The 115,343-nt window shown below is 45.1% G+C and carries 101 protein-coding genes and 1 other RNA gene (2 of these 102 cut by a window edge); 38 read left to right on the top strand and 64 right to left on the bottom strand.

Annotation, left to right across the window (positions count from 1 at the left end):
* From ftsZ to rsmI, 15 genes are all read right to left on the bottom strand, one after another.
* Nucleotides 1-159, bottom strand: the 5' portion of a protein-coding gene (ftsZ, locus tag A3712_RS10645; protein WP_004740736.1) for a cell division protein FtsZ. It extends 1,071 nt beyond the left edge of the window; only the first 159 of its 1,230 coding nucleotides appear in the window; the start codon lies at nt 157-159; its stop codon lies beyond the left edge, outside the window.
* A gap of 31 nt (nt 160-190) precedes the next feature.
* Nucleotides 191-1,459, bottom strand: a complete 1,269-nt coding sequence (gene ftsA, locus A3712_RS10650; RefSeq protein ID WP_004740737.1) for a cell division protein FtsA — start codon at nt 1,457-1,459, stop codon at nt 191-193.
* Nucleotides 1,452-2,144 (bottom strand): cell division protein FtsQ/DivIB, encoded by a 693-nt coding sequence (locus tag A3712_RS10655; protein WP_443083591.1) that lies wholly within the window; start codon nt 2,142-2,144, stop codon nt 1,452-1,454. The genes ftsA and A3712_RS10655 overlap by 8 nt, the downstream gene beginning before the upstream one ends.
* 278 nt (nt 2,145-2,422) lie before the next feature.
* Nucleotides 2,423-3,883, bottom strand: coding sequence for a UDP-N-acetylmuramate--L-alanine ligase (gene murC, locus A3712_RS10660; protein ID WP_063523404.1), 1,461 nt, complete (start codon nt 3,881-3,883; stop codon nt 2,423-2,425).
* Nucleotides 3,884-3,896: 13 nt separating this feature from the next.
* Complete coding sequence (gene murG, locus A3712_RS10665) at nt 3,897-4,958, bottom strand: undecaprenyldiphospho-muramoylpentapeptide beta-N-acetylglucosaminyltransferase (protein WP_063523405.1); 1,062 nt, start codon at nt 4,956-4,958, stop codon at nt 3,897-3,899.
* A 12-nt stretch (nt 4,959-4,970) separates the two neighbouring features.
* Nucleotides 4,971-6,167 carry a cell division protein FtsW gene (gene ftsW / locus A3712_RS10670; protein ID WP_004740740.1) on the bottom strand — a complete coding sequence of 399 codons (1,197 nt, stop codon included), beginning with the start codon at nt 6,165-6,167 and terminating at the stop codon, nt 4,971-4,973.
* Between the two features lie 22 nt (nt 6,168-6,189).
* A complete protein-coding gene (gene murD / locus A3712_RS10675; RefSeq protein ID WP_063523406.1) occupies nt 6,190-7,506 on the bottom strand; it encodes a UDP-N-acetylmuramoyl-L-alanine--D-glutamate ligase in 1,317 nt (438 codons plus the stop codon).
* A 58-nt stretch (nt 7,507-7,564) separates the two neighbouring features.
* Nucleotides 7,565-8,647 carry a phospho-N-acetylmuramoyl-pentapeptide-transferase gene (mraY, locus tag A3712_RS10680; protein WP_063523407.1) on the bottom strand — a complete coding sequence of 361 codons (1,083 nt, stop codon included), beginning with the start codon at nt 8,645-8,647 and terminating at the stop codon, nt 7,565-7,567.
* A complete protein-coding gene (locus A3712_RS10685; RefSeq protein WP_063523408.1) occupies nt 8,644-10,017 on the bottom strand; it encodes a UDP-N-acetylmuramoyl-tripeptide--D-alanyl-D-alanine ligase in 1,374 nt (457 codons plus the stop codon). Before A3712_RS10685 ends, mraY begins: the two co-directional genes overlap by 4 nt.
* Nucleotides 10,017-11,501, bottom strand: coding sequence for a UDP-N-acetylmuramoyl-L-alanyl-D-glutamate--2,6-diaminopimelate ligase (gene murE, locus A3712_RS10690; RefSeq protein ID WP_063523409.1), 1,485 nt, complete (start codon nt 11,499-11,501; stop codon nt 10,017-10,019). Before murE ends, A3712_RS10685 begins: the two co-directional genes overlap by 1 nt.
* Before the next feature lie 18 nt (nt 11,502-11,519).
* Nucleotides 11,520-13,277 (bottom strand): penicillin-binding transpeptidase domain-containing protein, encoded by a 1,758-nt coding sequence (locus A3712_RS10695; RefSeq protein ID WP_063523410.1) that lies wholly within the window; start codon nt 13,275-13,277, stop codon nt 11,520-11,522.
* On the bottom strand, nt 13,274-13,591 hold the full coding sequence (gene ftsL / locus A3712_RS10700; RefSeq protein WP_063523411.1) for a cell division protein FtsL: 318 nt from the start codon (nt 13,589-13,591) through the stop codon (nt 13,274-13,276). Before ftsL ends, A3712_RS10695 begins: the two co-directional genes overlap by 4 nt.
* Nucleotides 13,592-13,594: 3 nt before the next feature.
* A complete protein-coding gene (gene rsmH / locus A3712_RS10705; RefSeq protein WP_063523412.1) occupies nt 13,595-14,545 on the bottom strand; it encodes a 16S rRNA (cytosine(1402)-N(4))-methyltransferase RsmH in 951 nt (316 codons plus the stop codon).
* Nucleotides 14,546-14,773: 228 nt separating this feature from the next.
* Nucleotides 14,774-15,213, bottom strand: an RNA gene (gene rnpB, locus A3712_RS10710) — RNase P RNA component class A.
* Nucleotides 15,214-15,450: 237 nt separating this feature from the next.
* Nucleotides 15,451-16,317 (bottom strand): 16S rRNA (cytidine(1402)-2'-O)-methyltransferase, encoded by an 867-nt coding sequence (gene rsmI, locus A3712_RS10715; RefSeq protein WP_063523413.1) that lies wholly within the window; start codon nt 16,315-16,317, stop codon nt 15,451-15,453.
* A 61-nt stretch (nt 16,318-16,378) separates the two neighbouring features.
* Between rsmI and A3712_RS10720 the strand changes: the two genes are divergently transcribed.
* Genes A3712_RS10720 through A3712_RS10735 form a run of 4 tightly spaced genes read left to right on the top strand, consistent with a single transcriptional unit; the run spans nt 16,379 to nt 19,796 of the window.
* Nucleotides 16,379-18,196 carry a penicillin-binding protein activator gene (locus A3712_RS10720; protein ID WP_063523414.1) on the top strand — a complete coding sequence of 606 codons (1,818 nt, stop codon included), beginning with the start codon at nt 16,379-16,381 and terminating at the stop codon, nt 18,194-18,196.
* On the top strand, nt 18,183-18,581 hold the full coding sequence (locus A3712_RS10725; protein ID WP_063523415.1) for a YraN family protein: 399 nt from the start codon (nt 18,183-18,185) through the stop codon (nt 18,579-18,581). The genes A3712_RS10720 and A3712_RS10725 overlap by 14 nt, the downstream gene beginning before the upstream one ends.
* Nucleotides 18,582-18,583: 2 nt before the next feature.
* A complete protein-coding gene (locus A3712_RS10730; protein WP_004729817.1) occupies nt 18,584-19,174 on the top strand; it encodes a phosphoheptose isomerase in 591 nt (196 codons plus the stop codon).
* A 16-nt stretch (nt 19,175-19,190) separates the two neighbouring features.
* Nucleotides 19,191-19,796 carry a BON domain-containing protein gene (locus tag A3712_RS10735; protein ID WP_063523416.1) on the top strand — a complete coding sequence of 202 codons (606 nt, stop codon included), beginning with the start codon at nt 19,191-19,193 and terminating at the stop codon, nt 19,794-19,796.
* A gap of 95 nt (nt 19,797-19,891) precedes the next feature.
* Here the strand turns inward: A3712_RS10735 and sspB are convergent, their stop codons facing one another.
* The 8 genes from sspB to zapE form a co-directional block, all read right to left on the bottom strand.
* Nucleotides 19,892-20,386: a ClpXP protease specificity-enhancing factor gene (gene sspB, locus A3712_RS10740; protein WP_063523417.1), complete on the bottom strand. Its 495-nt coding sequence runs from the start codon at nt 20,384-20,386 to the stop codon at nt 19,892-19,894.
* Between the two features lie 5 nt (nt 20,387-20,391).
* Nucleotides 20,392-21,027 (bottom strand): stringent starvation protein SspA, encoded by a 636-nt coding sequence (sspA, locus tag A3712_RS10745; RefSeq protein WP_004740754.1) that lies wholly within the window; start codon nt 21,025-21,027, stop codon nt 20,392-20,394.
* Between the two features lie 97 nt (nt 21,028-21,124).
* A complete protein-coding gene (locus A3712_RS10750) occupies nt 21,125-21,862 on the bottom strand; it encodes a cytochrome c1 (RefSeq protein ID WP_063523418.1) in 738 nt (245 codons plus the stop codon).
* Entirely contained in the window at nt 21,859-23,124 is a 1,266-nt protein-coding gene (locus tag A3712_RS10755) for a cytochrome b (RefSeq protein WP_063523419.1), read from the bottom strand. The genes A3712_RS10750 and A3712_RS10755 overlap by 4 nt, the downstream gene beginning before the upstream one ends.
* Complete coding sequence (gene petA / locus A3712_RS10760) at nt 23,124-23,714, bottom strand: ubiquinol-cytochrome c reductase iron-sulfur subunit (RefSeq protein ID WP_063523420.1); 591 nt, start codon at nt 23,712-23,714, stop codon at nt 23,124-23,126. The genes A3712_RS10755 and petA overlap by 1 nt, the downstream gene beginning before the upstream one ends.
* 331 nt (nt 23,715-24,045) lie before the next feature.
* Nucleotides 24,046-24,438, bottom strand: a complete 393-nt coding sequence (rpsI, locus tag A3712_RS10765) for a 30S ribosomal protein S9 (RefSeq protein WP_004740758.1) — start codon at nt 24,436-24,438, stop codon at nt 24,046-24,048.
* 15 nt (nt 24,439-24,453) lie between these two features.
* Nucleotides 24,454-24,882 carry a 50S ribosomal protein L13 gene (gene rplM, locus A3712_RS10770; RefSeq protein WP_004740759.1) on the bottom strand — a complete coding sequence of 143 codons (429 nt, stop codon included), beginning with the start codon at nt 24,880-24,882 and terminating at the stop codon, nt 24,454-24,456.
* Nucleotides 24,883-25,129: 247 nt separating this feature from the next.
* Complete coding sequence (gene zapE, locus A3712_RS10775; protein WP_063523421.1) at nt 25,130-26,233, bottom strand: cell division protein ZapE; 1,104 nt, start codon at nt 26,231-26,233, stop codon at nt 25,130-25,132.
* Between the two features lie 219 nt (nt 26,234-26,452).
* On the opposite strand from zapE, the gene zapG reads away from it, so the two are divergent.
* The 3 genes from zapG (at nt 26,453) to degS (ending at nt 29,616) form a co-directional block, all read left to right on the top strand.
* A complete protein-coding gene (zapG, locus tag A3712_RS10780) occupies nt 26,453-26,908 on the top strand; it encodes a Z-ring associated protein ZapG (RefSeq protein ID WP_063523422.1) in 456 nt (151 codons plus the stop codon).
* Between the two features lie 127 nt (nt 26,909-27,035).
* Entirely contained in the window at nt 27,036-28,391 is a 1,356-nt protein-coding gene (locus A3712_RS10785; RefSeq protein WP_063523423.1) for a DegQ family serine endoprotease, read from the top strand.
* A 160-nt stretch (nt 28,392-28,551) separates the two neighbouring features.
* Entirely contained in the window at nt 28,552-29,616 is a 1,065-nt protein-coding gene (gene degS, locus A3712_RS10790; protein WP_063523424.1) for an outer membrane-stress sensor serine endopeptidase DegS, read from the top strand.
* A gap of 116 nt (nt 29,617-29,732) precedes the next feature.
* Here degS and parC read toward each other — a convergent pair whose 3' ends face one another.
* The 6 genes from parC to nudF all read right to left on the bottom strand — a co-directional run bounded on the left by parC (nt 29,733) and on the right by nudF (nt 36,695).
* Entirely contained in the window at nt 29,733-31,991 is a 2,259-nt protein-coding gene (parC, locus tag A3712_RS10795) for a DNA topoisomerase IV subunit A (RefSeq protein ID WP_063523425.1), read from the bottom strand.
* Between the two features lie 3 nt (nt 31,992-31,994).
* A complete protein-coding gene (parE, locus tag A3712_RS10800) occupies nt 31,995-33,875 on the bottom strand; it encodes a DNA topoisomerase IV subunit B (RefSeq protein ID WP_063523426.1) in 1,881 nt (626 codons plus the stop codon).
* Nucleotides 33,876-34,115: 240 nt separating this feature from the next.
* Nucleotides 34,116-34,721: an esterase YqiA gene (yqiA, locus tag A3712_RS10805; protein WP_063523427.1), complete on the bottom strand. Its 606-nt coding sequence runs from the start codon at nt 34,719-34,721 to the stop codon at nt 34,116-34,118.
* A 15-nt stretch (nt 34,722-34,736) separates the two neighbouring features.
* Nucleotides 34,737-35,561 (bottom strand): 3',5'-cyclic-AMP phosphodiesterase, encoded by an 825-nt coding sequence (gene cpdA / locus A3712_RS10810; protein ID WP_063523428.1) that lies wholly within the window; start codon nt 35,559-35,561, stop codon nt 34,737-34,739.
* A gap of 59 nt (nt 35,562-35,620) precedes the next feature.
* Nucleotides 35,621-36,061, bottom strand: a complete 441-nt coding sequence (locus A3712_RS10815; protein WP_004740768.1) for a DUF1249 family protein — start codon at nt 36,059-36,061, stop codon at nt 35,621-35,623.
* Nucleotides 36,062-36,065: 4 nt separating this feature from the next.
* Entirely contained in the window at nt 36,066-36,695 is a 630-nt protein-coding gene (nudF, locus tag A3712_RS10820; protein WP_063523429.1) for an ADP-ribose diphosphatase, read from the bottom strand.
* A gap of 227 nt (nt 36,696-36,922) precedes the next feature.
* On the opposite strand from nudF, the gene tolC reads away from it, so the two are divergent.
* Nucleotides 36,923-38,242: an outer membrane channel protein TolC gene (tolC, locus tag A3712_RS10825; protein ID WP_063523430.1), complete on the top strand. Its 1,320-nt coding sequence runs from the start codon at nt 36,923-36,925 to the stop codon at nt 38,240-38,242.
* 82 nt (nt 38,243-38,324) lie between these two features.
* On the opposite strand, the gene hldE is transcribed toward tolC, so the two are convergent.
* The 3 genes from hldE to A3712_RS10840 form a co-directional block, all read right to left on the bottom strand.
* On the bottom strand, nt 38,325-39,755 hold the full coding sequence (hldE, locus tag A3712_RS10830; protein ID WP_063523431.1) for a bifunctional D-glycero-beta-D-manno-heptose-7-phosphate kinase/D-glycero-beta-D-manno-heptose 1-phosphate adenylyltransferase HldE: 1,431 nt from the start codon (nt 39,753-39,755) through the stop codon (nt 38,325-38,327).
* Between the two features lie 120 nt (nt 39,756-39,875).
* Complete coding sequence (glnE, locus tag A3712_RS10835; protein WP_063523432.1) at nt 39,876-42,725, bottom strand: bifunctional [glutamate--ammonia ligase]-adenylyl-L-tyrosine phosphorylase/[glutamate--ammonia-ligase] adenylyltransferase; 2,850 nt, start codon at nt 42,723-42,725, stop codon at nt 39,876-39,878.
* Between the two features lie 386 nt (nt 42,726-43,111).
* The gene (locus A3712_RS10840) at nt 43,112-44,368 is read right to left on the bottom strand and encodes a methyl-accepting chemotaxis protein (RefSeq protein WP_063523433.1); all 1,257 of its coding nucleotides are present in this window, start codon (nt 44,366-44,368) and stop codon (nt 43,112-43,114) included.
* Between the two features lie 96 nt (nt 44,369-44,464).
* On the opposite strand from A3712_RS10840, the gene A3712_RS10845 reads away from it, so the two are divergent.
* Nucleotides 44,465-45,214 carry a potassium channel family protein gene (locus tag A3712_RS10845; RefSeq protein WP_063523434.1) on the top strand — a complete coding sequence of 250 codons (750 nt, stop codon included), beginning with the start codon at nt 44,465-44,467 and terminating at the stop codon, nt 45,212-45,214.
* A gap of 39 nt (nt 45,215-45,253) precedes the next feature.
* On the opposite strand, the gene A3712_RS10850 is transcribed toward A3712_RS10845, so the two are convergent.
* Nucleotides 45,254-46,771: a CYTH and CHAD domain-containing protein gene (locus A3712_RS10850; RefSeq protein ID WP_063523435.1), complete on the bottom strand. Its 1,518-nt coding sequence runs from the start codon at nt 46,769-46,771 to the stop codon at nt 45,254-45,256.
* Between the two features lie 207 nt (nt 46,772-46,978).
* On the opposite strand from A3712_RS10850, the gene A3712_RS10855 reads away from it, so the two are divergent.
* The 3 genes from A3712_RS10855 (at nt 46,979) to A3712_RS10865 (ending at nt 49,867) form a co-directional block, all read left to right on the top strand.
* The gene (locus A3712_RS10855; RefSeq protein WP_008222549.1) at nt 46,979-47,659 is read left to right on the top strand and encodes a TIGR00153 family protein; all 681 of its coding nucleotides are present in this window, start codon (nt 46,979-46,981) and stop codon (nt 47,657-47,659) included.
* 128 nt (nt 47,660-47,787) lie between these two features.
* Nucleotides 47,788-49,050, top strand: coding sequence for an inorganic phosphate transporter (locus A3712_RS10860; RefSeq protein ID WP_008222547.1), 1,263 nt, complete (start codon nt 47,788-47,790; stop codon nt 49,048-49,050).
* Nucleotides 49,051-49,255: 205 nt separating this feature from the next.
* A complete protein-coding gene (locus A3712_RS10865) occupies nt 49,256-49,867 on the top strand; it encodes a TIGR04211 family SH3 domain-containing protein (RefSeq protein ID WP_004740777.1) in 612 nt (203 codons plus the stop codon).
* 124 nt (nt 49,868-49,991) lie between these two features.
* Here A3712_RS10865 and A3712_RS10870 read toward each other — a convergent pair whose 3' ends face one another.
* On the bottom strand, nt 49,992-50,912 hold the full coding sequence (locus A3712_RS10870) for a general secretion pathway protein GspB (protein WP_063523436.1): 921 nt from the start codon (nt 50,910-50,912) through the stop codon (nt 49,992-49,994).
* Nucleotides 50,912-52,582 (bottom strand): ExeA family protein, encoded by a 1,671-nt coding sequence (locus tag A3712_RS10875; protein WP_063523437.1) that lies wholly within the window; start codon nt 52,580-52,582, stop codon nt 50,912-50,914. Before A3712_RS10875 ends, A3712_RS10870 begins: the two co-directional genes overlap by 1 nt.
* Nucleotides 52,583-52,618: 36 nt before the next feature.
* Between A3712_RS10875 and A3712_RS10880 the strand changes: the two genes are divergently transcribed.
* The gene (locus A3712_RS10880; RefSeq protein WP_063523438.1) at nt 52,619-53,935 is read left to right on the top strand and encodes a multifunctional CCA addition/repair protein; all 1,317 of its coding nucleotides are present in this window, start codon (nt 52,619-52,621) and stop codon (nt 53,933-53,935) included.
* An 87-nt stretch (nt 53,936-54,022) separates the two neighbouring features.
* Here the strand turns inward: A3712_RS10880 and A3712_RS10885 are convergent, their stop codons facing one another.
* Genes A3712_RS10885 through folB form a run of 3 tightly spaced genes read right to left on the bottom strand, consistent with a single transcriptional unit; the run spans nt 54,023 to nt 55,680 of the window.
* On the bottom strand, nt 54,023-54,826 hold the full coding sequence (locus tag A3712_RS10885; protein ID WP_063523439.1) for an undecaprenyl-diphosphate phosphatase: 804 nt from the start codon (nt 54,824-54,826) through the stop codon (nt 54,023-54,025).
* 15 nt (nt 54,827-54,841) lie between these two features.
* A complete protein-coding gene (gene folK, locus A3712_RS10890) occupies nt 54,842-55,324 on the bottom strand; it encodes a 2-amino-4-hydroxy-6-hydroxymethyldihydropteridine diphosphokinase (protein WP_004740782.1) in 483 nt (160 codons plus the stop codon).
* Nucleotides 55,321-55,680, bottom strand: a complete 360-nt coding sequence (gene folB / locus A3712_RS10895) for a dihydroneopterin aldolase (protein WP_063523440.1) — start codon at nt 55,678-55,680, stop codon at nt 55,321-55,323. The genes folK and folB overlap by 4 nt, the downstream gene beginning before the upstream one ends.
* A 138-nt stretch (nt 55,681-55,818) precedes the next feature.
* Here folB and plsY point away from each other — a divergent pair, with 138 nt between their 5' ends.
* Nucleotides 55,819-56,415 (top strand): glycerol-3-phosphate 1-O-acyltransferase PlsY, encoded by a 597-nt coding sequence (plsY, locus tag A3712_RS10900; protein WP_061033566.1) that lies wholly within the window; start codon nt 55,819-55,821, stop codon nt 56,413-56,415.
* A 44-nt stretch (nt 56,416-56,459) separates the two neighbouring features.
* On the opposite strand, the gene A3712_RS10905 is transcribed toward plsY, so the two are convergent.
* Both A3712_RS10905 and tsaD read right to left on the bottom strand, forming a co-directional pair.
* Nucleotides 56,460-57,275 carry an alpha/beta fold hydrolase gene (locus A3712_RS10905; RefSeq protein WP_063523441.1) on the bottom strand — a complete coding sequence of 272 codons (816 nt, stop codon included), beginning with the start codon at nt 57,273-57,275 and terminating at the stop codon, nt 56,460-56,462.
* Between the two features lie 106 nt (nt 57,276-57,381).
* Complete coding sequence (tsaD, locus tag A3712_RS10910; protein ID WP_063523442.1) at nt 57,382-58,398, bottom strand: tRNA (adenosine(37)-N6)-threonylcarbamoyltransferase complex transferase subunit TsaD; 1,017 nt, start codon at nt 58,396-58,398, stop codon at nt 57,382-57,384.
* Between the two features lie 255 nt (nt 58,399-58,653).
* Here tsaD and rpsU point away from each other — a divergent pair, with 255 nt between their 5' ends.
* The 5 genes from rpsU (at nt 58,654) to A3712_RS10940 (ending at nt 64,875) form a co-directional block, all read left to right on the top strand.
* Nucleotides 58,654-58,869, top strand: coding sequence for a 30S ribosomal protein S21 (gene rpsU, locus A3712_RS10915; RefSeq protein ID WP_004396009.1), 216 nt, complete (start codon nt 58,654-58,656; stop codon nt 58,867-58,869).
* 25 nt (nt 58,870-58,894) lie between these two features.
* A complete protein-coding gene (locus A3712_RS10920; protein ID WP_063523443.1) occupies nt 58,895-59,338 on the top strand; it encodes a GatB/YqeY domain-containing protein in 444 nt (147 codons plus the stop codon).
* A gap of 119 nt (nt 59,339-59,457) precedes the next feature.
* Nucleotides 59,458-61,209, top strand: coding sequence for a DNA primase (dnaG, locus tag A3712_RS10925; RefSeq protein WP_063523444.1), 1,752 nt, complete (start codon nt 59,458-59,460; stop codon nt 61,207-61,209).
* A gap of 99 nt (nt 61,210-61,308) precedes the next feature.
* Entirely contained in the window at nt 61,309-63,153 is a 1,845-nt protein-coding gene (rpoD, locus tag A3712_RS10930) for an RNA polymerase sigma factor RpoD (RefSeq protein WP_004740789.1), read from the top strand.
* A gap of 453 nt (nt 63,154-63,606) precedes the next feature.
* A complete protein-coding gene (locus tag A3712_RS10940) occupies nt 63,607-64,875 on the top strand; it encodes an O-acetylhomoserine aminocarboxypropyltransferase/cysteine synthase family protein (protein ID WP_063523445.1) in 1,269 nt (422 codons plus the stop codon).
* A gap of 93 nt (nt 64,876-64,968) precedes the next feature.
* Here A3712_RS10940 and glmS read toward each other — a convergent pair whose 3' ends face one another.
* Together glmS and A3712_RS10950 are read right to left on the bottom strand one after the other, a co-directional pair.
* On the bottom strand, nt 64,969-66,801 hold the full coding sequence (glmS, locus tag A3712_RS10945; RefSeq protein WP_063523446.1) for a glutamine--fructose-6-phosphate transaminase (isomerizing): 1,833 nt from the start codon (nt 66,799-66,801) through the stop codon (nt 64,969-64,971).
* Between the two features lie 107 nt (nt 66,802-66,908).
* On the bottom strand, nt 66,909-67,679 hold the full coding sequence (locus A3712_RS10950; RefSeq protein WP_063523447.1) for a DeoR/GlpR family DNA-binding transcription regulator: 771 nt from the start codon (nt 67,677-67,679) through the stop codon (nt 66,909-66,911).
* Between the two features lie 429 nt (nt 67,680-68,108).
* Between A3712_RS10950 and pykF the strand changes: the two genes are divergently transcribed.
* Both pykF and A3712_RS10960 read left to right on the top strand, forming a co-directional pair.
* Nucleotides 68,109-69,521, top strand: coding sequence for a pyruvate kinase PykF (gene pykF, locus A3712_RS10955; protein WP_063523448.1), 1,413 nt, complete (start codon nt 68,109-68,111; stop codon nt 69,519-69,521).
* Between the two features lie 176 nt (nt 69,522-69,697).
* Complete coding sequence (locus A3712_RS10960) at nt 69,698-70,369, top strand: GntR family transcriptional regulator (RefSeq protein WP_082856223.1); 672 nt, start codon at nt 69,698-69,700, stop codon at nt 70,367-70,369.
* A 636-nt stretch (nt 70,370-71,005) separates the two neighbouring features.
* Here A3712_RS10960 and ilvN read toward each other — a convergent pair.
* The 9 genes from ilvN to A3712_RS11005 all read right to left on the bottom strand — a co-directional run bounded on the left by ilvN (nt 71,006) and on the right by A3712_RS11005 (nt 83,965).
* A complete protein-coding gene (gene ilvN / locus A3712_RS10965; protein WP_008219984.1) occupies nt 71,006-71,500 on the bottom strand; it encodes an acetolactate synthase small subunit in 495 nt (164 codons plus the stop codon).
* A 1-nt stretch (nt 71,501) separates the two neighbouring features.
* Entirely contained in the window at nt 71,502-73,241 is a 1,740-nt protein-coding gene (locus tag A3712_RS10970; protein WP_063523450.1) for an acetolactate synthase 3 large subunit, read from the bottom strand.
* A 460-nt stretch (nt 73,242-73,701) separates the two neighbouring features.
* Nucleotides 73,702-75,510, bottom strand: a complete 1,809-nt coding sequence (locus A3712_RS10975) for an AMP-dependent synthetase/ligase (RefSeq protein WP_063523451.1) — start codon at nt 75,508-75,510, stop codon at nt 73,702-73,704.
* Nucleotides 75,511-75,711: 201 nt separating this feature from the next.
* Nucleotides 75,712-76,671: a transcriptional regulator LeuO gene (leuO, locus tag A3712_RS10980; RefSeq protein WP_063523452.1), complete on the bottom strand. Its 960-nt coding sequence runs from the start codon at nt 76,669-76,671 to the stop codon at nt 75,712-75,714.
* Between the two features lie 346 nt (nt 76,672-77,017).
* Complete coding sequence (locus tag A3712_RS10985; protein WP_063523453.1) at nt 77,018-78,073, bottom strand: MJ1255/VC2487 family glycosyltransferase; 1,056 nt, start codon at nt 78,071-78,073, stop codon at nt 77,018-77,020.
* 55 nt (nt 78,074-78,128) lie between these two features.
* The gene (locus A3712_RS10990; RefSeq protein ID WP_063523454.1) at nt 78,129-78,653 is read right to left on the bottom strand and encodes a phosphatase PAP2 family protein; all 525 of its coding nucleotides are present in this window, start codon (nt 78,651-78,653) and stop codon (nt 78,129-78,131) included.
* Between the two features lie 208 nt (nt 78,654-78,861).
* The gene (locus A3712_RS10995; protein ID WP_063523455.1) at nt 78,862-81,969 is read right to left on the bottom strand and encodes an efflux RND transporter permease subunit; all 3,108 of its coding nucleotides are present in this window, start codon (nt 81,967-81,969) and stop codon (nt 78,862-78,864) included.
* Nucleotides 81,966-83,306, bottom strand: coding sequence for an efflux RND transporter periplasmic adaptor subunit (locus A3712_RS11000; RefSeq protein ID WP_063523456.1), 1,341 nt, complete (start codon nt 83,304-83,306; stop codon nt 81,966-81,968). The genes A3712_RS10995 and A3712_RS11000 overlap by 4 nt, the downstream gene beginning before the upstream one ends.
* Nucleotides 83,306-83,965 carry a TetR/AcrR family transcriptional regulator gene (locus A3712_RS11005; RefSeq protein WP_063523457.1) on the bottom strand — a complete coding sequence of 220 codons (660 nt, stop codon included), beginning with the start codon at nt 83,963-83,965 and terminating at the stop codon, nt 83,306-83,308. Before A3712_RS11005 ends, A3712_RS11000 begins: the two co-directional genes overlap by 1 nt.
* A gap of 568 nt (nt 83,966-84,533) precedes the next feature.
* Here A3712_RS11005 and leuA point away from each other — a divergent pair.
* The 5 genes from leuA (at nt 84,534) to A3712_RS11030 (ending at nt 90,378) form a co-directional block, all read left to right on the top strand.
* The gene (leuA, locus tag A3712_RS11010) at nt 84,534-86,081 is read left to right on the top strand and encodes a 2-isopropylmalate synthase (RefSeq protein WP_063523458.1); all 1,548 of its coding nucleotides are present in this window, start codon (nt 84,534-84,536) and stop codon (nt 86,079-86,081) included.
* A gap of 97 nt (nt 86,082-86,178) precedes the next feature.
* The gene (gene leuB, locus A3712_RS11015; RefSeq protein WP_063523459.1) at nt 86,179-87,270 is read left to right on the top strand and encodes a 3-isopropylmalate dehydrogenase; all 1,092 of its coding nucleotides are present in this window, start codon (nt 86,179-86,181) and stop codon (nt 87,268-87,270) included.
* A 110-nt stretch (nt 87,271-87,380) separates the two neighbouring features.
* Nucleotides 87,381-88,793, top strand: coding sequence for a 3-isopropylmalate dehydratase large subunit (leuC, locus tag A3712_RS11020; protein ID WP_063523460.1), 1,413 nt, complete (start codon nt 87,381-87,383; stop codon nt 88,791-88,793).
* A gap of 14 nt (nt 88,794-88,807) precedes the next feature.
* Entirely contained in the window at nt 88,808-89,410 is a 603-nt protein-coding gene (gene leuD, locus A3712_RS11025) for a 3-isopropylmalate dehydratase small subunit (protein ID WP_063523461.1), read from the top strand.
* Nucleotides 89,411-89,595: 185 nt separating this feature from the next.
* The gene (locus tag A3712_RS11030; RefSeq protein WP_063523462.1) at nt 89,596-90,378 is read left to right on the top strand and encodes a DUF547 domain-containing protein; all 783 of its coding nucleotides are present in this window, start codon (nt 89,596-89,598) and stop codon (nt 90,376-90,378) included.
* Between the two features lie 92 nt (nt 90,379-90,470).
* Here A3712_RS11030 and A3712_RS11035 read toward each other — a convergent pair whose 3' ends face one another.
* A complete protein-coding gene (locus A3712_RS11035; RefSeq protein WP_063523463.1) occupies nt 90,471-91,016 on the bottom strand; it encodes a DUF924 family protein in 546 nt (181 codons plus the stop codon).
* A 61-nt stretch (nt 91,017-91,077) separates the two neighbouring features.
* A complete protein-coding gene (gene djlA / locus A3712_RS11040) occupies nt 91,078-91,932 on the bottom strand; it encodes a co-chaperone DjlA (RefSeq protein ID WP_063523464.1) in 855 nt (284 codons plus the stop codon).
* A gap of 149 nt (nt 91,933-92,081) precedes the next feature.
* Between djlA and lptD the strand changes: the two genes are divergently transcribed.
* The 6 genes from lptD (at nt 92,082) to apaH (ending at nt 98,855) form a co-directional block, all read left to right on the top strand.
* On the top strand, nt 92,082-94,424 hold the full coding sequence (lptD, locus tag A3712_RS11045) for an LPS assembly protein LptD (RefSeq protein ID WP_063523465.1): 2,343 nt from the start codon (nt 92,082-92,084) through the stop codon (nt 94,422-94,424).
* Between the two features lie 43 nt (nt 94,425-94,467).
* Entirely contained in the window at nt 94,468-95,763 is a 1,296-nt protein-coding gene (gene surA / locus A3712_RS11050; protein WP_063523466.1) for a peptidylprolyl isomerase SurA, read from the top strand.
* Complete coding sequence (gene pdxA / locus A3712_RS11055; RefSeq protein ID WP_063523467.1) at nt 95,753-96,742, top strand: 4-hydroxythreonine-4-phosphate dehydrogenase PdxA; 990 nt, start codon at nt 95,753-95,755, stop codon at nt 96,740-96,742. Before surA ends, pdxA begins: the two co-directional genes overlap by 11 nt.
* A complete protein-coding gene (rsmA, locus tag A3712_RS11060; protein ID WP_063523468.1) occupies nt 96,739-97,554 on the top strand; it encodes a 16S rRNA (adenine(1518)-N(6)/adenine(1519)-N(6))-dimethyltransferase RsmA in 816 nt (271 codons plus the stop codon). Before pdxA ends, rsmA begins: the two co-directional genes overlap by 4 nt.
* Before the next feature lie 89 nt (nt 97,555-97,643).
* Nucleotides 97,644-98,024: a Co2+/Mg2+ efflux protein ApaG gene (gene apaG, locus A3712_RS11065; protein WP_063523469.1), complete on the top strand. Its 381-nt coding sequence runs from the start codon at nt 97,644-97,646 to the stop codon at nt 98,022-98,024.
* Between the two features lie 27 nt (nt 98,025-98,051).
* Entirely contained in the window at nt 98,052-98,855 is an 804-nt protein-coding gene (gene apaH / locus A3712_RS11070) for a bis(5'-nucleosyl)-tetraphosphatase (symmetrical) ApaH (RefSeq protein ID WP_063523470.1), read from the top strand.
* 106 nt (nt 98,856-98,961) lie between these two features.
* On the opposite strand, the gene folA is transcribed toward apaH, so the two are convergent.
* The 6 genes from folA to rplU form a co-directional block, all read right to left on the bottom strand.
* Nucleotides 98,962-99,441, bottom strand: a complete 480-nt coding sequence (gene folA / locus A3712_RS11075; RefSeq protein WP_063523471.1) for a type 3 dihydrofolate reductase — start codon at nt 99,439-99,441, stop codon at nt 98,962-98,964.
* 39 nt (nt 99,442-99,480) lie between these two features.
* Nucleotides 99,481-99,954 (bottom strand): threonine/serine exporter family protein, encoded by a 474-nt coding sequence (locus A3712_RS11080; protein WP_063523472.1) that lies wholly within the window; start codon nt 99,952-99,954, stop codon nt 99,481-99,483.
* The gene (locus tag A3712_RS11085; protein ID WP_063523473.1) at nt 99,954-100,721 is read right to left on the bottom strand and encodes a threonine/serine exporter family protein; all 768 of its coding nucleotides are present in this window, start codon (nt 100,719-100,721) and stop codon (nt 99,954-99,956) included. Before A3712_RS11085 ends, A3712_RS11080 begins: the two co-directional genes overlap by 1 nt.
* A gap of 123 nt (nt 100,722-100,844) precedes the next feature.
* The gene (gene cgtA, locus A3712_RS11090; protein ID WP_063523474.1) at nt 100,845-102,017 is read right to left on the bottom strand and encodes an Obg family GTPase CgtA; all 1,173 of its coding nucleotides are present in this window, start codon (nt 102,015-102,017) and stop codon (nt 100,845-100,847) included.
* 266 nt (nt 102,018-102,283) lie between these two features.
* On the bottom strand, nt 102,284-102,541 hold the full coding sequence (gene rpmA, locus A3712_RS11095; protein ID WP_004735905.1) for a 50S ribosomal protein L27: 258 nt from the start codon (nt 102,539-102,541) through the stop codon (nt 102,284-102,286).
* Between the two features lie 19 nt (nt 102,542-102,560).
* The gene (gene rplU / locus A3712_RS11100) at nt 102,561-102,872 is read right to left on the bottom strand and encodes a 50S ribosomal protein L21 (RefSeq protein ID WP_004740823.1); all 312 of its coding nucleotides are present in this window, start codon (nt 102,870-102,872) and stop codon (nt 102,561-102,563) included.
* Between the two features lie 267 nt (nt 102,873-103,139).
* Between rplU and ispB the strand changes: the two genes are divergently transcribed.
* Nucleotides 103,140-104,111, top strand: coding sequence for an octaprenyl diphosphate synthase (gene ispB, locus A3712_RS11105; protein ID WP_063523475.1), 972 nt, complete (start codon nt 103,140-103,142; stop codon nt 104,109-104,111).
* Between the two features lie 96 nt (nt 104,112-104,207).
* On the opposite strand, the gene A3712_RS11110 is transcribed toward ispB, so the two are convergent.
* The gene (locus A3712_RS11110; RefSeq protein WP_063523476.1) at nt 104,208-104,399 is read right to left on the bottom strand and encodes a hypothetical protein; all 192 of its coding nucleotides are present in this window, start codon (nt 104,397-104,399) and stop codon (nt 104,208-104,210) included.
* A 126-nt stretch (nt 104,400-104,525) separates the two neighbouring features.
* Entirely contained in the window at nt 104,526-105,461 is a 936-nt protein-coding gene (mdh, locus tag A3712_RS11115; RefSeq protein ID WP_004740826.1) for a malate dehydrogenase, read from the bottom strand.
* Between the two features lie 332 nt (nt 105,462-105,793).
* Between mdh and argR the strand changes: the two genes are divergently transcribed.
* The 4 genes from argR to A3712_RS11135 all read left to right on the top strand — a co-directional run bounded on the left by argR (nt 105,794) and on the right by A3712_RS11135 (nt 110,952).
* Nucleotides 105,794-106,264 (top strand): transcriptional regulator ArgR, encoded by a 471-nt coding sequence (gene argR, locus A3712_RS11120; protein WP_004740827.1) that lies wholly within the window; start codon nt 105,794-105,796, stop codon nt 106,262-106,264.
* A gap of 343 nt (nt 106,265-106,607) precedes the next feature.
* Complete coding sequence (locus A3712_RS11125; protein ID WP_004740828.1) at nt 106,608-107,576, top strand: TAXI family TRAP transporter solute-binding subunit; 969 nt, start codon at nt 106,608-106,610, stop codon at nt 107,574-107,576.
* 254 nt (nt 107,577-107,830) lie between these two features.
* Entirely contained in the window at nt 107,831-110,410 is a 2,580-nt protein-coding gene (locus A3712_RS11130; protein WP_063523477.1) for a TRAP transporter permease, read from the top strand.
* A gap of 104 nt (nt 110,411-110,514) precedes the next feature.
* Entirely contained in the window at nt 110,515-110,952 is a 438-nt protein-coding gene (locus tag A3712_RS11135) for a universal stress protein (protein WP_063523478.1), read from the top strand.
* Nucleotides 110,953-111,035: 83 nt separating this feature from the next.
* Here A3712_RS11135 and A3712_RS11140 read toward each other — a convergent pair whose 3' ends face one another.
* Nucleotides 111,036-111,998 carry a D-2-hydroxyacid dehydrogenase gene (locus A3712_RS11140; RefSeq protein ID WP_063523479.1) on the bottom strand — a complete coding sequence of 321 codons (963 nt, stop codon included), beginning with the start codon at nt 111,996-111,998 and terminating at the stop codon, nt 111,036-111,038.
* Nucleotides 111,999-112,034: 36 nt separating this feature from the next.
* Entirely contained in the window at nt 112,035-112,769 is a 735-nt protein-coding gene (locus A3712_RS11145; protein WP_063523480.1) for a pseudouridine synthase, read from the bottom strand.
* A 159-nt stretch (nt 112,770-112,928) separates the two neighbouring features.
* On the opposite strand from A3712_RS11145, the gene A3712_RS11150 reads away from it, so the two are divergent.
* Entirely contained in the window at nt 112,929-114,200 is a 1,272-nt protein-coding gene (locus A3712_RS11150) for an NRAMP family divalent metal transporter (protein WP_063523481.1), read from the top strand.
* 88 nt (nt 114,201-114,288) lie between these two features.
* Here A3712_RS11150 and rapA read toward each other — a convergent pair whose 3' ends face one another.
* Nucleotides 114,289-115,343, bottom strand: the 3' end of a protein-coding gene (gene rapA / locus A3712_RS11155; protein WP_063523482.1) for an RNA polymerase-associated protein RapA. Its footprint extends 1,855 nt past the window's final position; only the last 1,055 of its 2,910 coding nucleotides appear in the window; its start codon lies beyond the right edge, outside the window — the gene reads right to left on this strand; it ends in the stop codon at nt 114,289-114,291.

Raw genomic sequence — 115,343 nt, forward strand, 5'->3', positions numbered from 1 at the left:
TGTTTTACGAAGTGCTTGCGCATCAGTATTAACACTGATGAATTCTACGCCTTCGATTGATTCGCGTACCATGTGCTCAACAGCGTTACCGCCACCGCCACCAACTCCAACGACTTTAATTACTGCATCGTCAGACATTTCCATCATCGGTTCAAACATGTGTTATCTCCGTTTTTTCCTGCAACTCAGGTTAAAACTCTTTTTGTATCCAATTACGCAATTTACCAAATAAACCAGACATCGAAGGTGCTGAACGCTTAGGTTCGCTGTAATCACCTTCATCACTTATCTGACAATCTCTTGCGTAATGAAGTAAACCAACCGCCGTAGAATGATACGGCTCTTTAACATAATCAGTTAAGCCACTAACTTCTAATGGCTTACCAACTCGAACTTGATTGCGGAAAACACGTTCCGCACACTCTACCAATCCGTCAATTTGTGCCGCTCCACCAGTGAGGACTACGCCAGCTGCAAGGTGGTGTTTAATACCTTCGTCTCTTAGCTGTAATTGAACCGTATCGATAGTTTGGTTAACGAGCCCCATAAGTTCAGTGTAACGTGGTTCAATCACTTCCGACAAAGTTTGTCGTTGCAAACTTCTCGATGGGCGACCACCAACACTTGGGACGTTAACAGAGTCATCCTTGCTAACGAGCTCACTCAGAGCGCAACCATGGTTTACTTTTATCTCTTCGGCATCACTCACTGGCGTACCGAAAGCGAAGGCAATATCACTGGTTACTGCATTTCCTGCGTAGGAAAAGACTTCTGTGTGTCGTAGTGCGCCGCCAGTCCAAATGGAAATATCCATTGTACCCGCGCCGATATCAACCACACACACCCCGAGCTCTCGCTCATCTTCAGTAATTACCGCATTACTTGAGGCAAGTCCTGAAAACACGATTTGTTCTACAGTGAGACCACATCGTTCAACAGCTTTAATAATGTTTCTTGCCATGTCGCTATGGCAAGAAATTAGATGAACGCTCACTTCCATTCGAACACCAGACAGACCAAGTGGGTTCTTAATCCCTTCTTGATAATCAATGGTAAATTCTTGTGGGATCACGTGCAGAATCCTCTGCTCTTCACCTATTTTAATTGATTTCGCAGTATGGATCGCTCGATCCATATCGTCTTGAGACACCTCTTCATCTGAGATAGTCCCCATACCTTTTTCAATTCGGCTTGCGATATGTTTGCCTGATAGCGAGATAAACACATTGCTGATTTGGCATTCTGCCATCAACTCTGCTTGATCAATTGCTCGCTGAACTGACTTAACTACCGACTCTAGGTCGTTCACACCACCTTTATCCATACCTCTGGATGGGCTTTGCCCAGAGCCAATGATATTGATTTGACCATCAGGCAGTATTTCACCAACCAGAGCTGATATGGTCGCAGTGCCTATATCAAGACCAACGATTATGTTGTCATCTGCGGTCTTAGTCATCTGTGCTCTCTTCTAACTCTTGCTCTGGAAACCAGCCTACAGCGGCTCCCGTATCATACCTGAGGTCGATGTAGCTCACTTGATTCGCCTTACTACCAAGTTCGTTATAAAGCGAAATGAAGCGTTCAACACGCTCATCTAAAGAATCTTTACCTAGTTCTAAACGGATACCGTTATCTAGGATTATTTGCCAAGCGCGACGTTCGTTGAGAACAAGTGAGGTAACCGTTAACCCTAGACTGTTAACCAAAGGGGTTATCTTTCTCCACTTTTCGATCACTTCTTGGCTGGTGCCATCTGGGCCGTAAAGCTTAACTCTATCGCCTTTCAGAAGGCCGATATCGCCATTAAACACCTGACCATCATCATTCAACAGCATGTTGCCGTTCCAGATTGCTGCCGCATGATACTCAGTCAAAAATACTTTTATTGTGTCTGGCCACTGCTTACGAATAGAGACGACGGACACCCAAGGCAATGCTTCTAAACTGTCTTGCAACACACCAATGTCTTGTGACATGAATGTACCAATATGCTCGAGTCTTCCAAAAGCATGTTGAACATCACCAGCGGTTACATAAGTTAAGTCACCTTGAATGACTATTTTGGAGAGAGGCAATCGTTGATCGTCCCACATCCAAGTCAGTGTGGTATAGAAAAGAAACCCAATGAATAGCAATACCATGACAAAAAAGGACCCGCCTAGGGCGTGTTTCTTTAACGATGGTAAACTGAATAGGTGGCGGTTTTCGCTAAAAGTACTTTCTACCAAAGCCCGCTTTCCCTGTCGTTGGTTCGCAATTCTATTCCCTATCTTCGTAATAGAGGTAAAAGCACTTACTTTAACCTATGAATTATACTGAGCAAAATCAAACTATCAAACGTTGATAATAAGATTTTTGGTCAATTTTAGGTCAATCGCAAGAAGTGAGCGATTGACCACAGTATGTAGACAGTATCCTGCTACGCGTTCTGCATTTTATTAATGTCTAACTGTAATGATTCTAGCTGCTTAGCAACACGACCAACATCACCGGCACCCTGCGTCAGTACAAGGTCGCCGCCTTGAATTACATTCGCTAAAACCGATGGCAGGGTATTAATATCAGCGACAAAAATTGGGTCAACCTTACCACGCCCACGAATAGTTCGACTTAACGAGCGTCCGTCGGCCCCTGCAATAGGTTTCTCACCAGCAGAATAAACATCCAGCAAGATTAGGACATCAACCTGCTCAAGAACGTTCGCAAAATCATCATATAAATCACGTGTTCGGCTATAACGATGTGGTTGAAAAATCATCACAAGACGCTTATCAGCCCAACCACTTCGAGCAGCCTGAATCGTTACGTCAACTTCGGTTGGGTGATGACCATAATCATCAACCAGCATTGCGACACCATTACTCGTCTCGTACTCACCTAGGTGATCAAAACGACGCCCAGTACCTTCGGTACCTGCCATCGCTTTTAGGATCGCTTCATCGCTGATGTCATCTTCCGTTGCCACTGCAATCGCCGCCGATGCATTCAGTGCGTTGTGACGACCTGGGATGTTCAGCGTAATATCAAGATTCGCTTTACCTTCACGAACCACAGTGAACTTGCCTTGCTGGCCCTCTTGTACGTAGTTCTCGATACGGATATCCGCATCCTCTGAGAAACCGTAAGTAATCACTTGGCGGCTAACTTGAGGGATAAGCTCACGAACAACAGGGTCATCCACACACATCACAGCCTGACCGTAGAATGGTAGGTTGTGTAAGAAGTCGATAAACGTCTGCTTTAGCGTTTCGAAGTCACCGCCATAGGTATCCATGTGATCGGCTTCGATATTGGTTACGATACTCACCATAGGTTGCAGGTGTAAGAATGATGCATCACTCTCATCAGCTTCAGCGATCAAGATACGGCTCGAACCTAAGCGAGCGTTGGTACCAGCACTTTTCACTAAACCGCCGTTTACAAAAGTTGGATCTAAACCTGCTTCAGAGTAAATCTGTGTAACCAAAGCGGTGGTCGTTGTCTTACCGTGCGTACCTGCTACCGCAATACCGTGACGAAAACGCATCAGCTCAGCCAGCATTTCTGCACGACGAACGATAGGCGTGCGCGCTTCACGAGCGGCAATAATTTCTGGGTTCTCTTCGTTGATAGCGGTGGATACCACCACCACACTTGCATCAGCAACGTTACATGCTTGGTGACCAATGAAAACAGTCGCACCCTTGCTAACTAAACGCTCTGTCACTGGGTTTTGAGCAATATCAGAACCAGTGATCTGGTAGCCTTCATTTAGCAAGACTTCAGCAATCCCGCTCATTCCAGCACCACCAATACCAATGAAGTGGATAGATTTAACACGGCGCATCTCTGGCACCATTGCACGGATTTGCGCTAAGTCTTGGGTATGTTCAATCGTCATCAATTCAGTCTCATTATTTTGCTAAAGCTTTAATCGCTTCAGCGACGGTAACGTCAGCATCAAGCTTGGCTGCTTTACGTGCTTTCGTTGCCATCATTTTTAATTCATTTCTATCAAGCTCAGCGATGGTATTCGCTAACTTTTCAGCCGTCAGCTGTGGCTGCTCAATCATTAACGCCGCACCACATTCAACTAAATGGTCGGCATTTAGTGCTTGCTGTCTGTCTTTATGCATGAACGGAACAAAAATAGAACCGACACCGGCTGCAGACACTTCTGATACCGTTAACGCGCCGGAGCGACACACTAGTAGATCGGCCCACTCATAAGCTTGCGCCACATCATCTATAAATTCAGTCACTTGAACATTATCTACAGAATGTGATTTGTATTGTTCAATCACTTGCTGTTGATTGTTCTTACCCGCTTGGTGCATCACAGTGAAGCCTTCTCCAAGCTGTGCCATCGCAACAGGTAAAGTATCGTTGAGGATTTTAGCCCCTTGGCTGCCACCCATCACTAAAATGCGGATATCGCCATCACGCTCAGCCATGCGCTGCTCAGGCTCCGCTAAAGCAACCACATCCTCACGAACTGGGTTCCCCACTACCTCTGCAGTAGGAAATGCACCAGGGAAGGCTTGGAAAACCTTTTTCGCAATCTTAGATAGCCACTGGTTGGTTAGACCCGCCACTGCATTTTGTTCATGCAAAACCACTGGAATGCCTGATAACCATGCCGCAATACCACCCGGGCCACTCACATACCCCCCCATACCAAGTACCACGTCAGGCTGCCACGCTTTGATATGCTGCTTTGCTTGAAGTATGGCATTAATAATTTGGAATGGGGCTTTAATTAGCTTGCTAATGCCTTGACCACGCAAGCCTTTCACTTTAATGAAGTCGATCTCAATACCATGCTTTGGCACTAAATCCGCTTCCATTCTGTCTGCTGTGCCTAACCAGCGAATTTCCCAACCTTGCTGCTGAAGCTTTTTAGCCACCGCTAGCCCAGGGAAAACGTGACCGCCGGTGCCACCAGCCATCACTAAAAGTTTTTTGTTTTGTTTCATCGCGTTAGATTCTTATTCTACTAATTCGTTTGGATTATCAGCTTGTTCTTTTTGCTGCATTCGACATTCATGGTCAATGCGCAGCAGCATTGATACCGCTACCGACATAATAATTAAACTCGAGCCACCATAACTGATTAGCGGTAGGGTTAGACCTTTAGTTGGAACGATGCCAGATGCAGCACCTACGTTAACAAGCGTCTGAAACGCAAACCAAATACCAATACCAAAAGCCAGATAACCACTGAACACCTGATCGTGTTCAAAAGCTTTTTTGCCAATCAGAATGGCTTTTAACACCAAGCTGAAAATCAACATTAATACCAAGGTAACACCGACAAAGCCAAGCTCTTCAGCTAAGACCGCGAATACAAAGTCGGTATGCGCTTCTGGTAGGTATTCGAGTTTTTGAATCGAGTTACCAAGCCCTTGCCCCATCCAATCACCACGGCCGAACGCCATCAATGATTGAGTTAACTGGTAGCCGCTACCAAATGGATCATTCCATGGTTCCCAGAATGAAGTCACACGTCGAACACGGTAAGGTTCAATTACGATCAAACCAACGACGGCAGCAATACCAGCGACCATCAAAGCAATAAACTGTGACAACTTGGCACCAGCAATGAACAGCATACCAAACAGTGTCACCAACATTACAACTACGGTACCTAAGTCGGGTTGACCAAGTAGCAAGACGGCAAAAGCACCAAACACCATGATAGGTTTTGCAAAACCACCAAAGAAGGTTTTTCTCACTTCGTCTTGCTTACGAACCAAGTAGCCCGCCATGAAGATAAACAAGGAAAGCTTAGCGACCTCGGCAGGCTGTAAGTTAAATAGCCCAAGAGGAATCCAACGAGATGCACCGTTAACTGACTTACCGACGGCTAGTACCACTACCAACAGGAAGAAGGATAAACCCAGCAGGTACATGCTGTATTGAAACCAGCGCTTCATCGGAATTTGCAATATCACACTGGAGACGCCCAGAGCGAGCAACAGGAAGATCGCGTGGCGGAACATAAAGTGAAACGGCTGATCGGTTAAACGAGCACTGATGGGGAACGAAGCAGACGTCACCATCACCAAACCTGTCAGCATTAGCCCAAGAGCAATCCACACCAATTGACGATCGTAAAGCGCCTCTGGAGTAGCACGGTTTAACCACTGCCAGATGGATTGATTAATCTCTTTGACTCTTTGCACTGAATGTTAGTCCTTCAACACGTTAAGCATACTCATGAGCAAGTTCAGTGAACACATCACCCCTTGCCATGAAATTATTAAATTGATCGAAGCTTGCGCACGCCGGAGACAGCATCACCATATCTCCAGCCACCAGCTGTGGTGAGATGGATTCGATTATCTGCTGCATGGTATCGAACTTTTGTGCTGATGGGTGTAGCGGCATGAATTGATCCGCATCTTCACCGAAACAACACAACTGAACACGCTCTAGTTGCGCTAATACTGGTCCCAGCTCACTAAAATCAGCGCCTTTACCCACGCCGCCAACCAGAAGATATAACGTACCTTGATACTCCAAACCCGACAGAGCCGCCAATGTGCTGGCTACGTTGGTTGCTTTGGAGTCATTAACCCATTTGATTTCACGCTTGTCAGCCACCACTTGGCAACGATGCGTCAAACCGTTATAGGCCTTTAAAGCCTCAAGACTTTTGTTGTAGTCGATACCAACTTGCTTCAATAGTGCAAGTGAGACTAACGCATTCGCCACATTGTGACGTCCAACTAATGTTAAATCTTGATTAGTAAGGACAGGTTTACCGTTATCAACTAGCCATTCACTACCATCAATCGTTGATACACCAAATTCTTGGTTATCTAGACCAAAAGTGACCAATGGCATTGTTTGGTCAGGATAAGTCTCTTTGTCTTCACGATTTACAATCGCACACTGCGCGTTATTAAAGATTCTTAACTTGGCCTCACGATAATCAGCCATGCCTTGATAGCGATCCATATGATCTTCAGACAGGTTTAAGAATGCCGCAGCGGCCAGTTTTAAATTCGATGTCGTCTCTAGCTGAAAACTTGAAAGTTCAAGAACATATAAATCGGCATCAAGTTCTAGGAGGTCTAGGGCAGGAATGCCAATATTGCCGCCAACACCAACGTTAAGCCCAGCAGCTTTAGCAAGCACACCAGTCAAATCCGTCACGGTACTCTTACCGTTTGAACCAGTAATCGCTACAACAGGCTTATCGACTGCCCAGCCAAACAGCTCAATGTCACCAACGACAGGCGTTCCAGCTTGAAGCACATCTTGAATTTCCGGCGTCGCTAAAGCAATTCCTGGGTTAGCAACTACCAAATCAGCCTCAGCTAGCCATTGGCTATTCCAACTTCCAGAATGCAGCTCTACCGATTCAGGCAAAGATTCCCTTCCTGGTGGCAGCTCTCGCGTATCAATGACCTTCACATGCGTATGAGGTTTATATTTTACGAGATGTTTAACGACAGAGAGCCCGGTAATACCGAGCCCCACAACCACTACATTTTGAATATTTTGCCAACGTTCCATTTAAACAAGATGCTCTTAATAGTTTTAAAGAGCCCCTATAACGGAGGCTCACATAGGATTAACGAACTTTCAGTGTCGCTAAGCCAATCAGTACCAATACCATTGAGATGATCCAAAAGCGCACGATAACTCGTGGTTCTGGCCAGCCTTTAAGCTCATAGTGGTGGTGAATCGGTGCCATACGGAAAATACGTTGGCCACGTAATTTGTAAGAGCCTACTTGCAGGATTACTGATAAGGTCTCCATAACAAATACACCACCCATGATCACTAATACCAACTCTTGACGAACAAGTACCGCAATCACACCTAACGCACCACCCAGTGCTAGAGAGCCAACATCCCCCATGAATACTTGTGCTGGGTAAGTGTTGAACCATAGGAAACCAAGGCCAGCACCAACGATAGCAGTACATACCACAACCAGTTCAGAGGTAAATGGGATGTATGGAATGTGTAGGTAGGCTGCGAAGTTAACGTTACCTGTCGCCCAAGCGATAACAGCAAAACCCGCTGCAACCATAACCGTTGGCATAATCGCCAAGCCATCTAGGCCATCAGTTAGGTTTACCGCGTTACTTGTACCCACAATAACAAAGTAAGTTAGAGCAACGTACAGTAAACCAAGTTGTGGCATCACATCTTTAAAGAAAGGCACCACTAATTGTGTTGCTGCAGTGTCTTGTCCGTGAGCGTACAGAGCAAACGCCACGACCAAAGCAATCGCCGACTGCCAAAAATACTTCCAACGTGCAATCAGACCATCAGTGTTCTTACGAACGACTTTACGATAATCATCAACAAAACCAATAGCACCATAACCGCCTAGCACGACAAGCACAGCCCAAACGTAAGGGTTTGATAAGTCAGCCCAAAGCAAGACTGTAATAATGATCGCAGCAAGGATCATTACACCACCCATGGTTGGTGTACCACGCTTACTGAAGTGAGACTCAGGGCCGTCATTACGAACAACTTGGCCAATTTGCAGCATTTGCAGACGCTCAATTAAACGAGGTCCCAGCCACAGCGACAGGCATAAAGCCGTCAAAATACTCGCGATTGCACGAAACGATAAGTATTCGAACAAACGGAAAAAAGAAAAGTGTGGCTGTAGTAGCTCTGCAAGCCAAATTATCATGAAAAGTTCTCCTTTAAAGCAGCGGCTATTTTACTCATTCCTGCACTATTGGCGCCTTTTACCAACAAGGTATGTGGCGTATTTTCTGGCAAGCTCAAGTGCTGCTCTATGTGCGCGATCATCGCTTCATGCGTTACAAAGTGAGTGCCGTTACACACTTCACTAATCACCTTGGTATCATCACCGTAAGTGAGTACATGCTCAAAAGCGAATGGGGCAGCATATTCACCGACTTGACGGTGAAGTGCAAGGCTTTCATCACCTAATTCAGCCATATTGCCTAAAATCAACCAGCGCTGACCTTTGAAGCTCGACAGTAATTTCGCTGCAGCCTTCATTGCCGGTACGCTGGCATTGTAACTGTCATCTATCAGCTTGATATTCTGACTTAATTGTTGAACCTCAACTCGGCCTTTCACAGAGATAAGATTCGCTAAACCGCTTTTAATTTCTTCAAGCGTGGCACCGAATTGAATGCTCAGTGCTGCTGCCGCTAATGCGTTTGCCACATTGTGCTGACCAATAATGCCAAGTTCGACATCGATGGCACCTTGCGGAGTCTGCATATCAAAGCAAGCATCACCCTGCTCATTGATGCGAATATTCGTCGCAAAATAATCTGCCGTGTAATCACTCTCAGAAAAAGTCAGCACGCTTTTATCTACAAGCACATCTTTCCAGAAATCACCGCCATTGCTCTCTAGGTTAACAATAGCAGTATCACCAGCAGCAAGCCCCTGAAAGATTTCGCCTTTCGCTTGCTTCACACCATCGATAGAACCAAAACCTTCTAGATGCGCCGCCGCGACATTGTTCACCAACGCAACCTGTGGTTTAACAAGCTGAGTGGTGTATGCAATTTCACCGATGTGATTGGCACCCAATTCGATCACCGCGTAATCATCACTTGACTCACTGCGTAGCAGAGTTAACGGTACCCCAATATCATTATTGAAGTTGCCTGCTGTAAACAGCACCTTGCCACGTTGCTGCAAAATGCTCGCAACCATCTCTTTTACAGTTGTCTTGCCGCAGCTTCCTGTAATCGCCATAGTTGGAACGTTACATTGCTCATGAATCCAAGCACTTAGCTGACCTAAAGCAAGTTTAGTGTCTTCAACAACTACTTGAGTAATATTTAGGTCAAGTTTTCGTTCGACTAATAACGCACTCGCATTAGCCTCAACAGCCTGACCGCAAAAATCATGCGCATCAAAACGTTCACCAACAAGAGCAACAAACAACGCACCTTCTTCAACAGTGCGAGTATCGGTAGAAACCGCATTGATCAAACTATTGCTCGATTTGCCAGCCTCCATCAGCTGGCCGTTCACCGCTGAGCAGATCTGCTCGAGTGATACATCAATCATTATGAAATACCTAAAAGTTGTAGTGCAGACTCTCGATCCGAATAGTGGATAGTTTCGTCTTTCAATACTTGGTAATCCTCATGGCCTTTACCTGCCAGAAGAATAATGTCGTTATTACCCGCCTGCTCTAAAGCAAACTTAACCGCCTGATAGCGATCGTGCTCAACAAAGGTGGCTTCAGGCTCACTTAAACCTGCCAGCATGTCTTTAACAATCAATGCAGGATCTTCGCTGCGAGGGTTGTCATCTGAAATAATAACTTTGTCGGCAAACCGCTCTGCGGTCACAGCCATCATTGGGCGCTTGCCAGTATCTCGATCACCACCGCAGCCAAAGATTGCCCATAGCTTTCCAGAGCAGTGAACTCGCAGTGCTGCCAGTGCTTTCTCTAGTGCGTCTGGTGTATGCGCGTAATCGACCACTACTTTTGCTTTGTTTGGTACTTGGAACAATTCCATGCGACCAATAACTGGTTGCAATTGAGGTGCTGTGTCGATCAAAGTTTGCTTGTCGATGCCTAGTGAAAGTAATGTCGCGAAAGCAACCAATACATTTGATGCGTTGAACTGGCCAATTAAAGGAACAGACAGTTGTCCCTGTCCCCAACTGCCATCAAAAGCGAGTTTGATACCTGTCTCTGCATAAGCCACATCCGATGCCCATACTGACTGCTGGTAACCCGATAATGGGAGCAATGATACGGCTACTGCATTGGACAGATCTGCCATCCAAGCTTTACCGACTTCATCGTCCACATTAATCACAGCGTGCTTACACTTATGCTGAGTAAACAAGCTCTTCTTAGCCAGTGCGTACTCTTCCATCGTACCGTGGTAATCCAAGTGGTCACGGCTCAGGTTGGTAAATACACCAACCTCAAAGTCCAACGCCTTGACTCGGCCTTGAACCAAACCATGAGAAGAGATTTCCATCGCGGTATAAATGGCGTTTTCTTCAGCTAACTCACTCAGTGTGCGCTGTATTTCAATCGCACTACCGGTCGTATTAGCCGCCGTTTTAAGGTTGTCTAGAAAACCGTTACCTGTGGTACCCATTACCGCAGAACGTTGACCCACTAGGTCTAGCCACTGAGCAATCAATTGAGTAATGGTGGTTTTGCCATTGGTGCCAGTAACGCCAATAAGCTTGGTTGCTTGAGAAGAGTAAACACGCCCCGCCAATTCAGAGAGAATCACATTTAGCTCTGATACATAAACCACCGGCACTTCATTTAGCCATTTAACCAAGCCGTGTGGTTTATCATCGCTTGCTTGTGCAATAACCGCCTTTGCCCCTTGAGCGACGGCTTTGTCGATAAAACGACGACCATCGACGGCATGCCCTACAATGGCAACAAAAATATCACTGTCCTTGATGGCACGACTGTCTAGCTCCAATTGCTCAACCGCAATCGACGCTAACTCGGGAACACTAAAATCTCCCCAAGGAGAAAGTAAAGATGACAGCGTGAGGCTATTACTCATATTGAATCCTGATTAGCTCTATTCTTGAAACTTGTTTTCATCAGCAGGGACATTCAGTATTTGCAGTGCGCCCTTCATGATTTCAGAAAAAACCGGTGCTGCAACTGAGCCACCATAGTAGAGGTCACCTTGAGGTTCATTGATCATCACAACCAAAGAGACTCTTGGATCACTGACTGGAGCAACACCAGCGGTATAGGCGAAATACTCGTCTCCATAACCGCCAGAAATCGCTTTTCTAGATGTACCTGTTTTTGCTGCTACTCGGTAACCCGGCACCGCAGCCCTTGTCGCTGTACCGCCCTTTTGGGTTACGCCTTCTAACATATTCAAAACCAACTCAGCATTTTCGCGCTTGATGATCTGTTTTGAGAAATCTTGGTCGTTGCTTTCAACGATATGGATAGGTTCATAAACACCATGATTCGCTAACGTCGCATAAGCATGAGCCAATTGAAGCGGAGTAATCGCTAGGCCATAACCAAATGATAAGGTAGCAATTTCAAACTTAGACCAGCGTCGACGGTTAGGGAAAATACCGGCAGTCTCACCCACTAGGTTTAGCCCAGACATCTCACCAAGACCAACAGAACTGTACATACCCAGTAGCGCTTCAAGCGGCATATCCAGGGCTAATTTCGCCACACCGATGTTACTCGACTTCTTAAGGATTAACGCCAAGTCTGCCTTACCAACTTTGGAAGTATCACGTACACGGCTACCGCCGATTTGCATGATGCCGTTGCCGGTATCAATCACAGTATCAGCATCCGCGGTGCCATTTTCGAGAGCAGCTAGAACAACAAAAGGCTTAACCGTCGAACCAGGTTCAAAAGCGTCAGTGATCACGCGGTTACGCATCTTAAAACTTTGTAAGTCAGCACGATTGTTTGGGTTGTAAGAAGGCGCGTTGACCATGGCCAAAACCGCACCTGTTTTTACATCTAACAAGATTGCGGAACCAGATGTCGCCTTGTGATCGGCTACCGCCTGTTTAATCGCTCGATAAGCGATGGCTTGCAAACGCTGATCGATAGTTAATTTGAGAGGTTTACCCTCTTCACGCTCTTCTAAGGCGATGTTTTCAACTACTCGCCCGTAACGGTCTTTACGGATTGTACGTTTACCTGCTTCACCCGTTAGCCACTTATCGTAGCTGCGCTCGACACCTTCTAGACCGTGTCCGTCAATTCCGGTCACACCAATAAGATGCGCGCTGACTTCGCCGGCTGGGTAATAACGACGAGATTCTGCTTTAAGACCAATACCCACCAGCTTTAAGTCGCGGATGTATTTAGCCATCGCGGGGCTAACTTGTCTTTGTAGATAGATGAAACGACGAGACTTGTCGCTGGAGATTTTGTTGATCATCGATTGTCGATCTAAGCCGAGTACATCAGCTAGTGCATGCCAACGATCAATTTGGGCCATGCCATTTTTATCGAAGATGGTTTTCGGGTCAGCCCATACCGCTTCAACAGGCACACTAACAGCAAGTGGTTCGCCGTTACGGTCTGAAATGATACCGCGGGCAGAAGGAATAGCCTTAACACGTACAGAACGAAGGTCGCCCTGACGAATTAAGTTATCTGGTTCAATGACTTGGATGTAAGCCACACGACCGACTAGTACAGAAAAGGCAACCAACACAAAGGCAATAACGACGTTGAAACGCCATTTAATCAGAATTGGATCCGAGTCTTTTTCGCTCTTCACTCGCTCTTTCGTTGGTTTCTTAACGGCTTTCGCGGGTGCTTTTTCCTTTTTTCCGGTCATTTCAGTGTGATCACAACTTCTTTGTCGGAGTCTGGACGTTTCATGTCTAGCTCTCGTTTTGCCGATGCTTGAACGCGACTGTGTTCAGCCAGAGCCGTCTCTTCAAGCATTAAATTTCGCCATTCATTATCAAGCTGTTCACGCTCACTCAATGCCATATCTTTTTGCGTGATTGCCTGACGTGACATATGTGTCGTGAGAACGACCCCCATCGCGCTCGCGAAGATACAGAAAAGCAACACCAATGGGAGTTTACCCACCGAGATCAAATCAAAAAATATTATCTTGGCTAAGTTCGGCTTGGAGGTCTTCATTGACTATAGCTTTTCTGCGATTCGTAATACTGAGCTACGTGAACGAGTGTTCTCATCCACTTCGCCTTTCGATGGTTTGATCGCTTTGCCTACCGACTTAAGATCAGCGCTGCCTAGTGCTTTGATCTGCTCTTCCGTTAAAGGAAGGCCGTGAGGTACTTGTGGGCCTTGGCTCTCTTTACGAATAAAGCGCTTCACCATACGGTCTTCAAGTGAGTGGAAGCTGATAACAGACAGGCGACCTTCTGGAGCAAGGATGCTTGCAGCGCCTTTTAGTGCCGTATCGATCTCTTCCAGTTCACTGTTAATGTAGATACGGAATGCTTGGAAAGCACGTGTTGCTGGGTGTTTTTTCTCTTTGAAGCTTTTTGGTGCTACATCAGAGATAAGCTTAGCCAACTGACCTGTGCGTGTTAGCGGCTCATTCTCTTCGTTTTCTTGATAAGCGATGATTCCTTTCGCGATACGACGAGCGTGCTTGTCTTCACCAAACTCACGAATCACCCAAGTAATGTCATCAAGATCAGCTTCTAGTAACCACTGAGATACAGGAATGCCCGAAGTTGGGTCCATACGCATGTCTAGTGGACCATCTTTCATGAAACTGAAGCCACGTTCAGCATCATCAAGTTGCGGTGAAGAAACACCTAAATCCAGCAGAACACCGTCAACTTTACCCACTAAATCATAACGCTCAGCGTATTCAGCCATGCCTGAGAATGGACCGTGGATGATAGTAAAGCGAGGGTCATCAATTTTTTGTGCTTCTGCAATCGCTTGTGGATCGCGGTCGATACTAAATAGTCGTCCATTCTCGCCCAGTTTAGACAGGATTGTACGGCTGTGACCACCACGGCCAAAAGTACCATCGATGTAGGTACCGTCAGGTTTGATCGCAAGTCCGTCAATAGATTCGTTAAGCAATACTGAAATATGTTTGAATGCTTCTGTCATAGTCTTCTCAGTGAGTGGATTGAGCCATTAGTTCGGCAATAATTTGTTCTGTTAACGTTTTAGTGTACTGATTTCGCGCTGTATCTCCACCATATTGTGTACAGGCTTTGGGAATTTTTGACCCAAGCTCATACCAAGGTGACGGATTTTAAGGAAATCTAAATAATTTACGTCAATATAAAGCAAAAAACCCATCACTACCGTTAGGTAATGATGGGTTCTTAAAATGGGTGGAGTTGACACATACGCCGGGTTCTGTTCCGCTTGCGCGGCGGTAACCATTCGTCTAGGCCTGCAATCGCTCACAGGCTCAAGCAATCTACCCGCCCCCATACGCGAGCAACGCAATGTGAGGGCCTATTTGATCTTGCTCCGGGTGGAGTTTACCTTGCTACGAACTGTTACCAGTCGCACGGTGCGCTCTTACCGCACCCTTTCAGCCTTACCTGTGCCCCTTCCGAAGAAATGAGGCCATCGGCGGTCTTCTCTCTGCTGCACTTGTCGTGGGCTCGCGCCCCCCAGACGTTATCTGGCACCCTGCTCTATGGAGCCCGGACGTTCCTCCCCTCTGCCAGTCTCCCGAAGGACTTCAACGTCAGTTTCCCGAGGGACCTCAACGTCAGTCTCCCGAAGGACATCAGCAAAGCAGCGATTACCCGTTCAACTCCAAGGGCGGATTGTATAGAGATTAGTGTGCAGTGTCTAGCGAGATCACAAATATCGTGCAAACCAATGATTAACTGGTGGGGAATTGACCTAAAGAGCGGATGCGGGTGGCGGGATTCGAGATAGAAAAAGAGCTAAGAACTAGGAGCGGGATAGAGTGCAGTGATGAGAGGTACAGATAAAAGAGGCTCATTACGGTCTCTTTTATCTGTAATCAGCGTTAGATCACTATAGAAGCATTAGCTATCAAGATGCTCTAGGCCCCATTTGTACAGCGCGTTCTTTTTCAGGTTATAGATTTCTGCTGTCATTGCCGCCGCTTTTTTAAGAGGCAGTTCTTTGGTCAAAATTCCCAGCGTGCGAGTCGCTTCATCTGGTAATTCAGTGCTCGCTTCTTCACGATGACCATGAATCAATAACACCATCTCGCCACGCTTGCGGTTCGAATCTTCCTCAATCCACTCAATCAGCTCACCGAGAGGCAGGCCTTGAATGGTTTCGAAAGTCTTAGTTAACTCACGCGCCAACACAATCTCCCGGTCAGGGCCTAAGATCTCAAGCATATCTTGCAAAGAGTCAGAAATGCGGTGCGGTGATTCGTAGAAGATGCACGTGCGCTCTGCTTTCGCGATCTCTAGGAACTTATCTTTACGACCTTTACTCTTAGGCGGTAAAAAGCCTTCAAAGCTGAAACGATCCGATGGTAAACCTGACGCACTTAACGCGGTAATCACAGCACAAGCACCAGGAAGTGGCACAACTCTCACACCCGCTTGACGACATTGTGATACAAGATGGTAACCTGGATCACTGATTAAAGGTGTACCCGCATCAGAGACTAATGCGATAGACTGACCTTCTAATAGCTTTTCGACTAGAACTTGAGCTTTAGTTTGTTCATTATGATCATGTAAAGCGAACGTTCTGGTTGATATATTGAAGTGAGCAAGCAGCTTACCCGTGTGGCGTGTGTCTTCGGCTGCAATAACATCGACACTTGATAAGATTTCAATTGCTCTTTGAGTGATATCTCCCAAATTTCCGATTGGGGTTGGCACAATGTAGAGAGTTGGGCTCTCTGTGAGCAAGGTTTTGTTATCTGTCATTTGTTTACCATCACTTCAACGATTAATATAGATACAAATTTATACGGAATTTAAAGAACTCATGGCAACGATGAACCATAAGAGACTCAGTGTACCACGCTTACTAACTCCAATTGCATTAGCAATTACATTGGCGGCTTGTTCTTCAGGTCCACAAGCACCAACAAGCGTAGATATTACACTAGATCCAGTGCAATCCACTGAAAGTTACATGATGCAGGCAGACAGTAGCAAAGGAAGCCTACAAAACGACTGGTTAATCATGGCGCTTAAAGCTTCTGTGCAAGCTGGCAAAACCGACCAAGCGACACTGCTTATCAAACGCTTGGCAAAACAAGAGCTCACTGAAGTTCAGCAAGCAGAATGGCAACTCGCTCGAGCTCAACTGTTGGTGAATAACTCACAGCCGGATCAAGCGTACAGCCAACTAAACTTCCAGCCTTGGTGGAAACTGCCAAACGAGCAGTGGAAAGATTACCACGAGCTGCGTGCGAATATTTCAGAGATGCGAAGCAAGTATTTCGAGGCGAGTCGTGAACTTGTTCTTTACTCTGAGTACGCAGAAGATAGCGACGAGATCCAACAGCAAACTGCTGATCGAATTTGGCAAAATCTAAATAGCTACTCTCAATATGAAATTCTGGAACTGAAAACGTCACCGACGGAAGACGTTTTAGCCGGTTGGTTACAGCTCGCTATTTATATGAAGACACTCAACTCGAACCTGCCAAACCTACAGGAAGCCCTGTCTGATTGGTTAGCCGAGAATCCTCAGCATCCTGCTGCTACTTACACACCGCAAGCGATCACGGACATCTTAGCCTTAGAGATCAGCAAGCCAACCAGCACTGCATTGCTACTGCCGCTAACGGGTAAATATGGTAAGCAAGCACAACTGGTACGTGATGGTTTCATCTTTGCGATGATGAACGACAAAGAACAAGAAGAAGATGCAACGCTAACGGTTATGGACACCAATGTTCAAAGTGCCGCTGAGATTAAAGCAACACTAGAAGAGAACAACGTTGATTTCATCGTTGGCCCACTGATTAAGAGCAACATCACTAAGCTTCAGCAAGCGCAGAAAAATCACGAGAACGCGATTCCAGCTTTAGCTTTGAACATTCCAACTCAGCTAGAACCTGACACCAATATTTGTTACCTCGCTCTATCACCTGAGCAAGAAGTTGCTCAAGCAGCGAAGCACCTGTTTGCTCAAGGCTACAAATACCCACTGATTCTAGCTCCGAAAGGACGCTTTGGTGATCGTGTTGAGCAAGCGTTTAAAGAAGAGTGGAAGAAATACAGCAACAACGATGTAGCAATCAGCTTCTTTTCTGACAAGCGCCAACTTCAACGCAACGTGAATCAGGTATTCGGCCTACAAGAGAGCCAACAGCGCATCGCGCAAATGGATAACCTACTAGAACTAGACCTAGAGACCGAGCCACGCAGTCGTCGTGATATCGATTCTGTCTACATCGTGGCGAAGAACTCAGAGCTAACACTGATCAAGCCTTTCATTGAAGTGGCGATCAACCCTGACGCTAGCCAGCCTGCTCTGTTCTCTAACTCACGCAGCAACAGTGGTGATAAGCAGTATGAAGACCTAACAGGTGTATTCTACAGCGATATCCCGCTGCTAGTTGAAAACAAAGGCGAGCTGAACAAAGAGCTTAACGAACTATGGCCTGCACATTCAAACGGCCAGAAACGTCTGCAAGCGTTAGGTATGGATGCATACTACCTAATGGGTGCGCTACCACAGATGAAAGCCGTGCAAGGTTACAGCATTCCAGGTGAAACTGGCGTGTTAACCATCGACAACAACTGTGTAGTACAACGTGAAATCAGCTGGGCAGAGCATGGGGCTTTTTAGCCGAACGTTCTTATCCAAAGCAAAGATCACCCATAAACAAGTGGGTGATCAATACGAGGCCGTGGCAAAGGCCTATCTGACCCGCCACGGTTTATCGTTAATTCAACAAAACTTCATAGCAAAATGTGGCGAGATTGATCTTATAATGCGCCATAACAATACGATTGTGTTTGCTGAGGTAAAATACCGTAAGCAAACTCGCTACGGACATGCCGCTGAGATGGTGACAGCGAAGAAGTCACGAAGGCTACTCAAAACAGCCCAAGTGTGGCTGATGCAGCAAGGCTTGTCGGTACACTCAACAGATTTCAGGTTTGATATCATTGCCATTGAAGGGCCGGATGATCATATCAACTGGATTCAAAACGCCATTTCCCAAGGATAAACATGCTAGACAGCATTAAAGAAAGTTTTACAGAAAGTATTCAAATCCAAATTGCGGCTGCAGAAGCACTACCAGACGCAATCACGCACGCCGCGCAAGCTATGGTTGCTACCTTGCTTAACGGAAACAAAATCCTATGTTGTGGTAATGGTGGCTCTGCATCAAACGCTCAGCAATTTGTATCGTGCCTACTTAACCGTTTTGAAACCGAGCGCCCTAGCCTACCAGCCATGGCCCTTACCGCTGATAACACCACGCTTACTGCGGTTGCAAACGACTACCACTACGAAGAGATCTTCTCTAAGCAGGTGCGTGCATTTGGTCAAACGGGTGATATTTTACTGGCTATCTCAACTAGCGGTAACAGCAAGAACATCATCAAAGCGATGGAAGCAGCGGTAACTCGCGACATGACTATCATCGCCTTTACAGGTAAAGACGGTGGTGAAATGGCAGGCTTGCTTGGTGAGCACGATGTTGAGATTCGCATCCCATCACACCGTACTGCACGCATTCATGAAGTGCACATGGTGACACTACACTGCCTATGTGACCTAATCGATCAAGTACTCTTCCCTGCTCACGAAGAGTGATATACGGAGCATCACAATGAAATCAATTACCTCTAAGACGCTATTTAAGCTGATTAGTGTTTCGCTACTTACACTATCTTTGTCTGGTTGTGCTGGCATTTTCATTGCTGGTGCAGCAACCACAGCAAACATTGTCACTGATACGCGTACCACCAAAGAGATTTGGAACGACAACAATATCGAATTTGAAGTCGCAGCCATCACCAATAAACAGCCATACCGCGGTAGCGTTCGTGTTACTGCCAGCTCTTACCGCGGCTCTGTGGTACTAATGGGTCAAGCAACAACAGATGCTGAGCGCCGCTCTTTTGAAAGCCAAGCGAAAGATGTACCTGGTATCGAAACGATTCACAACCAGATTCGCGTGAAAGAGCCGCTCTCTGTTAGTGCTATTAGCAAAGACAGCTGGATTACCACTAAAGTGAAATCTGCTCTGCTGGCTAACTCAGAGCTTAACGGCATCAAAGTAAAAGTCATCACTGAAGATTCAGAAGTATTCTTGCTGGGCTTAGTATCTCGTGAACATGCAGATATCGCGACCGAAGTAGCACGCAACATTTCAGGTGTGAAGAAGGTAATCCGAGCATTTGAATACGGTGAAGAAGAGACTGCCGTAAACTAGTGATTTAGTTGAAGCACAGAAAGCAGCAGGTAACAGAAAAGAAAAAAGCAGCGATGAGTCGCTGCTTTTTATTGAGTCGTTATTTATAACTAACGTTATTTGATAACACGAAGGCTTGGGCGACCTTTTGCTGGGCGAGGTGGCTCAGGATCTGAGTCTGGCTCTTCAGCTTCTGGTTCAACCGTTGCAACACTCAAAGATGGGCCTTTTTCTGGCTCTTCGAAAAGACTTTCTTCAATCCCTTCTTCAAGCGAAGTCATGTAAGCCTCTTCAGGTTCAAACATGGTACCAGCACCATTCTCACGAGCGTAAATCGCTTGTACGGCATAAAGTGGAACGATCACAGAGTGAGGACGACCACTAAAACGAGCGCTAAACGTCACAGCTTCGTTACCCAGCTCAAGTTGTCCAACTGCACGAGGTGCGATGTTCAGAATGATCTGACCATCTTGAACAAACTCTTCTGGAACTCGCACGCCTGGTAGTGTTGCTTCAACTACAAGGTGTGGAGTTAATTCGTTATCAACCAGCCAATCATAGAATGCACGAAGCATGTATGGTCGGCGTGGTGTCATATTTGAGATATCCATAACGCTTAGCGAACTAGTCGCATCTCGCGCTCAGCTTCCGTTAAAGAAGCTAGGAATGAATCACGTTCAAATACGCGGTTCATATAAACTTTAAGCTCTTTAGAACCAGGACCAATTAGCTCAATACCAAGCTCGGGTAAACGCCATAGTAGCGGAGCAAGGTAGCAATCGATTAGGCTGAATTCTTCGCTCATGAAGTACTCGTACTCTGCAAAGATAGGAGCTAGCGTCAGTAGATCGTTACGTAGTTTAGTACGTGCTGCTTCAGATTCTTCAGCATTGCCTTTAACGATCTTCTCTGCAACTGAGTACCAGTTGCGCTCAATACGGTACATCATTAGACGGCTGTTACCACGAGCAACTGGGTATACAGGCATCAATGGTGGATGAGGAAAACGCTCATCTAGGTATTCCATGATGATCTTAGAGTCGTAAAGAGCAAGCTCGCGATCAACAAGAGTTGGTACTGATTTGTACGGGTTCAGTTCAACAAGCTCTGCTGGAAGATTTTTTTCATCAACCAACTCAACTTCAACACTTACGCCTTTTTCAGCAAGAACGATGCGCACCTGATGGCTATACATATCAGAAGCACTTGAGAAAAGAGTCATTACAGAACGTTTATTGGCAGCTACAGCCATGGAGCCCTCCAGTACACTTTAAATAAAAACAATGGAGGCCTAAAGCCTCCATTGAACATTGACATAATTTGGGAATTAGCAAGGTATTATAGCACAATTAGTGCACATCACGCCAATACTCTTTCTTCAGCAGAACCACGATGATCGTGAACAATACTAAGAAAGCCATTACCCACCAACCCATTGCGTGACGCTCAAGTTTCACCGGGTCGCCTGAGTAAACAAGGAAGTTTACTAGGTCACGAACCGCGTCGTCGTACTCACCTGTACTTAGCTCACCAGAACCGTCAGTTTCAGTACCAACAACCACTTCAACCTCTTCACCATCTACGATATGAGTTGCGTAGATTGGCGTTGGGATACCTTGTAGTTCTTCAAGTACGTGTGGCATACCTACGCTTGGGAAAACAATGTTGTTCACACCAAATGGACGAGATGGATCCTCGTAGAAAGTGCGAAGGTACGTGTATAGCCAATCTGCACCACGAACACGAGCAACCAAAGTTAGATCTGGTGGCGGAGCACCAAACCAACTTGCCGCTTGCTCAGCTGGCATAGCATTAACTATTAAGCTACCAATTTTCGCTTCAGGGTCGAAAATCAGATTTTCTTTCATTAGATCTACAGGGATATCTAAGTCATTCGCAACACGTTCATAACGTTGGTACTGCGTCGAGTGACAACCGAAACAGTAGTTCATGAACATCTTAGCGCCATTTTGCAATGAGGCTTTGTCCGTTAAGTCATTGTTCGCTTTGTCTAATGGTACGTTTGCACCCGCTGCCATCGCGAAAGACGGCAACATAGCGAATAAAATTACAATCCACTTTTTCATTTGAATGTCACCCTTTCTGGTAATGGTTTCGTCGCCTCATTTTTACTGTAGAACCACAGTAGAACGAAGAACATGAAGTAACCTAAGCTAAAGATTTGTGCTAGTAGCGTGTAAGTTGGCGTTGCTGGAAGCGCACCAAGTACACCAAGCGCAATAAAGCTTATTGTGAATTGGATGATATTGATCAAATGCAATTTGCTACGGTAACGGTAAGAACGTACTTTACAACGGTCAAACCACGGTAGTAGGAATAGCACAACAATTGATGCGCCCATCGCTACAACACCTAGCAGCTTGTCAGGAACCGCACGTAGGACTGCGTAGAAAGGCGTGAAGTACCATACAGGAGCGATGTGCTCAGGTGTCTTCAGTGGGTTCGCAGCTTCAAAGTTAGGCGGCTCAAGGAAGTATCCACCCATTTCAGGGTTGAAGAACAGCACGTAACAGAATAAGAATAGAAAACCAGCAACACCTACCATATCTTTCACAGTCCCGTATGGGTGGAAAGGAATAGAGTCGATGATGTCGTATTTCTTCGTGTAATCCTTGTGGAATGGGAACTGAGTTTTGTAGCCGTCGCCCATTGTACCCTTAGGAAGTTTAGTCTCGATACCGTCTGGGTTATTTGAACCAACCTCGTGCAGTGCTAGTACGTGAAGTACGATAAGCAGTAGAAGTACGATTGGCAGCGCGATAACGTGCAGTGCGAAGAAACGGTTCAGCGTTGCACCAGAGATAATGTAGTCACCACGGATCCAAAGCGTTAGGTCATCACCGATAACAGGAATCGCACCAAACAGAGAAATGATTACCTGAGCACCCCAGTAAGACATTTGCCCCCATGGTAGTAAGTAACCCATGAAAGCCTCGGCCATAAGCACCAAGAAGATCAACATACCGAAGATCCAAAGTAACTCACGAGGTTTTTGGTAAGAACCGTAGATTAGACCACGGAACATGTGCAGGTAGATAACTACGAAGAATGCCGAAGCACCCGTCGAGTGCATGTAACGTAGTAACCAACCGTATTCTACGTCACGCATGATGTATTCAACTGAAGCAAACGCACCATCACCAGACGGTACGTAGTTCATTGTTAACCAAATACCAGTCAGGATTTGGTTAACCAATACCAACATTGCCAAAGAACCGAAAAGGTACCAAAAGTTAAAGTTCTTAGGCATTGGGTATTCAGATAAGTGCTTTTTGTAAGCATTCATCGCGGGTATACGTTTTTCTACCCAGTCTAGTAGTCCTTGCATTATGCATCTCCCTCGTCAATACCGATCAGGATCTTGGTGTCGCTTAAATACATATGCTTTGGCACAACAAGGTTCAATGGTGCAGGCACGCCTTGGAATACTCGACCAGCCATATCAAATTTCGAACCATGACACGGACAGAAGAAACCAGACTTAACACCTTGTACTTGTTCTGCGAAAGAATCAGGTAGGTAAGTCGGAGAACAACCTAAGTGCGTACAGAAGCCAACAGCAACGAAGAATTCCGGCTTAATTGAACGGAATTCGTTCTGTGCGTATTCGGGTTGTTGTTCAGTTTCAGATTGAGGATCACGAAGTTGACCACCGATAGATTTTAGGTTTTCTAGTACCGACTCAGCACGGCGTACAACCCAGACAGGTTTACCTTGCCACTCGACACGAACCATTTGTCCCGGTTCTAACTTGCTGACTTCAACTTCCACCGGTGCACCCGCAGCTTTCGCCTTGGCACTCGGATTCCATGATTTAATAAAAGGCACGGCTACAGCAGCAGCTCCCAAACCACCAACAACGGCTGTTGTTGCGGTTAAGAAACGCCTGCGACCGTTATTTAAAGGCGCGTTGCTCATCCAAACATTCTCCCATTTGCTCCTTGTGGATTGAAATTATTCCGATTAAAGAGCATGGCTAACAAAATATGTATTTAGTTCTATTTATTGACGGCGAATGATAAATAAAACCCTACTTTTTGACAAGATAAAGCTACCTTTTTGTAACAATCATGAGGCAAAGCGCACATTGAGTTACAAAAGCTTTCAAAATACAAAAATTTGGAAATAAAACGAGAGGGGGAAAGCGTTTAGCGGGGGGAATAAAAACAAAAAGCCCGGCATGTAGCCGAGCTTTGAACCACAATTCCAGTAATAAAACTGGAAGCGTATATTTTTTCGTAAAGAAAAATTAACGCTTAGAGAATTGAGGTTTACGACGTGCTTTACGTAGACCAACTTTCTTACGTTCAACGCAACGAGCGTCACGAGTAACGTAGCCAGCTGCACGTAGAGCAGGACGTAGAGTTTCATCGTACTCCATAAGAGCGCGAGTGATACCGTGGCGGATTGCGCCAGCTTGACCAGAAATACCACCACCAGAAACAGTGATGTAAAGGTCAAGTTTCTCGGTTAGTTCAACTAGCTCAAGAGGTTGCTTAACAACCATACGAGAAGTTGGACGACCGAAGTAAACATCAAGGCTACGCTTGTTGATTACGATCTCACCAGAACCTGGTTTGATGAAAACACGAGCTGCTGAGCTTTTGCGACGACCAGTGCCGTAGTATTGATTCTCTGCCATTTTCATAATCCCCAATTAGATGTCTAGTACTTGTGGTTGTTGAGCAACATGGTTGTGCTCAGCACCAGCGTATACTTTTAGCTTACGGTACATAGCGCGGCCTAGAGGACCACGTGGAAGCATACCTTTAACAGCTAGTTCTAGAACCATTTCTGGCTTCTTGTCAATCAGCTTTTCGAAAGTGATAGACTTAAGACCACCTGGGAACTCAGAGTGACGGTAGTAAACCTTACCCTTAGCTTTGTTACCAGTTACAGCAACTTTCTCAGCGTTAACAACGATGATGTAATCACCAGTGTCTACGTGAGGAGTGTATTCTGCTTTGTGCTTACCACGAAGGCGAGAAGCGATTTCACTTGCTAGACGACCAAGAGTTTTACCTTCAGCGTCTACAACATACCAGTCGCGTTTTACAGTTTCTGGTTTAGCAACGAAAGTTTTCATGCTAATAATTACCTATTTAAAAAATTTACACTTAAGGAATACTCGCGTATTCCCACTGTCTAAGAGTCACCATTCATCACCCCTTCGAGTGTTGGAAAACTCTTGGCATAACGTGATTTAACTCATCGTTAGAGGCCCGCAGTAACGGTAGGTCGCAGGATTATAGAGAAGAGCGAAGAAAAAATCACCTCTTTTTGAACAAAATCACGATTTTTTTATTTCTACTTCTCAATCGAGATATTCCTATCTAACTCAAGTGCTCTTTTGCTAAATATTCATGGCTCTGCATTTCGATTAAACGCGACTGGCAACGTTTAAATTCAAACTCTAGCTGGCCGTGGGTATATAAATTTTCTAGCTCTACTTCGGCGGAAATAATCAGCTTTACATTGCGCTCATAGAACTCGTCCACTAATGCGATAAAACGTCTTGCTGCATCATCAAAAGTCGCGCCCATTTGCAGAACATCAGCCAAGAGAACAGTGTGGTAAACGCGAGACAGTTCAATGTAATCATTCTGGCTTCGGGCAGACTGACAAAGCTGAGCAAAAGTACCATGCAACACACCATCGCTTGCTTCGATAACATCTAACTGACGGTGATTCACTTCAATCTGCTTGAGTCTCTCTTTATCTTCCCCAACCAGTTGGCTGTAGTACTTTTCAAGATTGATGTTCGCTTGGCTATCGAGTGGATAGTGATATATCTCAGCCTGCTCTAATGTGCGCAGACGATAATCAATACCGCTGTCCACATTAAGAATATGGCAGTTGTCTTGAATCAGCTTAATCGCAGGTAAGAAACGCGCACGTTGCAGACCATTACGATACAGGTCTGCAGGAGGAATATTTGAGGTCGCAACTAAGATAACGTTTCGTGCGAATAACTCTTGGAATAAGGTACCTAAGATCATCGCATCGGTGATATCCGAAACGAAAAACTCATCGAAACAGATAATATCCGCCTCTTGTTTCAACTTATCCGCAACCAAAGGCAGAGGATCACTTACATTGCCCAGCGCCTTTAATTCCTCATGCACTCGATACATAAAACGATGAAAGTGCACTCGCATTTTTTTAGTGGTCGGCAAGGCATCGTAGAACGTATCCATCAGATAAGTTTTACCACGCCCTACACCACCCCAAAAGTAAAGCCCTTTAGGTGGCGTTGGTAGCTCTGGCTTTTTACCGAGCAATTTCTGAAATCGAGTCAATTGAGGAATAGGAGTATTCATATAATCTTGGAACTGGTGAAAAAGTTCATCTAAAGATTTAACGGCTTGCTCTTGTGCTGGATCTCTTTGAAATCCATGCTCTTTTATATCTTGTTCGTATTTTTTGACGGGATTCATGACGACATTTCCACAATGAAAGCGATATCAGACAGCGAATAAAATTACGCTCAAACAGTAAGGGACGTGACATTATGCGGCGAATAATGCAGCATTAAACTGCTAAGTAGCGCACATGCATTTCTCTTTATACTGCGGCTTTCTCATAGTACCATGGAGCCGTAGCACGTGTAACTAAGCAGTAACAAACATGTTAAAAAACAATAATAAGGAGCTGTTATGCCTTGGATGTATGCCATAGCCGGTTTACTAGTCGGACTTATTCTAGGAGTCGCTATTTCTCGTCTCATGACACCTGAATACAAGAAGCAAAAGAACGTACAGAAAGAATTAGATAGCGCAAAGTTTGCCCTTGAACAGCAGCGACAAGAGCTGGCTGATCACTTTGCGAAATCAGCAGAGATGTTAGACACCTTAGGTAAGGACTACACAAAACTGTACCAACACATGGAAAAAACCAGCTCGGAGCTGATCCCTAACCTACCAGAGCAAGACAATCCGTTCGTGAAGACAGCGGCTGCTCATTCAGAAAAGCCACAAGAAAAGTCGGCAAACAAAAAAACAGCCCTGGAAGAGCAACCTAAAGATTACGCGAATGGCGCAACTGGCTTATTTACCGAGCAGAAGAAAGAAATCATTGATGCTCCTGATGTCGTCACTGCAAAAGCGTCATAAACATTGAAAACTTAGGTGAACTTTACAAAGGTTTTTGAGTCATAACTTTCACTCAGGTCATTTGAAACTTCTCAAACGTATTAGACGTAATGAGAGGGGTAAGACCTTAACTAGAGAGGAGTTTATGATGAAAAAACCTTTGCTTGCTTTATCTATACTAACTTTAAGCTTAAGTTCAATCATCACCCCCATTCAAGCTACTGCCGCACTCCCATTAAGTGTGGGTAATGAACAATTACCAAGCCTTGCGCCTATGCTTGAGCAAGTGACCCCTGCTGTAGTTAGTATCGCCGTTGAAGGCAAACAGGTACAACGTCAGCAAATCCCTGAACAATTCCAATTCTTTTTTGGCCCAGAGCAAACACGTGAGCGTCCATTTCGCGGTTTAGGCTCAGGCGTGATCATTAACGCCAAGAAAGGCCATATCGTCACCAACTATCATGTAATTGATGGTGCTAACGATATCAAAGTAAGACTTCATGACGGTCGAGAATACGATGCTGAGCTTATCGGCGGTGACCAGATGTCCGATATTGCCCTCTTAAAATTAGAAAAAGCCAAAAACCTGACTCAGATAAAGCTCGCAGACTCCGATAAGTTGAGAGTCGGTGATTTCACTGTCGCGATTGGTAACCCCTTTGGACTTGGCCAAACCGTGACATCAGGCATCGTTTCTGCTCTTGGACGAAGCGGCCTCAATCTCGAAAACTTCGAAAACTTCATTCAAACCGATGCCGCAATCAACAGCGGTAACTCAGGCGGTGCGCTCGTGAACCTCAACGGTGAGCTGATTGGTATCAACACAGCCATTCTTGGCCCCAACGGAGGTAATGTCGGTATCGGCTTTGCAATTCCATCCAACATGATGAAAAACCTCACAGAACAGATTATCGATTTCGGTGAAGTTAAACGCGGCATGCTTGGCGTTCAAGGTGGTGAGATCACCTCAGAACTAGCAGAGGCATTAGGTTACGAGTCCAGTAAAGGCGCCTTCGTTAGCCAAGTCGTGCCAGACAGTGCAGCTGATGATGCTGGATTAAAAGCGGGTGACATTATTGTCTCTATTAATGGTAAGCGTATTGATACCTTCAGCGAGTTAAGAGCTAAAGTCGCAACGCTCGGTGCCGGCAAAGAGATCGAGTTAGGTGTCGTTCGCGATGGTAAGAATAAAACCTTCGATGTAACGCTGGGTGAATCAACCAATAGCAAAACCAAAGCCGAGAAGCTTCACGAAGGGCTAACTGGCGCCGAGCTTACCAACACCACTAGCAATGACCCAGCAACTGGCGTGAAAGTATCAAGCGTCGCTCAAGGCTCTCCGGCAGAAGCTTATCAACTTCTAAAAGATGACATCATCATCGGAGTGAACCGTCAGCCGGTTAAAAACCTCGCGGAGTTTAGAGCGATTGTTGAAAAACAACCAGGCGTATTGGCACTCAATATCCAGCGAGGCGATAGAACCATCTATCTGGTAATTCGATAGTTACTTCTCTGACACAAACAAAGGGAGACTTTGTAAGTTTGCTTTAAACTTACTCAGTCTCCCTTTTATTTAGATGAATCAAAATGCTATGCTTCACAAGTAATTCAAACTAGTCACCCGTGCGTGGAGGCTCAATACCTTACCTGTCGAAGAGGGAAACATGCTGTCCTTTCTATTTCGTTCTATTTCCCTTGGACTCGTTTCAGCGGCGCTGATTCTTCTAGCATTTCCTAGCTTAAGGCCAGCGATTGTCGCAGATGTGACTAATCCCAAAGTCGATAATATTGGCTCTCTTCAGATTTCATTTAACCAAGCTGTACGCCGCGCTGCGCCTGCTGTGGTTAATATTTATAGCCGTAAATACGCAGAAAGTGATCGCAACAAACTCCTCACACAAGGCTTAGGCTCTGGGGTAATCGTCAGCGAAAAAGGCTACATCATTACCAACTTCCATGTTGTGGCTCAAGCTGACCAAATTGTTGTTGCACTTCAAGACGGCCGAGTGGCTGCTGCACAATTAGTGGGCTCAGATAAACGTACTGACATCGCGATACTCAGAGTCAGCGGCGACAACCTCCCAGTGATTCCACTCAATCCGAACTACAAAGCTAATGTTGGCGATGTGGTACTGGCTATCGGTAACCCTTACAACCTAGGTCAAACCACCACCTTCGGTATCATCTCGGCGACAGGTCGCTCCTCGATCAGCGCTGACGGCCACCAAGCCTTTATCCAAACCGATGCTGCAATCAATGAAGGCAACTCAGGTGGTGCACTGGTGAACTCACAAGGTGAGCTAGTCGGTATCAATACCGCTTCTTTCCAACAAGCGACCGATATGGAAACCTATGGGATCTCATTTGCTATCCCCTACCCACTTGCCAATAAAATCATGGAAAAGATCATTGCTGATGGTCGTGTGATTCGCGGTTACATCGGTATCGACGGGCAAGATATTAACTCAGTCACTTCTCGCATGCTGGGTACTAAGAATATTGGCGGAATTGTGGTGTTGGGTATCGATCCAAATGGTCCGGCTGCGGATGCAGGTTTTGAAGCTCAAGACATTATTGTAAGCATCAACAATAATCAGGTGAATGGACGTCAGAGCGTGATGGATATCGTTACTGATTTACGCCCGGGAACAGTGATCAATGTCGGCATCTTGCGCCAAGGTGAAAACAAGACACTTAAAGTGACAATTGCTGAAGATACTCGCCTGTAGAGCAGTCTCTGTAGCTAAGGTGCTCGAGCGACTAGATCTAAATTGCTAATAAAAAATACAAAAAACCCAGCTTATAGGCTGGGTTTTCCTTTATCCGAAGATTGCATCAAATGTTTTTACGATTCACTTGGCTCTTCGATATCAATGCGAGTCACACGCTGTAGGCCTCTTGGCAGTAGACCACCACGACGACCACGTTCACCACGGAAGTTCTCAAGGTCAGCCGGTTTCAAGCCAAGCTTACGTTTGCCTGCGTAGATAGTCAGCGTTGCATTCTCTGGAATAGCCATCAAGTGTGATACAAATTCTTCACGCTCTTTGGCTTTTGCAGAAGGAATGTTGATGATCTTGTTACCCTTACCTTTGCTCAATTGAGGTAGATCTTTGATTGGGAACAACAACATACGGCCTTGGTTAGTAATCGCTAGGATCTGGTTACTTTCCAAATCAGCAATCGGACTAGGCGCCATCACTTCTGAAGATTGCGGTAGGTTAACCAAAGCTTTACCACTCTTGTTTTTAGACAGCAGATCGCTACCCTTACAAACAAAGCCGTAACCCGCATCAGAGCCAACTAACCATAGCTGTTCATCTTCTCCCATCACCACTTGGCGAATAGAAGTGCCAGCACTAATGTTCAAGCGACCAGTAATTGGTTCACCTTGACTTCGCGCAGATGGTAATGAGTGAGACTCAAGGGAGTAGCTTCGGCCATCACTGCCAAGGAACACCGCTTGTTGATTACTCTTACCCTTAGCGCTCGCTAGGAATTTATCACCCGATTTGTAGTTCAAACCTTCAGCGTCAACCTCATGCCCTTTCGCATGACGAATCCAACCTTTTTCAGAAAGCACCACTGTGATTGGTTCACTAGGTACCAAATCACGCTCAGTCATTGCTTTTGCTTCAGCACGTTCAACTAATGGAGAACGACGGTCATCACCGTATTTCTCAGCATCCGCTTGAATTTCTTTCTTGATAAGCGTGTTTAGACGACGCTCAGAGCCCAGTAGCTTCTCTAGCTTCTCACGCTCTTTCTCTAGTTCATCTTGCTCGCCGCGGATCTTCATCTCTTCCAGCTTCGCAAGGTGGCGAAGTTTAGTATCAAGAATAGAGTCGGCTTGGATCTCAGTAATACCAAAGCGTTCCATTAGAACCGCTTTAGGGTCATCCTCAGTTCGGATGATCTCAATTACTTCATCCAAGTTGAGGTAAGCAACCAACAAACCTTCCAAGATGTGCAGACGTGCTAGCACTTTATCTAAACGGTGTTGCAGACGACGGCGAACTGTTGTGCGACGGAACTCAATCCACTCTTTCAGGATTTGAACCAAACCTTTAACTTGAGGGCGGCTGTCTAGGCCAATCATGTTCAAGTTAACACGGAAGTTCTTCTCAAGATCCGTTGAAGCAAACAGGTGACTCATCAGCTGATCACAATCGATACGATTAGAACGAGGCACCACTACGATGCGCGTTGGGTTCTCGTGATCCGATTCATCACGCAGGTCGTCAACCATCGGTAGCTTCTTAGCGCGCATCTGGTTAGCGATTTGCTCAAGTAGCTTAGCACCCGAAACTTGGTGAGGCAGAGCTGTGATAACAATATCAGAACCTTCTTTATGCCAAACTGCACGCATCTTGATGCTGCCACGACCCGTTTTGTAGATCTTTTCGATATCAGACTTCGGAGAAATTATCTCAGCTTCTGTTGGATAGTCTGGGCCTTGTACACTTTCCATTATCTCCGATAGCTCGGCTTTCGGGCTATCGATTAACTTAATCGTCGCATCAGCAATCTCACGCACGTTATGTGGTGGGATATCTGTTGCCATACCTACCGCGATACCAGTAATACCGTTAAGTAGGATATGAGGAAGACGCGCAGGCAACATTTGTGGCTCTTTCATCGTGCCATCAAAGTTAGGTTGCCACTCAACCGTACCTTGGCCTAATTCACCAAGTAGTACCTCAGCAAACTTAGACAGTTTTGCTTCGGTATAACGCATCGCTGCAAATGATTTCGGGTCATCAGGAGCACCCCAGTTACCTTGACCATCAACCAATGGGTAACGGTAAGAGAACGGCTGCGCCATTAGAACCATGGCTTCGTAACAAGCAGAGTCACCGTGTGGATGATACTTACCAAGAACGTCACCAACGGTACGTGCTGATTTCTTATATTTCGAAGCGGCAGACAAACCAAGCTCAGACATCGCATAGATAATACGACGCTGTACTGGCTTAAGGCCGTCACCGATATAAGGCAATGCACGATCCATGATTACGTACATTGAGTAGTTTAAGTAGGCGTCTTCGGTGAACTTGCGCATTGGCAATTGTTCAACGCCATCAAATGTAATTTCGTTAGACATCCATTATACCTCGGCCATATCACCGTTAGTCTGTAGCCATGTACGGCGATCATCAGCGCGTTTCTTACCTAGCAGCATGTCCATCATCTCTAGTGTCGCTTCGTTGTCGTCAATGGTTAATTGAACAAGACGACGAGTATTTGGATCCATGGTGGTTTCACGTAACTGAAGTGGGTTCATCTCACCCAGACCTTTGAATCGTTGTACGTTGATTTTGGATTTCTTCTTAGACAGACGCTCAAGTACGCCATCTTTTTCGTCGTCATCCAGTGCGTAGAACACCTCTTTACCACAGTCGATACGATACAGTGGCGGCATTGCTACATAGATATGACCCGCTTTAACAAGAGCGCTGAAGTGACGAGTGAATAGTGCACATAACAGTGTCGCGATATGAAGTCCATCCGAGTCCGCATCGGCAAGGATACAGATCTTACCGTAACGCAGGCCTGATAAGTCATCGTTGTCTGGGTCAATACCCAAAGCTACTGAGATATCGTGTACTTCTTGAGACGCCAACACTTGGTCAGCCGACACTTCCCACGTGTTTAGGATCTTACCGCGTAGTGGCATTACCGCTTGGAACTCACGATCGCGAGCTTGCTTAGCAGAACCGCCCGCCGAGTCCCCTTCCACGAAGAAGATTTCAGTGCGATTCAAGTCTTGTACTGAGCAATCGGTCAGCTTACCCGGCAGTGCAGGGCCAGATGCGACTTTCTTGCGTACTACTTTCTTGCTCGCGCGCATACGACGGTGCGCGTTGGCAATACAAGCTTCTGCTAACTGCTCTGCCAATTGTGGCTTTTCATTCAACCATAGGCTGAAGGCATCTTTTACAACGCCAGAAACAAATGCAGCAGTTTGACGAGAAGATAAACGCTCTTTGGTTTGACCTGCAAACTGAGGGTCTTGCATCTTCACCGACAGTACATATGAACAGCGGTCGAAGATATCATCACCCGTTAGCTTAACGCCACGTGGTAGTAGATTGCGGAATTCACAGAACTCGCGCATTGCATCCAATAAACCTTGGCGTAGACCGTTTACGTGTGTACCGCCTTGTTTAGTCGGTACCAAATTCACGTAACTCTCGGTGATCATGTCGCCGCCTTCTGGCTGCCAGATGATCGCCCAGTTCGCCATTTCCGTTTCAGCAACAAATTCGCCAACATAAGGTTCTTCAGGCAGTAAGGTGTAGCCTTTTACGCCTTCAGCAAGATAGTCTTTTAGGCCATCTTCATAGAACCATTTGTGTTCTTCGTTGTTCACTTTGTCACTGAAGGTAATTTCTAACCCTGGGCAAAGTACCGCTTTCGCACGCAGATTGTTGATCAGGCGAAGCGTTGAAAACTTAGAGCTATCAAAGTATTTGGGATCAGGCCAGAAATGTACTGATGTACCACTGTTGCGATGACCGCAAGTGCCAGTAACCGTCAGTTCAGTAACCGCTTTACCGTTTTCTAGTGCGATCTCATGAACTTGACCTTCACGGCGCACCGTAACTTCAACACGTTTAGATAGTGCGTTTACTACCGAGATACCTACACCGTGCAAACCACCAGAAAACTTGTAGTTGTTGTTCGAGAATTTACCACCAGAGTGGAGCTTAGTTAGAATCAGCTCAACACCTGAGATGCCTTTTTCAGGGTGAATATCGACAGGCATACCACGACCATCATCGGTAACTTCTAATGATTGGTCAGCATGAAGCACAACTTTGATTTTCTTAGCGTGTCCCGCTAGTGCTTCATCGACCGAGTTATCGATGACTTCTTGGGCAAGGTGGTTCGGTCTTTCTGTCTCGGTATACATACCTGGGCGGTGTCGCACAGGATCGAGACCTTCAAGTACCTCGAGGTCTTTTGCATTATATTGTTCAGTCATAATACGGAGTTTACTCAAAAAGTTTGCGTCAGTTCGCTGGCTCCAGTTTCACTAAAGCAGAATCATTACTATGAACCGTCATAGCAGAGCGAACGAGCGAAGTATTGGGGAATATAGTCTGGAAGCTGACTAATGATGTCAAGCTAGTTCAAAAACTAAGACATCAAACTATGATATTTCACCATTGATAGATGAAATAACAGGCAAAAAGAGAGACAACGGCTTAGTAAAGAAATCAGGTTATAGATTTAGAAAGGTGATGATTTGCTGTGGGTAGCGTTCAAAATCAACAAAGCTATGATCCCCACCCTCTTCTACTGTTTGGGTTGCACCTTGATACTTCTCTACCGCTTGTCGGTAATCCAGAACTTCATCTTCCGTTTGTTGAAGTAACCAGAAGTCACTTGGCTTTGCAATAGCCGGAACATCTAATGCCTTCAACTCATCGATATGCTTAGTCTCTAAAACATATCGTTCATTTGTGTATGGGTTCACTTGCTCACCCAAGTAGTCGACAAGTAACTCATATGGTGCCACCGCAGGGTTTACTACAACCGCTTTAAAACCATAGTGACTGTTGAGCCAAGTTGACAGATAACCACCTAACGAGCTGCCAACCAGTGCGATCTCGTACTGACCTTTATATCGTTCCACTAGCTGCTGCAGGTAAAGTGCAGCTTGCTGCGGGAAGCTAGGTAATTGAGGTGTTAGTACCTTAATATCCGCACGATGCTCGGCGCAATACTCCGTCATCACCGTCGCTTTATGAGAGCGAGATGAACTGTTAAAACCATGAATATAGAGAAGCAGTGATGGTTTTGCAGTGTGCTCGGTAGATTCAGACATCATTAGCTACCTTCATTAATAGCCAGCGGCTTCAAAATCAGGTAAAAACTGCCCGTTAGGCAAGCGACGAACTTGAGTGCTCACCGTACCGTCTTGGTGCAACTCTATTTCTCTCCAACCAGGAGATAGGGTATCTACAGCGAAGTCATCTGAGTTCGGTTTGAACTGAACACAAGTCGACGGAGTTGCCATAACTTGTACACCATGGTGCTCTCGGTTCATGTCTTGATGAACATGACCACACAATACCGCTCTCACATTAGAATGCTGTTGAACCACATCCCAGAACTGGTCAGCATCTTTCAAATTGTGTTGATCGAGCCATGCACTGCCCACTAATAACGGGTGGTGGTGCAACAAAACCAAAGTATTGCGCTCAGGGAATTCCGCCAGTTTTTGTTCTAGTAAATCAAGTTGTTGATCGCTCAGGCGACCATGTGGAACACCGACAACTTGAGAGTCCAACATGATCATTTGCCAGCTCTCGCCTAGCAATACATGCTCAACACACTGAATTTGTGGTGATGGTAAAACACTGCCCATATTAGGCTTAAAATCATGGTTTCCAGGTAGCCAGTAACACGGCTTCTCTAACGGTTGAATCCCTGATTCAAATTTCTGGTATGACTCTGCGCTGTGATCTTGAGAAATGTCACCAGTCGCTAAGATCGCTTGATAGTCAAAGCCTTGACTAACAATGCCATCGACTACAGCACGAAAGCTATCTTGAGTGTTGATGCTTAGTAAGCTGCCATTGCTCGGCGCAAATAAATGCGTATCCGTTAGCTGTACAAGCTTAATACTGCTCTCATCAAATTTTGAAGTGTGTGATAATTTCAAAATAACAAATCCAGATACGTTACTGTTTAGACGTTAAAAGTTTTCTTAGATAAGCTCAATTAAAAGGCAATAGGGCTACGGCTGATACCAGTTTTTAAACAAAACGTTAACCATTCCCCAAGAAATTTATTCAATTGAAATTTCTCATCCTTTTGCAGAAGCTTAGTGTTGGGATAGTCATATTTCGCCTTAACTCGCGAAAAATCCCCACTGGCGCACACTTCTGCAACTCGAGCGTCGTGATACAGCCTGACAGACATTTTTGGCAAAGGAAACACCGGCATCGCATCACTCTGACATATATCTATTAATGTGGTGTATTTTGTGACCTCATTCACTGTCAACTGATACACCATATTAACGGCTTGGTAGCAGCGGACATCACCAACCTCATGCCCAACCGGTAACAAAGCGTTTAGTTTGGCATAATTCGTCTCATAGACTCGCATCAATTCAGCAAGATCAACATGATACGGTTTCTTGACCGCTATATTTGGCATAACGTTAAACTACCCACTCTGACTGTAATTCTTGGTAGTTCAATTGTAGCCACTGCAGCGCAATGATCGTGGCCCCATTTTCAAACACACCATCCTTAACCAGTTGATAAGCCGCTTCACGACTCATCACTTGTACACGAATGTCTTCACCTTCGTAATCTAGCCCGTGTACCCCTTTTGCTGTCGTGGCATCAACACAACCAACAAAAACATCAAGCCTCTCTGAACAGCCGCCTGATGAAGGGTAATACGAAGTGATAGGCAGCACAGATCCGACTTCGATTCCAGCTTCTTCCATCGCTTCACGACGAGTCACATCTTGTGGTGATTCATCGGTATCGATAATCCCGGCAACAATCTCGTATTGCCAAGGGTGATCATGCTCTAAAGCACCAACACGGATCTGTTCTACGATCACGACTTCGTCACGCACGGGATCATAAGGTAACAAAGCGGCAGCATGACCACGTTCAAACATTTCACGCTCAATTGGTTGGCTCCAACCTCCCTCAAACAGCTTATGCTTAAATGTGTACTTAACCATTTTAAAAAAACCACGAAACAGCGTCTCTTTTGAGACTATTTCCACATCTTGCGGAGTAAACTCATGTCGTTGATTGTCAGACTGTTGCATTTGGTACCTCACTAAGTGATCTTTATATTTTACTCATTGTCCGAGTTAACTACCAAGGATAAGGTTCAACTTTTTATATAAAACTTACAATTAAAGTTAAGTTTTAAAAATCAAATATTGCACAAGTGGACAGTTAAATGTAAAAAAGTGCAAAGTTTCGAGTAAATTACCACCAAACTGGGTTAAACTCTTTTAAAGAAAATTCTATTAAAGGCAGGAATAGGAAAATGAAAAAACTGCTTCCACTATTTATCAGTGCAGCAATTGGTAGCCTGAGTTCATCGGCTTTCGCTGATACGCTAGCTGAAGTTTATGACCAAGCAAAACAGAACGACCCACAGCTTCTTCGTTCAGCAGCGCAGCGCGATGCCGCTTTTGAAGCAGTAACGTCAAGCCGTAGCTCTTTGTTACCGCAAATTAATCTAAATGCAAGTTACGATATCAACCGTGGTGACAAAAATGATGAAAGCAATGACAACAATCAATGGAATGTTGGCATTGGGTTTAGCCAAGAGCTATACCAACGCTCTTCATGGATCACTCTAGATACCGCAGAGAAGTCGGCTCGCCAGGCTGATTCAGCATACGCGGCAGAACAACAAGCGTTAATTCTAAGAACAGCGACAGCTTACTTCGACGTACTTCGTGCTCAAGACAACCTAGAGTTTGTTCGTGCAGAAAAAGCAGCCGTTGCTCGTCAGCTTGAGCAAACGAAGCAACGCTTTGAAGTAGGTCTTTCTGCAATTACCGATGTACATGATGCACAAGCTCAGTTTGATGGTGTTTTAGCAGACGAAGTATTAGCAGAAAACACTTTGACTAATAGCTACGAAGGTTTACGTGAAATCACAGGCCAAGAGCACTCAGAGCTGAGCATCCTAGATACTGACCGCTTCTCTGCAAGCAAGTCCTCAGAATCAGCGGCAGCGCTTGTTGAACAGGCTGAGCAAAAGAACCTTAGCCTACTCGCTGCACGTATCTCTCAAGACGTAGCAAAAGACAACATATCTCTAGCAAGCTCTGGTCACCTACCAAGCCTAACATTAGATGGCAACTATGGACTTGGAGAACAAACTAACAGCTCGAACAGCGATCTAGATTACGATGCTGATAACCTGAATATTGGTTTGAACTTAGTTGTACCGCTATACTCGGGTGGTAACACAACTTCTTTGACTAAACAGGCTGAATACAACTACGTTGCAGCAAGTGAAGATCTAGAAGCAACTTACCGTAGCGTTGTTAAAGACGTACGTGCCTTTAACAACAACATCAGTGCTTCAATTGGTGCTCTACGCGCTTACGAACAATCAGTTGTTTCTGCTCAATCAGCTCTAGAGGCGACGGAAGCAGGTTTCGATGTAGGTACTCGTACTATCGTTGACGTACTAGATTCAACTCGTCGTCTTTACGATGCGAACAAGAACCTCTCAGACGCTCGTTACAACTACATCCTAAGTGTACTTCAGCTTCGTCAAGCCGTTGGTACACTGAGCGAGCAAGACATCGTTGATGTAAATGCAGGTCTAAAAGTCGCAAGCAAATAACTCTGAATTACTCTTGCTACAAAAATGCCGCTCATTGAGCGGCATTTTTATTATCCATTAAGCTGGGTAATCAGGGCTAAAATTAGCCTCGACCACCTTTGATTGCTTTAATAATTTCAGTTGTCGAACAACCATCTTCAAAGTTAAGTACTTTAACTTCACCACCAGCTGCAATCACTTCCGCACCACCCGCGATCTCTTCAGGTTTGTAATCACCACCCTTGACTAAAATGCTTGGTAGCACTTCAGAGATTAAACGTTGAGGTGTATCTTCAGAGAAAGGCACCACCCAATCAACCGCACCTAACCCCGCCAATACCGCCATACGACGATCGGTAGGGTTCACAGGACGACCAGGACCTTTCAAACGCTTTACAGACTCGTCGGTATTAACCGCAACGATCAAACGATCTCCAAGTTCAGCCGCGTGGTTCATGTAAGAAACATGGCCAGCATGCAGAATATCAAAGCAACCATTGGTCATTACAACCTTCTCGCCTTTCGCACGAGCACGTTTCACCGCTTCAACCAGTGCCGCTTCCGAGATCACGCCGTAGTCTGTATCTTGGCTACCGTGAACCGCTTCCGCTAGTTCAATTGTCGACAAGGTTGATGTGCCCAGCTTACCAACGACAACACCTGCGGCAGCATTTGCTAATGCACAGGCTTCATCTAATGGTTTACCTGCAGCAACAGAAGCAGCCAGAACGGAAATAACCGTATCACCTGCACCAGTCACGTCATACACTTCTTTCGCTTGAGTTGGCAGGTGGAATGGCGCCTGACCTTTGCGTAGCAACGTCATACCATTCTCACTGCGAGTCACCAATAAGGCTTCAAAGTCATACTTTTCGATCAAGGCAATACCCTTCTCGATTAGATCTTCTTCTGATTTAACCTTACCAGCAACGAGCTCGAACTCCGTCATATTTGGTGTAAGCAAAGTCGCACCACGGTAGCGCTCTAGATCCGCGCCCTTCGGGTCGATAAATACAGGAACGTTCGCTGCACGTGCTTTTTGAATGAAACTCTGTACATGCTCTAATCCACCCTTCGCGTAATCTGACAAGATCACCGAGCGTACATTTGGCAATGCTTGCTCCATACGCGACAGAATAAGCTCCGGATTGGTGTTTTCAAATTTGTCTTCAAAATCGAGACGAATCAACTGCTGACCACGGCTCATCACTCGTAGTTTGGTGATGGTCGGATAGTCTTCTAACTCAACAAAATCACACTTAACTTTCAGCGCACCCAAGGTATTTTTCAACACCTCAGCTGGTTCATCTTTACCAGTTAAACCAACAACGTGAGCATGACCGCCAAGCGAGGCAATGTTCATTGCTACGTTAGCAGCACCACCAGGGCGCTCCTCGTTATTTTCTACTTTTACCACAGGCACTGGTGCTTCTGGTGAAATACGGCCAGTTGGACCATACCAGTAACGATCAAGCATGACGTCACCGACAATAAGAACACCTGATTGGCTGTAGTCAGGTAGAATTGGTTTCATTGTTGAGCTCCAAAAATCGAATCTGGCTAGAGTCTAGCACACTGATTACAGTGGCTAAACCATAGAAAAGTGAGTAAAGCCTATCGAGATAGGCACTGTGATAGCTAAGCACAAGACGAGTTAAGCTTTCATCCATTGCTTCCATGCTTGAACCACATGTTCTCTTTCCATTTCGAACTTCTCAATCGCCACATCCGCGTCTAGGTTGAGGAGATTACGGTGGTGTATTTCATCGCGTAGCGTTGTGTACGCATGAGTCAATGCCATGCCTTGTTGCTCGTCCATAATTCCTTGTGATAATAAGCTCTCAAAGATTCTGACATTGTCACACCAACGTGTCAGTTTCGGCTTCTCGTGGCTGTATCGTAACACCAAGTATTGCGCCAAAAACTCAACATCAGTAATGCCACCAGCGTCTTGTTTGAGCATGAATCGATCGACTTTTTTGCCGCCAAGGTGATCACGCATTTTTTCTCGCATATCCACCACCGCTTTTTTCAACGTTGCTTCATCACGTGGCAAACACAACACCTCATGACGTGTTTTGTTGAATGCGGAAGCCAATTGCTCATCACCATAGATCATACGAGCTCGAGTCAGCGCTTGATGCTCCCATGTCCACGCTTCATTGTGTTGATACTCATCAAAGGAATCGGTTGGACTAACCAACAAGCCCGAAGCTCCCGATGGACGTAAGCGAGTATCAACTTCATACAGGATCCCCGATGCAGTTCTAGTAGAGAATATATGAATAATACGCTGAGCCAACCTTAGATAAAATTGGCGTCCATCAATCTCTTTCTTACCATCAGTATAGATGTGTACCGGGCAGTCGTGCATAAACACAATATCGAGGTCTGAGTTGTAACCAAGCTCCCAACCTCCGACTTTGCCATAGCCAACAACCGCAAAGCCGCGACTTTCACGCTGTTTAAGGTGAGTAGGCTCACCAAACTTAGCCGACACCTGTAGCCAAGCTTGGTTAACACCGGCTTCAATAATCGCTTCTGCTAAGTAAGTCAGGTGATCACTCACCTTCATAACCGGCAGCACACCAGCAATGTCAGCTGCGGCAATTCGTAGGATACAGGTCTGCTTAAACTGACGCAGGCCTTCCATCTGCTGCTCCATATCGTCTTCAGGAATACGAGCAAGGTAATCACGTAATTCTGTCTTGTAAGACTCAAGCGGCACTGGGTTATACAGTTGCTGAGGGTCGATAAGTTCATCTAACAGAATCGGATAACGTCCAAGCTGTTCTGAGATCATCGGACTCGCAGTACACAAACGAACAAGTTGAGTCAATGCAGCAGGGTGCTCATCGAGCAACTCTAGATAAGTGGTACGCGTGACGATTTTATGCAGTAGATGCAGTACACGCGATAAGCCAAACTCAGCGTCTTTAGCGGTATACAGGGCCTGAAAGACTTTCGGCATCAGTCGATTGAGAACTTCACGCCCACGCGGGCCAAGAGTTCTCTTAGCAATATCCGCTTTAAATTGAATAATCGTTTTCGCGGCTTCTGGCAGGTTGGCGATAGCAATATCATGCTGCAATACATGCTCGATAACATCCGGCTTATGGGCCATATCCCACAACTCGCTGAAGTGACTCGCGATTGGGTTAGCGTCCTCTTCATCAACCCCAATCAGCTCTTCAAACACACTATGTACGTTCGCCATATGGGCGCGAGTTGCAGTAATCAAACTCTCCCAATCATTGAATTGCATGGCAACCGCAAGCTGAAGTTGTTCTAACTCACCATCCGGTAGTGTCTGGGTTTGCTTGTCAGCCATCGCCTGTAACAAGTTCTCTAGACGACGTAAAAATAGGTAAGCATCGCGCAGGTCAGCCACTTCTTGGGGTTCTAGTAGATGCAAAGAGTCAATGGCGGTTAAGGTCTCTAAAAGCCCTCGTCCACGTAGGCTAGGCTCGCGACCACCACGAATCAGCTGAAAGACTTGTGCAATGAATTCAACTTCACGAATACCGCCTGAGCCGAGTTTGATGTTATTAGATAAACCACGACGACGCACTTCACTGCTGATCATCGATTTCATGCGGCGCAGAGATTGAATTGCACTGAAATCGATATAACGACGGAATACAAACGGGCGTAGCATCTTGCGCAGTTCTTGATACTCTGGATACATCTCACTGCCCATCACGCGCGCCTTGACCATGGCGTAACGTTCCCAGTCTCGTCCTTGCTCTTGGTAGTAATCTTCCAGTGCAGAGTAGCTCATTACTAATGGTCCACTCTCACCAAACGGACGTAGGCGCATGTCGACACGGTAACAGAACCCATCAAAGGTTTGTTGATCAAGTGCTTTGATGATACGTTGCCCTAAGCGAGTGAAGAACTGTGCATTGGCAATACTGCGCCTTGTCCCTTGAGTCTCGCCATTCTCAGGGTAAGTAAAGATCAGGTCGATATCAGAAGAGAAGTTGAGTTCGCCGCCACCAAGCTTGCCCATACCAATAATAAGCATCGGTTGTGCTTCACCCTGTTCATTACAAGGTGTGCCCCACTCTTTACAACAAATATCGTACTGCCATTGATAAGTCTCGAAGATCATCGCTTCAGCCAACATAGAGAGATGATTTAAGCTCTGTTCAAGCTCCCAAGAGCCCATAAAGTCACGCCATGCAATATAGGTCATCTCTCGGTTACGGAATTGACGCAGCACTCTTTGGCCGCTCATTTCGTCAGTGCAACCTGAAAGCAGCTCAGCCAATCGTCGACGATACCCTTCTGCACGCTCCTCACATTTCAACATATCCGGTAGAGTCGTCGATAAGATCGTGTCACGTTGTAAGCAATCACCGATAAAGCAGCTTAATCCTAAGACATGTTTAAGGTCTTCAATTAGCGGCTCAGACCAAGCATTAATGGCTTCACTTTGGTGCGCTAATAATTGCTCAAAAGCTGACTGCGAATGAGTGACGAGTTGAGAAGGCAATGGCATGTTTCTTCCTTGTGTAAGCTGCGCGCGAACAATCAATTTGTTGGGTCAGTTTTTCAATAACGAGTTTTCATAACTAATACCAATCACAGCAAGTAAGTGTTCAGAGATAGCGTAGGAAAAAAGCTTGAGAACAAGGCTGCTCTTTTCAATAAATAGTTTCGATAAGTAGTTATTCTACACTCAAAAATTCTAACGCTGTTATCGAGATTTTTAACAAGCTAGGGTGACCAGTTATTTACTACGATTGGTACAAGATAAGTTATACCAAAGTTACGCCAATAAAAAACGCCCACATCAGTAATGTGGGCGTTTTATCGGTTAACTTATCGAGCTAGAACTTTCTCTTTAGAAAACAGGCACTAACAATAGGGATTGAGAAATTAAGGCTACACCTTGAATTGTTTAATCTTACCGTCCAGTTCTTGCGCGTTGCTTTCCATAAGCTGAGAGGTCTCTAGAAGCTCACCGACCACCACAACTGAAGCCTCAACAAGCTCACGAACATTGGTCAGGTTAACACTCATCTCTTCTGCAACACTGCTCTGCTGGCCTGCAGCTGTCGCAATCTGGAAGTTCATGTCATTGATTTGGTTCACTTGGCTCACGATGCCATCAAGTTCAGAGCCAGCATTGGTCACTAGATCTACACCTTCAGCAGCTTCAACAACACTCTTTTCCATTAGCTCTACCGCAGAGTTAGCGCTGCTTTGTAGATGGCTGATCATATCCTGAATTTCGACGGTTGCTTGCTGAGTACGCTGTGCAAGGTTACGAACCTCATCAGCAACCACGGCAAAACCACGACCAGCTTCACCAGCACGCGCCGCTTCAATCGCGGCGTTTAGTGCCAATAAGTTGGTTTGTTCTGAAATGCCTTGGATGGTGCCTACAACGCTACCGATTGAATCAACGCGCTCTTCTACTTGGTTTACCGCTGCTGCAGACGCTGCGATATCAGAAGAGAGTTCACTCATCTTAGATACAGAGCCCTGAACGAACTTCTGTCCCATCAATGCTTGGCCTGATGCTTGCTCTGTAAGAGAAGAAGCGTTTTGTGCATGTTCAGCAACCGTTTGAACGGTAGAGGTCATTTCACTCATTGCCGTTGCCAGTTGGTCAATCTCGTTAAACTCTTCTTGAGCAGACTCTTTGGTCTCTGACATACTGATGGTCATCACTTCTGTTAGAGCAAATAGCTCATCAGAAGAAGCCAATTGAGTTTTCACCATGTCGTGTAGCTGAACTCGTGTTTTTTCTAACTCACGTGCTACATCGCCGTATTCATCTTTACAATCCATGTGAATCGGCACAGATAGGTTTTTGTTTGCCATCGTTTTGATAGCATCACTGAGGTATTGGGTTTGACGCAGCATCACGCGAGCCGCCGCTAACAGAAGAACCACAAACACAATGATCATCAAGCCTGTCTGCCAAGCGACTTGCACTAGGTAAGTCTCATAATGCTGCTGTGCAACCTGCGCATTGTTCGTTGCAGCCAGCAATGAATCGTAAAACGAGCTCGCGTCCCATAGCTGTTTAGAAATAATCAAGATGGTACTGAACAGCATCAGTATGATCATTTTCGGAACGAGACGAACGTCAGAGATTACCCTTTCCCACGGCTTGAATGACAGTTTAGTCATTGTCAGTTCTCCATTAACTCATATATATTGATGGCTTCTATACCCGCGAGATGGCTGATTGAGTCAGGTTCGCGATTTATTTTGAGCCTCGTATGAATGTTAAATAGTATCAAAGACACACCTAAGCCGATGAGCTTATTAGCACTAATTCTCTCTTTCTTAGCGTTATTTGTGATCTCATGCTTGTTGTTTGCGCCGATTGATAAAGACTCGAAACAAGTCCTTATCGGCCTCGATTTTATAATCTGTAGTGTTTTTCTTTTTCAGCTCACCATTGATCTATTCAGATCACAAAATAAGAAAGAATTCTTCAAAGTACACTGGATCGACTTCTTGGCAAGTATCCCAATGATCGAACCTCTTCGTTTCGCTCGTATTTTTCAAATTCTGCGAGTCATCTTAGTTCTGCGTTCAAGCAAACGTATTTTCAGAGAGTTGTTTCGCAATAAGAAAGAGACCACTTTCGCTTCCATCATTCTGCTTTTGGTAATTTTACTGACGATCGGTGCTGGCACGATCCTGCTATTGGAACACAAAGATCCTAATGCCAATATCACAACTGGCCATGATGCATTATGGTGGGCTTTCGTCACCATCAGCACCGTTGGCTATGGTGACCACTATCCAGTAACTACTGCAGGTCAGTTAATCGCGTCGATTGTGATCATCTGTGGCGTGGGGGTATTTGGTATGATCTCAGGTCTAATCACCTCGCTAATTACCGAGCCAACCGACCTTCAAAACCAACAGTTAGAAAACAAAGAACGCAAGCTGGATCAGATTCTAGAGCAACAGCAACAGATACTTGAACGGCTCGAGTCGCTTGAACGGCAGACAAAAAAATAGGGCCAAGGCCCTATTTAAAAATGGATGTTAGTGTAGATACTAGTCTTGCCAGTATGGCTCAACTTCAACACTGATTTGGCGAGTCTGCTCCATCGCATGCAGAATCGAAACTTCTTGTCGAGCAAGCCAACGCTCTAGCTGATCTTTCTCATCACCTTCTAACTTCTCAGTAAGTGGCTGTAAGGTTCGCAGCATCAATAAATCGTCGATACCTTGCACCATGTCCGCCCAAGGCAAACGGAAGCTATTACGCTCATCGTCATCGTACAAGCTCGCAAAGCCAACACCAGAATACAGATTACGCATCAAACGATACTGCTGGTCGATGTAGGCTTGGCTTGTCATCACGCGCTCTGGTGGAAAGGCTTCCATCAACTCCGCCCAGGTGCGATCAAGCTGCTTAACAGAGAACCATTCAATTCCGCGTCCCATTTGCTCACGGGCTTTATCGTCCAAGAATGGCTGCCAGCCTCGGGTAAGAATCCAGCGGCTTAAATCAAGCAGAAGACCGGTGTAGCGAGCAGAGCTCAAGAGAGTCAGTAACTCTTCACGACCTGGCAATTGCTCTTGCATCTCTTTTAGCTCTGCCACTAAGAACTTACGAGCATCAAGCTTACGCAGAACGTGGCCTTTATCTTCTAGCAAATCCTCAAAGTGATCATAGCTTTTTAGCCAATCCAACTCTTGCTCTAACCATTTCAGCTCTTGACGCAAAATGGCGCTGGCACGTCTTGGCACAATGCCGCCATAAATGGTGAAAGTCTGGCGGATAAAGCTCAGTGAATGGCTAATCTCATGAAGAGCTTCAATCGATTGGCGCTCGGTGAAAATTTGCTCGTGGTAATGCCAATGAGCGAGAGCATGCTCTAAAGATTGAATGAAACACGATTCAACGGTGTCACTTTTGTCAGTATCAACTAAGGTCAAAGGAGTAACTTCATCACCTTGATAACCTTGAGCAAGTCGGTAACCCTTAGCAGCTTTACTTAAGTTTCCTAAGCGCATACCACCTTGTTCGCAGAATTGGCGAGACAGTGTAAACAGAGCATCGGTTTGACCGGATTTAAGTTCGAGTTCAACCTCGCAAATCGGCTCTTGTTTGTCGCCTGATTCAACGAAACCTTGGTCAAAAGCAACCTCAACTTGGCTACCGTCAGGCATGCCAATCAGCCACTGCTCTCGTATAAAGTTAGTAGAGAAGAGTGGAGTAAGCTCGAGTTCCAGTGTTTCGATATCTTTACCCTCAGGCCAGATATCTTCTGGATGCAAGGCAAGCTTGGGTTGATTGCTGTCGTGTTCTGCATTGTATTCAGGCCTTTGGTGTAGACCTGCAACAACGCGACCAGCTGTCTTTACCGTTTGTACAAATACGTCATCAAAGCGTCGAATGCGCAAGCCGGTATCGTGCTTGCGTAGCCAGTTGTCAGGGGTGTCAAAGTATATGTTACCTAGCTCACGACAACTGTGCTGAAGTACTTTAGTTTCAGCAATTTTATTGCGTAAAGTCTCTGAAAAGTCAGGAGAAACAAAAAACTTCAGTTCTATCTCGGTTTCCATAGTTATACCTTTCTGTGAAGATAGGGACAGGATATTGCCAATTTTCAAAGTCGGCAAGTCAGAAATATCGCCCTTATGATGATCTAAAACAGTTTTAATGAGAGATTGATTAGGTTAACATGCGCGACTTTGTAGCCATCGCTTAACATTTCACCATGAATATGGTGTATGTTGTTTTAAGGTTATTATTTATTAGGTTGGATGACCATGCCAGTAAATACAATTATGGGGTTATTTGCAAAGTCCCCAATTAAACCTTTGCAGCGTCACGTAGTATGCGTGAACGAATGTTGTTCTCACCTAGTTAATTTCTTTGAAGTTTCTTCAAAGGGTGACTGGGAAAAAGCAGCTGAAATTCGAGCTCAGATTTCTCACCTTGAGAAAGAAGCTGACGTACTAAAACGTGAAATTCGCCTTAAACTTCCTCGTGGTTTGTTTATGCCTGTTGATCGCACCGACATGTTGGAGCTATTAACTCAGCAAGACAAACTAGCAAACCTAGCGAAAGACATTGCTGGCCGTGTATATGGTCGTCAACTTGTCATTCCTGCTCCTCTACAAGAAAACTTCATCGCTTACGTTAAACGTTGTCTAGATGCAGCGAACCAAGCACAAAACGTAATCAATGAACTAGACGAATTACTTGAGACTGGCTTTAAAGGCCGCGAAGTAACACTCGTTGCTGAAATGATTCATCAATTAGATGTAATTGAAGATGACACGGATGCGATGCAGATCGAACTACGCCAACAACTAATGGCGATTGAAGGCGATCTTAATCCAGTTGATATCATGTTCTTATACAAAATTCTTGAATGGGTTGGTGGTATTGCAGATCAAGCACAGCGTGTAGGCGCTCGTCTTGAAGTAATGCTTTCTCGATCTTAAATCATACGTTAACCATATAACGAAGAGCATTTTTTGAACAAACGACTTATGCGTTGAGTATTTCTCTCGCTGAGAGGTTTTTTGCGTCTAAATTTGTTCCGCTTGTTATCAAACAACTAGGTATTACGATGGATATCCTTGCTAACTACGGCACTGTCCTGATTATTGTTGCAGCAGCTTTCGGTTTCTTGATGGCTATTGGTATTGGTGCAAATGACGTTGCGAACGCAATGGGCACCTCAGTAGGCTCTAAAGCTCTAACCGTTAAACAAGCGATCATTATCGCAATGATCTTTGAATTCGCTGGTGCATATCTTGCCGGTGGCGAAGTTACCGATACGATCCGTAAAGGTGTTATCGAGACGTCTCTATTCGCACATCAACCAGACGTACTTGTATTCGGTATGATGTCAGCGCTTCTTGCTGCTGGTACATGGTTACTTCTAGCTTCATACATGGGCTGGCCTGTTTCTACTACTCACTCAATCATCGGTGCAATCATCGGTTTCGCTTGCGTATCTGTCGGTACTGAAGCGGTAGACTGGGGCAGCGTTCAAGGTATTGTGGGTAGTTGGATTATTACTCCTGTCATCTCAGGTTTCTTCGCTTACGTTATCTTTGTGAGTGCTCAGCGACTGATCTTTGATACTGAGAACCCACTATTCAACGCTAAACGTTTCGTTCCTGTGTACATGTTCATCACAACGATGGTAATTGCACTGGTAACAATCAAGAAAGGCCTTAAGCACGTTGGTCTTCACCTAAGCAATACTGAAGCATGGGTTTGGGCTGCAGCAGTATCAGCAATTGTAATGATTGGTGGTTATCTATACATCCAGAAGAAATTCGCTAACCGCGAAGAAGACCACGGCTTTGCTGGTGTTGAAGGCATCTTCTCTGTACTAATGGTTATCACAGCTTGTGCGATGGCATTCGCACACGGTTCAAACGACGTTGCAAACGCGATTGGTCCACTGTCTGCTGTTGTATCCACGGTTGAGCATATGGGCGAAATCACAGGTAAAAGTACTATCGCATGGTGGATTCTTCCTCTAGGTGGTTTTGGTATCGTGGTTGGTCTTGCGACTCTTGGTCATAAGGTTATGGCAACGGTCGGTACTGGTATCACTGAACTAACACCAAGCCGTGGCTTTGCAGCACAACTTGCTACAGCATGTACGGTTGTTCTAGCGTCAGGTACTGGTCTTCCAATCTCTACGACACAAACACTAGTTGGTGCGGTATTGGGTGTTGGTTTTGCTCGTGGTATCGCGGCACTGAACTTAGGCGTTGTACGTAATATCGTGGCTTCGTGGATTGTGACACTGCCTGCTGGTGCTCTACTTGCTGTTGTGTTCTTCTACGGAATTCAGGCTATGTTTAGCATGTAATTGCCACTGCGTTAGCCAATGCTAGCGTCAGAGTTATGTGAGCTTCAGTAACGATATGTAAATGCTATGTCATTATTGACTCAAACGCGCAGAAAGGGAGGCTTTGCCTCCCTTCTTTGTTGCACCGCATAAAGAAACTAAATATTATTTGCTCATTGAGGCTGACTCATCCGCCTACCCAACTTGAATCGTTAAGGGATTTACTGTGAAAAAACTGATTAGCTTAGTTTTGTTCGCAATGCTTGCGGCTCCAGCTGCCTTTGCACAAGACCGTTATATTGCTGACAAACTATTTACTTATATGCATTCTGGCCCAAACAACACCTACCGTATCATCGGCAGTGTTGATGCTGGTGAGAAGATCACTTACCTGCAAGCAAACAAGAGCACAGGTTACACGCAAATCCAAGACAACCGTGGCCGTAAAGGTTGGGTTGAGAGCAAATTTGTAAGCACGAGAGAGAGCATGGCTCTTCGCATGCCTAAGCTTGAAAAAGAGCTGACAGAAGTGAAAACCAAGCTGGCTAATGCACGTCAAACAGCTGACAGCGAAAAGGCAGGTTTAGCAAGTTCTCTAGATTCTCGTAATAAGCAGATTGCTGAACTAGAGCAGAACTACAGCGAGATTAGCCAACAGCTAACAAGCTCTCAAACAGAAAACCGTGAGCTACGCGCTAAGCTAGACACGCAGAAAGATGACCTACTATTGAAATACTTCATGTACGGTGGTGGTGTTGCTGGTATTGGTCTACTTCTAGGCCTTGTTCTACCACACATTATTCCTCGTCGTAAAAAGTCACCAAACGGCTGGGCGTAAGCATTTCGTTTGGCTGTTTTGCGTTGAGCAAAGTAAATTCAATCTCGAATACCAAAAAGGAGCACCTAAGTGCTCCTTTTTATTTATCTCAGCATGCTATCAAAGTGCTTGTTGCAGCCTTGGGTTAACCCTTCCACTCATACAAAGCAGGAATTTCTATCTTCTGCTGGTTAAATTCAACAACTACAGATTGCGGCTTTATCTCTAGTAATTGCACATCGTTGCCGATCCAATCGCCCTGTGACACCTCTAGCCCATTCACTTTAACCCAGCGCTTGCTCTCACTGCTTGAATACATATGGGTTTGCAAGTCGAGCTTAGGTAATACACCAGACAAACTGTTAACGTGATTTTCGAGCTCAATCACTTGAGGTTCCATCTGGCTTGCTGGTCGCGAATCCATTGGCTCAAGCGTGTTTGGCTGCTGATCCATAATCGCTTCTAGCTTCAATGCCAAGTCAGGCGGTAACTCGGTCAAGTCTAGCCCTTGCAGTAGGTCGTTATCTGATTGCTGATAATTGCTTTCATTGCTGACACCAGGTTCAACTTTCGGCTCAACGAATGACAGCTTCGAATCATCGGCTGTTCGCGCACTGCTCTCGGCAGTGACTACCGGCACGGTAACTCCACCAGAAAAGTTAGTGCTGTCAGAATTAACCTGAGCATAAACCTCTTGGCGAGGTAACAATTTTAGCGTCTTGCCGGTCGGCGCTGGACGCACCACAAATAGAGGCTCATCTTCGACTTCTTCTTCGACATTCAAATCAGCCGTTTCGATATTCTTGGCTTGAACAGGCTGGGGTTCTGATTCTGAACTCGAACTAATAGCAGCTTGGTTAGCCGTTTGCTGTTGATAGTAGGATTGATACACCAAGGCACCACCTACCATCAGAGAAGGCACAAGTAAAACAAGCAACCCCATAGCCAACGACGAACCGCGCTTATTACTTATACCCTTTGCTGAACTCGGCGCTTGATGGTTTTGGTAACCCTTGAAGCTAGATTTATCTGAGGACTGATTCAACTCATGCATAATGCGTGACATTAGCTCGCTCCTCCGCTTAATGACATTAACTTTGGAGAATCTAGCTGAGCTAATCGTTGTAACCTTGCTAAAGTTCGTTGACCAGCAATACCGTCGACCGACATGCCCTGCCAAGTTTGAAATGCTTCGACTTTCATTTTTAATTCGTAATCAAATACATCACTACCAGATACAACCTCTCCAAGAACCTCAGAAAGCAACAAATCAAGCAAAGCGACAGCTTCACCCTGATATCCCTCTTTTAACGTTTCTCGCAATGGTTGTTTCCAAATCGCGACATAATCACCATGCCAGACCTTCTCTAGAGATTGCTTCGGCATGACTAACAGTTTTTCGTTCACCAGTAACTCGACAGCGTCTTGTGATGCGCCATAAAGCACAGCAAACACAGGCTCTTGCTCTACATCTAGGTTCAATACTACAGGAACGCCTAACTCTAGAAGGTCATTTAAGCTTGCTTGTTGTTGCTCACATACGAATACGCTTTGTGGCTCGCTCAGACATAAACCGTCACGCAGGGAGGATTGGTATCCCCAAAGCGTATATAAGTCCTTGATCGCCAGCGAACGGTTAGTTCCTTGCATCAAGTGTTGTTGAATATGTGCTGGTAGTGCGAACTTGTCTATCTCAGACTCAACAACCACCTTAGGCATATCTGCGACTAACGACCGCTGCATCTTTGCTGAGCTTAGTGCTTGGGCTTCATTCGAAGTTTGAGTTGTTAGCCATGTGTCAATGTAAGCTGGAGCAAAGTGGAAGGTCGCCATCGCAAGCGCGACACTCAAGGTAGTAGCACTCGCGTATTTTACTAGTTTTGGTAGCGCGCTCGCTACTCGAGGTTTTTCGACATGGTAAACCTCGGCTTGAAACGCCATGATCTGCTGACACGCTTTGTTGACCGTGTCATTGCTCGGTGTTGGCTCTCCATCATGAAAAGCGAGCTGCAGCGCCTTATCACACACCAAGTTAATCAATCTTGGAATACCATGAGTATATTGAGCAATCAGCTTAACGGAGCGATTCGAAAACAGCATCTGCCCGCCACCAGCCGTCTCTAAACGAAACGCGATGTACTTACCTGTCTCTTGAATGTTGAGCGGCAACAAATGGTAGCGCCCCGTAATACGCTGCGCTAGTTGGCGCAATTGCGTAGTCTGGAGGTGCTGTTGTAATTCCGGTTGGCCAACCAGCAATACTTTTAATAACTTGCGGCTGTCAGTTTCCAAGTTCGTTAAAAGGCGTAGCTGTTCCAATACATCGGCAGCTAAGTGCTGAGCTTCATCTATCACCAATAAGGTTTGAATACCTTCGGCATGGCTATCCAATAAGAAATAGTGAATCGCCTGACTCAGCTGTTTGAGTGATGCCTGCTGCGGGTAGTCGATCTCGAACTCATCACAGATAGCTTCAAGTAAATCAGTATTGGAAAATGTAGGGTTGAGTATAAGGCCTGCTTGAGTATGGCTATCAAGAGAAGACAACATCGCCTTAGCGACCGTTGTTTTACCTGTTCCCACCTCACCAGTGAGCATTGCAAAGCCCCCACCCTCACCTAAACCGGCTTGTAGGTTCTGCATCGCCTCTTGGTGGCGCTGACTTAAAAACAAGTAGCGAGAATTTGGTACAATCGAAAATGGCATCTCAACGAAGCCAAAATATTCCTTATACATGTGCTGCCCTATAATTACGATTAATGGAAAGTACCATTGCTTGCCGTAAAGTCCAGCAGTGATAAAACATTTCGAGGTGATAAGTTGCAAATATACGATAGCCTACCAAAAGAGAGTGGGCTAAAGCGCTATCTAGTCGGTGGAGCGGTGCGCGATAAACTACTCAATATTGATAGTTATGATAAAGATTGGGTGGTCGTCGGCAGTACCCCTCAAGAGATGGAAAGCCTTGGCTTCACTGCTGTAGGTAAAGACTTCCCGGTATTCTTGCACCCAAAAACCAAAGAAGAGCATGCACTGGCGCGCACAGAAAGAAAGTCAGGCTCTGGTTACACAGGCTTCGAATGTTACTTCGCACCAGATGTTAGCCTAGAAGAAGATCTCATGCGCCGCGATCTGACGATCAACGCCATCGCTCAAGATGATGCAGGCAACCTTCACGATCCTTACCACGGCCAGCAAGATCTCTCCAATCGTATTCTTAGACACGTATCCGATGCCTTTGTTGAAGATCCGCTTCGAGTGCTGCGAGTTGCGCGCTTCGCAGCCAAGCTTCACCATCTCAGTTTTAGCGTCGCACCTGAAACCATGGCCATGATGGCGACGATCGTTGAATCAGGAGAACTTGCTCACCTTACTGCTGAGCGAGTTTGGCAAGAGTGGCACAAGTCACTCAGTACACCACATCCAGAAGTGTTCCTTTCGGTGTTGAAAGAGTGTGGTGCATTAGCGGTTGTTTTGCCAGAGATTGACGCTCTGTTTGGTGTTCCTCAACCGGAAAAATGGCACCCTGAAATCGACACTGGTATCCATACTCTGATGGTGGCTCAACAAGCAGCGCTATTAAGCCCATCTCTGCCAGTACGCTTTGCCGCTCAAGTGCATGACTTAGGTAAAGGCGTAACACCACAAAATGAATGGCCAAGCCATAAGATGCATTGCCACACAGGTGTTAAGATCATCAAGAAACTGTGTGAGCGAGTGAGAGTGCCTAATGAATTCAGAGACCTCGCACTATTAGTGTGTGAGCAGCATTCAAACATTCATCGTGCAGGCGAGCTCAAGCCGACAACTTTCCTTAAGGTTCTCAACAAATTCGACGTTTGGCGCAAACCAGATCGCCTTAACAACATCTTGCTTTGTTGCCAAGCTGACCACGCTGGTCGCAAAGGGTTAGAAGATCAGCCTTATCCTCAAAAGGCTCGTTTTGAAGCGGTCTATCAGGCGGCACTTCAAGTTGAAGTAAAAGCAATTATTGCCGATGGCTTTAAAGGTAAAGATATTCGAGAAGAACAAGAGAAGCGCAGAGCGGCAGCCATTGAAAACGCGTTATCAGAGCTCACTAATAGTTAATCTTCAATCTGTTAGTCAGCACGTATTAAAAAGCCCGCAGTTAAGCGGGCTTTTTAAATTTTACGGCGAGACTGTTATCAGCGCCTGTTACTGCATCATTAAAAAAGCAAACAGACCACAACCTAGAATTAGGCGGTAGATAACAAACGGTGTCATGCCCATACGTGAAATAAGCTTCAAGAAGAAGTGAATACAGATGTAAGCGCTGATGAAAGACACCGCAATACCTGTTAGCAATGTGCCCACATGGATTGGGTCGCCACTGGTCACAAGCTTAAGAGCTAAGTAACCACCAGCTAAAGTGATAATTGGGATAGACATTAGGAAAGAGAATCGAGCTGCTGCTTCACGAGTAAAGCCAAGGTAAAGTGCTGCTGTAATCGTAGCGCCTGAACGAGAGGTACCAGGAATGATTGCCATGGCTTGAGCGAGACCAATAAACAACGCTTTTTTCCAGCCCGCTTGGTACTCATCATCACGTAGGCTTGAGTTCTTATCTACCCACCACAACAACAGACCAAAGACGATTGTCGTTGTCGCAATCACCCATGCACTCCGCAGGTAAAGCTCAACAATGTCCTTCATCAGCAGGCCAAAGATACATGCAGGAATCGTCGCAAGGATGATCATCCATGCCAATTTCGCTTCTTTGCTGCGGTCGCCCTTAAATACTGAACCGAAGAATGCACTCAACAACGAAATCACTTCTTTACGGAAATAGATCACGACCGCGGCCAGAGTACCGACATGGACCGCGACATCAAAAGCCAAGCCCTGATCTTCCCAACCTAAAACCGCTGATGGAAGGATCAAGTGTGCCGAACTGGAAATAGGTAAAAACTCAGTAAAGCCTTGCACCAACGCCAATATAAACGCTTCAAAATAACTCATTACTTACCTTTAAAATTATAGTTTTATATCTACGACAGAGAGCGAATCTAGTTGCTGCATCTTCTGCCATATTTCACTGACGGTTCTTCCGTCTTGCGGGATCACTCTCGCAGGACAAAGATCATAAAGTGGTTGTGTTACAAAAGGATATTTATAGATATCACTGCGCGGTAACTCTGGAGCAGACTCAGATATCTCATCGCCAAACAGCACAATATCAAGATCCAAATTTCGATCCTGAAGTTTGTGTGCATCTTGCGCACGCCCCCATTTGTACTCAATTTTACGAAGTTCTTGTGAAAATTCAGTCAATGAAAGTGGCGTGTCGAGCTCTATCACAAAGTTATAAAATGGATGGCTATTAAAACCAACAGGCTCACAGTGATAGATTTTAGAGCATTTAAGGTTAGTCCCTAACGATTGAAGCTCTGTCCATGCCACCCTTGCATGCTTGTCGCGGTCTATGTTCGTGCCAACACCAACATAGGCGATGGTCATGCTTGACCTCGTTCGATGATCACACCCACCGCTTTTGCTTGAGGAACAGCACCAGGCTTCGCTAGATGGATTTTTACCCAAGGAACAAAGAACTGAGTCATAATAAGTTCTGCGACTTCTTCGGCAACACGTTCTACTAGTAGAAAACGGCCATTTGCAATATGCTCAAGTACTGCAGTGCTCACTTTCGAATAATCCAAAGCATCAACCACATCATCACTCTTGCCTGCTGGGCGGTTGTCATGAGCCATTTCAATATCAAGCACCAGTTTCTGTTTGATCTCTTGTTCCCAATCGTAAACACCGATCGTTGTAATTACTTCTAGCTGCTCAATGAAAACTTTATCCAGTGCCATGACTTGTCCTTTTAGAGGTCGGATACCCAAATTTGGGAAAAAAACGTATTATTTGCGTAATTCGAGATATGATATCAATTACTCTTGGATTGAGCATTACTTTCCCATCGTTAGGCGTATAACCGTTAAAGGACAGACATGACTCCATTGGCACTTATCATGATCATTGCTGCCTATTTGCTAGGTTCAATCTCTAGTGCGGTCTTGATATGCCGAGTCTTAAGGCTTCCAGATCCCAGAACGGTGGGCTCCAACAACCCAGGTGCGACCAATGTATTACGTGTCGGTGGCAAAGGCGCAGCAGCAGCAGTATTACTCTGTGACATGTTAAAAGGCACCATTCCAGTCTGGCTTGGTTACTTTCTCGGTATCGACTCAATCATCTTAGGTATCGTTGCGATTGCAGCTTGTCTTGGCCATATGTACCCGATCTTTTTCCACTTTAAAGGTGGTAAAGGCGTCGCAACGGCACTGGGTGCTATCGCTCCAATTGGATTCGACCTAACCGGTATGATCATGGCAACTTGGCTAGTAGTCGCGCTTTTGTTTCGATACTCATCTCTGGCTGCATTAGTGACCGTGCTGCTTGCACCTTTCTACGCTTGGTTAGTCAAACCTCAATACACCCTACCCGTCGCCATGCTGTGTTGCTTGATCGTGCTGCGTCATCACCAGAACATCCGCCGCCTACTGGACGGCAGTGAACCAAAGCTCGGACAAAAAAAATCGGCTTAACCTTAAATTTAAAGTTAAGCCGATAGTTTTAAGGGGCAGGAAGCCTATAGCAGGTGCTTGCCTAAAAACTCTTTCAGCATACTGTTTACAAACTCAGGCTGCTCTAGTGAGCTAATATGTCCTGCACCAGGGATTACCACCAATTCACTACCCGAAATACAATCATGCATCAGGTAAGATTCAAGTACTGGGCGCGGTTTATCTTCCTGACCAACAGCAACCAATACAGGTAACGCAAAGTTCTCAATCGTTTCAATCATGTCACGACGTCCAAACACCATACGACCAATACGAGCTACTTGTTCTGCTTGCTCGCCCTGTAATGCCGATAACTGCTGAGTAAAACCTTCTACCAAAGCTGGCGTGTTATTTTGTGCATCATTAGCAAAGAACAGTGGCACAACCGCTTCTACTATCGGTTGAGGAACCATCTTAGTTTGAGAAATCGTATCGAGCATGCTGAAGTATTTCGTGTGTGCGACTTCTGGCTCTAAGCCGACGAAAGTATCCATCAGTACTAAAGATTTGATACGTGCCGGTACTAGCTCCGCAAGCTCTGTGCCCCACATGCCACCAACCGATAAACCCACCACAGAAAACTCTTCGATATTTAAATGGTCAAGTAGTGCCAAAACATGTTGAGCGTAGTCTTTTAGGTTACGCATGGCACTCGGTGCCGCTTGAGACTCCCCATGAGACCAAAGCTCAGGCACAATACAACGGTACTGAGATTTTAATGCTTCAACCTGTGGCTTCCACATCGCACTATCCCAAAGATAGCTGTGCCCTAGTACAACAACTGGGCCTTCACCTTCGTCTAGGTAAGCCATCGATTGATTATCTATAGTGAACTTGTTCATCTTCTTCCCTAATCTCTATCAGCAATTGTTTATCGACATGTAGTCGGTAAGCTAAGATATAAAAACGGCCGCACTAGGCGACCGTTTATCGAAACATTTTGATGTCTTACGCAATTGGCTTTAATTGGTCAATCGGCCAACGCGGTGTGGCTTGAACTGAAAGGTCAGCAGTCTCACCATTTTTCAGACGCTGCATACCGGCATAAGCGATCATCGCACCGTTATCAGTACAGAACTCAGTGCGCGGGTAGTACACCTCGCCACCAATTTTGTTTGCAAGTGCTTCAAGTTCAACACGTAATTGTTTGTTTGCACTTACGCCACCAGCAATCACTATACGTTTCATGCCCGTCTGTTCCAAGGCACGCTTACACTTGATTACCAAGGTGCCACAAACCGCCTCTTGGAATGCATGCGCGATGTCGGCACGAGTTTGTTCACTATCGTCATTGTCACGAATCGTGTTCGCAGCAAAGGTTTTTAAGCCAGAAAAGCTCATATCCAGGCCCGGACGATCCGTCATTGGACGCGGGAACTTAAAGCGGCCCGGCGTGCCTTTTTCAGCGAGTCGAGATAGCAACGGACCACCAGGGTAATCCAAGCCCATCAGCTTCGCCGTTTTATCAAACGCTTCACCTGCTGCATCATCAATCGATTCACCAAGGATCTTGTATTCACCAATGCCTTTCACTTCGACCATCATGGTGTGACCACCAGAAACTAGCAGAGCGACAAATGGGAACGGAGGCGGGTTATCTTCTAGCATAGGAGCAAGAAGGTGACCTTCCATGTGGTGAACTGGCACAGCAGGCACACCCCAAGCGTAAGCAATACTGCGCCCAATGGTTGCACCAACAAGCAGCGCACCAACAAGGCCAGGGCCTGCAGTGTAAGCCACACCATCGATGTCTTTAGAGGTTAAGTTCGCCTCTTTAAGAGCTGCTTTGATTAGCGGAATTGTTTTCTTCACGTGATCACGTGATGCCAGCTCAGGGACTACACCACCGTAGTCGGCGTGCAGCTTTACTTGGCTGTATAATTGATGAGAAAGCAGACCCTGCTCATCATCATAAATTGCGATTCCTGTTTCATCACAAGAGGTTTCAATACCAATAATGCGCATAATTTTCTCGGCACGCTTTCGTCTAAAATGGGAAATTAGCGCAATATTACCCTGCCTAAGCTCTTCAAACAAATATTGTACAGACTATAATCGACAAAGTGCTTTACAAAGCCACTCTGATCGGATTAAAATTCCGCACCATTTTTGATCAAGCTGGTTAGAGACCACACTTAATCGAAAGTTATCTACGGATAATTTTTCTGATTTGGTCATCAGTAGCCAGCGATAATGAATAACCCCTGAGGTGAAAGGCATATGCCAATAGTTAAAGTACGTGAAAACGAACCGTTCGACGTTGCACTACGTCGTTTCAAGCGCTCTTGTGAAAAAGCAGGTATCCTTTCTGAAGTTCGCCGTCGCGAGCACTACGAAAAACCAACTACAGTTCGCAAACGCGCTAAAGCAGCAGCTCAAAAGCGTCATGCTAAGAAGCTAGCTCGCGAAAACGCACGTCGCGTTCGCCTGTACTAATAACTTAATCCATAAGGACTGAGTTATGGCTCTTATTGAACAACTCAAAGAAGAGCAAAAATTAGCGATGAAAGCCAAGGACAAACCGCGCCTTGGCACTATCCGTTTAGCTCTTGCTGCTGTAAAGCAACGTGAAGTCGACGAACAGATTACTCTGAGCGATGACGACATTCTTGCTGTACTAGTAAAAATGGTTAAACAACGTCGCGATTCTGTTGCTCAATATGAATCAGCTGGTCGTCAAGATCTTGCTGACGTGGAACAAGCAGAAATTGCTGTACTTGAAGGCTTTATGCCTCAACCGCTTACTGAAGAAGAAGTAATCGCACTACTTGATAGCGCAATTGCAGAAACTCAACCTGCGGGCATGCAAGACATGGGTAAAGTAATGGCTATCTTGAAACCACAAATTCAAGGGCGTGCAGATATGGGTAAAGTCAGTGGTTTAGTTCGTTCTAAGCTCGCTTAATCCCAAATCAAATTGCAACAAGCCGTGCAATCCTTCGGAACGCACGGCTTGTTTGTATCTGTAACCTATTCAAACTATTATTATCCACATTCTCAGTTAGTGCATTTTTCTAAGGTTTTATGGCAGGACATATCCCGCGTAGTTTCATCGATGATCTCCTAGCGCGTCTCGACATTGTCGACATCATAGACGCACGCGTGAAACTTAAGAAAAAAGGCAAAAACTACAGTGCTTGTTGTCCGTTTCATAACGAAAAGACCCCTTCTTTTAGCGTAAGCCAAGAGAAACAGTTTTATCACTGTTTTGGTTGTGGCGTGCACGGCAATGCCATCGACTTCATTATGGAGTTCGAACGCCTTGAATTCGTTGAAGCTATTGAAGAGCTCGCCTCTTTCTTAGGGCTAGATGTTCCAAGAGAACAACGTAGCGGTGAGATATCTACCGCACCAAGAGCCAACACTGAACAAAAGCGTAACCTCTATGATTTGATGGGCGGCATTAGCCAGTTCTATCGTTCTCAGCTAAAAATAGCAGCCAATAAGCCTGCGATTGAATACCTTAAAAATCGTGGTCTATCGGGCGAAATCGTCCAGAAGTTTGGCATTGGTTACGTGGCCGATGAGTGGGACTTAGTTCGTAAGAACTTTGGCCAACAAAAAGAAGCCCAAGACATGCTCGTGACCGGTGGCATGTTGATTGAGAATGATAAAGGCAACCGATACGACCGATTCCGTGGCCGTGTAATGTTCCCGATTCGTGATCGTCGTGGTCGTGTGATTGGTTTTGGTGGTCGTGTCTTAGAAGATGGCACACCAAAATACCTAAACTCGCCAGAGACGCCTATCTTCCATAAAGGTAAAGAGCTTTATGGCCTTTATGAAGTATTGCAGGCATACCGTGCCCCCCCTCAAATCCTTGTGGTTGAAGGTTACATGGATGTCGTAGCGCTTGCGCAATATGGTGTTGATTACTCGGTAGCATCACTGGGTACTTCGACGACCGGTGACCATGTTCAAATGCTGTTTAGACAAACCAGCACAGTAGTTTGTTGTTACGATGGTGACCGAGCAGGTAAAGAAGCCGCATGGCGCGCTCTAGAAAATGCACTTGAGTATCTGAAAACAGGTAACACACTCAAATTTCTGTTCTTACCAGATGGTGAAGACCCAGATAGCTATATTAGAGAACATGGTAAGGCCGCTTTTGAGCAGCTCGTCCAAAATGCAACGCCACTGTCGACCTATTTGTTCGACAACCTGATAGAAATACACAAACTGAACTTGGGAACAACCGAAGGAAAATCGGCACTGCGCGCGCACGCAAGCGCTTTAATTAATAAAATTCCTGACAGTTATTTCCAAGAGTTGCTCGAAAAATTATTGGATGAGCGAACTGGATTTGATAACCAACTGAGACGTGCTCGTGTTCATACACAAAACCCGACACCTCAACCGCATAAAGAGCTCAAGCGAACTCCAATGCGTGAAGTTATTGCTTTGCTTATCCAAAATCCGAGCTATGCTGATATGGTACCGGATTTATCAAGTGTCAAAGGCTTACCATTACCTGGACTAAGTTTATTCGTCGAAGTACTTGATAAATGCCACGCGCATCCCCATATCAACACCGGCCAGTTGTTAGAGCACTGGCGAGATAATAAACATGAGGCTCTTCTGTCTCGTCTCGCGAGCTGGGAAATCCCCCTCGACGAAGACAATCAAGAAGACATATTTTTAGACTCATTGGACAAAATACTTGCCCAGTGCGTTGAAAAACAAATTGAAAACCTGCAGGCCAAAGCAAGAAGTGTCGGTTTATCAGCCGAAGAAAAAAGGGAGCTGCTAGCTTTAATGCTAGATCTAAAAGCGTAACCCTGTTTGATTAGTCAGCATTTAATAAATTTGTTAACATAATTGGTTTGCATTTGAGAATGCAACGTCCTTCACCAGACCTGAAGTTGGATATCATCTATGGATCAAAATCCGCAGTCACAGCTTAAATTACTTGTTATTAAAGGCAAGGAACAAGGCTATCTGACCTACGCCGAAGTAAACGACCACCTACCTGCAGAAATCGTGGATTCTGAACAGGTAGAAGACATCATTCAAATGATTAATGACATGGGCATCAAAGTAGTTGAAACTGCACCTGATGCTGATGATCTAGCGCTTAATGATGACGATGCCAATATAGATGAAGACGCAGCCGAAGCTGCAGCTGCTGCACTTTCAAGCGTAGAAAGCGAGATTGGCCGTACTACTGACCCAGTTCGCATGTACATGCGTGAAATGGGTACTGTTGAACTACTGACTCGTGAAGGCGAAATCGACATTGCGAAGCGCATTGAAGATGGTATCAATACCGTTCAACTATCTGTTGCTGAGTACCCAGGTACTATTCCATACATCTTGGAACAGTTTGACCGTGTACAAGCAGAAGAAATTCGCTTAACAGACCTAATCAACGGCTTCGTTGACCCAGATGACGATGGCACAGCTGCACCAACAGCAACTCACATCGGTTCAGAACTTGCTGAAACTGATCTGGATGACGAAGACGCAGAAGACGTTGATGATGAAGCTGAAGAGGAAGAAGAAGATACAGGTATCGACCCTGAGCTTGCTCTTGAGAAGTTCACAGCGCTTCGTACTAGCTACCAAAACCGTCAGCTAGCGATCAACGAATACGGCCATGAAAGCCCGAAAGCAATGCTTGCAACAACAATGATGCAAGACGTATTCAAAGAGTTCCGCCTAACACCAAAACAGTTTGATTACCTAGTAAACGAACTGCGTAACTCTATGGATCGTGTACGTACTCAAGAACGCCTAATCATGCGTCAAACGGTTGAGTACGGCAAAATGCCGAAGAAATCTTTCATTGCTCTATTTACTGGCAACGAATCAAGCGAAGCATGGTTAGATGAAGTTCTTGCTTCTGATAAGCCATACGCAGAAAAGATTAAACGTCACGAAGGTGATATTCGTCGTTCAATCCAGAAACTGGACATGATCGAGAAAGAGACCTCTCTGACTGTTCAAAGCATCAAAGATATCAGCCGTCGCATGTCTATCGGTGAAGCGAAAGCTCGTCGAGCGAAGAAAGAGATGGTTGAAGCAAACTTACGTCTAGTAATCTCGATTGCTAAGAAGTACACAAACCGTGGTCTACAATTTCTGGATCTAATCCAAGAAGGCAACATCGGTCTAATGAAAGCAGTTGATAAGTTTGAATACCGTCGTGGTTACAAGTTCTCGACTTACGCTACATGGTGGATCCGTCAAGCAATCACTCGTTCGATTGCCGACCAAGCTCGTACTATCCGCATTCCGGTTCACATGATCGAAACGATCAACAAACTAAACCGCATCTCTCGTCAAATGCTACAAGAGATGGGTCGTGAACCACTTCCGGAAGAGCTAGCTGAGCGCATGCAAATGCCTGAAGACAAGATCCGTAAAGTACTGAAAATTGCGAAAGAGCCAATCTCTATGGAGACACCAATCGGTGACGACGAAGATTCGCATCTAGGTGATTTCATCGAGGATACAACGCTAGAACTACCTCTGGACTCTGCAACGGCAACCAGCCTACGTGGTGCAACTAAAGACGTTCTTGCTGGCCTAACACCTCGTGAAGCTAAAGTACTGCGTATGCGTTTCGGAATCGACATGAACACTGACCATACTCTTGAAGAAGTTGGTAAGCAGTTCGACGTAACTCGTGAGCGTATCCGTCAGATCGAAGCAAAAGCACTACGTAAACTTCGTCACCCAAGCCGTTCAGAAACTCTGCGCAGCTTCCTAGACGAGTAATCACGCACATTGATGTGATTAGCTTTTAAGCATAATTAAGAAAAGGTGAGCTATAGCTCACCTTTTTTGTACCTATATGATTTAAGTGGCTAAGATATAAGCGGAATTACCCCTTATCATCTCTAGACACCACTGAATGGTTCCCCTATAATCTATGCCCTACGGCCCCTTAGCTCAGTGGTTAGAGCGCACGACTCATAATCGTTCGGTCCCCAGTTCAAATCTGGGAGGGGCCACCAAATTAGAAAAGCCAGAACAGTTCACGCTGCTCTGGCTTTTTGCTTTTCTAAGCTTGCTATTCTTTATACCCTATTCATTTTAATACATCCCTGAATGACTGAACTCCACAGTACACGATGCCAATTGCCTCTCTGTGACTAAGCTTACTTTTCTTTTATAAAAAAATCGGCAATATGGTTGTACATAAATCGCTCAACCATTCAGGGAAGAAACATGAAAGACGAAACACTCTCGATTCACTTCGGATACGAAACCGATCCCACCACTAAATCCGTTGCTACTCCTATCTACCAAACCGTTGCCTATGAATTTGACGATGCTCAGCATGGTGCCGATCTATTCAACCTAGAAGTACCAGGCAATATCTACACCCGCATTATGAACCCAACCAACGATGTGTTGGAAAAACGTATGGCTGCCCTAGAAGGTGGTATTGCAAGTTTGGTAGTGAGTGCGGGCAGCGCGGCAATCAACTACGCGATTCAGACATTGGCACAAATCGGTGACAACATTGTCTCAACACCTCAGCTTTACGGTGGTACTTACACCTTGTTTGCTCACATGCTGCCAAACCAAGGGATTGAAGTTCGTTTTGCCAAAGACGACAAGCCAGAAAGCTTAGCTGAGCTAATCGATGAAAAAACCAAAGCGGTTTACTGTGAGAGTATCGGTAATCCTGCGGGTAATATCATCGACCTAGAACGTGTCGCTGAACTCGCCCACGCACAGGGTGTCCCTGTGATTGTCGATAACACAGTCGCAACTCCAGTACTTTGTAAGCCTATCGAATTTGGTGCTGATATCGTGGTGCACTCACTAACCAAGTACGTTGGCGGTCACGGTACAACCTTGGGTGGTGTGATTGTCGATTCAGGTAAGTTCCCTTGGGCAGAGCACAAAGAGCGCTTCCCTGTCTTTAATCAGCCAGAGCCCTCTTACCACGGTGTGGTGTACACCGAAGCCTTTGGTGAGGCCGCCTTTACTGGCCGAGCACGAACAGTGCCATTGCGGAATACTGGTGCAGCCTTGTCACCAATGAATGCCTTCATGCTGATGCAAGGCTTGGAGACGCTATCGCTACGTATGGAGCGCCACACAGAGAACGCATTGAAAGTGGCGGAGTATCTCAGCCAACATGAGAAAGTCAGTTGGGTAAGTTACGCTGGCTTACCTAGTTCAGAGTTCTACCCGCTGGCTGAAAAGTACATGCAAGGTAAGCCATCGGCAATTTTATCTTTTGGCTTAAAAGACGGTTACGAAGCGGGTGTTCGCTTTTATGACGCGCTACAAATATTCAAACGCCTAGTAAATATTGGGGATGCAAAATCTCTGGCTTGTCACCCAGCTTCGACAACGCACCGTCAGCTAAGCGAAGTTGAACAGAAACAAGCTGGAGTATCACCAGAGATGATTCGCCTATCAGTCGGTATTGAGCACATCGAAGATATCCTCGCAGACCTAGAGCAAGCTCTTATCGCTTGAGACTTATAGCGACACCAGAAGACAGATGTACAAAGTAACAGTGATAAAAAAGCCCATCATGATGATGGGCTTTCGTCTATTTACAGGTGTAGCTTACTCTACCGTTACCGCTTTCGCTAAGTTACGAGGCTGGTCAACGTCAGTGCCTTTGATTAGCGCTACATGGTAAGACAGTAGCTGCATCGGAACCGTGTAGTAGATAGGTGCAGTTACTTCGCTCACGTGAGGCATCTTGATAATCTTCATGTTCTCATCGCTTTCAAAGCCAGCTGCTTCATCCGCAAATACATACAACAGACCGCCACGTGCACGTACTTCTTCTACGTTTGATTTCAGCTTTTCTAGCAGGTCGTTGCTTGGCGCAATAACCACTACTGGCATGTCTGCATCAATCAGAGCTAGAGGGCCGTGCTTAAGCTCACCTGCAGCGTATGCTTCAGCGTGGATGTAAGAGATCTCTTTCAGTTTTAGAGACGCTTCCATTGCGATTGGGTAGTACTCACCGCGACCTAGGAACAGTGTATGGTGCTTGTCTGCAAAATCTGTCGCTAGTGCTTCAATCTCTTTATCAAACGCCAGTGCTTTCTCGATGTCTGTAGGCAGTTGGTGAAGAGCTTGAACGATTTCCGTCTCTTTTGCTTCATCGATACGGCCTTGTAAGCGACCAATTGACGTTACCATCATCAGCATCGCTGCAAGCTGCGTAGTAAATGCTTTTGTTGAAGCAACACCGATCTCTGTACCTGCGCGAGTCATGAACGCAAAATCAGATTCACGAACCAGTGAAGAGCCCGCTACGTTACAGATAGTCATTGCTGACATGTAGCCTTTCTCTTTCGCAAGACGAAGGGCTGCTAGCGTATCTGCCGTCTCACCAGATTGAGAAAGCGTCACAAGTAGGCTGTTTGGACGAACTACGAAGTCACGGTAACGGAACTCAGAAGCGATCTCTACATCACAGCTTACGCCCGCTAGAGATTCAAACCAGTAGCGTGCAGTCATACCAGAGTTGTAAGACGTACCACATGCGATGATCTGAACGTGTTCAACCTTGCTCAGAATCTCTTCCGCTTTAACACCGATAGCATTGGTGATCACAGACGTATCTGAAATACGACCTTCCATCGTATTGATCAGTGCAGTTGGTTGTTCAAAGATCTCTTTCTGCATGAAGTGACGGTATTGACCTTTATCACCCGCATCATGCTCCGCGTTAGATTCAACGATTTCACGTTCAATACGCTCACCGTTTGCATCGAATACGTTAACTTCACGACGAGTTACTTCAGCTACATCGCCCTCTTCTAGATACATGAAGCGGCGTGTCACGCTAAGTAGTGCTAGTTGGTCAGATGCTAGGAAGTTTTCGCCAACACCAAAGCCGATTACGATTGGGCTACCAGAACGAGCAACAACAATACGTGAAGGATCTTTACGATCAACTGCAACTGTGCCGTATGCACCATCCAGTTGTTTTGCAGTTTTTTGCAGCGCTTCAACTAGAGAATCAGAAGTGCGAAGCTCCCACTCAACCAAGTGTGCGATAACTTCAGTATCTGTTTGTGAAGTAAACTCGTAGCCGCGCTCTTTTAGCATAGTACGCAGCGCTTCGTGGTTTTCGATAATACCATTGTGTACCACCGCGATATCACCAGATATGTGTGGGTGTGCGTTCGCTTCAGATGGCTCACCGTGCGTAGCCCAACGAGTGTGTGCAATACCAGTACCACCAACGACTTGTTGCTCTTCTACCGCGTCAGCTAGCTCTTGTACTTTGCCTAAGCGACGTACACGAGTCAGATTTGATTCGGTATCAACCACAGCGACACCCGCTGAGTCGTAGCCACGGTATTCTAGGCGGCGAAGGCCTTCTACTAAAATCTCGGCTACATCACGCTGTGCTACTGCACCAACAATTCCACACATAGTTTGACTCCATCAATTTCGTTTATTCCTATTGGCAGCAAGCAAAGGCCATATCTTTAATAAGATCAATTATAGGAAGTTAAATGCATAATAGTTAACAATTAGTTTTACGCTGGATCCGTTAAGATCACTCGAACATCGTGCGACTCGATACTTGCCTGAGATTCTTTGCTCAAGTCTGTATCTGTAATGAGGATGTCGACGTGATCCCATGCCAGCTCTAGATTGGGGATCTTTCGTCCCACTTTTTCAGACTCAACCATCACGATCACTTCTCGTGACACTTCAGCCATCACTTTACTTAGACCAACCAATTCATTGAATGTAGTTGTGCCTCTATCGAGGTCGATACCATCAGCCCCGATAAACAGTTGATCAAAATCGTATGCGCGAAGTACCGATTCTGCGACTTTGCCTTGGAAAGAGTCCGAGTGGGTATCCCAAGTCCCGCCAGTCATTAGCAACGTCGGCTCACTCTCTAGTTCATTTAGCGCATTAGCCACATGCAATGAGTTGGTCATAACAACCAAACCACGCTTAGTATTGAGCTGCTGAATTAGGGCACCTGTTGTGCTGCCACTATCAATCACGATGCGGTTATGGTCGCGAATTAAATCTGCAGCGGCTTTGGCTAAAGAAACCTTTCGAGTCGAAACCTTTTGACCCAATTCTTCGTTTACAACTTCTTTCGGTAGCGAAATAGCACCGCCATAACGGCGTAAAAGCTGACCGTTTTTCTCTAAAGACGCTAAGTCCTTTCTAATAGTGACCTCTGAGGTTTCGAACTTAGCGGACAATTCATCAACACTAACCTCCCCTTTTTCGTTCACTAGGTTAGAAATTGCATGTCTTCTGAGCTGAGTGTTTCGTTTCGACATTTAAAAAAGACCGGTAAGTTTCGATATGAAACATATTATAGTTACAACGAAACTATTTAGTCCATTTATTTTGATCCAAAAAATTAATAAATAGCGATAAAACCTTGTCCTAAGACAATTGTTAAGCAGTGATATTGAATTGATTAGGTGGTAGAATCCGCATCCGAAAAGAAAAAAAATTACAAAACTGACCGTTATTTTTTTGCAACTTTCACCTGATATATTGGTGTGAGTCACAGAAACCCGATGTTGAATCAAAATCTTTTGGTCATAAAATGACTAAAATTGATGAAAGACTTACAACTCTGAAGAGCATATTGGAAGTCCCGCGATTTTACTCAGCAGGCACAAAATGTTGATGTAGCGAACTAATCTTCAGAACTTAAATAAATTTCAAATTGTAACAATACTTACCGGAGAGTACCTTCCATGAAAAAGACCAAAATCGTTTGTACGATTGGCCCTAAAACTGAATCTGTAGAGAAGCTAACTGAGCTAGTAAACGCAGGCATGAACGTTATGCGTCTTAACTTCTCTCACGGTGACTACCAAGAGCACGGCACTCGTATTGCGAACTTCCGCGAAGTAATGGACAAAGTAGGTAAGCAACTGGCTATCCTTCTTGATACTAAAGGTCCAGAGATCCGTACTATCAAGCTAGAAGGCGGCAACGACGTAGATCTAGTAGCTGGTCAAGAATTCACTTTCACAACTGACACTTCAGTTGTAGGTAACAAAGAGACTGTAGCAGTAACTTACGCTGGTTTCGCAGCTGACCTAAACGCTGGTAACACAATCCTAGTAGATGACGGCCTAATCGAAATGGAAGTTATCTCTACTACTGAAACTGAAGTTAAGTGTAAAGTTCTTAACAACGGTGCACTAGGCGAAAACAAAGGTGTTAACCTTCCTGGCGTTTCTGTTCAACTTCCAGCTCTATCTGAAAAAGATAAGAACGACCTTAAATTTGGTTGTGAGCAAGGCGTTGACTTCGTAGCAGCTTCTTTCATCCGTAAAGCATCTGACGTTAAAGAGATCCGTGAGATCCTAGACGCGAACGGCGGTAGCGACATCCACATCATATCTAAGATTGAGAACCAAGAAGGTGTTGATAACTTCGACGAAATCCTAGAACTTTCTGACGGTATCATGGTTGCTCGTGGTGACCTAGGTGTTGAAATCCCAGCTGAAGAAGTAATCTTCGCTCAGAAGATGATGATCGAGAAGTGTAACCGTGCACGTAAGATGGTTATCACTGCGACTCAGATGCTTGATTCAATGATCAACAACCCACGTCCAACTCGTGCAGAAGCGGGTGACGTGGCGAACGCAATCATGGATGGTACTGACGCAGTAATGCTTTCTGGCGAAACTGCTAAAGGTAAGTACCCAGTTGAAGCAGTTACTATCATGGCTCAAATCGCGAACCGTACAGATTCTGCTCTTAAAGCTGAGCTAGGTTCTCGTCTAGACAGCCCACGTCTACGCATCACTGAAGCAGTATGTAAAGGCGCAGTAGACACAGCTGAGAAGCTAGCTGCTCCTCTAATCATTGTTGCTACTGAAGGCGGTAAGTCTGCACGTTCAGTACGTAAGTACTTCCCAACTGCAAACATCATTGCACTAACAACGAACCAAAAGACAGCTGCTCAGCTTGTTCTTACTAAAGGTGTTCGTCCAGTTCTTGTTGATTCTATCGACAGCACTGACGCATTCTACAAAATGGGTAAAGAGTACGCTCTTAACGCTGAATTCGGTAGCAAAGGCGACATCGTTGTTATGGTTTCTGGTGCTCTAGTAGCTTCTGGTACAACAAACACGGCATCTGTTCACGTTCTATAAGAATGAACCGATTCGCATAAAATATAAAAGAGGGCTTCGGCCCTCTTTTTTTATGAAACAAAATCTTGCCTAACTTTTCAGTACGCTGTATTATCAAACTCAATAGAACTACGTACTGTTAACTTCCAATGGACTCTTTCTAAGAGACGGATTAGCAGACTAGAAATCAAATATACATGAGGTTTGTAATGTCTAGTCCTACTCTCACTGACAAAGTATCAAAGATGATTCGCCAGGATATTCTTAATGGTGAGTTAGCCCCGGGCCAAAAGCTCGTTGTTGCTGATCTAAAGAACAGATACAACGTTGGCGCATCTCCAATTCGCGAAGCTCTAGTGCAGTTATCTTGGAGCAAATACGTAAAGCTCGAGCCACAAAAAGGCTGTTGGGTAGCACCAGTATCAAAGAAAGAACTGAATGATCTTTATGAGAGCTTACGTGTAGTTTCATCAGTACTACTGAAAAAAGCGATTTCTGCGGGCGATGAAACCTGGGAACTGGATGTACTGACCTCTTATCACAAGCTGTCTCGAGTACAGCATGTGTCTGAAGAGTTTGACTGTGTGGAATGGGAAGAGCGTCACCAACAGTTCCACGTTGCGCTACTTGAAGGCGCTGACTCAGAGAACATGTTTAGCTTCTTTGAAGATTTGATCAACCAAGTAAAGCGTTACCGCTTCTTAGCAATATCAGCACAGAGTACGTCAGAAGAGCTGTTCAACATTGATGAACACGAAATGATAATGAAGCTAGTACTATCGAAAAATGTAGAGCAAGCAACAGAACAGCTTGATCAACATCTGCTAGGCTCAATGAAACGAATTGAAGAAGTTATCGAAGCAGCATAAGGCAGCGATAGGTTTCAAACCAATAAAAAACGGAGCTATAGCTCCGTTTTTGCTTTCAGCATCAAGGCTACACTACCACCCAAAAAACTCTTTGTGGTGAGTATTAAGTAGCAAAACCATGGGTAAGAAATACAAGGCACTCAGTTTAAAACCAAGAATGGCTAATGTACCTATGGTTAATCTCACTAAAAAATCGACAAACATACCACGCCTCTTTCGACCAGACTGTATGATCCCCAAACTCTTGCTCCTGCTAACCTAATTCTACTGCTGCCTTACCACTCATTGAAAAGGCTAGCTAACCAGCTGAATTAAGTTAACGGTGTCATCCCTTTACTATCTGGTAAACACTCTATTTGTTACACCACTTAGCACAATGTAATCTGAAGCAACGTAGTTTACTTACTGTTCATTTTAGCTCAAAATTCCATCAATATTAGACTTTAGTCTAACTGTACAAAATTTGTGGCATAGCTCGCTCAAAAATGAGGCTCTTCTATCAACGTTAAGACAGCCTAATCACTCCCTTGGTTAAAGGACGCCAAGTAAACATAGTTGCGGTAAGCAAGGAAAATTAACAAAATAAAAGCCGCTTAAAAAAGCGGCTTTATCGCTACTTTTTTAAATACTTAACGTTTAAGCTTTCAGCGCGCGCTCACCACGAGCGATTCCGACCACGCCACTGCGTGCTACTTCAAGTACTTCCGTTACTTCAGATAGAGCTTGAATGAAAGCATCCAGTTTCTCGCTCGTTCCCGCCATTTGTACCGTGTATTGAGAAGCCGTCACATCAACAATTTGACCACGGAAAATATCCGCCGTGCGCTTCACTTCTGCACGAGCAAAGCCACTCGCACGAACTTTTACCATCAAGAGCTCGCGCTCGATGTGCTCAAGCTCAGAGACTTCCTGAACTTTAAGAACGTCAATCAGCTTATGCAGTTGCTTCTGAATCTGTTCAAGCTGCATTTCGCTTGAGTTAGTTGTCACGTTCAAACGAGAAAGCGTTGGGTCATCTGTTGGAGATACGTTCAACGACTCGATGTTGTAGCCACGTTGAGAAAACAAACCAACCACACGAGAAAGCGCACCCGGTTGGTTTTCCATTAGTAGTGAAATGATGTGTCTCATATTATGTTCTCTCCGTTTTGCTTAGCCACATGTTATCCATACCCTCGCCTTTGATCTGCATTGGGTATACGTGCTCGGTGTCATCCACACTGATATCGACAAATACCAAACGGTCTTTCATCGCCAGTGCTTTTTCCAAACCTGACTCCAATTCATCCGGAGATGAAATACGCATACCTACGTGGCCATAAGCCTCCGCGATAGCGGCAAAATCAGGGACAGAGTCCATATATGAGTTAGAGTGACGACCTTGATAAACAATATCTTGCCACTGTTTTACCATTCCTAAGAAACGGTTGTTTAGGTTAATAATCTTAACTGGGATGTTGTATTGCAGTGCCGTGGACAGCTCTTGGATATTCATCTGAATACTGCCGTCACCGGTTACCACAACTACTTCTTCATCCGGTTTAGCAAACTTCACACCCATGCCAGCAGGTAGACCAAAGCCCATGGTGCCTAGACCGCCAGAGTTAATCCAACGACGCGGTTTGTTAAATGGGTAATATAACGCTGCAAACATTTGGTGTTGGCCAACATCAGAAGCAACATAAGCATCACCATTGGTTACTTTGTGCAGAGCTTCGATAACTTGCTGCGGCTTAATGCGCTCAGAAGATTTTTCATATGCTAAGCAGTTACGATCTTGCCACTGCTTGATTTCACTCCACCAGCTCTCAAGAGCTTCAGAATCGTTGGTGCCACCCTGCTCAATCAGCAGGTTAACCATACTTTCTAGTACTTTTTCCGCCGAGCCTACGATAGGCAGATCCACTTTCACGTTTTTAGAGATCGACGATGGGTCAATATCAATATGCATGATCTTCGCTTTAGGACAGTACTTATCTAGGTTGTTGGTTGTACGATCATCAAAACGTACACCGACACCAAAAATAAGATCGGCATTGTGCATCGCCATATTGGCTTCGTACAAACCGTGCATGCCTAACATGCCTAGAGAGTTCTTGTGAGTACCAGGGAAAGCACCTAAACCCATTAGTGTGCTTACCACGGGTAGGTTCAGTGCTTCAGCCAATTTCATCAGCTGTTGATCGGCCTCAGAGATAACCGCGCCGCCACCGACATAAAGTACTGGCTTCTTCGCTTCAAGAAGTGCCTTTAGTGCCTTCTTGATCTGACCTTTATGACCCGTAACCGTTGGGTTGTATGAACGCATTTTGATCGTATCTGGGTATTCATAAGGAAGCTTGATTTGCGGGTTTAATACATCTTTTGGTAGATCGATAACCACAGGACCAGGACGTCCTGTCGTTGAAATATAGAATGCTTTTTTTAGAACTTCAGGGATATCTTCCGCTTTCTTAACTAGGAAGCTGTGTTTAACGATTGGGCGAGATACACCCACGATATCACACTCTTGGAAGGCATCATTACCAATGAGATTGTTTGGTACGTTACCTGAGATAACAATCATTGGAATCGAGTCCATGTACGCCGTTGCGATACCCGTTACGGTATTGGTTGCGCCAGGACCAGAACATACCAGTACTACACCAGGCTTGCCGGTAGAACGAGTATAGCCATCTGCCATATGAGTAGCGGCTTGTTCGTGTCGTACTAATACGTGTTTGATTTCGTCTGTTTTCGCATGCAGCGCATCATAGATATCAAGTACAGAACCACCTGGGTAACCAAAGATTTGCTCTACACCCTCTTCAATAAGAGACTGCACCACCATCTCAGCGCCGGATAACATTGCTGTTTCAGGTTTTGTTGTCATATTGCTCTCCTCACCAGTTTCCAATCACATTTGGTGAACGTGTTGGGCTGGTTTTTCATAGTCTAGGGCTTATTCGTAGCCTAATTCGAAATACTTCCACTTTTTCGGCTATGGCTGTCTGTCGTGATAACAACAAACAGTAATACGAAACAACTTTAACGCTTTATTATCATCTGGTCTAACACCCGCTATCCGGCGATCATGTTAAAAAACCAACCGTCAGCTTAGAACATTAAACAAACACTATTCCAAGTTAAAAAAGCAGTTATAAAAACCACAATATCACCCAAAAAAAGCACTTAATATTTATATAAATGACTAATTATCGATAAATTAAGCGCTTTTCTGTGTGCGCATTCGCACATTCTTCCAAGTCTTGAGCCATAAAAAATCCCCCTAAAAATGCAATTACATTCGTAGGGGGATTTTTAAACAACTGAAAATTTATCTATCCTAAAAACTACTTATCTTTAGGCTTTTCAGTGTACATTTCTTCGATTTCGTCTTGATACTTGTCGTTAATAACTTTACGACGCAGCTTCTGAGTTGGCGTTAGTTCGCCATCATCCATTGAAAACGCTTTTGGCAATAACTTGAATTTCTTCACTTGCTCAAACTTAGCAAGTTCTTGCTGCAAGTCATTCACTCGCTTCTCAAGCATCTCAACGATTTGGTGGTGCTTAATCAGTTCTACTCGATCGTGATACTTGATGTTCAACTCTTTAGCGTACTCTTCTAACGAGTCGTAACACGGAACAATCAGTGCAGAAACAAATTTACGTGTATCAGCGATCACAGCAATCTGCTCGATGAAGTGGTCTTTACCGATCGCGCCTTCCACTACTTGCGGTGCAATGTACTTACCGCCTGAAGTTTTCATAAGCTCTTTAATACGGTCTGTAATAAAAAGGTTACCATTTTCATCAAAATGACCCGCATCACCGGTCTTCAAGAAGCCATGCTCATCGAACGTTTTCGCAGTCTCTTCTGGCATTTTGTAGTAGCCACGCATCACCATTGGGCCACGAACAAGAATCTCATTCTGAGCACCAATTTTGACTTCAGCGCCCGGCATAGCCATGCCAATCGAGTCAGGGTTAAAGCAGCGATCATCCCAGCACGAAACCGTTGCTGTAGTCTCTGTCATGCCGTAGCCAAGTTTTACGTTAATGCCGATAGCATGGAAGAAACGACCAATGGTTTCATCAAGCTTCGCGCCACCGCATGGCATGAAATTGATGTTACCACCAAGCAGCGCTCGTAGCTTAGATAACACAAGCGTATCGGCTAGTGCATGGCTCTTCTTCAGCATCAGTGATGGTGTACGACCTTCTTGGTGACAAACCGAGAGCTTCGCGCCCATGTTTACCGCCCAAGTAAATAGCACTTTATGGATAAACGGTGCTTTCGACACTTTCTCGTGAATCGCAGAGAAGATCTTCTCATAGAAGCGTGGAACCGCACTCATTACGGTAGGTTTCACGTCGTTCAGTGCATCACGTACCTGCATTGTGTCTTGCAGATAGCAGTTAGTTGCGCCTTTGTAGAGTACGTAGAAAGTCCAAGCACGCTCAAATACATGTGATAAAGGTAGGAAGCACAACGAGACATCGTCTTTCGTTAAGCTCAAGCGCTCATCGTGTCCTTCTAGCTGGTAGCCAACATTGGTGTAATCAAGCATTACGCCCTTAGGCTGACCTGTTGTACCAGAGGTATAGATAAGGGTCAGTAAGTCATCCATGTTTGCATCAGCAAGACGAGCGTCGAATTCAGCCTGTTGTGACTCAACACCACGTGCCATGAAATCATTCCAAGATACCGCAAAGCTGTGACCCTGAAGATCGATATCGTCCGACATCGAGACAACTACTTCTAGCTGTTCGCACTCCTCAAATAAGCTAACGGCAGCATCGAATTGAACTTGCTCACCAACGAACAAGATCTTCACATCTGCATTTTGGATAATGTAAGAAGACTGCGCGGCGGTATTAGTTGGATAAATCGGCACAGTAACAAGACGAGCTTGTAAAGCAGCGAAATCTGCCACCGTCCATTGAGGCATGTTGTTTGAATAGATACCGATCTTATCTTGAACTCTCAATCCTTGAGCCAATAGCGCTAATGAAAGCGTATCGATTTGTTGCCCAAACTGCTGCCAGCTAATGCCTTGCCATACATTACCTACTTTGTGTTTCAAAGCTGTACGGTTGCCGCCTTGGGCAATTTGGTCACGAAGTCTTTTTACGATATGAAAATCTAAATTGGCCATCTCTTTACCTTTGGCTTACACCTGCAAGCTTTTTTGAGCGCACAAGTGTACCTCTGATTATGGAAAAGGCAACTGATGGGGCTCAAAGTTATAAGTAATAGTACGCCTCTCGCTAGGTTTTCTATCAGCAAAGATAGCAAGCACAAAAAAGCCCTAAGCCAGACTCCCAGCTTAGGGCTTATAAATCATAGAGTTTAGTGCTTAGTTAAGCGCCACTACTTCGCCACAGATCATCATTAGCTGATCTCGTAACCAAATGTGTCCCTTATCTTTCTCACTTGATTCGTGCCAGCTTAGGTAGCCAGAGATTGCCGCATTATCGAATGGGAAATCTAAGATCTGCAGATTATCTTTGTTTGCTGCGTGCTCTACCATCCAGCGAGGTGCAATCGTTACTAACTCAGATTGGCCAACAACGTAAAGTACGTTGCTTAGGCTAGTGCCTTCGTAGAAAGGTGTGCAGTCTAGGTCACGGTAAGCTTGTTCAGAGAAGCTACGTTGGCCGTGAATGCGAGACAGTTTCGCGTGCTTCTCATTCAATAGCTCTTCAGCTGTCACTTCACCGTTAATGCGTGGGTGAGAAGAAGAAGCAACCACAACCAATTCGTCTTGGAAGATCTCAGTACTTGAGAAACCTTGCTCATCGAAACGAGCGTAATCAATAACGAAGTCGATTTCTTGGTAGCGCATACGCTCAGAAAGTTGACGGTCGAATTCAGCATCCATATGCAGTTTTACGCTAGGTGCTTGCTCATTAATCGTCGACATAATCTTAGGTGCAAAACGCATGTCACAAGGGCTGCAAATCGCAAGCTTGAACAGGCGAGAAGAAGACTCTGGAGAAAACACCGAACTTGGTAATTCGTTGCGTACTAATTGTAGCGCTTGGCGGATAGGACCAAACAACTGACGTGCACGTTGCGTCGGTTGAATACCACGACCTTGGCGCATAAATAGTTCGTCGTTAAACATCACTTTTAAGCGAGCCACAGCGTTACTTACTGCCGGCTGAGACATACCCAAGTTGTGAGCTGCACGTGTAATGTTTTGCTCTTGCATTACTGCATCAAATACAGTCAAAAGGTTTAAGTCCACTCCACGAAGTGTGCTTTCCATTCTGTAGCTAGTGATAGCACTCATTGCGTCTTTTTTATCTAACATTCAAGTTGCCTCTTGTCGGTACGACAGCGTTAAGTTTGTAATGGTATGGGAATAGATAACCACTAGTTTTTATATTTACCAGACCGATGTTTTTCGGATTACACTTACTATTAACCAATACATCCCCAGCTACCAACAAGATTGATAAAGAATAACTTAATTTTACCTCAATAATTAATTAAACATTAAAAATCAACAACTTAAATAGTTATAAAAAAACATAAAATGCGCTAATTTGGAGTTTAATTTCGACTTATTTAGCTACTCTGTCGTTCAGTTACATTTGTTACAATTTATTTGGCTGATGAATTGATTGGCCACTCAATACAAAATCACCACTTATAGTTCAGGTGAGCGATGCGTAGCTCGGAAAGTCTACCTTGTCCCAAAGCTGTTTTCTTAGGTCATCTTGATTGGCCCAATCCCCGGCTAAAACCCACTCAACAAGCGCACTAGCGACATCTGGATAAGAGACTACTTCAGCTTGTTTTTCGTTAAGCCAACTACGCAAAATCGCTGGATCAAGAAAGCTCATGGTTTGAGCTAATCCAAGCGCCTCAAGTGTGGCCACATTGCTCTGCTGTTCAAACTGTCCATCGAGTGGTTTAAGCAATAATTTTTTGCCCAGAGTAAGCGCTTCAGATGGCAATTCAAATCCACCATTAGCCACCACACCAGAGCACTGGTTTAGGTCGAATTGGAACCCCGCATGACTGAGTGGTTTGAAGGTTATATTTTCGACTTTGCTATGCTCAATCACATTTGGGTGATAGCAGACGAAACTGTGCGAAACAAACTTCATTAACAACTCAGAAATCGCTTCAAGATTCTCAAACGGCAAATAGACCAATGTGAAATCCTGTAGCACTTCGGTCTGCTCATGGTGAGCTAAGGTGTGAACGATAGGTGGCAAAATTGGTTGCTCAAAATGATACCAGTGCAAACCGATCGAGTGCTCTGTCGGCGCAAAGTGTTGAATGACAGTATGCTCAATCCAATTTCCTCCCTCTTTAGGCACATCATAGCGAAAGGCATTTTGGTGGCTGATACCGATACAAGGAACGCCCTGCCTTTTGGCCGCCCAAGCCGTCACAGGTTCAAAATCATTGAGCACCAAGTCATACGGTGTAAGGTCCAGCTGTTTAACCTCATTAAGAAAACGCCAGAAATTATTCTTAATAAATGTCTTTACATATTTAACCTGCCCCTGCTCACTATAAAAAGTTAAGCCGTTACGCACTCGGTAGTTGCCAAACTCTTCCATCGAGAAATACTTGCTCGCTTCTCGGCCTGAAAAGAGAAAATCAACATCGATGTTCTGCTGACGAAACGCGACGGCCATTGCCCTTGCGCGTGCAATGTGACCATTTCCAGTGCCTTGCACGCCGTATAATATTTTCATGGGACTTCCTTTCGATTCGCAACTTAAGCGCTTGGTAGTGATGACTGATCAATAATTAAAGAACGAGGCTAATAGCGAAACTGGTACATGCCATCCCCAAAGCTGCACCAATGAGTACATCCGTTAAAAAGTGCACACCGAGTAGTATTCGAGAGACAGCAATCGCTGTGGCCCAAATCAAACTAAATAGATACAAGCTCGGATAGAAATGTCCGATTAATGTCGCCATAACAAAAGCAGCAGCGGCATGACCAGATGGCAGGCTGTACTTATCTGATGGGACAATATGAGAGTGAAGTAGAGAAGAGAATTCCGCGGGCCTGCGACGTTTCAGAGTATTTTTAGCAAACCAATAGATTGGCAGCTCAATCGCGAAGGCAGTTAAGCCCACCAACAGAAAATCGCTGCCTGTTTTGCTATCGGAAAGCAATGCAATCAAAGCAATCAATATATAGAGGTGACCATCCCCCGTATGAGAGACCGCCTTACTCAACGTCGCATATTGGCCACTAAGCCGGTTCTTTAAACAGAAAACAGAAAATGCCACATCCCAGCGGACAATAGGTTCAATAGTACGCATACGTTCTCCTTAACAATCCTTATTCAGTTAAGGGTCAAGTTATGCCCAAAAAATGACAGTTAAGTGACGTTTTGAATGAACTAAAATGAAATTTTCCACGGTTGATGAGCCGATGATTCAACCGTATTAGAGGCTTATTCACCTCATATAAAAATAAAGCGACCCTAGGCCGCTTTATTATTCACTTCTAATTTCTGACTTAAAACTCCTACAGCGAAAGGGGCTCGTGCTTTTTCACTAAACCGAAGTCAGCCAAGATTGCGTAAGCCGCAGGGATCATAAACAGCACCAGCAGGGTTGAAGCAAAGATGCCAAATACGATCGAGATAACCAAAGGCTGAATAACCTGAGCCTGTAAACTGGTTTCGGTGAGCAGAGGCAATAAACCCGCTGCCGTCGTCATCGAGGTTAAGAACACGGCACGGAAACGCTCACGACTCGCTTTCACCACCGAGTCATGTACGCTATCTCCTTCATCAACGTGATGACGAATGTATTGAACGAGTAAGATAGAGTCGTTAACTACAATCCCTGCAAGCGACACAAAGCCCATCATACTCGGCATACTTAAGGAATGACCAAGCACCCAGTGACCAACAACCACCCCAATAAAGGCTAATGGAATCGCGAGCATCACAACCACTGGCTCTAAATAGCTTCTGAATTGATAACTCAGAATCGCAAACACACCGAATAGACCGAGCAAGAAACCTTTACCCATCGAGGCGCCCGTCTTGGCTGCATCCTTCGCTTCCCCTTCGAAGTCAAAACGTAAGCCTGGATAATCTTGAATGAGTTTAGGCGCTTCATCTTTTTGGAACTGAGCTAAGATCGCTGAAGAGCTCACTTTCTTATTATCAATATCACCGAAGATACTAATGGTTCTCAGCCCATCAATGCGTTGGATACGTACATAATTACGCTGGAAATCGAGCGTCGCTAGAGTCGCTAACGGAATTTGGCTGCCGTCCGCGGTAATGATTGGAAAGTTAGCCAGCTGCTGTATGTCGCCTGCTTGCTCTTTATCAAGACGCACCTCTATCGAGATATTCTCAACACCGATTTGAATCTCGTCCGCTGTCTGGCCAAAGAAGGCGGCACGCAGTTGAGATGCAATCATCTTCCCGTTCACATTGTAGGTTTCAGCACCTGGGCGAAGCTTAACCAAGATCTCTTCTTTACCCATACGCATGTCATCAAGCACACCATGAACACCATCAAACTCATTCAGATAAGCTTGAATATCCAGAGAAGCAGCTTTCAATGCATTAAGGTCATCATGCTTGGCACGGATTTCAATCGCACGTCCTCCCGGCCCCATAGTCGGTTGCTTGAAGACCAGTGAGATTGGATCCGCAAGTTCACCGATTTCCTCTCGCCATGCATCGATGAAATCATCGATCACCGTATTACGGCTCTCAGCACCTCGAAGGTCTAATCGCACGGTAGCCAAATGCGGGCCAGACTCATTGGCATCGGCATTGGCGTTAAACTGGCTGGTGATATGTTCGACTAGCGTATTGCCCTCTTCAACTTCTTCGCTCCACAGCTCATTCAAACGCTCAGCAGACGCCACAATCTTATCGACCACTCTCTCGGTTTGAGACAGTGATGCCCCCGGAGGAAGGATAATACGAGCCTCAGCAATATCACCATCAAGCTCAGGAAATGGTTGAAATTTGACAATACCACCAGCAATCAAAGCGATAGACAGAAGTAGTAAGGTCAACACTCCGCCCATGAAGGCATAACGGAAGGTCACCACTTTCTCGACCATATTCATCAAGGTGGTATTACGGAAGTCCTCAAACTTCTCTAGTAGCACAGTTTTGAAGCGCAGCGCTGGCTTATCGTTTTTCTCTTTGTGTAGCGAATGCGACAAGTGATTTGGCAGAATTAAGAAAGCTTCAATCAAGCTCAACGACAGCACCAAAATCAGAACCTGAGGAACGGCCTTGAGTACCGCGCCCATTTCCCCGTCGAGAAATAACAAACTACCGAAGATACACACTGTGGTTAGGAAGGAAGACAACACACCGGGAAGTACCTTCTTAACACCGTTATACACCGCGTCATCCACGTTCTGTCCCCGGTCGAGGTGGGAGGCGATCGATTCGGCGATCACAATGGCGTCATCCATCATAATACCGATCGCCATCAACAAACCGACCAATGACATAATGTTGATCGACAGTCCTAGGTTAGCCATTAAGAACAAGCCACCAAGAAATGCAACCGGCAGGCCTGCTGCAACCCAAAAAGAATAACGTAAGCTGAAGAAAAGCCACATGGTTGCGAATACCAGCACGATACCTTGCCAGCCATTACGCACCATCATGGTCAGACGATCCCACAATACAGAGGAGAGATCGTTGGTCATTTGCAGAGTCACGCCATCAGGCGCAATTGCACGCTGGTCCTCAACAAACTGAGTGACACGCTCTTTAATTCTCAGTGCATCATCTTCTTTGTTCTTACTGATCTTTAGCAGCGCAGAAGGTTTACCATCAAACAGCACCTTCTGTTCATCAAGTTCAAAGCGGTCGGTGATCTTGGCAATATCTCGTAAACGGATCACAGAGCCATTTGGCCCTGAACCCACCACAATACTTTCCAATTCCACGGGCGTAATGCGCCTTTCATCGAAGCGAATCAGGAAGTTTTTGTCTGGCGTTTCAACGTTACCACTCGGCAGTTTCACATTCTGACGGCCAATTTGATCAGCAATATCACCGACACTCAAACCGAGTTGGCGAATCGCTTGAGTATCTAGCTCAACGCGATATTGGTGATCTGAGAATCCGCTAACATCAACCAGTGAAACATCGTAATCGAGCTTCATAGTGCGTTTTAGATCTTCAGCGTATGCCTTCAAATCCGGCCACGAGGTGTCCGCAGTAATCGCGATATCAACGACTGGCTCATTCCAATCCAGCTCTTGTACGACAGGTGATTCAATCTCAGTAGGGAAATCGTTGATCGAATTGATCTGAGTTTGCACATCCACCAGCATTCGACCGATATCCGCTTTCTCATTGAGCTTGAGAATTAGACGTGCGCTGCCTTCTATCGCCTCACATTGAGTTTCTTCAATGTTAGCTAAGCCATCGACCGCATCTTCCATTCGCACACACAGGCTCTCTTCGACCTCCTGCGGTGAAGCACCCGGATAAACAATTGCTGCCATAATGTAAGGCGGATCGTAGGCAGGAAAGGTTTCACGTTTAATGGTGGACAACGAGCTCAAACCCAATATCAACAAACCAAGCATCAACAAGTTGGCTGCAGTTGGGTGTCTTGAGAAGAACTTTATCATGAAGCGCTCTCCTGACGACTGTTAGAGGAAAGCTCATCACCATTTGAATACGACTCTTTCAACAGCATACCTTCAATGGCAGGCAGAACGTCGTTAAGAACCAGTTTGTCTCCCGTCTGTAAATCACCACGAATAACTACTTGGTTATCTCGTCGGTAAAGTACTTCGACATTCACGACCTTCAAACGCTGGTTCTCATCCATTAAATAAATCTTATCACCATGTAAGGCACGTTCAGGCACAACCCAACTCGGATTGGCTAAGCCTTCAATCTCCGCTTTGACGAACATACCATTTACCAAAGGGGTGGCAATGTTTGGCTGAAGCGCAGAATAGTCTTGATTGATTTCAAGGATGATGCCCGCTGTCGCTTGGTTTTCATCCACAGTCTCACTGATTCGTGCAACCTTGGCTGGCCAAGTCAGATTTAAGCTGCCACTGTTCAACTGAATGCTTGCCTTAGTTGGCGTTTGATATGGGTTTGGGATGCCTGATGCATCGCGAGGAAACTGAGTAAAGCTTGAGGCTAAAGTTTGCATATCGTGAATAGAAAGTTGTGCCTCAACCTCCATAACGTCGATCCCATGAGCAATGAACATCTCTTGCTGCAGATTAACTACTTGATTCTTTTCAATATCGACTTGAGCGATTCGCATTGGTCTAGGCAAGGTGATGGTTGTTTTATCTAAAGAGCGTTGCGCTTCTTTTACTTTAGAGACATTCACCTTAATCACCGCTTGCGCGACACGTTTTTCATCTGGCATCAAAGCGATTTGGTTCTGTATGTCTAACACCAACTTCTGTTGGGAGAGTGCGCTCTGTTGTTGTAGATCGACATCAGACTGAGAGGTCAGCCCTTTCTTACGCAGATCTTGTTTACGCTGGAGCTCTTTATTGCTAATCACTAAACGATTTTTTTCGATCTTTAATGTCTGTTTCAGATTCTCTTCTTCTTGGTTCAGTTTCTCTAGTGAAGTCTGGCTCGATTTAAGATCCGCTTCAGCTTGTACCAACTTCAACTCGTAGTCCAAAGGATCGATCTTAAGCACCTCAATTCCTGCAGAGATCACTTGTCCTTTCTCAAGATCAGGGTGTCGATAAACGATCTGTCCTGTTACCTCGGCAATCGCTTTCCATTCAACCTTAGGTACCACTTTGCCAAAACCAACCGCCAACGGCGCGATCATCTGCTTTTCTAAACTGACGGTTTCAACCAAGCGCGCCCTGTCGGCGGCAGGCTTAGTTGGTAAATCTGGTTTAAAGTTGATCGCCACTACTAAACCAATAACACCAACGGCTAAGGCTGGGAAGAAAAGGAGCTTTTTATTTATTCTCATTATTTTGGTTCCTGCAGAGATGAAGGGCTTGGTGCATTGATAAAGCCTTCCGTCATCAGTTGAATGTTGTGTTCGATTAATCTGTTCAGAAAAGCTTCATTAAGCTCGATGCCATGAATAGCCAGCAACGGCGGCGGTGCTATAAACGGAAACACCATCAAACTTATATACGACACGCGGCAGAGCTTAGGATCCATGTCCTTCCGCAAAACGCCCTGTGCCATCAGCTTTTCAAAAATGACATCTTGGGCGGGTTTAGTGACATCGAGAAAGACCTTCTCTAGCAGCTCTCTCTGCACCTCTGAAGGCGGCATATTCATCACTTGGGCAATTAAACGAGGAAACTTAGGAACCTTGACCATCTCTTTGTAGTATGTGCGCATTAAATCGAGAAAGTTTTCGTGGCTGCTCTCTTCTACCAGCTTATGCATCTGGAGTTGCATTGGTCGCAAGGTTTCACGCAGCATTGCTTCAAACAACCCCGCTTTGTTACCAAAGTAATAACGAATCATCGCGATATTCACATCGGCTCGTTCAGCAATTAAACGAGTGGATACCTTGTCATACGGTTGAACGACGAACAGATCACGAGCATGCTCAATAAGCAACTGCCTGACATCAAGATTCTGCTGCGGTCGTCCTGCTTTGCGCCCTGCCATCACTAAAACCTACTAACCTAATTAATCACACGATTAATTATAGGGATAAATCGACACGCTAACAGAAGATTAATTACTCACTATTTAATCAATTGATTAATTAATTTAAACGCGCTCGTGATTTTTTTGGTGAATCGTTCCATTAAAAAGATTTACTACAAAGTTTTAACCTACACATAAGCCAAGCGATAAACTAACCGCCCAACCTCAAAACCCCAAGTAGATGATAAAACTAATAAAATCAAACATGCCAGCACAAACTAAACACAAACGCCGTGAATGTATGCTGATATTGGATTTTCTTGTTTGACGCTCAGAATAAATTACGGTACATATGGTGTTAACAGTTTATTTACGGATATTTGTGTAATGATTTTTTCTTCTTCTCGACTGCTGAAACTTCTCCTTATCGTGAACCAATCGCGCGGGTAAGTTGTGGGTCAAGAACTACACAAATATTAAAACCCGCGCTGAGCGGGTTTTTTTGTAACTGGCACTTTTAAAAGAACATCATTCTCAATAATAATTCGGATAGCAATCGATACAATATCGATATAAGGAAGCACCCATGAACGATCAAGTGATAATTTTTGATACGACTTTACGTGACGGCGAGCAAGCTCTAGCTGCAAGCCTGACAGTCAAAGAGAAGTTACAAATTGCTTATGCACTTGAAAGACTGGGTGTGGACGTAATCGAAGCTGGCTTCCCAGTGTCATCACCAGGTGATTTTGAATCAGTACAAACTATCGCCAAGAACATTAAAGGCAGCCGAATCTGTGCGCTTTCTCGTGCGGTAGCGAAAGATATCGATGCAGCTGCTGAAGCGTTAAAAGTCGCTGAGCAGTTCCGTATTCACACCTTCATTTCTACTTCGACAGTACACGTTCAAGATAAACTTCGCCGCAGCTACGACGATGTTGTCGAGATGGCAGTCAAAGCAGTTAAACACGCACGTAACTACACAGACGATGTTGAGTTCTCTTGTGAAGATGCAGGGCGTACGCCTATCGATAATCTATGTCGTATGGTTGAAGCTGCCATCAACGCGGGCGCAAAAACCATCAACATTCCAGATACAGTGGGTTACACAGTGCCTAACGAGTTTGGCGGTATTATCAAAACGCTATTTGACCGCGTACCAAACATCGACCAAGCGATCATCTCTGTTCACTGTCACGATGACTTAGGTATGTCGGTTGCTAACTCAATCGCAGCAATACAAGCAGGTGCTCGCCAAGTTGAAGGTACCATTAACGGCATTGGTGAACGCGCGGGTAACTGTTCTTTAGAGGAGATCGCAATGATCATCAAGACTCGCCAAGAGTTATTAGGTGTTCATACCGGCCTAGATCACCAAGAGATCCACCGTACCAGTAAATTGGTGAGCCAGCTTTGCCACATGCCGATTCAAGACAACAAAGCGATCGTTGGTGCTAACGCATTCAGCCACTCTTCAGGTATCCACCAAGATGGCATGCTAAAGAACAAAAACACTTACGAGATCATGACTCCCGAGTCTATTGGTTTGAAGAACAAGGCGTTGAACCTAACCAGCCGTAGTGGTCGTGCTGCAGTGAAAAGCCACATGGACGCGATGGGTTACAAAGACAACGAGTACAGCCTAGATTCATTGTACGAAGACTTCTTGAAGCTTGCTGACCGTAAAGGCCAAGTCTTCGATTACGACTTAGAAGCATTGATGCACTTCGCGAATCTACGTGACGAAGATGACTTCTACAAACTGAACTACCTAAGCGTGCAATCTGGTAGTGTAATGTCTACAACCAGCATCAAGCTGCAATGTGGTGACGAAGAGAAGTGCGAAGCCGCTGTCGGTAACGGTCCTGTTGACGCGCTATACCAGTGTATCTACCGCTTGACTGGCTACGAAATCGTACTAGATAAGTTCGACCTAACCGCGAAAGGTGAAGGTGAAGACGGTTTAGGCCAAGCTGACATCATTGCTAACTATAAAGGTCGCAAGTACCACGGCACAGGCGTTTCAACGGATATCGTTGAAGCTTCTGGCCAGGCGCTTTTACACGTTATCAACAGCATTCAACGCGCTGACACTATTGCTGAAATGAAACAGCAAAAAATCGCGACCGTTTAAGAACCCAATGACAGAGCCCTAGAGTCGATGTTATTGGCTTTAGGGACAAAATTTAAAACGAGCCAAATAGCTCAGTAATAAGAATTAAAGGATTAACATGACTGATAAATCATACAAAATTGCCGTACTACCTGGTGATGGCATTGGCCCAGAAGTAATGCAGCAAGCACATAAGGTGCTAGACGTGATCGAAAAAAAGCATGCGATTAGCTTTGCTCGCGAAGAGTATGATGTTGGTGGTATTGCAATTGATAACCACGGTTGTCCACTACCAGAGTCTACAGTGAAAGGTTGTGAGGAGTCTGACGCAGTACTTTTCGGCTCAGTTGGTGGTCCTAAGTGGGAACACCTTCCACCAAATGACCAACCTGAGCGTGGCGCCCTACTTCCTCTACGTAAACACTTCCAACTGTTCTGTAACCTACGCCCTGCACAAATTCACAAGGGTTTAGAGTCTTTCTCTCCTTTACGTGCTGATATCTCTGAGCGTGGTTTTGACATCGTGGTAGTACGCGAACTAACTGGCGGTATCTACTTCGGTCAACCTAAAGGTCGTGAAGGCGAAGGCGCAACTGAAAAAGCGTTTGATACTGAGGTTTACCACCGCTACGAAATCGAACGTATTGCTAAGATTGCTTTTGAATCGGCACGCCTACGTAATAAAAACGTGTACTCAATAGATAAAGCGAACGTTCTACAGAGCTCTATCTTGTGGCGTGAAGTAGTTGAAGAGATCGCTAAAGATTACCCAGATGTAACGCTAAACCACATGTACATCGACAACGCAACCATGCAGCTAATCAAAGACCCGTCTCAATTTGACGTAATGCTATGTTCAAACATCTTCGGCGACATCATCTCTGATGAGTGCGCAATGATCACGGGCTCTATGGGTATGCTTCCTTCTGCAAGCTTGAACGAAAGCAACTTCGGTCTATACGAACCTGCGGGCGGCAGTGCACCAGATATCGCGGGCAAAAACATTGCTAATCCAGTGGCACAGATCCTTTCCGCAGCGCTGATGCTTCGTTACAGTCTAGGCGAAGAGGCGGCAGCACAAGATATTGAAACAGCGGTATCTAAAGCGCTTTCAGCAGGCGAGCTAACAGCTGACCTAGCAGGCGACAAACAAGCGCTAACCACCTCTGAAATGGGTGACAAGATTGCAGAGTACATCTTAGCTTCATAAGCATAACGCTCTTAAGCAGTACATAAGAATAATATCAAGCTAAGTCATCCAGAGTGCCTGACTTGCCTAGAAACAAACACTGGGACTGATGATCCCAAGGAAGAAAAGCTATGTCTACAAACCAGCAAGCCAAAACCTTATACGAAAAAGTTTACGACGCGCACGTTGCTGTAGCAGCGGAAGGCGAAAACCCGATTCTTTATATCGACCGTCACCTAGTTCACGAAGTAACGTCACCTCAAGCCTTTGATGGTCTGCGTGAAAAAGGCCGTAAAGTTCGCCAAGTAGGCAAGACTTTCGCGACCATGGATCACAACGTATCAACCCAAACCAAAGACATTAATGCTTCTGGCGAGATGGCGCGTATCCAGATGGAAACGCTATCAAAAAACTGTGAAGAGTTTGGTGTAACGCTTTACGACCTAAACCACAAATACCAAGGTATTGTGCACGTAATGGGTCCTGAACTAGGTATTACTCTGCCAGGTATGACTATCGTTTGTGGTGACTCGCACACTGCAACACACGGTGCATTTGGTTCACTAGCCTTTGGTATCGGTACTTCAGAGGTAGAGCACGTGCTAGCGACTCAAACGCTAAAGCAAGCTCGCGCTAAAACCATGAAGATCGAAGTAAAAGGCAAGGTTGCTCCGGGCATTACAGCCAAAGACATCGTGCTAGCGATCATCGGTAAAACAACGGCGGCTGGCGGTACTGGCTACGTGGTTGAATTCTGTGGTGAGGCGATTACCGACCTTACAATGGAAGGCCGTATGACGGTATGTAACATGGCTATCGAGTTGGGCGCTAAAGCAGGCCTGATTGCACCGGATGAAACCACCTACGAATACATTAAGGGTCGTAAGTTCTCTCCAGAAGGTGAAGAGTTTGACGCAGCCGTTGAATACTGGAACACACTAAAAACCGATGCTGACGCTGAATTTGATGCAATAGTCACTCTAGAAGCCGCAGACATCAAACCGCAAGTGACGTGGGGCACTAACCCTGGTCAGGTAATTTCTGTTGATGCACCTATCCCGGCACCAGAAAGCTTCGCAGATCCTGTTGAAAAAGCATCAGCTGAAAAAGCATTGGCATACATGGGCTTAGAGGCGGGTAAGTCTCTATCAGATTACAATGTAGATAAAGTATTTGTTGGCTCTTGTACTAACTCTCGCATCGAAGACATGCGTGCAGCTGCTGCAGTAGCGAAAGGTCGCCAAGTGGCTAAGCATGTGCAAGCGCTTATCGTTCCGGGCTCTGAGCAAGTAAAAGCTCAAGCTGAAGCTGAGGGCCTAGATGTTATCTTCAAAGAAGCCGGTTTTGAGTGGCGCCTACCGGGTTGTTCTATGTGTCTTGCAATGAACAACGACCGCCTAGGTCCACAAGAGCGCTGCGCGTCTACATCAAACCGTAACTTTGAAGGTCGCCAAGGCCGTGATGGTCGCACGCACCTAGTTAGTCCTGCAATGGCTGCCGCGGCAGCGATCGCTGGTCACTTTGTCGATATTCGTGAACTTTAATTAGAGGATTTAACATGTCAGGTTTTCAACAACACACCGGATTAGTCGTTCCTCTAGATACGGCCAACATCGATACTGATGCGATCATTCCAAAGCAGTTCTTACAGAAAGTGAACCGCATTGGTTTTGGTAAACACTTATTCCATGACTGGCGCTTTCTAGACGATGCGGGCGAACAGCCAAACCCAGAATTCGTGATGAACGCACCACGTTACCAAGGCGCTTCAATCCTACTTGCTCGTGAAAACTTTGGTTGTGGCTCATCTCGTGAACACGCACCTTGGGCGCTTGCTGATTACGGTATCCAAGTGATGATTGCACCAAGCTTTGCAGACATCTTCTACGGTAACTCAATCAACAACCAAATGGTTCCTGTTCGATTGACTGAGCAAGAAGTGGATGAGATTTTCCAATTCGTAGAAGCGAATGAAGGCGCAGAGGTCACTGTTGATCTAGAAGAAATGAAAGTAAGTGCAAATGGTAGAGAGTACTCGTTTGAAATTGATGAGTTCCGTCGTCACTGCCTACTGAATGGCTTAGACAATATCGGCCTAACCCTACAGCATGCTGATAAGATTTCTGCGTATGAAGAGAAGATTCCAAGCTTCCTAAAATAAAGAAGCCTTGCAATAGAAAAAGCAGTTTTCAAAGTTCGAAAAGGTTGGCTTAGCGCCAACCTTTTTTATTTGGTTCAGCTCTAGCTTAAAGTGTCTATCAAACTCAGATCTATTACTTAACTGAAGAGCCATGAAAGAAAACCGTAAAGCATAAGGTCTTAGTAGTCAGCAATCAGGAGAATGCCATGAAACCACTACTCGTTATTATCAGCCTACTTTTTTCAACCTTAGCTTGGTCGGCGCCGAAATCCGAACTATGGCCGTACTGGAATCAAAGCAATGAGACCAACTCAGGACAGGTTTCTCATCAAAGCTGGCAGCAATTCCTCGATAGCTATTTGGTTAAACAGGGGCAAAATACTCTAGTTCGTTATCAAGCAGTGACCGACACAGATAACACAAAGTTAAAGCGATACATCAAGCTGTTAGAGCAGGTAAACCCACTCGAATACTCAAAAGCAGAGCAGTACGCTTACTGGGTCAACCTATACAATGCAGTGACTGTTGATTTGATTCTCGATGCCTACCCAGTTAAATCGATCACCAAGCTCGGCGGCCTATTTAGTTTTGGGCCATGGGGAGACGATGTCGTATCAGTAAATGGGAAATCACTGACACTCAATGACATTGAGCACCGCATCTTAAGACCAATATGGCAAGATCCACGTACACACTACGCCGTAAACTGTGCCAGCTTCGGCTGTCCAAACCTTCAGCCTCAAGCTTTTACCGCAGACAACACCGAAACTCTACTGGAACAAGCGGCCTCTGAGTTTGTCAATAGTGATAAAGGTGTACTAGTTAAGAATAGTAAGCTTCAGCTATCCTCCATTTATGAATGGTTCAATGTAGATTTTGGAAACAGAGAACAGCTGATTCAACATCTAAACCAATATCGAACTAAGCCAGTACCAAGCGCCAACAAAATCAGCTATTACTACGACTGGTCACTCAATCAAGCAAAATAGCTTGCTGCCAGTCGCTCACGACTAAAACAAAAAAGAGGCTAGTGGTGTATTAGCCACTAGCCTCTTTTCATCTATCTCACTGTATTTTAGTGCTAGAAACTGGAACCAGGCTGCTGCAAAAACTCAATCTCTTCTGGCGTTGATGTTCTTCCTAGCACCTCATTACGATGCGGATAACGACCAAAACGCTCAATGATAACCTTGTGCTTAAACTCAAAATCAAGATTATTTTCTAAGCCAGTTTGAGAAAACAACTCAACCGCCTGCTCATGAATTAACAGTGACTCGCTGTGCATGTAAGGCATGTATAGAAAGCTTTTCTGTTGCTGGTTAAGTTGATGGTCAAAACCACCAACTACGGCTTCCTGAGCCAATGCTAGCGCCATAGAGTCAGCTGCAAATGCAGCATGGCTGTTTCTACCGAGGTTTCTTGAAAACTGGTCCAGTACAATAATCTCAGCTAAGCGCCCTTGCGCCGTTTGACGCCATTCAAACAGCTCTCCCTGAATCGCGGCTTGATGTAAATCTGAGAATCGCTCTTTAATCAAAGCATCAATATATTCACCGCCAGTAAACCAGTCCTTTGGTGTTAACTCGTCAAACCAAAAGTCTAGAACGTCTCGATAACTGATAGTCATATTTATTCCTTTAATTAAAAAAGCCGAGTAACCTCTTATCATTACTCGGCTTTGTATCCGATTACTTAAATCCTTTGACCTTTTTAATGAGGTCGTAAGCATTCTGAATTTCTTGTGATTTCTCTTTCGCAACGTTCATCATTTCTGGCGGTAGACCTTTTGCCATAAGTTTATCTGGGTGGTGCTCATTCATCAGCTTACGGTAGGCCTTTTTGACTTCTTTGCCTTCTGCGTTCTCGCTAACACCTAACACCTTAAATGCATCACCAAGTTGGTTTTGTTGTGATGCTTGTTGCCAACCTGACGACTGTCCTTGATGATGACCACCACCGAAACTCCCACCCTGTTGCTGGAAACGGAATGCCGCCTCTTGCATCTGTAAACGGCGCTCAAGTTGCTCTGCAGAAAAGCCAAGACCTTGAGCAATCTTATGAAGAACCTGACGTTCACTTGGGTGCAGGCTTCCATCAGCGAATGCAGCTGATACTTGCAACTCTAGAAAGAACTGAAGAAGGTCAAAACGTCCACCCGATGAGATTTTGACTCGTTCAAGGACATCATTTAACGGGAAGTCGCTCTCTTTCCCTTTGCGGAATGCATCTTGCGCCGCTCTGCGTTGTTCACCATGGAGATTCATACGCTCCATCATAGTAGAAGCCAGTTGAATCTCTTCGCGAGTTACTTGGCCTTTCGCTTTAGCAACATGTCCCATAACCGCAAATGCAGATTTGAAAAACTCATTTTGTCTTTCAGCTTGGTTGGGCCCACGCCCAAAACCAGAGGTATTAAACCCAGATTGGTTCAATCGGCGAGCTTTATCGAATTGGTGTCCTAAAAATAGGCCAAAAACTAAACCAAGTGGCCCTCCAAACAGAAAGCCAAAGAAAGCGCCCAAAATTTTGCCAAATATTTGCATTATGTGTTCTCTATCTATGAATTTTATCTGAGTAATGCTGTCTGATGATGCTGAATGCTAATATTTCCTTTATCATAAGGAAAATGTTTTATTTATTGGATTGATACTAGATCAACCCTTCATCTAGTGACACAGGATAGTTCAACTTCATGCAATCTTTTTCCCGCACCTTGTTAGCCGCGTCTATAAGTACGGCGTTATACGTGTCGACAACTCAAGCTGAAACAATAACCGATAGTAGTGTGCAGGAAATGCCCTCTATAGATCAATGCTTGATCGAGCCCGCTGCAGAAAACGAGACTCAACTACCCGCTCATGTTGAGTCCGATCGCTTAGAGGCTATCAATGGTGACAAGGCAATATATTCAGGTGACGTAAAAGTTACGCAAGGAAACAAGACCATCCTTGCCGATAATGTAACCCTTCACCAACAAGAAAACATCGTTGTAGCTGAAGGCAACGTTAACTTTAATGACGGTCAAATTAAATCAGTATCAGACAGAGCAACCAATAATCTGACTACAGATGAGATGACACTAGAAAATACCGACTACGAATTTCTATGTGAACCAGGCCGTGGCGATGCCGTTTATATCGCAAAAACAGGTAAAGCGGTTTATGAAATCGAAGACGGCTCGATCACCTCTTGTCCTATTGGTGATAACGCTTGGCGTCTGAGGGCATCGAGTATCGATGTTGACCAAAATGAAGAGCAAGCCACTTTTTATAATCCTCGCTTTGAAATTCAAAGTGTCCCTGTATTTTACCTACCTTACCTAACCGTCCCTATTGGTGATACACGTAAGACAGGTTTTCTGTACCCAACCGTATCATACGGTTCAAAAGATGGTTTTGAAACTGAGATCCCAGTGTATTGGAACTTGGCACCAAACTATGATCTAGAAACAACTTTGAAGTACATGGAAAAGCGCGGCACACAACTAAACAGTAAGTTCCGTTACCTAAGCGATTTAGGCTCAGGCAACATAAAGTCAGAGTACTTGCCCGAAGATAAGAAATTTAAAGATAAAGGTGACCGCTGGGGAACACAATGGCAACACACAGGTATCTTTAAAGAAGCATGGTTATTTGAGACAGACTACTCTAAAGTCAGTGACAATGATTACTTCACCGATATTAGCTCAAGTAGCATTGGTAAACGTGAAGACGGTCAATTGCTACAAGAAGGTAAAGCAACCTACCGTTCTCAAAACTGGAACGCATCCGTACTCGTACGAGATTTTCAAGTTTTATCTGACAAAAACCAGCCCTACCGACTAATGCCACAAGTTGAGTATGATTACTATGCCCCAAAGGTTATGGAGTATTTAGACTTTGACATGATCAGTCATGTTTCTCTATTTGACACTGACGCAAAAGGCAAACCATCTGCGACCCGCGTCCATGTTGAACCAGGGTTTACCATACCGATAGGAAATACTTGGGGGACTTGGACGACAGAAGCAAGGCTGCTTGGTACTTACTACCAGCAAGACCTTGATGGCGTTGATACAGCAATTGACGAATACAAAGATTTAGAAAAATCGGTAAGTCGAGTTATCCCTGAGTTTCGAAGTCATGCAGGTATCGTTCTTGAACGTGGTACCACTATTGTTGGTAACTACACTCAAACACTCGAGCCACAGGTTCAGTATTTGTACGTACCAGATAAAGACCAAAGCCATATTGGCCTATACGACACGACACTATTACAAACCGACTATTACGGCTTATTTAGAAGTCGAAAATACAGTGGTGTAGACCGTATTGCTGCAGCAAATCAAGTAAGCTATGGCGCCTCATCTCGTTTCTTTGATGATGAATATAAGGAACGTCTCAATATTTCTTTCGGCCAGATTTTTTATATCGATAAAGAGACCAAGCAAAAATTACACATCAATGAGCCTGATAAAGACTCAAACTACTCATCTTGGGCGGTAGAGGCAGACTTTAACTATGATGACTACCTATTCTACCATGGTGGTGTGCAGTACGATGTTGACACATCAGCAATGCAACTCGCCAATAGCACCATTGAATACCGTTTTGACGACGGCTACATTCAGACTAACTACCGCTACGTAACTAAAGAGTACATTGAAGATACTGTTGATTTTAATGTTGGCTCCATGACTAAAGATGGTATTTCTCAAGCAGGCTTACTCGGTGCTTACCAGATTTCGCCTAAATGGAATGCAAGTGCCCAATACTTTTATGATTTAACCACCAAAGAAGATCTAGAGTGGTTAGCTCGACTCAATTACAAATCGGATTGTTGGTACATCGGCTTTACCTACAGCAATCAACTAAGTGGTTGGAAAGGCGATTACATAAACACATCAAATGCGACACCTATCTATGAAAATAACTTCGGCGTGAACTTTGGCATTATTGGCTTCGGTACCAATCTTGGCTCAGACTCTGGGGCTATTGGAGAAAGCAGTTCTGATAACTCTTTGAGCTACGGACGCCCATTCTTTTTAAATAACTAATTTTCTTTATTGATAAAACATCGGTAAATTCAAAGGATTACACATGAAATTGTGGAAACACACACTAGTCGCTATCGCAGCAGCTTGCACTGTATCAACAAGCTTTGCTGCGCCAGTTGAGCTCGATAGCGTAAGAGTGATCGTTAACGAAGGCGTGATCTTGCAGAGCGACATCGATACGTCGATGAAAACTCTACGAGCAAACGCGAAGAAAAGCGGCCAGACATTACCCTCTCAAGACGTGCTTGATGAGCAAGTACTTGAAAAGCTGATTATCGATACCATCCAAACTCAAGAAGCAGAGCGTATCGGTGTTCGTATTGATGATGCTCGACTTGATCAAGCGATTGAAGGCATCGCCAAAGACAACAACCAAACAGTAGAGCAACTCACTGCTTCAGTTGCAGAAGAAGGCCTGAGCTACAACGCATTCCGTGAGCAAGTCAGAAAAGAGATCGCGGCAAGCGAAGCGCGTAACGCGCTTGTTCGTCGCCGTATCAACATCCTTCCAGCAGAAGTAGACAACCTAGCGGATATCTTGGCTCAAGAAACGAATGCGACAGTCCAATACAAGATTGGGCACATTCAACTTCGTTTCAGCGATGACCAAACCAAAGAAGAGCTAGAAGCTCAAGCCAAAGAGCTTGTAGAAGAGCTTAACTCTGGTAAAGACTTCAGCACCATGGCTTATACTTATTCTAAAGGCCCTAAAGCCCTACAAGGTGGTGATTGGGGTTGGATGCGTAAAGAAGAGATGCCAACTATCTTTGCAGACCAAATAAAAATGCAAAATAAAGGCAGCATCATTGGCCCTTTCCGCAGCGGTGTCGGCTTCCACATTCTAAAAATTGAAGATGTGAAAGGCTTGGAAACCGTAGCAATTACTGAAGTGAATGCTCGTCATATCCTGATAAAACCAACCGTAATCTTAAGTGATGATGGTGCTAAAGAGCAGCTTGAAGAGATCACTCGTCGTGTAAATGCAGGCGAAGCAAGCTTTGGAGATATGGCTCAGCAATACAGCCAAGACCCGGGCTCAGCCGTTCAGGATGGTGAACTAGGCTACCAAACACCGGATTTGTACGTACCTGAATTCAAACACCAAGTAGAAACATTACCGGAAGGCAAAATCAGTGCGCCATTTAAAACCGTTCACGGCTGGCACATTGTCGAAGTACTGGACCGTCGCGAAGTCGACCGTACTGATTCAGCGTTGAAAAACAAAGCTTACCAAATTTTATTTAACCGCAAGTTCAACGAAGAAGCTGGAGCTTGGCTGCAAGAAGTACGAGCGAGTGCCTTTGTTGAAATGGTTGAGGATGACCAAGATGACAACTAAACGTATTGTCATTACTGCTGGTGAACCAGCCGGGATAGGCCCGGATTTAACCCTGGCTCTATCCCAAGAAAGCTGGCCTCACCAACTTGTGGTTTGTGCAGATAAAAACCTACTGGCTGAACGTGCTGAACTGCTGGGTATTGAAGTAGAGTTGTTAGATTACGACGCTGCTGCACCAAAGCAGCAGCAACGCTCTGGCACACTGGTTGTGAAACACATTCCACTTGCTGAAAGCGCTGTTGCAGGCCAACTTAACGAAGCTAATGGTCATTACGTATTAAATACTTTAGAAACCGCAGCAATTGGCTGTATGAATGATGAATTTGATGCTATTGTCACCGGCCCTGTCCACAAGGGTGTAATTAACCGAGCTGGCGTTGCTTTTAGCGGCCATACCGAGTTCTTTGCAGAGAAGTCCAACACGCCACTTGTGGTAATGATGTTGGCAACAGAAGGGCTGCGTGTTGCATTAGTAACAACACATATCCCACTAGCTGATGTATCTCAAGCAGTGACTGAAGACAGATTAGAGCAAATCATTGCGATTCTAAATAAAGATTTGGTCGGAAAATTTGCGATTGAGAAACCAACTATCTACGTATGTGGTTTGAATCCACATGCCGGTGAAGATGGTTGTTTAGGGCGTGAAGAGATCGAAACTATCACCCCCACGCTAGAAAAAATTCGTCAAAAAGATGGGATTAATTTGGTTGGCCCTTTGCCAGCAGATACCATCTTTAATGAAAAATATTTGCAAGATGCAGATGCTGTTTTAGGTATGTATCACGACCAAGTACTTCCGGTATTGAAATACAAAGGGTTTGGTCGCTCAGTGAACATCACGCTTGGCTTGCCGTTTCTTCGTACATCAGTCGACCACGGTACCGCCTTAGACTTGGCCGGGAAAGGCCAAGCCGATACAGGGAGCTTTAGAACAGCGCTCACGCACGCCATTGAATTAGTAGAGAAAAAGCAATGAGAAATGATGTCCACTTAGGACACAAAGCGCGTAAACGTTTTGGTCAAAACTTCCTTAACGATCCATACATTATTGATGGCATCGTATCGAGCATTAACCCACTACCAGGTCAAAACCTAGTAGAAATTGGTCCAGGCCTTGGCGCAATTACTGAACCGGTAGGTAAGCTTGTCGATAAATTTACTGTTATCGAATTGGATAGAGACCTTGCAGAACGTCTTCGTAACCACCCGGATCTAGCTGATAAGCTGACGATCCACGAAGGTGATGCGATGAAGTTCGACTTCGAGCAACTTGTTAAACCAAACAACAAGCTTCGCATCTTTGGTAACTTGCCTTACAACATCTCGACGCCGCTGATGTTCCACCTTTTTGAATTCCATAAAGACATCAAAGACATGCACTTTATGCTACAAAAAGAAGTGGTCAACCGCCTAGCTGCAGGTCCTGGTAGCAAAGCATACGGTCGTCTGACGGTAATGGCTCAATACTACTGTAAAGTCACACCTGTACTAGAAGTGCCACCAACGGCTTTCGTTCCACCACCGAAGGTAGACTCTGCAGTTGTGCGTCTTCAGCCATACGAAGTGCTGCCTTACCCGGCTAAAGACCTAAAATGGCTAGATCGCGTATGTCGTGAAGGCTTTAACCAACGTCGTAAGACAGTTCGTAACTGCTACAAGAGTCTGATTGATAAGGACGTACTAGAAGAGCTTGGAATCAACCCAAGCATGCGTCCTGAGAACCTAACACTCGAACAGTTTGTCGATATGGCGAACTGGTTGCACGACAACCACAACGCTGACAAATAAAATAAAAAAGGCTCCTACACTTCGGTTAGGAGCCTTTTTTATGTAATACTTTAATTACATTAAGTATATCAACAACAAAAGGTGCGAATATGGATATATCTACGCCTTGTATCAAATGCCAAGTTCACTCTAAGTACATAGAGGAGCAGTCTGAGCCTACGAAGAATCGTTATGTCTTCGCCTATATCATTACTATCAAAAACTTAAGTAAAAGTACGGTTCAACTCATGTCACGTCGCTGGTTAATAACCGACTCTAACGGCAAGCAACTGACGATTGAAGGCGATGGTGTGGTTGGTCAGCAACCGATTATCGAATCCAACGACGAATACACTTACACCAGTGGTACGGTTATCGAAACACCTGTGGGCGTCATGCAGGGTCACTATGTGATGACCGATCATAAGGGCATCGATTTTATTGCCGAAGTCGACCCATTCAGACTCGCTATCCCTTACATCCTTAACTAACTACCTTTGCAGCAATAGGAAAATACTGTGTCTAATTATATTGTCGGAGACATCCAAGGGTGCTTCGACGAACTTCAGTTATTGCTCGAAACCATCAACTTTAATCAACAACACGATACCTTGTGGGTCGCTGGAGACTTAGTAGCCCGAGGCCCTAAGTCTCTAGAAACACTTCGCTTTATTCGTGGTTTAGGTGACTCGGCAAAGGTGGTATTGGGCAATCACGACCTACACCTGCTCGCGGTATCTCTAGGATTGTTTCCAGCAAAGCCTAAAGATAGGACGCAAGCTATAATTGATGCTGAAGACCGTGAGCCACTACTCGAATGGTTGAGGCATCAACCGTTAATTCAAGAACACCCTGAGTTCATAGTGTCTCATGCAGGTATTTCACCACAATGGGGCCTTGAACAAGCTCGCATAGAGAATCAAGCAGTCGTCGCCCTATTACAATCAGACAAGTGGCAGTGGCTCATCGAAAATATGTATAGCAATACACCTGATCTATGGGACGTGAATTTACGCAGTATTGAACGGTATCGCTATGCGATCAACAGCCTTACTAGAATGCGTTTCTGCTTTACCGATGCTCGGCTTGATATGGCATGCAAACTACCACCAAGTGAAATTACTAATGAACCATTAGTGCCATGGTTTGACCTTCCACAACGTATTAAGCTCGATAAAACGGTTATTTTTGGTCACTGGGCTGCACTTGAAGGCTATCAAGGTAAAGATGTCATAGGACTAGATACTGGATGCGTTTGGGGAGGGGAGCTAACGGCACTTCGCTGGGAAGACAAACAGTTTTTTACTCAAAAAGCGTTATAAAAACGAGATACGAGATACGAGATACGAGATACGAGATACGAGATACGAGATATTTTGAAGCTTGCGCTACTGATTTAGCAGCGCAAGCGTTTTTAAACTTTAGACCCTAGCGTTCGAGGATCACAAACTCCATATTGTGTTTGTTTTTCTCATCCGCTTGATAGGTATCGCTAAAGCTCTGCTTCCAACCTTCTCCCCAATCTGGGAATTGAGTATCACCATCAACGTCAAAATCGATATAAGTCAGGTACAGCTTGTCAGCTTTAGGTAGGCAGCTTTCATAGATTGAACCACCACCGATGATCATCACCTCTTCAACATCACTGACTAACTCCAGAGCTTTTTCAATTGAGGTAACCGTTGTCACACCTTCAATTTCCAAGTTCGCATCACGGCTAATCACAACGTTCAATCGGCCAGGTAAAGGGCGACCGATCGAATCATAGGTTTTACGGCCCATGACTACAGGTTTACCCATCGTTGAGCGTTTGAACCATGCAAAGTCCTCAGGCAAGTGCCAAGGCATCTGATTATCTTTACCTATTACACGGTTATTGGCCATTGCTGCAATCATACTGATGATCATAAATCGAAAGTCCTGTCCTTAACTGAGAGAAAGTTGATGCTAGACGATAGGTCTGCGTCGGTAGAATAACAGCCCAGGTACAGCTAAGCCAACCGCTAGCCCAGCGATAATGAACATCGATTTCAAAAAATTCTCCATCAACATCGCTAGAAGTTCGGGACTATACCCTGCCCTATTAATCTCAACCATGGCAATCATTGCCTTGAAGGCAAATACACCCGGCACCATAGGAATCAGAGCCGCGACTGTAAATACCTTGGGATGAGCCAACAGCTTATGAGACCAATGCACACCTATGAGACCAACCACTGTCGCGGCGAAGAAGGTTGCCCATTCAATTGGAATCCCAAAGTGCATCATCAAATAACGGCTACCGTGACCGATAGAGCCGCCGAGTGCACAATAAATTAAAGCGCGTTGCGGAACGTTAAACACCAATGCGAATCCAACAGCCGGAATCGCTGCGAAAAACATATCGTTGAGTAAGCCTAAAAACAGTTCGAAGATCCTCATTAGCTCGCCCAACCCCAAACACCAGATAGGCTCATCGCAGCAACAATGCCTAAGCTAGTCGCCAAAGTAAGTAAGCTTGCCATGGTAAAGCGAGCCAACCCCATATTGATGTGACCTTTGAGCATGTCTGCAACTGAATTAATCAGTGGGAAACCAGGTACGAGCATCAATACCGATGAAGCCATTACGATGGTTGGCTGGCCACCAATAGTGTAGAGGACTGCTTGGGCAGAGATAGTCGTGGTAACAAAAGCTGTGATCGCAAAGTTTAACAGTGGATTAAAATGGCGATGACCAATCTCTTGCCTGACGATCATGCCACAGGCAGAAGCAATAAAGGTCATCATGAACACCTGCCAATCACCGCCAGCAAGTCGACTAAAAGAAGCACAAGATAGGCCTATCATCACAACGACTAACCAACGGTTGTAACGCTCAGGACTGATATTTTGGATCTTTTTATACGCGAGTCCATAATCGAGGATCCCTTTCTCCATCATGATACACACTCGCTGAATGTCGGTGATCACTTGCATGTTGATACCACGATCTGCGCAGCTTCGCGTGGTCGTAATACAGTGATCATTCATTACTGTCGTCACAACAAGCGCATTAGCAGACAGCGCAACCTCTACCTCATCAACTCCACAAGCAATACCAATACGGCGCATGATGTCGCCAACTAAAGTGCTTTCCGCGCCGTGCGCTAATAGCATTTGCCCTGACTGAGCAACGAGCCTTGAGATCGCTCTTTGTTTTGATGCCATGATTTCCTTCCCATTGGCGCTAATACTTAAGAGGTAAATTTTGCCTTAACAATAAAACTCTGTTCATGATTTAGATACAAAAAAACCGCAATATTAATTGCGGTTTTTATCTAATAGGCTCAATTAGTCACGAACGTAGATAACATGACCGTCATCTTCTTCATCGTCCCAATCATCCCAATCGTCATCATCTTCGGTAACGACATTTTTGCCGCTCATTGCATCTTTATGGTAGTCATCCCACATAAAGTCGACTTTTTCTTCTTCTGCAACTTCTTCCACTTCACGTGGTAGGTTCTCCATGAACTCACCAAGTTTGTAGCAGAGCTCTTTAGTGCCTAGCTTGTTCACTGCAGAGATCTTGAAGTACTCGTCTTCCCAACCTAAAGCATCGATGATTTCTTGAATCTTTTCGTCTGCTTCTTCTTCTGGCATTAGGTCAACTTTGTTGAACACTAACCAACGAGGTTTTTGTGCCACTTTTTCACTGTACTGCTCAAGCTCATCAATGATCGTTAATGCATTCTGAATAGGATCAGAACCGTCGATCGGCATGATATCGATCATGTGTAGAAGAACACGACAACGCTCAAGGTGTTTCAAGAAGCGGATACCAAGACCAGCGCCATCAGCAGCGCCTTCGATTAGACCCGGGATATCGGCAACAACAAAGCTCTTCTCAGGAACCACGCTCACCACACCCAAACTTGGGATCAAGGTTGTAAACGGGTAGTCAGCTACTTTTGGTTTCGCTGCAGAAACAGAGCGGATAAAGGTAGACTTACCTGCATTTGGTAAACCAAGCATACCAACGTCAGCAAGTAGAAGAAGCTCTAAACGCAGTTCACGAACTTCACCTTTAGTACCCATTGTCTTTTGACGAGGAGCGCGGTTAACAGACGATTTAAAACGTGTGTTACCAAGACCGTGCCAACCACCTTTACCAACCATTACCTTCTTGCCGTGTTCAGCAACTTCAGCAACGATTTCATTAGTATGGATATCAACAGCACGAGTACCTACAGGCACTTTTAACGTGATGTCTTTACCACGTTTACCAGTACAGTTACCACCGCGACCGTTTTCACCACGCTCTGCGCTGTAAAAACGTTGGAAACGGTAATCGATCAGTGTATTTAAGTTTTCATCAGCTTGGATGTAAACATCACCGCCATCACCGCCGTCACCGCCATCAGGACCACCTTTAGCGACGAACTTTTCGCGCCAAAAGCTCACTGTACCATTACCGCCATCACCGGCTTCTATTTTTACTACCGCTTCATCAACGAATTTCATTTTTCAACTCCGCACTTACGTTGCGTTACCACTCATCAAGGAGTGATATAAATTCTAGCAGATCCGAGTTTAGATCGATCACCTAAGATCTAGGCCGACCTGCAACCAAGGAACAAATAAGGAGAGGTTCTTTGCTTAGGACTTGTTAAAGCTTAAACAAGAGCGTCTACTTTTTTATTCTCGTTATAAATAAAAAACCCTGCCGAATCGGCAGGGCTTTTGAATTCAGCTTTAAAGCTATAAATATAATCTAACTAAAGATTAAATTACTCAGCTTCGATGCTTACGAACTTACGGTTTTTAGGACCTTTAACAGCAAATTTCACTTTACCTTCAGTAAGAGCGAAAAGAGTGTGGTCTTTACCGATGCCAACGTTTGTGCCAGCGTGGAACTTAGTACCACGTTGACGTACGATGATGTTACCTGCAAGAACAGATTCGCCACCGAAACGCTTAACACCAAGACGTTTGCTTTCTGAATCGCGGCCGTTATTAGTAGAACCGCCAGCTTTTTTATGTGCCATTGTTAAACTCTCCTAATACTTAAGCGTTAATGCCAGTGATTTTCACTTCTGTGAACCACTGACGGTGACCAGCTTGCTTACGAGAGTGCTTACGACGACGGAACTTAACGATTTTTACTTTATCGCCACGACCGTGTTGTACTACTTCCGCAGTAACCTTACCACCTTCAACAAGAGGTGCACCAACAGCGATTTCTTCGCCGTTGGCAACAAGAAGAACTTTATCAAATTCTACAGTTGCACCAGTTTCAACGTCTAATTTCTCTAAACGAAGAGTTTGACCTTCGCTTACTCGGTGTTGTTTGCCACCAGATTGGAAAACAGCGTACATATTTTACTCCGCTTTTTCCGCACAGCCTATGGTTGTTATTTGTACAACTCGGGTGTGCGCTAAACTAATCAATAGGGCGCAGATTCTACGGGAATCATGGCGCTATGACAAGCCATATTTTTAAAAAATTGGCGAAAACCTGTTCGCCAAAGAAAAGTGCGGCAATCATGCCCTTAAGCGATGTATTAATCAACGTTTTTTAGTGTATTATTCAACAATTAATACAACGTATAAACCTTACAGGGTCTAACCTCAGCCGGATGAACAATGGATTTTAAAGCTATCCAAACGCTTACTGCCAATGATATGGCAAAAGTGAATGAAACAATTCAAGCCCAACTTAATTCTGACGTAAGTTTAATCAACCAGCTTGGTTTTTATATCGTTAGCGGCGGTGGTAAACGCCTGCGTCCTTTGCTTACTCTTTTATCTGCTCGCGCTCTTGGTTATCAAGGTGAAGCGCATATTACCTCTGCAGCCTTTATTGAGTTTATTCATACTGCGACTCTGCTTCATGACGATGTTGTCGACGAATCAGACATGAGACGTGGTAAAGCAACCGCCAACGCAGCCTTTGGTAATGCTGCCAGTGTTTTGGTTGGTGACTTTATTTACACACGCTCATTCCAAATGATGACTACACTAGGATCTTTAAAGATCCTCGAGTTAATGAGTGAAGCGGTAAATGTGATTGCTGAGGGTGAAGTTCAACAATTAATGAACTGCAACAACCCAGACACCACTGAAGAAAGCTACATGCAAGTTATCTACTCGAAGACAGCTCGCTTGTTTGAAGCCGCAACTCAAATTGGCGCAATTCTGACTGAGTCGTCACCAGAGATCGAAACGGCAATGCAAAACTATGGTAAATACCTAGGTACTGCATTCCAGCTGATTGATGATGTTATGGATTACACCGCAGATGGTAAAGAGATGGGTAAGAACGTTGGTGACGACCTAGCAGAAGGCAAACCGACCTTGCCTCTTCTATACGCTATGCACAATGGTTCTCCTGAGCAAGCAAGTATGATTCGTGAAGCGATTGAAAAAGCCAACGGTATGGACAAGCTCAACGATATTCTTGCCGCTATGGAAGAGACAGGTTCGTTAGAGTACACCACCAACAAAGCTTACGAAGAAGCTGATAAGGCGATTGCTGAACTGACTGTACTACCTGAATCCGATGATAAGCAAGCGTTGGTTACTCTTGCTCACATGGCAGTGAAGCGAACTCGCTAAGACTGAATAGAAATACCCTAGAGCAAAAAGGAAGAGCTGAGCTCTTCCTTTTTGTTGTCTATTATTTGTCGATAGCCGAATGGATGAATGTTCAAACTAATAGTACTTGTCACAATTTCCATGTAGTTGAGGATTATCTTCGATCTCATCAAAGCTTACCGCTAATTGCTCTTCCGAGCCCTGCTTAGCCAACAACACCGTTTCAGCTTCTTGGTCAACTACCAAGATAGTTCCCACTCCTTGCTGACACTCTACTACTAGACCTTTACGAATTCGATTTGCTTCCATCATCTTTTCCTTCACAAAGTGAATTGACACCATGTTAATACGCACATTGAGATGAAAAGATCAAAAAAGCCGACCTATGAGGCCGGCTTTTGTTATATCTATTTGGCTAAATGAGTCGTGTCTCGCTTACTTAGCGAATTCAACACCAATCTCGATATCGCCATTTAGCGTTTCAAGCATGCTGTCTAGAGCATTGCGTTCGAAATCGCTCAATTCACCGTAGCTAAGGATAGCTTCTGCGCCCTCTTTACCCAGCTTAACTGGTTGAGCGAAGAATGGGGCGTGCTCGCCTTCACCTTCAACGTATGCACACTCGATTACGTTCTCTTCACCTTGTAGTGCTTTCACTAGAGCAAGACCGAAACGACAAGCTGCTTGGCCCATAGATAGTGTTGCACTACCGCCGCCCGCTTTCGCTTCTACAACTTCAGTACCTGCATTTTGGATACGAGTCGTTAGTGCTGCGATTTCTTCATCAGTGAACTCTACACCTTCGACTTGAGAAAGAAGAGGAAGAATAGTCACACCAGAGTGGCCACCGATAACAGGAACGCGAATGTCACCTGGATCTTTGTCTTTTAGCTCAGCAACAAAAGTTTCAGAACGAATCACATCCAGAGTAGTAACACCAAATAAACGACGCTTATCGTATACTCCCGCTTTCTTAAGCACTTCAGCAGCGATCGGTACTGTAGTGTTTACCGGGTTAGTAATGATACCAACACAAGCTTTTGGACATACAACCGCAATCTTCTCTGCAAGAGACTTAACAATGCCAGCATTCACATTGAAAAGATCCGCACGATCCATACCAGGCTTACGAGCAACGCCCGCAGAGATAAGTACAACATCCGCACCTTCTAGTGCAGGTGTTGGATCTTCACCCGCGTAACCTTTGATCGAAACAGGTGTTGGGATATGGCTAAGATCGGCAGCAACACCCGGAGTTACCGGTGCGATGTCGTAAAGTGCAAGATCTGAACCTGCAGGCAGGCGATTCTTAAGTAGTAGGGCTAGGGCTTGACCGATGCCACCAGCGGCACCAATAACAGCTACTTTCATTGTTATTCTCCTTGAGAGCTTTCTCTTATAGATTCTTGGTAGGGTAATTCTTGAGCTAATTTAAAGTTAAAAAACTATATTAATCACAAAGTGATTACAATCAATTAACGCCAGCTTTGCGACTTCGCGCAAGTCAGTAAAATCGTGCTACACAGCAAGTTCGCATTATGGCGATAATCGACTGAAATAACAAAACAAGTCGTCGCAAATAGCACATTATTCTATTAAATATTTACAGTGATATGACTAACAAATTACCGGGTTGTTTTGGCTAAAATTGAATATGTATGCGAGAATATGCAAATATCTTTGTTAATGAATAAGAATGGCATATGCGCAATACAGAAAAACAAGACAACTTGGTTCGTGCTTTTAAAGCGCTACTAAAAGAAGAACGTTTTGGTTCACAAGGCGAAATTGTTGATGCCTTGAAGCATGAAGGCTTTGAAAGCATCAACCAGTCCAAAGTCTCGCGTATGTTAACTAAGTTTGGCGCGGTTCGAACTCGTAACGCAAAAATGGAGATGGTTTACTGTCTTCCTGCAGAACTGGGGGTTCCAACGGTTTCGAGCTCTTTAAGAGAACTTGTCCTAGATATTGACCATAACAATGCGTTAGTTGTGATACACACAGGCCCTGGCGCTGCACAACTGATTGCTCGCCTACTAGACTCGTTGGGTAAGTCGGAGGGCATACTGGGCGTAGTCGCAGGTGATGATACGATCTTCATTACTCCTACGTTATCCGTTACGACAAAGCAGCTGTTTGACTCAGTCTGTGAGCTATTTGAATACGCAGGATAATTGCTCATAGTTTCATAATTATCAACCGTATAAATGGATCACGAATATCTATTTGCTTCGTGATCCAACTCACATCCTAGAATATCTCCCCCCACTCCCACACAGCAACACTAAATCATTGATTTTAAAAAACTCAGTAGTGAATTAAACACAAGATCCAAGCATCATTTGTTAGATTTTTTAGCTATATCTTTTAACATTCTAGTAATTTTCTGCCAATTTTTGATATTATTCAGACACTTTTTCATCACATGGATTGAAAAAGGTGCCGTTTCCAAATAGGAAACTCCAGAAACAACTACACTTGTTTCTGGGTTAATAATGAATAAAGGAAGGGAAATTCATGGCATTTACCAAACTTATCAAAGTTGGTGCTATTGCAGCTGCTGTAATGGGCGCTGGCGCTGTTAACGCTCAAGAGTTCATAACAATTGGTACTGGTTCAGTAACGGGGGTTTACTACCCAACTGGTGGTGCAATTTGTAAACTAGTGAACAAAGGCCGCAAAGACCACAACATTCGTTGTTCTGTAGAGTCTACTGGCGGTTCAATCTACAACGTTAACACCATCCGTGCTGGTGAACTAGATTTCGGTGTTGTTCAGTCTGACTGGCAATACCATGGCTACAACGGTACAAGTAAGTTCAAGGATCAGGGCGAATACAAGAAACTTCGCGCGATGTTCTCTCTACATACAGAACCATTTAACATCATCGCTCGTACCGATTCTGGCATCAACAATGTTGCTGACCTTGCTGGTAAGCGTGTAAACATTGGTAACCCAGGTTCAGGTGACCGCGCAACTATGGGCGTTGTAATGGACGCTATGGGTTGGACAAATGACAGCTTCAAGCTAGCTTCTGAGCTTAAAGGTTCTGAGCGTTCACAAGCACTTTGTGATAACAAGATTGACGCATTCATCTACATGGTTGGTCACCCAAACGGATCAATCAAAGAAGCAACAACATCTTGTGATGCAAAACTGGTTTCAGCAACAGGTCCACAGATCGACAAAATCGTAGCTGAAAACCCATACTACGCATACAGCACAGTTCCTGCAGGCATGTACCGTGGTACAGATGCTGATGTAAACAGCTTCGGTGTTGCAGCAACTATGGTAACCACTTCTGACGTTTCTGATGAAGTAGCATACAACGTTGCTAAGGCAGTATTTGAAAACTTTGACACTTTCAAACGCCTACACCCAGCATTTGCAAACCTGAAGAAAGAAGACATGGTGAAAGCAGGTATCTCTATCCCTCTACACCCAGGTGCAGAAAAATACTACAAAGAAGTGGGCCTTCTAAAGTAACTCTACTTTAAGCCTACTACACCAATAAGGAGGCTAGCCCTCCTTATTGGCTTTTCACGTTTTATAAAAATAACTTAAGTGAAAAGAGCAAACCTTTAAGTTTCTCCAATTTGACGAACTTACCTTCGTATCAAGCCTAAGACAAAGACGAACAAAAAACGCATTTCCCTATCCATTCACTACACTAGATAGGAAAGAAATAACGTCTCGTTGTTCGTAAGAAAGGCAGACCATCAATAATAAGGATAAAGTACATGACGCAGACAACATCACCGTCTCCAGATGTGCAAGAAATGGTGGCACAATCAGACACTGGTGCGCGTAGCCCTCGCGGTATCCAAGGCCGTATTTTATGGTTTGTGCCTCTATGTTGGTCACTGTTCCAACTTTGGTATGCATCTCCGCTGCCGTTCATTTTTAACTTCGGGATTTTAAACGACACCGAAGCTCGAGCAATTCACCTTACCTTTGCTATTTTCCTTGCTTTTACCGCTTATCCAGCAATGAAGAACTCGCCACGGGACTACATCCCAGCAGTCGACTGGATATTAGCGCTTGCAGGTAGTTTTTCAGCTTCTTATATCTATATTTTCTATACAGAACTTGCTGGCCGCTCAGGTGCGCCAACAACATTCGATATCGTTGCTGCTGTATTTGGTATGGTTCTACTGCTTGAAGCAACACGACGCGCTTTAGGTCCACCTCTTATGGTTGTGGCAGCAGTGTTCCTACTTTACACCTTTGGTGGTCCACACATGCCAGACGTTATCGCCCACAAAGGTGCGAGCCTGAACAAGGCAATGTCGCACTTGTGGCTAACAACAGAAGGTGTATTCGGTGTCGCTCTGGGTGTTTCAACGTCATTCGTCTTCTTGTTTGTATTGTTTGGTGCAATGCTTGAACGTGCGGGTGCTGGAGCCTACTTCATCAAAGTCGCATTCTCACTGCTTGGTCACATGAAAGGCGGCCCTGCGAAAGCAGCTGTTGTAGCATCTGGTTTATCTGGACTTGTTTCCGGCTCTTCGATTGCTAACGTAGTAACCACTGGTACCTTCACTATTCCACTGATGAAGCGTGTTGGCTTCCCCGGTACAAAAGCAGGCGCGGTAGAGGTTGCGGCTTCAACCAATGGTCAACTTACACCACCAATCATGGGGGCTGCGGCATTCCTGATGGTGGAATATGTAGGTATCTCATATGTCGAAGTAATCAAAGCTGCTCTATTGCCAGCTCTGATCTCTTACGTCGCTCTGATTTACATTGTTCATTTAGAAGCATGTAAAGCCGGTATGACTGGCTTACCTCGTCGTCACACACCAACTATTGTACAAAGCCTACTCTCTTTCACTGGGACTGTTTTAGGTCTATGTGTTATCAGTGCCGCGGTTTACTACGGTGTGGGTTGGACGAAAGATGTATTTGGCGAAGCAGCAACACCAATCGTTACTGTGGCTCTGCTGATCGCTTATGTTGCTCTTGTTCGTGTTTCTGCTAAATACTCAGCTGAAGGTGGTATGGAGATTGATGCGGATCTAAAAGAAGTTCCGGATCCAGGTCCAACGATTAAATCAGGTTTACACTTCCTGCTGCCTATCGTAGTGCTAGTTTGGTGTCTGACGGTTGAACGTTTCTCACCTGGCTTATCTGCATTCTGGGCAACAGTGTTCATGATCTTTATCTTGATCACCCAGCGTCCTTTGATGACTCTGATGAACAAAACAAACGATCTTGCAGAACAAACCAAAGCTGGTTTCGTTGATCTGGCTGAAAGCTTGGTGTCAGGTGCACGTAACATGATCGGTATCGGTGTGGCGACTGCAGCTGCTGGTACTGTTGTTGGGGTAGTAACGCTAACGGGCATCGGTCTTGTAATGACTGACTTCGTTGAGTTTATCTCAGGTGGTAGCATCATCCTTATGCTGCTCTTCACTGCGGTAATCAGCTTGATCTTGGGTATGGGCTTACCGACTACAGCAAACTACATCGTTGTATCGACACTGATGGCACCTGTAATTGTGACCCTAGGTGCAGCACACGGTCTTATCATTCCACTGATTGCAGTGCACTTATTCGTGTTCTACTTCGGTATTCTTGCCGATGATACACCTCCGGTAGGTCTAGCAGCGTTTGCAGCAGCGGCAATTGCGAAATCAGATCCAATTCGTACTGGTATCCAAGGCTTCACCTACGATATCCGTACCGCAATCTTGCCGTTCATGTTCATCTTTAATACCCAACTACTACTGATGGGCATTGATTCTTGGTGGCACTTAGCACTGACTATCTTCTCATCTGTGACGGCGGTACTTATCTTCGCAGCTGCAACACAAGGTTGGTGGTTCACTAAGAACAAGTGGTGGGAAACAGTGCTGCTTATTGCATTAACCTTCACTTTCTTCCGCCCTGGCTTCTGGTGGGACATGATTTACCCAGAGAAAGTTCTTTCACCTGGAGTTGAGATTGCTCAAATCACGGAAAAGCTGGATGTGGGACAATCACTTGAACTTAGAGTGGGTGGTGAAAACTTAGAAGGTGACTATTCTGAAAAGACAGTTCGCCTGCCGTTTGAAGATTCTGCGACCTCAAGTGAAGATCGCATAGCCTCTATGGGTCTAATGCTGACTGAATCAGAAGGCAAGATGATTGTTGATATGGTTGAGTTCGGTAGCCCTGCAGAAGCGGCTGGTATTGATTTCGATTGGGAAATCAAATCCGTTATCCAAGATGCAGATCGACCAATGAAAGAGTGGGTATTCTTACCAGCTCTGATCATTTTGATTGGTTTAGCTATGAATCAAAGAAGACGTGCTCGTAAGGATGAGATTAGCGCGTAATGGATAAGGCTGAGTAGTGCTTAGCGCTATTTGGCTTTATTACATGGAAAGGATAATTACAGTGCTAAGTGACTACTTAGCACTGAGTAAAAAGAGACGAATACATGTATAAACAAATCCTTGTTCCTGTTGATCTTAATGACAAAGGCTTTTCTGATAAGGCAGTCGAACTGGCGGTATGGCACGCAAAACACAGCAATGCTGAAATACACATTCTGAACGTACTACCGGGCATTCACATGTCGATGGTGGCGTCTTACTTCCCGAAAGATGCAGCGAACCAAATGAAGCTGGATGTTAAAAATCAGCTTAAAGAGTTCGCCGACAAACACATCGACGATGAAGTGGTTTACAAGGTTCATGTTGCTGAGGGTAAAACCTACGCGACGATTCTTGATTTCGCAGAAAAGCTTGGCGCTGACCTTATCGTAATGCCTAGCCATAAGCGTTCAAAAATCGACAAAGTGGTACTTGGCTCGGTTGCAAGTAAAGTAGTACAGAACTCACCAATCAATGTATTGGTGGTTAAACCGCAAGGTTAAGTCATTTAATCGGCACACAATCTAAAAAGGTTGACCTACAAGCCAACCTTTTTGTTTTTAACTCATGCTACATAGCTTTAAAGTTAATTCACTATGTTTTGTGGACGACCCGCGATAAAGCCATCAATGGTATCCATTAAGATATCAGACAGTTTTTGAATCGAGCTGTCGCTACCCCACGCCACATGTGGAGTGAGTAATAAGTTCGGTAAGTGGCTATTAGCCAACAGTGGATTTGAGTTGTCAGCAGGCTCTTGAGCGAACACATCTATACCCGCTCCAACGATTTGATTATTCTTCAGAGCTTCAACTAGGGCCTGTTCATCTACTAGACCTCCACGTCCGGTATTGATTAGTACCGCGCTCGTTTTCATCATATTCAGCTCTCGCTCTGAAATCAGATTTTGGGTCGCATCAGTCAAAGGGCAATGCAGGCTGATCGCATCCGCTTGCTGTAATACCGTATCAAAAGGCAGATACCCTTCTCGACAAGAATCTGCTCCTTTTCGCTCGGCAAACATCACCTTCATACCAATTGCTTTAGCTAACATTGCGGTGGCTTGGCCTAAGCTGCCACTGCCCATTAAACCCAATGTACTGCCAGCCACATCTTGAATCGGATGAGTAAAGAAGCAGAACTGCTTGTCCTTTTGCCACTCGCCCGCCTCAATATCTTTATGATAACCAACAAGGTTTCGTTTAAGTGCAAACAGCATTGCGATGACATGTTCAGGAACCGATTGAGTTGCGTAGCCTTGCACGTTTGTCACTGCAATGTTTTTAGATTTGCAGTATTCCACATCGACATTATTGACACCGGTCGCTGAAACCGCGATCAACTTGAGTTTTTTCGCACAAGCGAGATTCGACTCATTGAGCACTACCTTGTTAGTGATCACCACATCAGCTCCTTCAACTCGCTCCGATACTTGCTCAGGAGCTGTGAAATCATACTCTACCCATTCATGCTCAAAGCTAAAAGGCTTTAAATGAATTTGAGATGGGATAGTCGCTCTATCGAGAAACACAACTTTCAGCGTTGGCATTCTTCTTCCTTGGTTAGATCTATGAATCAGTCCATTCTAAGCTTTTAGCTTACTGTAGTCTGGAAGCTCAAGCGCAATTTCAAAGTGCTGTTCGATTTGTGGGGATGCTTGAGGATAAAAGTCACAGGGAACAAAGGCTTTAAACAACTGATTATTAGCTGGATGATAAAAGCTCAGCTCACACGCATGCAAAGCCAGCCTATCACTATATTCAAATGCTTCTGGTGTTGCGTAAAACTCATCGCCCACAATCGGTGCACCTATTTCCATGCAATGTACTCTCAATTGGTGAGAACGCCCGGTAATTGGCAGTAACTTAAGTAAAGTCGTTTGGAGTTCTTGCTGTTCTACCACATAACGAGTCTGTGATGGTTTGCCGTCTTCAAAACAGACTTTCTGCTTAGGGCGATTTGGCCAATCACAGATGAGTGGCAGATCGATCAATCCTGCTTTTTGTTCAACCGCTCCCCATACACGTGCGTAATACAGTTTGTGTGTCAGGCGGTATTGGAACTGCTTCTTCAAGTGACGCTCTGCCTGCTTATGCTTAGCCAACAACATCAAGCCTGAGGTCGACATATCCAAGCGGTGAACTACTTGAATATCAGCGAACTCATCTACCAAACGACTCCACATACTGTCGTAATGCTCTGGCAACCTACCCGGTACTGAAAGTAAGCCCGCAGGCTTATTCACCACCAGAATGTCACCATCTTGATAAATAATATCAATCCAAGGTTCGCGTGGTGGTGTGTACTGCTCTAGCGCCATTAAAGCCTCTTATTTACTAGTGAACAAATAATTTACAATTAATTCGTTTATTAATAAATACAATTTTTAAATGTTTTTGTACATAAAAGTTGACGATTTTACAAAGCATGGTATTGATAGGGTAACGGAAAATAACAAGTCAAAATCAAAGGAACAATGATGGACAGTACGGTTAAAACAACCACAACAAAAACCTCAGCTCCCCTATCCAGTTTAATTAAGTCTCTTGGCCCAGGTATCATGATGGCCGCTGCTGCTGTCGGCGGTTCACACTTAGTCGCCTCAACCAAAGCTGGAGCCATCTATGGTTGGCAACTGGCAGCTCTAATCATCCTAGTAAACCTATTCAAGTACCCTTTCTTTCGTGCCGGCATTCAGTACACGCTTGGTACAGGACAAAGCTTGGTTGAGGGCTACTCAAACCTAGGTCGCCTTTACCTAGTGACCTTTTCGGTACTAAGTGCTATTTCAGCCGTCGTAAACACAGCCGCACTACTGCTGTTTAGTGCGAGCTTACTTAACTACTTCATTCCTTTTGAGCTAGCAACCAGTACGCTTTGTATGATCGTACTCGCGACCTGCTTGATCATCTTATTTGCAGGGCATTACCGTGCTCTGGACACCCTTTCAAAAGCAATCATGGCGATCCTAACGATCACTACTCTGGCCGCCGTCGCAATCGCTATTGGCTCACCTGTCGAACCGGATGCTGCTTTTGTCCCTCCATCACCTTGGTCATTGGCTGCTATTGGTTTTATCGTGGTGACCATGGGTTGGATGCCTGCCCCTATCGAGATTTCAAGCATCACCTCTATGTGGCTAAAAAGCCAAAAAGAGAAGCAAGAAGTCACAGCTCAATCTGCCTTATTCGATTTCAACGTCGGCTATATTGGTACTGCACTGCTTGCTTTAGTATTTGTCGCTTTGGGGGCTCTCGTACTTCACGGTTCAGGCGTGGAGCTGTCTCGCTCTGGTATGGGCTTTACTCACCAGCTAGTTGGTATTTACGCGTCGACGATTGGTGAATGGTCGCGTCCACTAATTGCTATCATTGCTTTCTTCTGTATCTTTGGCAGCACGATTACGGTTATCGACGGCTACTCTCGCGTGCTTGCGGAATCACAACGTCTGTTACTCAATAAAGAGTCAAGCCCACGCATGCTGCAAGGTTGGATCATCATTGTTTCTATCATAGCACTCGCGATTGTGGTGTTCTTTAGCGCGGCATTAATGCCAATGCTCGATTTTGCAATGGTACTTGCTTTCGCAACGACGCCATTCTTCGCTCTGCTTAACTTCATCTTGGTGAACAAAGCTAAGCTTCCAGAAGCGCTAGCCATCGGTAGTAAACTTAAATGGTTGTCTGTCGCAGGTCTAGTTTACTTATTTGGTTTCTTAGCCGTATTTGTTTGGTGGAAATGGTTAATGTAACCCACCAATCACCACCATCTACAAACTCAAGATAAAAATAAGGCCTTCATGATGAAGGCCTTATTTGTTGCTCGCAGACTAGCTAATATTAATTGTGAGAAACCACAATCAGGCGTAGCGAGTCTAGCTGAACCTGAGCTTTGCTGATGTAGCCTGTCAGTTCGTTTATCTGAGCTTCGATCACTTCTAACTCTTCATCACGAATATTTGGGTTCACCGCTTTCAGTGCTTGTAGACGCTCTAGTTCACCGTTGAGGTTTGTCTGCATATCTCTTTGCGCTTGCTGACGCACTTCTTCAACTTTAGGAAGAACTTGTGCCTCACCCGCTTCGATTAGCTTGTGAATTTCGCCTTGTACCGAGTTAACTAACTTACTTGCTAGGTGACGGTTCACTGGGCTTAACTGGCGGTTAAAGCTATCAAACTCAACCTGAGCAGATAGGTCGTTACCACGGCCATCCATCATCAAACGAATCGGAGTCTTAGGTAAGAACTGGCTGATACCACTGCGTTTTGGTGCTTGTGCATCCACCAAGTAAACTAATTCAAGCAAGATAGTACCGACTGGTAGCGCTTTGTTCTTAAGTAGTGACACCGCAGAAGTACCAACGCCTTCGCTAAGTAGTAAATCAATACCACCCTGAATCATTGGGTGTTCCCAACTAATGAAGTTCATGTCTTCACGAGAAAGTGCGGTATCACGGTCGAATGTGATAGTTGCACCTTCATAAGGTAAGCCTGGGTAGCTTGGTACCATCATGTGCTCGGACGGTGTTACTACTAGGGCATTTTCACCTTTGTCGTCTTGGTTCAATCCAATAGTGTCGAACAAGCTCAACGCAAAAGTAACTAGGTTAGTATCGCCATCGGTTGATGCGATCTTATCTGCGATCTCGTGCGCTTTATCACCGCCGTTTGAGTGCATCTCTAGCAGGCGATCTCGGCCTTTTTCTAGATCCGCTTTTAGGCTTTGGTTTAGCTTAGCTGACTCTTCGATAACTTCATCAAGCTGTTCTGTGTTACCAGAAGCCAGCATTTCAATAAGCACATCTGAGAACTTGTCGTAAACCATGCGACCAGTTGGGCACGTTTCTGCGAATGCATTCAGGCCTTCATCAAACCAACGCGCTAGTATTGCCTGTG

Source organism: Vibrio sp. HI00D65 (assembly GCF_001635455.1).
Taxonomy (GTDB): domain Bacteria; phylum Pseudomonadota; class Gammaproteobacteria; order Enterobacterales; family Vibrionaceae; genus Vibrio.

Excerpts from the sequence above, each read along its gene's own strand:
- A3712_RS10785 (WP_063523423.1), top strand. The coding sequence starts at position 27,036 with ATGAAAAAACCTTTGCTTGCTTTATCTATACTAACTTTAAGCTTAAGT.
- sspB (WP_063523417.1), bottom strand. The coding sequence starts at position 20,386 with ATGGATATCTCAAATATGACACCACGCCGACCATACATGCTTCGTGCA.
- dnaG (WP_063523444.1), top strand. The coding sequence starts at position 59,458 with ATGGCAGGACATATCCCGCGTAGTTTCATCGATGATCTCCTAGCGCGT.
- A3712_RS10940 (WP_063523445.1), top strand. The coding sequence starts at position 63,607 with ATGAAAGACGAAACACTCTCGATTCACTTCGGATACGAAACCGATCCC.
- tsaD (WP_063523442.1), bottom strand. The coding sequence starts at position 58,398 with ATGCGCATTATTGGTATTGAAACCTCTTGTGATGAAACAGGAATCGCA.
- A3712_RS10985 (WP_063523453.1), bottom strand. The coding sequence starts at position 78,073 with ATGAAAATATTATACGGCGTGCAAGGCACTGGAAATGGTCACATTGCA.
- A3712_RS11140 (WP_063523479.1), bottom strand. The coding sequence starts at position 111,998 with ATGCCAACGCTGAAAGTTGTGTTTCTCGATAGAGCGACTATCCCATCT.
- zapE (WP_063523421.1), bottom strand. The coding sequence starts at position 26,233 with ATGAATCCCGTCAAAAAATACGAACAAGATATAAAAGAGCATGGATTT.
- murC (WP_063523404.1), bottom strand. The coding sequence starts at position 3,883 with ATGACGATTGAACATACCCAAGACTTAGCGCAAATCCGTGCAATGGTG.
- mraY (WP_063523407.1), bottom strand. The coding sequence starts at position 8,647 with ATGATAATTTGGCTTGCAGAGCTACTACAGCCACACTTTTCTTTTTTC.
- A3712_RS10695 (WP_063523410.1), bottom strand. The coding sequence starts at position 13,277 with ATGACCGGAAAAAAGGAAAAAGCACCCGCGAAAGCCGTTAAGAAACCA.
- glmS (WP_063523446.1), bottom strand. The coding sequence starts at position 66,801 with ATGTGTGGAATTGTTGGTGCAGTAGCACAGCGTGATGTAGCCGAGATT.
- A3712_RS10655 (WP_443083591.1), bottom strand. The coding sequence starts at position 2,144 with ATGGTATTGCTATTCATTGGGTTTCTTTTCTATACCACACTGACTTGG.
- A3712_RS11135 (WP_063523478.1), top strand. The coding sequence starts at position 110,515 with ATGTATAAACAAATCCTTGTTCCTGTTGATCTTAATGACAAAGGCTTT.
- ilvN (WP_008219984.1), bottom strand. The coding sequence starts at position 71,500 with ATGAGACACATCATTTCACTACTAATGGAAAACCAACCGGGTGCGCTT.
- A3712_RS10970 (WP_063523450.1), bottom strand. The coding sequence starts at position 73,241 with ATGACAACAAAACCTGAAACAGCAATGTTATCCGGCGCTGAGATGGTG.
- A3712_RS10960 (WP_082856223.1), top strand. The coding sequence starts at position 69,698 with ATGAGGTTTGTAATGTCTAGTCCTACTCTCACTGACAAAGTATCAAAG.
- cgtA (WP_063523474.1), bottom strand. The coding sequence starts at position 102,017 with ATGAAATTCGTTGATGAAGCGGTAGTAAAAATAGAAGCCGGTGATGGC.
- A3712_RS10855 (WP_008222549.1), top strand. The coding sequence starts at position 46,979 with ATGCCAGTAAATACAATTATGGGGTTATTTGCAAAGTCCCCAATTAAA.
- rplU (WP_004740823.1), bottom strand. The coding sequence starts at position 102,872 with ATGTACGCTGTTTTCCAATCTGGTGGCAAACAACACCGAGTAAGCGAA.
- murD (WP_063523406.1), bottom strand. The coding sequence starts at position 7,506 with ATGGAACGTTGGCAAAATATTCAAAATGTAGTGGTTGTGGGGCTCGGT.
- A3712_RS11110 (WP_063523476.1), bottom strand. The coding sequence starts at position 104,399 with ATGGAAGCAAATCGAATTCGTAAAGGTCTAGTAGTAGAGTGTCAGCAA.
- A3712_RS10990 (WP_063523454.1), bottom strand. The coding sequence starts at position 78,653 with ATGCGTACTATTGAACCTATTGTCCGCTGGGATGTGGCATTTTCTGTT.
- folA (WP_063523471.1), bottom strand. The coding sequence starts at position 99,441 with ATGATCATCAGTATGATTGCAGCAATGGCCAATAACCGTGTAATAGGT.
- A3712_RS10905 (WP_063523441.1), bottom strand. The coding sequence starts at position 57,275 with ATGAACAAGTTCACTATAGATAATCAATCGATGGCTTACCTAGACGAA.
- plsY (WP_061033566.1), top strand. The coding sequence starts at position 55,819 with ATGACTCCATTGGCACTTATCATGATCATTGCTGCCTATTTGCTAGGT.
- A3712_RS10730 (WP_004729817.1), top strand. The coding sequence starts at position 18,584 with ATGCTAGACAGCATTAAAGAAAGTTTTACAGAAAGTATTCAAATCCAA.
- A3712_RS10685 (WP_063523408.1), bottom strand. The coding sequence starts at position 10,017 with ATGATTGATGTATCACTCGAGCAGATCTGCTCAGCGGTGAACGGCCAG.
- A3712_RS10750 (WP_063523418.1), bottom strand. The coding sequence starts at position 21,862 with ATGAAAAAGTGGATTGTAATTTTATTCGCTATGTTGCCGTCTTTCGCG.
- A3712_RS10845 (WP_063523434.1), top strand. The coding sequence starts at position 44,465 with ATGTTAAATAGTATCAAAGACACACCTAAGCCGATGAGCTTATTAGCA.
- leuA (WP_063523458.1), top strand. The coding sequence starts at position 84,534 with ATGAACGATCAAGTGATAATTTTTGATACGACTTTACGTGACGGCGAG.
- djlA (WP_063523464.1), bottom strand. The coding sequence starts at position 91,932 with ATGCAAATATTTGGCAAAATTTTGGGCGCTTTCTTTGGCTTTCTGTTT.
- folK (WP_004740782.1), bottom strand. The coding sequence starts at position 55,324 with ATGACCATCGCCTATGTTGGTGTTGGCACGAACATAGACCGCGACAAG.
- A3712_RS10975 (WP_063523451.1), bottom strand. The coding sequence starts at position 75,510 with ATGGCCAATTTAGATTTTCATATCGTAAAAAGACTTCGTGACCAAATT.
- parE (WP_063523426.1), bottom strand. The coding sequence starts at position 33,875 with ATGACTGAACAATATAATGCAAAAGACCTCGAGGTACTTGAAGGTCTC.
- pdxA (WP_063523467.1), top strand. The coding sequence starts at position 95,753 with ATGACAACTAAACGTATTGTCATTACTGCTGGTGAACCAGCCGGGATA.
- folB (WP_063523440.1), bottom strand. The coding sequence starts at position 55,680 with ATGGCACTGGATAAAGTTTTCATTGAGCAGCTAGAAGTAATTACAACG.
- ftsA (WP_004740737.1), bottom strand. The coding sequence starts at position 1,459 with ATGACTAAGACCGCAGATGACAACATAATCGTTGGTCTTGATATAGGC.
- apaG (WP_063523469.1), top strand. The coding sequence starts at position 97,644 with ATGGATATATCTACGCCTTGTATCAAATGCCAAGTTCACTCTAAGTAC.
- rsmI (WP_063523413.1), bottom strand. The coding sequence starts at position 16,317 with ATGACAGATAACAAAACCTTGCTCACAGAGAGCCCAACTCTCTACATT.
- ftsL (WP_063523411.1), bottom strand. The coding sequence starts at position 13,591 with ATGAAGACCTCCAAGCCGAACTTAGCCAAGATAATATTTTTTGATTTG.
- A3712_RS10885 (WP_063523439.1), bottom strand. The coding sequence starts at position 54,826 with ATGAGTTATTTTGAAGCGTTTATATTGGCGTTGGTGCAAGGCTTTACT.
- yqiA (WP_063523427.1), bottom strand. The coding sequence starts at position 34,721 with ATGTCTGAATCTACCGAGCACACTGCAAAACCATCACTGCTTCTCTAT.
- tolC (WP_063523430.1), top strand. The coding sequence starts at position 36,923 with ATGAAAAAACTGCTTCCACTATTTATCAGTGCAGCAATTGGTAGCCTG.
- leuO (WP_063523452.1), bottom strand. The coding sequence starts at position 76,671 with ATGTTAGATAAAAAAGACGCAATGAGTGCTATCACTAGCTACAGAATG.
- leuB (WP_063523459.1), top strand. The coding sequence starts at position 86,179 with ATGACTGATAAATCATACAAAATTGCCGTACTACCTGGTGATGGCATT.
- pykF (WP_063523448.1), top strand. The coding sequence starts at position 68,109 with ATGAAAAAGACCAAAATCGTTTGTACGATTGGCCCTAAAACTGAATCT.
- A3712_RS10725 (WP_063523415.1), top strand. The coding sequence starts at position 18,183 with ATGGGGCTTTTTAGCCGAACGTTCTTATCCAAAGCAAAGATCACCCAT.
- A3712_RS10875 (WP_063523437.1), bottom strand. The coding sequence starts at position 52,582 with ATGTATAAGGAATATTTTGGCTTCGTTGAGATGCCATTTTCGATTGTA.
- hldE (WP_063523431.1), bottom strand. The coding sequence starts at position 39,755 with ATGAAACCAATTCTACCTGACTACAGCCAATCAGGTGTTCTTATTGTC.
- murG (WP_063523405.1), bottom strand. The coding sequence starts at position 4,958 with ATGAAACAAAACAAAAAACTTTTAGTGATGGCTGGTGGCACCGGCGGT.
- leuD (WP_063523461.1), top strand. The coding sequence starts at position 88,808 with ATGTCAGGTTTTCAACAACACACCGGATTAGTCGTTCCTCTAGATACG.
- degS (WP_063523424.1), top strand. The coding sequence starts at position 28,552 with ATGCTGTCCTTTCTATTTCGTTCTATTTCCCTTGGACTCGTTTCAGCG.
- glnE (WP_063523432.1), bottom strand. The coding sequence starts at position 42,725 with ATGCCATTGCCTTCTCAACTCGTCACTCATTCGCAGTCAGCTTTTGAG.
- rpmA (WP_004735905.1), bottom strand. The coding sequence starts at position 102,541 with ATGGCACATAAAAAAGCTGGCGGTTCTACTAATAACGGCCGCGATTCA.
- A3712_RS10870 (WP_063523436.1), bottom strand. The coding sequence starts at position 50,912 with ATGTCACGCATTATGCATGAGTTGAATCAGTCCTCAGATAAATCTAGC.
- A3712_RS10840 (WP_063523433.1), bottom strand. The coding sequence starts at position 44,368 with ATGACTAAACTGTCATTCAAGCCGTGGGAAAGGGTAATCTCTGACGTT.
- argR (WP_004740827.1), top strand. The coding sequence starts at position 105,794 with ATGCGCAATACAGAAAAACAAGACAACTTGGTTCGTGCTTTTAAAGCG.
- A3712_RS11150 (WP_063523481.1), top strand. The coding sequence starts at position 112,929 with ATGGACAGTACGGTTAAAACAACCACAACAAAAACCTCAGCTCCCCTA.
- mdh (WP_004740826.1), bottom strand. The coding sequence starts at position 105,461 with ATGAAAGTAGCTGTTATTGGTGCCGCTGGTGGCATCGGTCAAGCCCTA.
- ispB (WP_063523475.1), top strand. The coding sequence starts at position 103,140 with ATGGATTTTAAAGCTATCCAAACGCTTACTGCCAATGATATGGCAAAA.
- zapG (WP_063523422.1), top strand. The coding sequence starts at position 26,453 with ATGCCTTGGATGTATGCCATAGCCGGTTTACTAGTCGGACTTATTCTA.
- petA (WP_063523420.1), bottom strand. The coding sequence starts at position 23,714 with ATGAGCAACGCGCCTTTAAATAACGGTCGCAGGCGTTTCTTAACCGCA.
- rpsU (WP_004396009.1), top strand. The coding sequence starts at position 58,654 with ATGCCAATAGTTAAAGTACGTGAAAACGAACCGTTCGACGTTGCACTA.
- lptD (WP_063523465.1), top strand. The coding sequence starts at position 92,082 with ATGCAATCTTTTTCCCGCACCTTGTTAGCCGCGTCTATAAGTACGGCG.
- rplM (WP_004740759.1), bottom strand. The coding sequence starts at position 24,882 with ATGAAAACTTTCGTTGCTAAACCAGAAACTGTAAAACGCGACTGGTAT.
- A3712_RS10850 (WP_063523435.1), bottom strand. The coding sequence starts at position 46,771 with ATGGAAACCGAGATAGAACTGAAGTTTTTTGTTTCTCCTGACTTTTCA.
- A3712_RS10720 (WP_063523414.1), top strand. The coding sequence starts at position 16,379 with ATGGCAACGATGAACCATAAGAGACTCAGTGTACCACGCTTACTAACT.
- rsmA (WP_063523468.1), top strand. The coding sequence starts at position 96,739 with ATGAGAAATGATGTCCACTTAGGACACAAAGCGCGTAAACGTTTTGGT.
- sspA (WP_004740754.1), bottom strand. The coding sequence starts at position 21,027 with ATGGCTGTAGCTGCCAATAAACGTTCTGTAATGACTCTTTTCTCAAGT.
- A3712_RS10995 (WP_063523455.1), bottom strand. The coding sequence starts at position 81,969 with ATGATAAAGTTCTTCTCAAGACACCCAACTGCAGCCAACTTGTTGATG.
- A3712_RS10950 (WP_063523447.1), bottom strand. The coding sequence starts at position 67,679 with ATGTCGAAACGAAACACTCAGCTCAGAAGACATGCAATTTCTAACCTA.
- A3712_RS11035 (WP_063523463.1), bottom strand. The coding sequence starts at position 91,016 with ATGACTATCAGTTATCGAGACGTTCTAGACTTTTGGTTTGACGAGTTA.
- rpsI (WP_004740758.1), bottom strand. The coding sequence starts at position 24,438 with ATGGCAGAGAATCAATACTACGGCACTGGTCGTCGCAAAAGCTCAGCA.
- A3712_RS10755 (WP_063523419.1), bottom strand. The coding sequence starts at position 23,124 with ATGCAAGGACTACTAGACTGGGTAGAAAAACGTATACCCGCGATGAAT.
- A3712_RS11000 (WP_063523456.1), bottom strand. The coding sequence starts at position 83,306 with ATGAGAATAAATAAAAAGCTCCTTTTCTTCCCAGCCTTAGCCGTTGGT.
- A3712_RS11080 (WP_063523472.1), bottom strand. The coding sequence starts at position 99,954 with ATGAGGATCTTCGAACTGTTTTTAGGCTTACTCAACGATATGTTTTTC.
- A3712_RS10920 (WP_063523443.1), top strand. The coding sequence starts at position 58,895 with ATGGCTCTTATTGAACAACTCAAAGAAGAGCAAAAATTAGCGATGAAA.
- rsmH (WP_063523412.1), bottom strand. The coding sequence starts at position 14,545 with ATGACAGAAGCATTCAAACATATTTCAGTATTGCTTAACGAATCTATT.
- nudF (WP_063523429.1), bottom strand. The coding sequence starts at position 36,695 with ATGCAACAGTCTGACAATCAACGACATGAGTTTACTCCGCAAGATGTG.
- surA (WP_063523466.1), top strand. The coding sequence starts at position 94,468 with ATGAAATTGTGGAAACACACACTAGTCGCTATCGCAGCAGCTTGCACT.
- A3712_RS11085 (WP_063523473.1), bottom strand. The coding sequence starts at position 100,721 with ATGGCATCAAAACAAAGAGCGATCTCAAGGCTCGTTGCTCAGTCAGGG.
- A3712_RS11145 (WP_063523480.1), bottom strand. The coding sequence starts at position 112,769 with ATGGCGCTAGAGCAGTACACACCACCACGCGAACCTTGGATTGATATT.
- rpoD (WP_004740789.1), top strand. The coding sequence starts at position 61,309 with ATGGATCAAAATCCGCAGTCACAGCTTAAATTACTTGTTATTAAAGGC.
- A3712_RS10735 (WP_063523416.1), top strand. The coding sequence starts at position 19,191 with ATGAAATCAATTACCTCTAAGACGCTATTTAAGCTGATTAGTGTTTCG.
- A3712_RS10815 (WP_004740768.1), bottom strand. The coding sequence starts at position 36,061 with ATGCCAAATATAGCGGTCAAGAAACCGTATCATGTTGATCTTGCTGAA.
- A3712_RS11125 (WP_004740828.1), top strand. The coding sequence starts at position 106,608 with ATGGCATTTACCAAACTTATCAAAGTTGGTGCTATTGCAGCTGCTGTA.
- murE (WP_063523409.1), bottom strand. The coding sequence starts at position 11,501 with ATGAGTAATAGCCTCACGCTGTCATCTTTACTTTCTCCTTGGGGAGAT.
- A3712_RS10860 (WP_008222547.1), top strand. The coding sequence starts at position 47,788 with ATGGATATCCTTGCTAACTACGGCACTGTCCTGATTATTGTTGCAGCA.
- leuC (WP_063523460.1), top strand. The coding sequence starts at position 87,381 with ATGTCTACAAACCAGCAAGCCAAAACCTTATACGAAAAAGTTTACGAC.
- A3712_RS11005 (WP_063523457.1), bottom strand. The coding sequence starts at position 83,965 with ATGGCAGGGCGCAAAGCAGGACGACCGCAGCAGAATCTTGATGTCAGG.
- A3712_RS11130 (WP_063523477.1), top strand. The coding sequence starts at position 107,831 with ATGACGCAGACAACATCACCGTCTCCAGATGTGCAAGAAATGGTGGCA.
- parC (WP_063523425.1), bottom strand. The coding sequence starts at position 31,991 with ATGTCTAACGAAATTACATTTGATGGCGTTGAACAATTGCCAATGCGC.
- A3712_RS11030 (WP_063523462.1), top strand. The coding sequence starts at position 89,596 with ATGAAACCACTACTCGTTATTATCAGCCTACTTTTTTCAACCTTAGCT.